This window comes from Stenotrophomonas sp. 86428_Sma, assembly GCF_056481585.1.
Genome location: NZ_CM151156.1, coordinates 2,755,717 through 2,868,955, shown reverse-complemented (window position 1 = coordinate 2,868,955; position 113,239 = coordinate 2,755,717). Strand labels below are relative to the sequence as shown.

Sequence of the window (113,239 nt, the reverse complement as noted above, 5' to 3'; positions counted from 1 at the left end):
ACCGTTACCGACGCGCGCGGCGTCACCGCCACCTATCACTACGATGCGCTGAACCGTTTGATCGGAGTCGCCTATCCGGACCCCAATCTGGACGTAGGCTACAGCTATGACGTGGCGCCGGCTGCCTGCGCCGCCGACGAGCGCTTCGCCAAGGGGCGGCTGGGGCAGGTGCTGCATGCCAACGGCAGCACCCAGTACTGCCATGACCGCTTCGGTCAGGTCACCCGCAAGGTGCAGACCGTCAATGGTGTGGCCAGCACGCTGCGCTACGCCTACAGCAAGTCGGGCCGTCTGACTGCGTTGACCTACCCCGACGGCAGCGTGGCCGACTACGTGCGTGATATCCAGGGCCGCATCAGCCAGATCGGCCTGACCCGGCCCGGCCAGGCGCGCCAGATCGTGGTGAACAACGTGAGCTATGCAGCCTTCGGTCCGGCGACCGGCTGGACCTACGGCAATGGCCGCCAGCTGCAGCGTCCGCTGGATCTGGACTACCGCCCGCAGGCGGTACATGACCCGGCTGCAGGTGGCCTGTCGCTGGGCTACGGCTATGATCCGGTCGGTTCGATCACCGAGCTGAAGAACGGCACTGGCTCGACGGTACTGGCCAAGTACGCCTACGACGCGCTGGGTCGCCTGACCCAGACCCAGGACGGTGCGACCGGCACGCCGATTGAAACCTATGCCTACGACGCCACCGGCAATCGCACCGCGCTGACCACTTCGGCGGGCACTGCCAGCTACACCTATCCCGCAACCAGTCATCGCCTGACTGCGGTGGATGGTGAAGCGCGCAACCATGACGCGGTGGGCAACACCACCAGCATCGGCGGCAAGACGTTCATCTACAACGATGCCAACCGCATGAACGCGGTGAAGCAAGGCAACGCCGTACTGGAAAGCTACGCCTACAACCATCGCGGCGAGCGCGTGCTGCGCACCCCGGCTGGTGGCGCTGCACAGATCACTCTGTATAACGAAGCAGGGCAGTGGCTGGGCAACTACTCGGCCACGGGCCAGGCGCAGCAGCAGGCCATCTGGCTGGACAACTACCCGGTGGCGCTGATCAGCGTGCCAAGCGCAGGTGTGCCGGAGTTGGCCTACATCCAGCCGGACCATCTGGGTACGCCGCGCGTGGTGATCGACCCGGCGCGCGATGTGGCGATCTGGGAGTGGAGCAACAAGAGCGAGGTGTTCGGCAACCAGATTCCGAGTACCGACCCGGACGGCGATGGCGTGGCATTCGAGTTGGCGCTGCGATTCCCGGGCCAACAGGCGACGGATGCGAGTGGGCTGTTCTACAACAATCAGCGGGAGTATGACCCGGTAGTTGGGCGGTACTCGCAGAGTGATCCGCTGGGGTTGGACGCCGGTATTAGCACCTACGGCTACGCTGAAGCGAATTCCCTTTCACTGTCCGATCCCTACGGACTTCAGGTGATGGGAAGTCCGCGGGAGATGATGAATCCCACTACCGAGCAGCAGGCAAGGGACGTGCTCCCGCTTCTTGCAGACATCACGCCAATATTGGGTGACCTGCGCGCACTTGATGAATTCTGCGAGTCCCCCAGCATTGGAAACTTTGTATCATTGGCCAGCGGAGCACTCGGACCTCTTGGCAAGATCTCTTCGAAAGTTGGAAGGGTGGGGATAAGAGCCGCGTCTGCTGCACGGAAGTCCAGCGCGGTCATTCACGTTACAAAATCGGGGGTTGCTCTTCCTCCTGGTGGTAAGTACGCGATTCCAAGTCACTATGTTCAAAATCCGCATAGGCCTGGAAGCTTCGGTGAGATGGTGGGTGGCAAGTATCAAGAGCGACTGCGTATTGATCCGGCAACGCCGCCGGGTACCAAAGGGCCGAACTACTCCCACTACCACTTGGACCAGAAACGTGAACATTTCAGTCCTGCGCCTGGGGACCGTGATCCAGGATTCTAGCTTATGAATGAAGATTTCAACTCCCTTGAATGGTGTGATGCCACGTTGCTGGCTATCAACATTGACAGAAGCAATCCAGGCGTATGCGATGAGGTAAAGGTTCAGGTGCGCTGGCCGGACGGCCGGCAGGCAACCGTTTGCTTTTCGGAAGCCTACGGGTGCTCGGCGCTCATGAACTTCGGCGTACTGGGTGACGAGGGAATTGAGTTCGCCATGGTGGATGATGACGAGCCGGGACTCGCTGATCTTCTTGATCGTTGGAAGGCGGTCGGCTATCCGCTGTCCGGTCTGAAGTGTTTTCGTATCGAGACCAGCTCGACCGGAAGCGTCATTCTCATCTACGCTAAGACATGGCGGATCGAGAATCAGCCGATGGCGGACGCGGTGCCCTGAAGGACATCCCATGCCCAGGTTCCTCACCCCCGACGAGGTCTCCCTCATCCACAGGCTGCTGCCGGAGACGACCGAGCTGTCCGAACGGTTGTTGAAGGATCTGGCGCTCGCTCAGGTGGAGGATGTGGGTGTCGTCGGATTCGGGGGCGTGGTGTTCCTGTCCAGCACGACCCAGCTTTTCGGCAGTGACATTGCTACGGCCATGCTTGCCGATGCTGACGGCGTGCCGGTGAGAGTCACCCTGTGCCTGGATAATCACGATCAGCTCTTCGAGCTGGAGCTGTGGAAGGTGGACTTCTCTTCGATCATCGGCGTCGATCTGAGAAGCGCTTTCAGCGAGCACTGACGCCTGCTGAAAGCGGTCCTCGCTGAAGGCCGTGGCGCATGGCATTCACCCTTCAGGCTGCAACCGCCCCACCGCCTGCGCGCACAATGACTGGCTGGCCAGTACCAACCCCTCCATCACCCGGTCGCCCACGTACTCTTCCGGTTCGCCGTTCTGGCGGGTGCGCTCCGCCGCCAATAGCATTTCCAGCACCACCCGCAATCCGCTCAACGCGCAATCGGCATCGGCCAGGGCCAGGCAGCGGCCGGGGAGTTGATGCCGCTCCGGCCACCGCACCGGAGCCGATGCGGTTGAGATTGGCAATGAAGGTGTTCCTGTCCACTGCGGGCGCAGCCTGTGGCGAACCGTCGTCGTGGGCGGTACTGCGATAGGCGTGCAGATGGGGGAAGTCCGATTCGTTCATGGCAGAGCTCCGTGCAGGGCAATCGGTAGCCGCCACCCGAAAGGTGGCGGGCGGTACGTGGTTCGAATCCGGGTTGGCTTCAAGCCGGCGGGCGCGAACGCCCCCAACGCACCGCCCGCCATAGCCGGCAGACGGATTGCCAGCCGGCGCCACGCATGGTGACGCCGGCTGGCAAGCGCACTTACTCAAAGCCAACACGGGATTCGAAGCCCGGCCACCCTTTTCCGGTGGCACGCCATCTGAGCCCCTGGCGCTGTGCAATGCCAATCAGAAGAGTTGCAAACATCACTCGATTGGAGACGCTTTCGGCATTCTCCCACGCTGTTAAGCACTGCCAGCGCTGGCTGGCGTGGTGATCCGTCCACACCGTGCAATCTGCGACAGGTGTCGAGGCTGGGGGAGGGAAGGGCACGGGTGTGGCGGGGCGATGGCGACAGGCTCCGCAAGGGCCTGAGTCGAGCGTCGCTGGCTCCCCCCCCCCGGCGCCAAAGCGTGACGTGCGACTCGGGTTGACGTTCCCAGCCACCAAGCGCAGGCTGGTCCGGCACGTTTCCTAACCAGAAGGAGACTTATGACCGCGACCGCTTCGCTGCACCCAACCCCCGCCACCCAAGGCCGTTCGCGCCTCTGGAGTGTGTTCTGGCTGCAGGGCGTGATTCCCAGCAACATTCTGTGGGCGGTAGCCCTCTGGGCCCTGGCCAATCAGCGCACCACGCTGCTGCTGGGGGTATTTGCCGTGCTGCTGCTCTATACCGGCTGGATCATCCCGGCGGTGTGGCGGGCGGCGCCCACTGCGCACAACCCCAACCTGGGCGTGGCCGCGCGCGGGCTGACGGTGGCCTGGGGGCTGAACACCGTGCTGGTGATCTTCTTCCTGACCCTGCAGCTGGTGGCTCAATAGAACTGAACAGGCTCGCCGCCCCGGTCGAAGGCGGCGAAGCGGCCGATCTGACCGTCATGGATGGCGTTGACCATCAGCTGCAGCGGGCGCGCGGCTTCGTCGCTGTTGGGCGCGAAACCGCCACGGCCGTCCAGCGCCGCCACGAAGACCAGGTCCCAGTCGATGCCGGTGGTGGTCGATTCCGTAGCCAGCGCCTGGAAGCTGGGCACCTCGGCCGGCAGCTTGTCCACGCACAGCACCGGCGACAGGGTGCCGCCCTCGCGGCGGTCATGCCGGTCGCGCTGGTCGCTGGTGGGCGATTCGGGCAGCTCGGCGCGCACGAATACGAACAACAAGCGTTGCGGTTCAGCCTGCTGGCCTGCGGCGTGCAGCAGCTGCTGGAAATCGTTCATCATCATGAGGGTTGTCACACGCCCGCTGCACGGAAAGCCGCATGCTGCCACAACGCCTGCCGCGCGGGGCCGAAGGCGATTGATTTAAGTCATGCCCATGGAACTGACTGCCGCGTACTCTGGCAATCGTTCCAGCAGACGAGGGTTTCCGGGCCGTTCCGGGCACAGGCAAGACGGTGGAGCAACAAGGTGGACCAGCCATGAGCCAACTCACCGACGGTTTTGGACGCAGCTTTCCATACCTGCGCCTGTCGTTGACCGAAGCCTGCAACTTCCGTTGCAGCTACTGCCTGCCCGACGGTTACCAGGCCGATGGCCGCCCGCGCTTCCTGCAGGTGGATGAAATCGCGCGCCTGGTGCGTGCGTTTGCCGCGCTGGGCATGAGCAAGATCCGCCTGACCGGTGGGGAGCCCAGCCTGCGCAAGGATCTGGACGAGATCATCGCCACCGTGGCGGCGGCGCCGGGCATCCGCAAGGTGGCCATCACCACCAATGGCACGTTGCTGCCGCGTCGCCTGCCGGGCTGGCACCGCGCCGGCCTGACCGCGCTGAACGTGAGCATGGACAGCCTGCAGCGCGAACGCTTCAGGACCATCACCGGGCATGACCGCCTGCCGGAGATCGAACAGGGCCTGGCCCTGGCGCAGGCGTTGGGACTGCCGGCGATCAAGCTCAACGCGGTGCTGCTGCGCGGCTTGAATGACGACGAGCTGCCGCAGTGGATGGACTACCTGCGTGACCGTCCTTTCAGCGTGCGCTTCATCGAGCTGATGCGCACCGGCGACAACGAAGCCTATTTCCAGCGCCACCACCTGCGTGCCGACGTGGTGATCGAGCAGCTGCTTGCCGCAGGCTGGCACGAGCGTCCACGCGCGGCCGATGCCGGCCCGGCGCGTGAGTTCGGCCACCCCGACCATCGCGGCAGCATCGGCATCATCGCCCCGTATTCGCGTGACTTCTGCAAGGGCTGCAACCGCCTGCGGGTGACCGCCAAGGGCGACCTGCGGCTGTGCCTGTTCGGCGAGTTCGGCGTGCCGCTGCGCCCGCTGCTGCAGAGCGACGATGACCACGACGCGCTGCTGGCACGCATCACCACACAGCTTGGCCTGAAAGCGGCCGGGCATGGACTGCACCAGGGCCAGACCGGGCTGACCCCGAACCTGGCCTCCATCGGAGGATGAGCAACACGATGAGTGGGGAATTGAATGCGGCCTTCCATATGGCCGATGTCCGCGACAAGCGCATCACCCGCCGCCGTGCGGTGGCGGTGGGCGAGCTGCATGCCGGTCCGGTGGCCTATCCGCTGATCGTCGAGCGCCGCCTGCCCAAGGGCGATGCGCTGGTGATGGCCGAGATTGCCGGCCTGCAGGGTGCCAAGATGGCCTCGATGCTGATGCCGCTGTGCCATCCGCTGCCGCTGGAACTGGTGCAGGTGTTCTGCGCGCCGGTGCCGGAACGGGAGGCAATCCGCGTGTGGTGCGAGTGCGCCAGCGAGGCGCGCACCGGCGTGGAGATGGAGGCACTGGCTGGCGTCAACGCGGCACTGCTGACCCTGTACGACCTGAGCAAGCCGGTGGAACCGGCCCTGCGCATCGAAGGCATCCGCCTGCTGTTCAAGGAAGGCGGCAAGCGCGGCGTGTGGCTGCACCCGGATGGCATGGACGATGCCGAGCGCGCGCGCTTCAAGCCGCGTGCGCCGAAGGGCCTGGAGGGCGCGGCCTGCGCGGTGATCACGCTGAGTGATCGCGCCAGCGACGGCACCTATGAAGATGTGTCTGGCCCGACCCTGGTGAGCGACCTGAAAAAGCTGGGCGGTGAGGTCGTGGCCGCCGAGATCTTGCCCGATGGCATCGAGCCATTGGCGGGCCGCCTGCAGGCGTTGGCTGCCGATGGCGTGCGCCTGTGCCTGTGCACCGGCGGTACCGGGCTGGGCCCGCGTGACCTGACCCCCGAGGCGCTGCGTTCCTTGAACGCGCGGCCGGTGCATGGCCTGGCGCAGATGGTGCGGGCACTGAGTGCACAGCACACGCCGATGGCCTGGTTGAGCCGCGCCGAGGTGGTGCAGTTGGGCGGCATGCTGGTGTTTGCGTTGCCGGGCAGCCCGAAGGCAGCAGCGCAGTGCCTCGATATTCTGGCGCCGGTACTGGGCCACGCCCTGGCGATGGTCGAGGGTGGTGGCCACTGATGATTGCCTATAGCGAAGCCCTGCAGCGCCTGCTGGATGCGGCCACGCCGCTGCCGGCCGAGCGCCTGCCGCTGCATGAGGCCGGCGGCCGTACCCTGGCCAGTGACATCATCAGTGGGCAGTCGCTGCCGCCGTTCGACAATTCGGCGATGGACGGTTTCGCGCTGCGCGCCAACGGCGCGACGTTCGAAGCCGGTACCGAATTCGCGGTGCAGGGCTGGCAGGCGGCCGGCGATGCCGGTGCCGAGGGCGGCGAGGGTGCCTGGGAAATCATGACCGGAGCGCGCATGCCGGTTGGGCTGGATACGGTGGTGCCCGTCGAGAACGTGGAGATCCTTACCAGCGAGGACGGCCGCCCGACCCGCATTGCTCTGAAGAGCACGGTGAAGCCGGGCCAGAACGTGCGCCTGCGCGGCCAGGATGTGAGCGACGGCGAACGTGTGCTGCAGGCCGGGCAGGTGCTGGACATCAATGCGCGCACCCTGCTGCATGCCATCGGCGTGGGCCAGGTGGCGGTGGTGGCACGGCCGAAGGCGGCGGTGATCGCCACCGGCAAGGAGCTGGTGACCGAGGCGGCGCAGACGCTGGAATCCGGCCAGATCCGTGACAGCAACCGGCCGTATCTGGTGGGCCGCCTGCAGGCCGCCGGTGCCGAGGTGGTCTGGCAGGGCACGGTGGGTGATGACGTGGCCGCGTTCAATGCGGTGCTGGATGAAGCGCTGGCTGCCGGCGCGCAGCTGCTGATCAGCACGGGCGCGGTGTCGGCCGGCCGCTACGATTTCGTTCCCGATGCACTGCGTGGCCGTGGTGCGCGCATCGTGTTCCACAAGGTGGCGATCCGCCCGGGGAAGCCGCTGCTGTTCGCGGTGCTGCCCAATGGCGCGCTGTATTTCGGCCTGCCCGGCAACCCGGTCTCGGCCGCCGTGGGCCAGCGCTTCTTCGTGGAGCCGGTGCAGCGCCGCCTGTTGGGGCTGGCACCGGAAACCGTGTTGCAGCTGCCGCTGCAGGCCGACGTGCGCAAGCCGCCGGGCCTGCGCTTCCACGCGCGTGCGCGGGTGGAAGTGGACGGTCAGGGGCGTCTGAGTGCGCGCGTGCTGTCCGGGCAGGAGTCGTTCCGTTTGATGTCCATGCTGCAGGCCAACGCCTGGGTGGTGCTGGAGGCCGAGGGTGACCTGGCCAGCGCTGGTACCTACGTGCGCGTGCAGGGCTGGGGTCACCATGACCCGGTGCAGCTGGCGAGCCAGGAGTCATGATGAAACAGGTGAATCTGCAGTTGTTCGGTGCGTTTTCGGATCTGGATGCCAGCCGCGAGATCGCGGTGGAGGTGGCCGGTGGCACCGTGGCCGACCTGCGCCAGGCGCTGCGCGAGCTGCTGCCGGTGCGTTGGCCGGACTTCCGTGCCGGCCTGCTGGATTATTCGGCGTTCGCCGACCAGCAACGCGTGCTGCGTGACCACGAGGCGCTGCCCGACGATGGCCGGGTGGCGATCCTGCCGCCGGTAAGCGGGGGCTGAGCCATGAGCGAGAAGATCATCGCCAAAGTGGTGGATCGCGCGCAGGCGTCGATCGATCCGGCTGAGGGCATCGCTGCGGTGTCCGATCCGGGTTTCGGTGGCATCGATGTGTTCATCGGCAAGGTGCGCGACGTCAACATCGGCCGGCCGGTGACCGGGATCACCTACGACCTGTTCGAACCGTTGGTGTTGAACGAGTTCAAGCGGTTGGCCGCCGAGGTCGAGGCGACGTTCGGTCCGAAGCTGAAGCTGTATGTGGCCCATGCCAAGGGCCGGTTGGGCATTGGCGATGTGGCGGTGGTGGTGGCTGCGGGCAGCCACCACCGGGACGAGGCCTTCCGGGCCTGCCGGCAGTTGATCGAGATGGTGAAGCACCAGTGCCCGATCTGGAAGCAGGAGCATTACGAGGACGGCGACAGCGAGTGGAGCGAGGGTTGCAGCCTGTGCCATGCGGACAGCGAACCCGCACATGCCCATGACCATGCGCACGACCACCACCATTGAGTCCGCTGCAGCCACGCATGGTGTGGCTCTACCACCGAATGTCTGGATGGCCGTGGGGTTCAGTAGATCCACGCCATGCGTGGATGCGGCCTTCCCGATGAATCCGGCCGACGCAGCCACGCATGGCGTGGCACTACTGCGATGAGCATCAACGGCATCGTGCTGGCCGGCGGCCTGTCCAGCCGGATGGGGCGAGACAAGGCGCTGCTGCCGTGGCAGGGGCGCACCCTGCTGGAACACATGCGTGGCCTGCTGCTGCAGGCCGGCGCAGAACGGGTGTGGGTGAGCGGCGACTATCCGGCCTTCGGCGGCATCCCCGATCAGGTCGCGCGCTGCGGCCCACTGGGTGGATTGCACAGCGTGGTGCAGCAGATGCCCGATAGCCAGGCCTGGGTGGTAGCGGTGGACACGCCGTTGCTGGCACCGCGGCTGCTCCAACGGTTGGCCGCCGAGGGGCGGGGCGCATGTACGATCTTTGACGGGCATCCCTTTCCCATGCAGTTGAATGTGGACAATGCCACTCGTAGCGTGCTGGCCGCGATGCTGGATGATGCGCAGGGGCCGCGCTCGGTACAGGCCTTCCAGCGTCGCCTGCAGATGCACGTGCTGGCGCTGGAAAGCGTTGACGAAGCCTGCCTGGTCAACTGCAATACCCCCGAACAATGGGAGGATGTTGCGTCATGAAAGTGCAGTTGCAGGACCAATCGGTACGGCTTCGCCTGGACGAGGCCGAACTGGCGCGCCTGCTGGCCGGTGAGTCGGTCGAGAACATGACCCGCTTCGGCGGTATTGAAGGTTGGGGCATGGCGGTGTCGCTGCATGGCGGCGATCAACCGGTGCTGCTCGATGGCGGCACCTTCTGCCGCCTGGTACTGCCGCGCCCGGCCGTCGAGGCCTTGGCGGCGCGGTTGCCGTGCCGGGAGGGCCTGCCCTTCGACATTGCCCTGGAAGATGGCAGCCAGCTTCAGCTGCAGTTCGATGTGGACGTGCGCGACAGCGTGCGCCAGCGCGGGGTGACCCACCGCACCACCGCGCCCTCGGTTTGACATTTGTCAGGGGCACGGCGGAAACCGGCCCCTGATTGATCCAGATCAACCCCGTCGTTGTTGCTGCGCGGCCTAATGGCTGCATGACGACGGGTCACAACTTGAAACGCAGTACCCACGTCATTCCACAGCCTTGGAGCCATGTATGACCGTCGGTAGCGATCCTGTTGTCCGCAGCACTGCCCGTCCGGGTCGCGTCATCAGCGACTGGACGCCGGAAGATCCCGGCTACTGGGAGCGCACCGGCAAGCGGGTCGCTACCCGCAACCTGGTCATCTCGATCCCCTCGCTGCTGCTGGCCTTCTCGGTATGGGTGCTGTTCTCGGCGGTGTCGATCAGCCTGCCGAAAATCGGCTTCAACTTCAGCACCGACCAGCTGTTCTGGCTGGTGGCGCTGCCCAGCCTGTCCGGCGCCACGCTGCGCATCTTCTATTCGTTCGTGATCCCGATCTTCGGCGGCCGCCGCTGGACCGCGCTGTCCACGGCCTCGCTGCTGGCGCCGACGCTCTGGCTCGGCTTTGCGGTACAGAACCCGGCCACGCCGTACTGGGTGTTCGTGGCCATTGCGATCCTGTGTGGGTTCGGTGGCGCGAACTTCTCGTCGTCGATGTCCAACATCTCCTTCTTCTACCCCAAGCAGAAGCAGGGCCTTGCGCTGGGCCTGAACGCCGGCCTGGGCAATGTGGGCGTGTCGGTGGCGCAGGCGGTGATCCCGCTGGTCATCACCGTGGGCGTGTTCGGTGCGCTGGGTGGTGCACCGCAGCCCACGATGGAGGGTGGGGCGCCGTTGTTCCTGCAGAACGCCGGCTTCATCTGGGTGCCGGCGATTGCGCTGTGCGCCATCGCGGCCTGGTTCGGCATGAACGACCTGACCAGCGCCCGCTCGTCGTTCTCCGAGCAGGCGGTGATCTTCCGCCGCAAGCACAACTGGCTGATGTGCTGGTTGTACATCGGCACCTTCGGTTCCTACATCGGTTTCTCGGCCGGCTTCCCGATGCTGGTGAAGAGCCAGTTCCCGGACGTGAACCCGCTGGCCTACGCCTTCATCGGCCCGCTGCTGGGCGCATTGATGCGCTCGGTGGGTGGCAGCATGGCCGACCGCTGGGGCGGCGCACGCCTGACTTTCTGGGTGTTCGCGCTGATGATCGCCGCCGTGTTCGGCGTACTGCACTTCCTGCCCAGTCACGGCCAGGGCGGCAACTTCCATGGCTTCCTGCTCAGCTTCATGGCGCTGTTCGTGCTCAGTGGCATCGGCAACGGCACCACCTTCCGCATGATTCCGGTGATCTTCCGCACCCTGCATGAGCGCTGGTCGGCCAACGACAACGCCGAAGGCAAGGCCACGGCCGCGCACCAGGCCAGCATCGAGTCGGCCGCGGTGGTCGGTTTCTCCGGTGCGATCGGTGCCTATGGCGGTTTCTTCATTCCCAAGAGCTACGGCTCGTCCATCACCTTGACCGGCAGCCCCGACATGGCGCTGTACGGATTCGTTGTTTTCTATGTCACCTGCCTGGCCGTGACCTGGTGGTGGTACTACCGGCGCGGTGCCGAGACACCCTGCTGACGACATGAAAACGCACCGCAGCCAGATGACACACACAGCCACGATGCCGATGTCCGCAAAGGGAGACCCCCGATGAGTTATTTCCTCGATCGCTTGCAGTTCTTCAAGCGTGACCCCCAGACCTTTGCCGATGGCCACGGATTCGCCAAGAGCGAGGGCCGTGACTGGGAAAACAGCTACCGCGCCCGCTGGCAGTACGACAAGATCGTGCGCTCCACCCACGGCGTGAACTGCACGGGTTCATGCAGCTGGAAGATCTACGTCAAGAACGGCCTGGTCACCTGGGAAACCCAGCAGACCGATTACCCGCGTACGCGCCCGGACCTGCCCAACCATGAACCGCGTGGCTGCCCGCGTGGCGCCAGCTATTCCTGGTACCTGTACAGCGCCAACCGGCTGAAGTACCCGCTGATCCGCGGCACGCTGCTGCGCCTGTGGCGCGAAGCGCGCAAGAGCAAGGCTCCGGTCGATGCCTGGGCCAGCATCGTGGAGGACAAGGAGAAGGCGCGTTCGTACAAGACCCGCCGCGGCATGGGCGGCTTCGTGCGCCTGCAGTGGGAAGAGGCCAACGAGATCATCGCCGCCTCCAACCTGTACACGGTGAAGCAGTACGGCCCGGACCGCGTGGTCGGGTTCTCGCCGATTCCGGCGATGTCGATGGTGTCCTATGCCGCCGGCGCGCGTTACCTGTCCCTGCTGGGTGGCGCCTGCCTGTCCTTCTATGACTGGTACTGCGATCTGCCGCCGGCCTCGCCGCAGATCTGGGGCGAGCAGACCGACGTGCCCGAATCGGCCGACTGGTACAACAGCCGCTACATCATCGCCTGGGGCTCGAACGTGCCGCAGACGCGCACGCCCGATGCACACTTCTTCACCGAGGCGCGCTACAACGGCACCAAGACGGTGGCGATCTGCCCGGACTATTCCGAGCTGGCCAAGCTGACCGACCATTGGCTGCACCCCAAGCAGGGCACCGATGCGGCGCTGGCCTTCGCCTTCGGCCATGTGATCCTGCGCGAGTTCCACGTCGATTCGCCCTCGCAGTATTTCCAGGACTACTGCCGCCAGTACTCGGACATGCCGATGCTGGTGCGCCTGGAGCGCCGCGATGACGGCCGCCTGGTGCCGGGCCGTTTCCTGCGTGCCAGTGAACTGGGCGGGCTGGGTGAAGCCAACAACCCGGATTGGAAAACCCTGGCCTACGACGAGAACAGCGGCCAGATCGTGGTGCCCAACGGCTCGATCGGCTTCCGCTGGGGCGAGAAGGGCAAGTGGAACATCGAGGAGAAGGAAAGCAAGGGCGCCGATACGCGCCTGCGGCTGAGCCTGGCCGACGCCCATGAGGGCATCGAGGCGGTCAGCTTCCCGTACTTCGGTGGCATCGAGTCGGAAGGTTGGACCGCCGCGCCGGCCGACGAGGTACTGGAACGCAACATCCCGGTGCGTCGCCTGGCGCTGGCAGACGGTGGCGAGACCCTGGTGGCCACGGTCTACGACCTGCTGCTGGCCCAGTACGGCGTGGACCGTGGCTTTGGCGGCGGCAACGTGGCATCGAGCTTCGATGACATGGTGCCGGGCACACCGGCGTGGCAGGAGCGCATCACCGGCGTGTCGCGCGCCGAGGTGATCGAGATCGCCCGCGAGTTCGCACGTACCGCCGACAAGACCCATGGCCGTTCGATGATCATCGTCGGCGCCGGGATGAACCATTGGTTCCACAACGATATGAACTACCGCGGCCTGATCAACATGCTGATCATGTGCGGTTGCGTGGGCCAGACCGGTGGCGGCTGGGCGCATTACGTGGGCCAGGAAAAGCTGCGCCCGCAGACCGGCTGGCAGCCGCTGGCCTTCGGCCTGGACTGGAGCCGCCCGCCGCGCCACATGAACGGCACCTCGTTCTTCTACTTCAACACCGGGCAATGGCGCTACGAGAAGCTGCAGGTGGACGAGCTGCTGTCGCCGCTGGCGGATGCGAGCAAGTACAGCGGCAGCCTGGCCGACCTCAACCTGCGCGCGGTGCGCATGGGCTGGCTGCCGTGTGCGCCGCAGCTGGACCGCAACCCGCTGCAGCTGGTACGCGAGGCCGAAGCGGCGGGTGTTGCCCCGGCCGACTACGCGCTGGGCAAGTTCAAGGACGGCTCGCTGGACTTCGCCTTCGCCGATCCGGATGCACAGCAGAACCATCCGCGGATGATGTTCATCTGGCGCTCGAACCTGTTGGGTTCGTCGGGCAAGGGCCACGAGTACATGCTGCGGCACCTGCTCGGCACGCGTCATGGCCTGCAGGGCAAGGACCTTGGCGAGATGGGCGCGGTCAAGCCGGAGGAGGTGAAGTGGCGTGACGAAGCGCCGGAAGGAAAGCTCGACCTGCTGGTGACGCTGGACTTCCGCATGTGCACCACCGCACTGTACTCGGACATCGTGCTGCCCACGGCCACCTGGTACGAGAAGGACGATCTCAACACGTCGGACATGCACCCGTTCATCCACCCGCTGTCGAAGGCGGTGGACCCGGCCTGGGAATCGCGCAGCGACTGGGAGATCTTCAAGGAGGTCGCCCGCACCGTAAGCGAAATGGCGCCGGGTGTGCTGGGCGTGGAGAAGGATCTGGTGCTGGTACCGACCCTGCATGACACCCCGAACGAGCTGGGCATGCCGTTCGGCGTGGCTGATTGGAAGAAGGGCGAGTGCGAGGCCATCCCGGGCCAGACCATGCCGTCGATGACGATGGTGGAGCGCGACTACCCGAACCTGTACCGCAAGTTCACCTCGCTGGGCCCGCTGCTGGACAAGCTGGGCAACGGCGGCAAGGGCATGAGCTGGGACACGAAGCACGAAGTCGAATTCCTCGGCAAACTCAACCACACCGTGCACGACGCGGGCGTGAGCCAGGGCCGTCCGGCCATTTCGACCGCGATCGACGCGGCCGAGGTGATCCTGCACCTGGCACCGGAAACCAACGGCCACGTGGCAGTGAAGGCGTGGGAATCGCTGGGCACGTTCATCGGCCGCGAGCACACCCACCTGGCGGTGGGCAAGGAGCACGAGGCGATCCGCTTCCGTGACATCCAGGCGCAGCCGCGCAAGATCATCTCCTCGCCGATCTGGTCGGGCCTGGAAGACGACAACGTCAGCTACAACGCCGGCTATACCAACGTGCACGAGCTGATTCCGTGGCGCACGGTGACCGGTCGCCAGCAGTTCTACCAGGACCACGAGTGGATGATCGACTTCGGCGAGGCCTTCATGGGCTACCGGCCGCCGGTCAACACGCGCACGGTGGAGCCGCTGCTGAACCAGCGCCCGAACGGCAACAAGGAGATCGTGCTGAACTGGATCACGCCACATCAGAAGTGGGGCATCCACAGCACCTACAGCGACAACCTGATCATGCAGACGCTGTCGCGCGGTGGCCCGATCGTGTGGCTGAGCGAGGACGACGCGCGCAGTGCCGGCATCGTCGACAACGACTGGATCGAGTTGTTCAACGTCAACGGTGCGATTGCCGCGCGTGCGGTGGTCAGCCAGCGCGTGATGCCGGGCATGGCGATGATGTACCACGCCCAGGAACGCATCATCAACGTGCCGGGCTCGGAGATTTCCGGGACCCGCGGCGGCATCCACAACTCGGTGACCCGCATTGTGCTCAAGCCCACCCACATGATCGGCGGCTACGCGCAGCTGGCCTACGGTTTCAACTACTACGGCACCTGCGGCACCAACCGCGACGAGTTCGTGATCGTGCGCAAGATGGACAAGATCGATTGGTTGGACGATGAACAAGGAAGTTCGAGTGTCGCGGGCGCAGGACGCGCAGGAGCGACCGATGAGCAGCCTGCTGGTGCTTCGGCATCGGCCAGCAAGGAGGTGGTGTGATGAAGGTCCGTGCACAGATCGCGATGGTGCTGAACCTGGACAAGTGCATCGGCTGCCATACCTGCTCGATCACCTGCAAGAACGTCTGGACCTCGCGCGAGGGCGTCGAATACGCCTGGTTCAATAACGTGGAAACCAAGCCGGGCATCGGCTACCCGAAGGAATGGGAAAACCAGGACAAGTGGAACGGCGGCTGGGTGCGCACCCGCGCCGGCAAGCTGGTGCCGCGTGCTGGCGGCCGCTGGCGCATGCTGGCGAAGATCTTCGCCAATCCGGATCTGCCGCAGATCGACGACTACTACGAGCCGTTCGATTTCGACTACCAGAACCTGCACACCGCCAAGGACAGCCAGCACCAGCCCACCGCGCGGCCGCGTTCGCTGATCAGCGGCGAACGCATGCAGAAGATCGAGTGGGGCCCCAACTGGGAGGAGATCCTGGGTTCGGAGTTCAGCAAGCGCTCGCGCGACTACAACTTCGACCAGGTGCAGAAGGAGATCTACGGCGCCTTCGAGAAGACCTTCATGATGTACCTGCCGCGCCTGTGCGAGCACTGCCTGAACCCGGCGTGCGTATCGGCGTGCCCGTCGGGCGCGATCTACAAGCGCGAGGAAGATGGCATCGTGCTGATCGACCAGGACAAGTGCCGCGGCTGGCGCATGTGCGTGTCGGCGTGCCCGTACAAGAAGATCTACTACAACTGGAAGAGCGGCAAGTCCGAGAAGTGCATCTTCTGCTACCCGCGCATCGAGATGGGTGAGCCGACGGTGTGTTCGGAGACCTGCGTGGGGCGCATCCGCTATCTGGGCGTGATGCTGTACGACGCCGACCGCATTGCCGAGGCCGCCTCGGTGGCCGCCGAGAAGGACCTCTACCAGGCCCACCTGGACATCTTCCTGGACCCGAACGACCCGGCGGTGATCGCTGCGGCGCGCAAGGAAGGCATCCCGGACAGCTGGCTGGATGCGGCCAAGCAGTCGCCGGTGTACAAGCTGGCGATCGACTGGAAGCTGGCGCTGCCGCTGCACCCGGAATACCGCACGTTGCCGATGGTCTGGTACGTACCGCCGCTGTCGCCGATCCAGTCCGCCGCCGAGCGTGGCCGCGTGGGCATGAGCGGCGAGCTGCCGGACGTGGCCTCGCTGCGCATCCCGATGCGCTACCTGGCCAACCTGCTGACGGCGGGTGACGAAGCGCCGGTGGTACGCGCACTGGAGCGTCTGATGGCGATGCGTGCCTGGCGCCGGGCCAAGAACGTGGACGGCGTGGAAGACACCGCCGTGCTGGAGCAGACTGGGCTGAGCATCGCCCAGGTGGAAGAGATGTACCGCTACCTGGCCATCGCCAACTACGAGGACCGTTTCGTGATTCCGACCGGGCACCGCGAGTATGCCAACGATGCCTTCGGCGAGCGCGGCGGCTGCGGCTTCACCTTCGGCAACGGTTGCAATGGTGACAGCCCGGCCGATCTGTTCGGCCAGCGCAAGAGCACCACCTTCGTGGTGGACAAGGGCCCGAACCACCGCCGCAAGGAGGTGGTGTGATGAGCGTGCTCAAGCTGGTCGGGGTGTTGCTGGATTACCCCCGTGAAGAACTGTGGCAGCACGGCGAGGAACTGCTCGCCGCCTGCGACGACCCGGCGCTGAACGCCGCCCGCCGCCAGCAGCTGCGCAGCTTCGTGCAGCAGCTGCTGGACACCGATGCACTGGACGCACAGGCCGCATGGCTGGCCAGTTTCGACCGCGGCCGCTCGATGAGCCTGCTGCTGTTCGAACACATCCATGGCGAGTCGCGAGATCGTGGCCAGGCCATGGTCGATCTGGTCGAGACCTACCGCCGCAACGGCTTCGAACTGGATGCGCGCGAGCTGCCGGACTACCTGCCGCTGCTGCTGGAGTTCCTGGCCCATCGCCCCGGCAGTGAGGCCCGCGAGTGGCTGCACCACATCGGCCATATCGCCGGGATGCTGGCGGCGCGTGCCGCCGAGCGTGAGCTGCCGCACCGGGTGCTGTTCGAGATCCTGGTCGAAGCCGGTGACGGCAAGGCCGATCTGCAGGCGCTGCGCCAGCGTGCCAGCGAAGAAGTCCGCGACGATACCGCCGAGGCCATGGACCGCTTGTGGGAGGAGGAGGCGGTGCGCTTCGGCGCCGAAGCCCCCGCCGAAGACTGCAAGCCGCCCGTGCGTTCGCCGGCCCGTCCTTCGCATCGAGAGGTCCAGCCATGAGTTACTCCCTGCATCAATTCGCCTTCCAGTACTACCCGTACATCGCCGTGGCGGTGCTGCTGTTCGGCAGCTGGGCCCGCTACGACAAGGCCATGTATACCTGGCGCACCGGCTCCAGCCAGATGCTGTCGGACAAGGGCATGCGGATCGGCAGCAACTGCTTCCACATCGGCATCCTGGCCATCCTCGGTGGCCATCTGGTCGGCCTGCTGACCCCGCATGCGGTGTACGAGCACTTCATCACCTCGTCGCAGAAGCAGATGCTGGCGATGGTGGTGGGCGGCGTGTTCGGCGCGCTGTGCTTCATCGGCATCAGCATCCTGTTGGTACGCCGCCTGTTCAATGCGCGGGTACGGGCCACCGGCAGTTTCGGTGACACCCTGGTGCTGGTGCTGCTGTTCGCCCAGCTATGCCTGGGCCTCTACAGCATCCGCATCTCGTCCGGCCACCTGGACGGTGGGGTGATGGTGCAGCTGGCCGAATGGGCGCAGCACATCGTGACCTTCCGCGCCGGTGCCGCCGACTACATCGAGGGCGTCAGCTGGGTCTACAAGATGCATATCTTCCTGGGCCTGACCCTGTTCCTGATCGCGCCGTTCACCCGCCTGGTGCACGTGTGGAGCATTCCGATCAGCTACCTGTGGCGGCCGTACCAGGTGGTGCGCCGCCGCCAGGCCACGCTGCGCTACGGTCCGCGGGAGTAAACCATGGGCAGCCTGCCGAAATTCCTGCCGGTCACCGTGATCGACTCCGCCGCACCGGTGCCTGCCGAGGCGCATTCGCATCACCACGACGCGGCGGAGCAGGGGTCGCGCTCGCTTGGGCAGCCGGCACCCTGCCGGCTGTTCGTGGACGAGACCGCGATCAGCGAGGCCGACATCGCCCGCGAGATGCAGCACCACCGGGCGATGCGCCCGGAACAGTCGCGCGCCGAAGCAGCGCGTGCCCTGGTGGTGCGCGAGCTGCTGCGCCTGGAAGCGCAGCGGCTGGGCCTGCAGGCACCGGAGGGCAACCGGGTAAGCGACGAGGAAGTGCTGATCCAGCAGCTGCTGGAGGACGCGATCGAAGACCGCGTGCCGACCGACGAGGACTGCCGCCGCTACTTCGAGCAGAACCCGGAGCGCTTCCGCTCGCCCGATCGCGTGCGCCTGCGCCATATACTGCTGGCGGCGCCGGCCGACGACGTGGCCGGGCGGTTTGCCGCACGCACCGAAGGCGAGCGGCTGGTCGGACTGCTGAAGGAGTCGCCGCACCTGTTCGCCGATTTCGCCCTGCGCCATTCGCGCTGCCCGTCCAGCAGCGAAGGCGGCGACCTGGGCTGGTTGCAGCGTGGGCAGACCACGCCGGAGTTCGACCGCCAGGTGTTCCGCCTGCGCGAGGGCCTGGCGGGATTCCCGGTGGAATCGCGCTGGGGCTACCACGTGGTCTGCGTCGATGCCCGCGAGGAAGGCCAGCCACAGTCGTTCGAGGCGGTGCTGCCACAGCTGCGTGATTACCTGGAACTGCAGGTACGCCAGCGCGAGGTGCAGGCCTACCTGCTGCAGCTGCAGGAACGCTACCCGGTGCGCGGGCTGGACGAGATCGAAGCCGACGCGGATATCGGCTGACCCCCATTGAACGAGGAGACCCCATGAACCAGGCCCTTGCCCCCGCCAGTGCCGGGCAGCAGCAGCGTGCGCTGTGGCTGAGCACGTTCGCCTTCACCGTGTGCTTCGCGGTGTGGATGATCTTTTCAATCATCGGCATCCAGATCAGCCAACAGCTTGGTTTGAATGACACCCAGTTCGGCCTGTTGATCGCCACGCCGGTACTGACCGGTTCGGTCAGCCGCGTCTTCCTCGGCATCTGGTCCGACCAGTTCGGTGGCCGCAAGGTGATGGTGCTGGTGATGCTGTGTGGCGCAGTGGCCACCTGGATGCTGACCTATGCGCAGACCTACACCCAGTTCCTGATCGCCGCGCTGTGCGTGGGCATCGCCGGCGGCAACTTCTCGGTGGGCGTGGCCTACGTCTCCAAGTGGTTCCCGGCCAGCAAGCAGGGCACCGCGCTGGGCATCTTCGGTGCCGGCAACATCGGTTCGGCGGTGACCAAGCTGCTGGCGCCGCTGGTGATGGTGGCGGCCGGCTGGACCATGGTTGCCAAGGTATGGGCGGTCGCGCTGGCCGTCACCGCGGTCTTGTTTTTCCTCTTCAGCAAGGAAGATCCGTCGCTGGAGCAGCGCCGCCGCGAGGGCGTGAAGCCGGTGCCGTTCGCCGAGCAGATGGCACCGCTGAAGAACCTGCAGGTCTGGCGGTTCTCGCTGTACTACTTCTTCGTGTTCGGTGGCTTCGTGGCGCTCGCGCTGTGGCTGCCGCACTACCTGGTGGGCGCCTACGGCATGGACGTGGGTCATGCCGGCATGCTGGCGGCGTGCTATTCGATCCCGGCCAGCCTGTTCCGCGTGGTCGGTGGCTGGATGTCGGACCGGATGGGCGCGCGCCGGGTGATGTACTGGACCTTCGGCGTGTCGGCCATCTGCACCTTCCTGCTGGCCTACCCGGATACCGAGTACGTGGTGAAGGGTATCCATGGCCCGATCCACTTCCATCTGGCCATCGGCGTGGTGATGTTCACCGTGCTGGTATTCGTGCTGGGCTTCTTCATGTCGCTGGGCAAGGCGGCGGTCTACAAGCACATTCCGGTGTACTACCCGCAGCACGTGGGTGCGGTGGGCGGTGTGGTCGGCATGATCGGCGGCCTGGGTGGCTTCATCCTGCCGATCGTGTTCGGCGCATTGAACGATGCCGTGGGCATCTGGAGCAGCTGTTTCATGCTGCTGTTCGTGCTGGTGGCGGCTGCACTGGCATGGATGCACTTTGCGATACGCCGCATGGAACGCCGTCACTTCCCGCAGATCGACCGCGAGACCGACCTGCCCGAAGCCATCGATGCGGCCGCCGCCGAGCGGGTGCGCGGCAGGTGAAGGGGGGGCCGGCCAGCGGCCGGCACTACCGGAACGGTGCGCGGTGGGTGGAGGGGGTTGCCGGCCAGCGGCCGGCACTACCGGGTAGCGGGCGAAAGGGTAGTGCCGGCCGCTGGCCGGCATGAACCCACCGATGCGCCACGCTTGATTTCAATCAGGGCCACGCGAAGAGGAACGCCCGAAGATGGCTGCCATGAGCTTCCACGTCGATGAGAGTGAGGACACTGCGCTGCAGGCAGCATTGCTGCGGCAGCCCCGGCATGTGCTGTTCCCGGCGGCTGACCAGTTCAGCACCGGCTTTGGCGAAAGCGGCTGGCGCGCCGCCGTGCGCGCCAGCAATGAGCACCTGATCCCGCGTGGCTTGACGCTCGGCTTCCAGGCCGGTCGTGGTGGTCGCGATGTGCCGCCACAGGCGTATCTGGACACCTTGCTGCTGGCCCTGCAGCTGCAGGCCGATGCCCTGGCCGAGGACCGCGAAGTGGTGGCGATGGTGTTGCAGCTGGGATTGGCGGAGACATTGCCGCCGCCGCAGCTGGGCCAGCTGCTGGACGCCGTGCCGCAGCACCTGCGCACGGTGGCGCGGCCGCAGGTGGAAGTGCGGCTGGACGCCGGCAGCGCGCTGTCACCGGCGCAGCTGCGCGCGGTGGGGTGCACCCGCCTGAACGTGATCGACCGTGCCGATGCGCCGGGGCCGACCCTGCTGGCACAGGCGCGGCAGGTCGGCTTCACTGCGCGCTACTACCAGCTGCGCATTCCCGCCAGTGAGGACACCGGTTTCATCGAGCGTCTGCATGAGGTGCTGGCCGAGGCACCCGAGCGCATCCTGCTGCCGGCACCGTGCGCGCTGCCGCAGCGTCCGTCGGCAGCGCATTGGCTGCAGGCCTGGCGCCTGCTGCGCGATGCCGGTTATGAACCCATCGGCGGTGACCACTACCAGCGTGGTGACCTGCCCAATCCGCATGGGCCCGGCGATGGCCAGCGCCACTGCGACCTGGCCGGCGTGCCGCGCCGTGACCGCAGTGATTTCATCGGGCTTGGCCTGTCCGCCTGCAGCCAGATCGGCGAAGTGTTCTATCGGCTGGAGGACGAGCTGGGCGAATGGCGGGCGCGATTGCAGTCCGGTCACATGGGCGTGGCCGCGGGCCTGATCCTGTCCGAGGACGAGCGGATGGCGGCCGAGGTGGCACAGAGCATCGCCTGCGACCATGCCCTCGATGCGGCCGCCTTCGAGTGGCGTAATGATGAACCCTTCGAGGAATGCTTCGCCGAACAGCTGCCGGCGCTGTCGCCGCTGCTGGCGCGCGGCTGGGCGCAGTGGGATGCACGTGTGCTGCGGCTGGCCGAAGAAGGGCGGTTGCTGTGGCGTATGATGGCCGCATGCTTCCGGCCGGCGGCCGCCATCGCTTGAGTCCTGCCCCGATGTCTTCAACTCCGCCTTCCCAGGGTCGCCTCGGCCGGGCCACGCCGAACCCCGCCGCCGCCGATGATGGCGACGCGCTGCACTTCTGCAGTACCTGTGCATTTTCCGATGCCTGCATGTCGCAGGGTTACGACAAGATCGCGCTGGGTGACCTGCATGTGCTGGTCGACCACGTCGGTCCGTTCCATGCCGGCGACTACATCTTCCGCGCCGGTGAGTCGTTCGATTCGATTGCTGCGGTGCGCGCCGGTATGGTCAAGACCTTCGTCGATGACAGCCAGGGCAACGAGCAGGTGCTGGGCTTCAGCCTGCCGGGCGAAGTGATCGGCCTGAATGCGATTCACGGCTCGCGCTTCCCCTGCAATGCGGTGGCGCTGGACACCGTGCACCTGTGCCGCATCTCGTTCCCCAAGCTGAGCCTGCTGGCCACACGCATGCCGGGGCTGCAGGCCAAGCTGTTCAGCCTGCTCAGCGCGGAGATCGGCAAGGTCGCCACGCTAGCCGCGAATCACCGTACCGAAGAGCGCATGGCGGCGTTCCTGCTCGACATGTCCGAGCGTTACGCGCGGCGCGGTTTTTCCGCCACGCGCTTCAACCTGACCATGGCGCGTACCGAGATCGCCAACTACCTGCGGATGGCGCCGGAAACCGCCAGCCGCGTGCTGCGCCGCCTGAGCGATGATGGGATCATCGCGGTGAAGCAGCGCGAGATTCTGCTGCTGCAGCCCGAGCGCCTGGCGGCGCTGGCGGTGGCCGACGAATCCGATTCGAACTGAACCTGGCCGGGAGCCGACGATGAAACGCGCTGGACTGTTGTTGCTGGGACTGCTGGCCACGCTGCCAGCCTGGGCGGCCGACCTGACGGTGTCGGCGGCATCGAGCCTGACCGAGAGCTTCCGCGAACTCGGCGCCGCCTATGAGAAGGCGCACCCGGGAACCAAGGTCGATTTCAACTTCGCCGCCTCAGGCGTGCTGCTGCAGCAGATCAGTCGTGGCGCGCCGGTGGACGTGTTCGCCTCGGCCGATGAAACCACGATGGACCAGGCCCAGCAGCAGGACCTGCTGGCGGCCGGTACCCGCGAGGTGTTCGCGGTGAACGCGCTGTGGGTGGTGGTGCCGCCGCAGGCCAAGGCCGCGCCGCGTACCCTGAAGGACCTGGCCGGTGGCAGCGTGCAGCGCATCGCACTGGGCAACCCGGACAGCGTGCCGGTCGGCCGCTACGCCAAGGGCGCGCTGGAAGCGGCGGGCCTGTGGCCGTCGGTGCAGGGAAAGACCATCACCACGCAGAACGTGCGCCAGTCGCTGGATTACGTCGCGCGCGGTGAAGTGGACGCCGGCTTCGTCTATGCCACCGATGCGCAGGCAATGCCCGACCGCGTGCGCCGCGCTTTCGCGGTGCCTGTGGCGGGGCGCATTGCCTATCCGCTGGCGGTGACCAAGGCCAGTACGCAACCGGCTGAAGCCAAGCGCTTCACCGCCTTCGTGCGTTCGGCACAGGGCCAGGCGATCCTGGCCAGGCACGGGTTCGGCAAGCCCTGAGGCATGGATCTCGACTGGAGCGCACTGGGGTTGTCGCTGAAGGTGGCCGGCTGGGCCACCGCGATCAATCTTGTAGTGGGCGTGGCGCTGGGCGCACTACTGGCGCGGCGGCGATTTCCCGGCCGCGAGCTGCTGGATTCGCTGCTGACCCTGCCGATGGTGCTGCCACCGACGGTGCTGGGCTATTACCTGCTGGTGCTGATCGGCCGTAACGGACCGATCGGTGCGTGGTTGCAGTCGTGGTTCGGCATCAACCTGGTGTTTACCTGGCAGGCGGCAGTGATCGCTGCGGCGGTGGCCTCGCTGCCGCTGGTGTTCAAGCCGGCACGCGCGGCGTTCGAGGAAGTGGACGGACAGCTGGAGCAGGCCGCACGTACGCTTGGTGTGTCCGAAGCGGCGGTGTTCTTCCGCATCACGCTGCCGCTGGCCTGGCGCGGCATCCTCGCCGGCCTGCTGCTGGCGTTTGCACGTGCGATGGGCGAGTTCGGCGCGACACTGATGGTGGCAGGCAGTATTCCGGGCCGCACGCAGACGTTGTCGATCGCCATCTACGAGGCGGTGCAGGCCGGTCAGGACGGCAAGGCCAACGCGCTGGTGATCCTGACCTCGGTGGTGTGCATCGTGATCCTGCTGCTGGCCGCACGGTTGGTGGGCGGGCGTCGCCGGGAGCTGCGTGATGTGGCTTGATCTGCAGGTCCAGCGTCGGCTGCAGGCGGCCGGCCAGGATTTCGTGTTGGACGTATCGCTGCAGTGCACGCAGCGGCAGGTGGTGCTGTTCGGGCCCTCGGGCGCGGGCAAGAGCCTGACGCTGAAGGCGGTGGCCGGGCTGCTGCGGCCGGGCCAGGGCCACGTGCGCCTGCAGGGGCAGACCTTGTTTGACGCGGCGGCCGGCGTGGACCTGCCGCCGCAGCGCCGCCGGCTGGGCTACGTGTTCCAGGATTACGCACTGTTCCCGCACCTGAGCGTGCGCCAGAACGTGGCGTTCGGTCTGCAGAAGGGCTGGTTGAATCCGCGCGCCGGGCAGCGCTTCGAAGCGGTGGAGCAGTGGTTGCACGCATTCCGCATCGACACGGTCGGTGATCTTCTACCGTCACAGGTATCCGGGGGACAGCGCCAGCGCACTGCACTGGCACGGGCCCTGGTGACACAGCCGCAGGCGCTGCTGCTGGATGAGCCGTTCTCCGCGCTGGACCATGATCTGCGCCAGCACCTGCGCCAGGAGCTTGAGACCGTGCTGGACAAGACTGGTATTCCGTTGCTGTTGATCAGCCACGACCCGCAGGATGTGGCCATGTTCGGCCAGCAGGTAGCACGCGTGGTGGATGGTCGCATCGTCGGCGGTTGACCCGCGATGGACGCACTGGCGATGAATGGCTACATCTGATGGTAGTGCCGGCCGCTGGCCGGCAACCATGGAATCCGGAGCAGCCGGCCAGCGGCCGGCTCTACCAGTTCAGGGGTTCAGCGACGCACAGGCGATGGTTGACTACAGCTGATGGTAGTGCCGGCCGCTGGCCGGCAACCACGGAATCTGGGGCAGCCGGCCAGCGGCCGGCTCTACCGTTCCAGGGTTCGTGCGGTCCAGTGGTGATGGATCAATACAATTCGCAGTGCGTGCGGCCTTCGCTCCGCAGTGCGTTCCAGTGCCCTTCGCCACCGATGGCATCGATGGCCTCGCGCACCGCGCCTTCCAGGTGGCTCTTGTTGCCGCACAGGTAGAGATGCCCACCGCGGGCCAATACATCGCGCACTTCGGCGGCGCGCTGCTGCAGCACATGCTGCACATAGACCTTTTCGGCGCCATCGCGCGAGAACGCGGTATGCAGGCCGGCCAGCACACCGCGCGCGTGCCAGTCCTGCAGCTGTTCGCGGTACAGGTAATCGTGCTGGCTGTGCTTCTCGCCGAACACCAGGTGCACTTCGCGTTCGCAGACACCGGCCTGCAGCTCCTGCATCAGGCCCATCAACGGTGCGATGCCGGTGCCGGTGCCGACCAGCAGCAGCGGTGCCTCGCCGGTATCGGGCAGGTGGAAGCCGGGATTGGAGCGGCAGTACACCCGAGCGGTATCGCCGCCGTGCAGCAGACTGCCTGTGGCGGTGCCAAAGCGCTCGCGACCGCGCAGGGTGTAGCGCACTTCGCGCACGCACAGGCTCAGCTGGTCGTCGCAGGGGTGCGAGGCGATGGAATAGGCGCGCGGCAGGCGCGGTGACAGCAGTTCGCGAAGGCGGGCCAGCGGAATGCTGTCCGGGGTGGCGTGGTCCTGCAGTACGTCCAGCAGGTCCAGGCCGTGCAGGTAGGCTTCCAGCTCGCGCTTCTGGCTGACCTTCAACAGGCTCTTTAGAACGTCGCTGCCACCGAGCTTGGCCAGTTCGCGCAACACGCCCTTGCTCAGCAGGCGCAGCTCCCGATCATGCAGCGCAGCCACAGCGGCGGTGTCGCCGTACCAGGTGGCCAATGCCTGCAGCAGGGCAGGGTCGTTCTCGGGTACCACGTGCAGGGTGTCGCCGGCGCGGTAGGCCATTCCACTGCCGGCAATGTCCAGTTGCAGGTGCCAGGCAGCCGGGTCGCTGCTGTTCAAGCGGCGGCGTTCGAGAATGGGGGCGGCAAAGGCATTGTCTTCGCCATAGGCAGTGACCTGCAGGTGCAGGTCCTGGCCAGCGTTCGCGTCACCATCCAGCACCTGGCCCAGCACCGGCTGCCATTGCTGGAAGAACTGCTCGTAGGCCAGGTCGGCATCGACGCGATGCAGCAATGGCTGCGCCTGGCGCTCGCTCAGCGCCGCATCCAGTGCCTTGGTGAAGCCGCAGAAGCTGGGGTAGCCGGTGTCGCCGAGGCCGAACACTGCATAGCGCAGGCCGCTCAGTGTCGGAGTCTGGCGCAGGGTTTCAAAGAATTGTTCGCCGTTGGCCGGCGGTTCGCCATCGCCGAAGGAACTGGAGATCGCCAGCAGTACATCGCCGTGGCCGAGACTGGCCACGTCGATATCGTTGAACGGGAGCACCTGCGGCGCGTGCGGCTGCAGGTCCGCGCCCAGGCGCTGGGCCAGGGCGCGGGCATTGCCCGACTCGGACGCGAAACCCACCAGCAGGCGGCTGAAGGGCGTACTGGTCGGGAGGGCGTTCACGCGGCCTCGTAGAAGTCGTCGAACTTTTCCTTGCTGAACTCGACCAGGTCGTAGTTCTGCATCAGGTCGTTCACCACGCGGCGGATGCTGATGTACGAGGTGATGTTGCCGTCGGCGTCGAACAGCGGTTGCACGGTGGTGTCGACCACGTAGAGCACGCCACCCTTGCCGAGGTTGGGCACGATGCCGGTCCAGGTCTTGCCGGCCTTGATGGTGTCCCACATGTCCTTGTAGACCGCCTTGGGCACATCAGGATGGCGCACGATGCTGTGCGGCTGGCCGATCAGCTCCTCGCGCGCGAACCCGGTGAGCGTGCAGAACAGGTCGTTGGCGTAGGTGATGTTGCCCTGCAGGTCGGTGGCGGAGATCACCATGACGTTCTGCATGGCATTCAGCAGCTGGGCGTTGTCGGGGGTGTAGCTCATCGCAGGTCCTTTGGATGCCGGTGACGCCGGCGTATTGGGTTCCTGCATAGAGATACGCCCGCGCAGCGGCGGGCGGATTGACATTGATCAAGCGGGTGGCTGGATTGGCTGCGACCGGGTGTCGCAGGGTGCGTTCACTGCTGCAGGGGAAAGCCGATCGTCTCGTGGCAATGCCGCATCAGGTGGCGGCCTCCCTCATTGATGTGCAAGGTGTCCGCGTCACCGAAGAACCGCAGCAGCGCTCCCCCGGTCGTACTGCCTGCATGCGCGGAGCGCCTGGCTGCCGATGGCAGAAACGGATCAGCTCGCGGATCGTGTCCGCCAGGCAGATCCGCACGTGCAACGGCGCCTTCGATCATCAGCTGGGCACATGCGCCTGCCAGATAGGCGTCTGGTTCGCGCTGCCCGCCGCGCCGAGGGTGTCCTGCCAATGCGGTGGCGATATGCTGGAACTCATGGGCGGTGGTGGCGATCACGCGCCTGCGCAGCGAGTCGGTGTCGGGGCCGGAGGGAAACCAGAAGCTGACCATCTGACCCGGCGGCTCTGGTCCCGGCAGCTGTCGCCAGATGCCGCCTCCGTCACTTACGATCGTGAGCTGATAGCGCATTGGTGTCCGTTCCTGCCCATTGGCCTGGAGCGGCAATCCAGCGGATCGTGCGGCGGCCTCGCAGAGCCGCGACGCCTGCATGACTGAAAGCGCTCGATCTTGCCAGAGGACTCGAGTTGTGACGGATGACCACCCGCACTCGATGGATCGATTGGGATACTCCGAGCTTTCCGGGCCGGGTAGCACCGACACTGTGCTGATCTTCAGATGTGAGGAAGGGCCTCGCAGCAGGGTGGCATACCCTCCATCGGGACTGACCAGGTTCCGGGGAGGCAGCTGGATGGATTGGCACGCACTTGTGGCCAGAAGGATTGCCGCCAGCCCAGCATAGAGCCCGAGGGGGAGGCCCGGTTGGGCACGCCTGGACTGATGGCGCTGCATCAGGGGGTCAGCCCGCATTGATACGGCGATGGATACTTCGTACAGACTTGAAAGTCCGAGACTGAGGCCGCCTTGGTGGCTCCGCCGTATCGTGAGGCCGCCGCGATGGTGTTTGGTCCAGGGGCTGCACTTACATCGAATGTTGCGAGGTCGTACCTCAACTCGGTCGCTGGACCGGACGCGGATGCGGCCCACGCGTTCACTCCATCCGGATCGACAAGCCGGAGGATGGTTCCTGTTCGATGCCATTGGAACAGCTTGGCGGCGATGGTGGCTCCTTGCCGGCCATCAAACAGCAGCAGGGTTACAGACCCATTGGCCGGGAAGGCTATGGATGAACCCGAGACGTCGATTTCGAACTGCGCGGCGTCTGGTACTTCTGATGTCGACGCCAGCAGAATCCGCTCGAACCAAGGTAGGCCGTCGCGTTCGCCTCCGCCGATCTTGCCTCCAATCCTGCCTTCCATCCGGCACTTCTTGGTTTCTTCGCACGATGCGCTCAACTGCCACTCCATTGGCCCGCAGCCAGTAGAGGTGAGGGTGATACCGACAGCTGCCACGATAATTCGTAGATTGCTCATTGGTATTCTCCATGTTGGACTTCGATTGACCGATCAGCTCAACCTGCTGTTTCGGCAATCAATCCGTATCGGCTCAGGCTCGATCAGGCAATCGGAATTGTTTCAAATACCTCCAGTAGTTGGTTCGGAGCCACATTTGACGCGCCAGACAAATGCACAGTTCGTGCCAATGGCGACACTTGTGTCTCCAGTCGCACCACGTGGTGGAGGCGCTTCTGCGTCAGCCCATCAGGTAACGCAACACGCCGGCCGACACCACGCCGATCAGCACCGTGGGCAGCATTGAAAAGCGCGTGGCGACGAGTAGCGTGATGGCGAGCGCGGCCAGATCAGCCGGCTTGTCGGCAACGAAGTCCGGGGCGATCACCGAGATCAGCACGCAGCCCGGCGCGGCTTCCATCACCGTTACCGCGCGCTTGCTCAGCGTGCGGTTGCGCAGGGCGAGGAAGCCGACGATGCGGGTCAGGTAGGTGGCGGCGGCCATCAGCACGATGGTCAGCACCGAGGTCCAGTGGATCAGTCCGTTGAAGATCATGCCGGGTCCTCCGCCAGCAGCCAGGCCGCGGCCAGGCCGGCCAATGCGCCGCTGGCCACGTACCACGCGCCCGGGATCAGCAGATAGGTGGCCGCGGCCACCACCAGGCTGACCAGCCACGGGCGCGCGGCCTTCATGCCCTGCCACATGCCACGCAGCAGCACCAGGAACACGGCCGGGAAGGCCATGTCGAAGCCGTAGGCGTGGATGTCGCCCAGCATCGGCCCAACGATCGCGCCCAGCGCGGTGCAGGCCACCCAGACCGTGTACAGGCCTGCCGACACGCCCAGGTAGTAGGAAAGGCTGAAGCCGAGCGCACGGCGGCGCGCATCGGCCACGCCCATCGCCCAGCTCTCGTCGCACATGAAGAACAGTGCCGGCAGCACGCGGCGGCGCGGCAGGTGCTGCAACAGCGGGGCCAGGCTGGCGCCCATCAGCAGGTGGCGGCTGTTGACCAGCGCGGTGATCGCCACGATCAGCGCGATATGCGGTGGCGAGGTCCACAGTTCGACGGCGGCGAATTCCGAGCCGCCGGCGAAGTTGAGGCCGGTCATCAGCGGCACTTCCAGCGCGCTCAGGCCCTTCTGGGCGGCCTGGGCACCGAGCACCAGGGCGAAGGGAATGAAGCCGATCATCACCGGTACGGCGGCGCGCAGGCCGCGCAGGAATTCGGCGCGCGGGGCGGTATCGCAGGTATCGGGCAGGGGGAGGGTGGTACGGGCGTCCATCGAACGGCACAACGAGGTGGGGGTGGCCCATGCTAGCGGCCTGATCGCGAAATCGGGTTGCGTTGATGCCATTCGATTCGGGAATATTGAGATTCCATGCGGCCAATGTCGCCAACGGTGAAATTCCATGCAGTACCAGCTCGACAACCTTGATCGCCGCATTCTCGACGCCCTGCAGCGTGACGGACGCCTGCAGAACCTGGAGCTGGCCCGGCAGGTGGGCCTTTCGCCCTCGGCCTGCCTGCGGCGGGTGCGGCTGCTGGAGGAAGGCGGCTACATCGACCGCTACGTTGCCCTGCTGAATGAGGCCAAGGTGGGGCGTGGCTTCACGGTGTTCGTGCGGGTCTGGCTGCGCGGGCAGGACGAGGACACCACCAATCACTTCATCAACAGCATCAAGTCTTTCCCGGAAGTGCTTGAATGCCATCTGATGGCGGGCGACTGCGATTTCCTGCTGCGGGTGGCGGTGGCGGATCTTGATGCCTACCGGCAGTTCCAGATGCAGCACCTGAACCGGATTGCCGGGGTGCAGAACACGAAGACCGAGATTCCGATGCAGCGGATCAAGCAGACCACCCAGCTGCCGCTTTGAGGGATGGGGTTTGCGGCCGGGTTGCACCCGGCACCCGCGGTAGTGCCGGCCGCTGGCCGGCAACCTCAGGAGCAACGGCCGAAGCAACAGCGTGCATTCCGTGGGATGGCGGGGTGGGTCCGGTTGCAGGGGACGCTGCAAGTACGTCCATGTAAGCTCGGTCGCCGCATCCATGCGGCTCACGCCCCCCGCAACCGAACCCACCCCGCCTTCGACAGATTTCCGCGATCTGTCGGAACGGCATGAGCTGCTCTTGGTGGGTGTCGACCTTGGTCGACACGTTTTGGCCGGCACGGGGTTGGATCCCGTTGCTGCGCAACGGGCTCTGACCCCACGCCTGGAGGATATGGTCTGTTCGATTCTTTGATGCCTGATCCGTGACTGGCTCCAGGAAGGCTGGCCCGACGGTCGGCCGCGGGCAGCGGTCATCGCAATGACATGTGCCCCCGGTACGGTTTGAGCCCGCTTGCTGGTCGTGCGCGGGCCGGGGTTCCGGTCGTGGCGCGCGTCCACTGCAGCTGCTGTCGCTGCCGAGGGTCATGTGTTCTACGTCAGGGGGCTGAATGGACACCATGCGGTCAGAACTTGGAAAGTGGCCATCGCCGCATGGCTGCTGCTGTCCTTTGCCGCTGCCGCGCAGGACGGTGTTCATGCCTACGACATCCCTGCGCAGCCGCTGGAACAGGCGGTCGAGCGCTTCAGTGTCATCAGCGGGTGGTCGGTGATGTACCCGGGCGATCTTGCCGCCGGCCGTAGCAGCCATGCGCTGCGCGCCAGCCTTGCGCCGCTGCCTGCCTTGCAGATGCTGCTGCAGGATTCCGGTATCGAGGCCGAGGTGATCGGCGAGCAGCGCGTGGTGCTGCGCCGGGGCACGCCCGCGGCAGCCGAACCCGGTATTGGCGCCGAGCTCCCGGATGCCGAGCGTCGGCGACGCTATGGCGGCCTGCAGCAGCGGCTGCGTGCGGCGTTCTGTGACGACCCCGAGATCGCGCCCGGCCGCTATGCCGCAACGCTGCGCTTCCGCGTCGACGGCGAAGGCCGGGTGCAGCAGCCCGAGCTGCTGTCGGGTAGCGGAAGTGCCCGCCGCGATGCGCGCCTGCTTCACGCGCTGCACGGCCTGGTACTGGCGCCCGATGCCGCCGCGCTGCCGCAGCCGGTGACGCTGCAGATCCGACCTTCCGGCACCGACCACGACTGTGGCCGGCGCGCGCCCCTTCCATGACTTCAAGGATTCGAACATGAGCAACGGTACGGCTGGGGCAGTTGACCTGATGGACCACCTTCTGGGGGCCTACGACGAGCTGAAGCGCCGCCTGGTACGCAAGCTGGGCTCGGAAGAACTGGCCGGGGATGCACTGCAGGACACCTGGATGCGCCTGAGTGCGCGCCGTGACCGCCTGGATGCGGTGCAGAACCCCGCGGCCTACCTGCTGCGCATGGCGATGAACACGGTGATCGACCGCCAGCGTGCCGACCACCGCCTGCTGAGCCTGGAAGAGGTGGATACGCTGATGGAGATGGCCGACCCGGCACCGGGCCCGGCGCAGGCGGCCGAACTGGATTTCGCGCTGGAAGACATGGTCGGCCTGCTGCAGCGCATGCCCGAGCGCCGACGCCGCATCCTGCTGGCGATCCGCGTCGATGGCCTGCAGCAGCGCGACGTCGCCGACCAGCTGGGCGTGTCGCTGCGGCTTGTGCAGCGCGAGCTGAAAGCGGCCCAGGACTACCTGGCCGAGCGCAGTGGACAGGGGCGTCAGGTGCGGTTCTGAGCGACGGCATCCGTCTACACTTTGACGCCGAGCAGAACCCCGCAGCGTGCGGGTCCGGCATGAGCCCCCATGGATCCTGACGATCGCCCGCAACGCCCGCTGGATGCCGTCGAGCGTCAGGCCCACGCGTGGGTGGTGCGGCTGACCTCGGGCGAGGCCACCGCCGCCGATGGGCGCAGGTTCCGCGAGTGGTGCGAGGCTGATCCGCGTCATCGCGAAGCATTCGGCCGTGCGCGCCGGCAATGGGAGCAGGTACGCCTGGCAGGCGAACAGCTGCCCGCCGCTGCGCGCCAGCCGGTCGCGCCGACGCCGTCCCAGCGCTGGAGCCGGCGCGCCTTCCTGGGCGCCGCGATTGCCGCACCGGCCAGCCTGGTGGTGGTGGCGGCGATCCGCCCGCCGCTGGGGCTGTGGCCCTCGGTGACGGCGATGGCGGCCGATTTCCACACCGGCACCGGTGAGCGACTGCAGATCGCGCCCTTGCCGCTGCTGAAGATCGAACTGGATACGCAGAGCAGCCTGCGCCGTCGTTCGGACACGCAGGGCGAAGGCTTCGAGCTGGTGCAGGGCCAGGCCGCGATCGAAACCCAGGCAGGCCTGCGCCTCGCCCTGTTCGCGGGGCCGGGCTGCGTGATCGCCGATGAAGGTGCGGTGCGCCTGGACGTCCGCAACACCCACGGCCAGGTACGGGTGACCTGCCTGCAGGGCAGCGCCCGCATCGAGCACCCGCAGGGCCGCCTGCAGCTGCAGGCGGGCCAGCAGACCCAATACGACGAGCGCCTCAGTGGCGTGGTGGCCGAAGCCCTGGCCTCGGAAGTGAGCGCCTGGACCGAGGGCATGCTGGTGTTCCGTCGCGCTCCATTGCGCGAGGTGGTGGATGAAATCAACCGCTACCGCCGCGGCAAGGTGCTGCTGGGCGAATCGGCATTGGCGCGGGCCCCGGTCAGCGGTCGCTTCCGCATCGATGATCCGGACGCGGCGCTGGAGCAGCTGCGACTGACGATGTCGCTGGATCTGCGTCGCTTTCCGGGTGGCATTGCCGTCCTTGGTTAGATGAAGACGCTGGCCGTGCGCGCCGTGCAGGGCTGTTGCAAGCAAGGAGACGCCAAGGATGCGCAACGAGACCATCGGTGTGCTGGATCTGCGCCGCAACCTGTCGGCGCTGCTGGAAACCACGCAGCGACGGCCTTTGATGGTGCATCGCTATGGATCGCCGTGGGTGTGCGTGGTATCCGATGCGCAATGGCAGCAACAAGCAGTGCTGCTTGAGTTCGATCCGCAGTCACACCCGTTGGCGATGCTGCTGCGCCTGCAACAGCAGGCTGTGCCGTTGCCCGAAAGTGGCGTGTTGCCGCCGGCGGCGATCGCCCGTGCGCTGCTGCTGGCAGACATGCATGGCATCGATGATCTTCCGCAGCTGCACGAGCAGGTTCAGCAGCAGCGCCTGTGGCACTGGTTTGTGGCCGGCGGCCATGGCGTGATGGACGGCTGGCAGCTGCCAGCGCTGCGTGTCGCGATGGCGTCATGGCTGGATGACGCAGGCATGACCGATGTGCTGGCGGCGTTCGCGCAGCGCAGCGACGTGGCGGTGCTGGCGCGGCGATGCGGTGGCGACGCACCACGGCTGGATCGCGAAACCTGCAGGCGGATGACGTTGCTGTGACGCTGCGGATGAAGCGCCACCCAGTGCACAGAGTTGCATTCGCGTTGTCGCTTCACCTGCCTTGTCGACGTCTTCTGCAGAGTACGGCGCACCACGCGTCGCGGAGCACAGGCGGCGCTGATGGCAGACAGTCGCAGGATCAACATGCTGGAACTGGATCGCCACCTGAGCCAGTCGCTGGAACAGGCGCGGCATGCACCCTTGAACGTGCAGCGCTACGGGCATTCATGGGTCTGGGTTCTGTCCAGCGACGCCTGGGCCGACGCCGCGCGCTGGGCTGCACTGGACAGTTCGTCGCATCCGCTGCTGGCATTGCGCAGGGCGCTCGACCCGCAACTGCGGCCCTGGCCCGAATGTGCGGCGGCGCTGCTGCCGCTTGAGGCCGGTGATGTGCGCGTGCTGCAACGCGCGGCATTGCTGGTGGTGATGCGCGGCCTGAACAGCGCGCAGCGCGTGTACGACGACCTGCGCTACCACCAGGCCTACCGGCAGTTCATCGGCCTCGACCACGGCACGGCCTGGTCGCCGATGCAGTGCGTACGCCTGTTGCAGGCCTGCGCACATCCACTGCTGCGGGCCTGTATCGACGACACGCTGGGCAGCCTTCCATCTCCGTTGCTTGAAGCGGCGTGTGCGCCAGCGGTACGTGCTGCACCGCTGCAGGCACAGCCGCAGCGAATAGCAGGCGGATGTTTATCGTACTGACACATGCACCGCTGACCATGGCGCAGCGGTCTCTTCCAGGATGACGAGGGCGGAACAATGGCAAGGCAGGTGGGTGGTCGCAGGGCTCGGCAGCAGGGCTTCAGCCTGATCGAGATCATGGTGGTGGTGGTGATCATCGGCATTCTCGCGGCATTGATCGTGCCGCGGTTGATGGACCGTCCCGACCAGGCGCGCGTGGTGGCGGCGCGCCAGGACATCGCGGCGCTGATGCAGGCGTTGAAGCTGTTCAAGCTGGACAACGGGCGCTACCCCAGCGCCGAACAGGGCCTGCAGGCGCTGGTGAAGCCGCCGCAGGGCAGCGGTGCGATGCCGGTGACACCGTATCTGGATCGCCTGCCGAATGACCCATGGGGCCATCCGTACCAGTACCAGATTCCCGGAACCCATGGCGACATCGATGTGTTCTCGCTGGGTGCGGACAGCAAGCCCGGTGGCGACGCCGGGAACGCGGACATCGGCTCCTGGCAGCTGTGAGGCGTGCAGATGACAGCCCGGACGCGTTCGGTCCCGTGCACCCGCCAGCGCGGCATGGCGGTGATCGTCGCCATGCTGGTGGTGGCATTGGTGGCGGTGATTGCCACTGCACTGCTGACCCGGCAGTCGGCACAGCTGCGTGCGCTGCGTGGCGACCAGCTGCGTGCGCAGGTGCGCATGGCGGTCGATGCCACCCTGGAGCGCGCGGCGCAGCAGCTGCGTGACGATGTAAAGGAGCAGTTGACCACGGTGCGCAGCGGCCGTTGGGCGCGTCCACTGACGCTGCAGGCGCCGCTGCCGGTGCAGCTGCAGCTGGTCGATGCACAGTCCATGTTCAACCTGCGCAACCTGCTGGCCTATGGCAAGCCGGACCCGGAGGCACGGCGCGCGTTCATCGCGCTGTGTGCCGGGCAGGGCCTGGGGCAGGGTGCCTGTGCATCTGCTGCCGATCACATCCAGGCGAGGCTGCGTGATGGCGACCTGCAGGCGCAGGCGCCGTTGCCGCGTGAATCGCTGATCGAGCAGGCCCTGGCGGGCGCCGACCCAGTGGCGGTGCAGGCACTGGCACGGCGCACCGTGGTGCTGCCGGCCCAGACCCTGGTCAATGCCAACACCAGTGACATCAGCGTGTTACAGGCGGTCACTCCCGGCGTGGAGCCGAGGCGCCTGCAGGCGCTGCTCGGTGAGCGCGACGGTGGCCATTGGCTGCTCAACCGCGGCGATATCGCCAATCGACTGCAACTGAGCAACGCGCAGATGGCCGTGGTGCCGCTTGGCATTCATAGCGAGTGGTTCCTTGCCGTCGGCCAGGTACAGGCCGATGGCAATGCGGTCGACTTCCGGGCCCTGATCTGGCGCGAGTACCGCGATGACAGTGTGCGCGTGCAGCGTGTGTGGACGAGGATTGGAGCATGAGCGTGCAGCTGAGGGTGCGCCTGCCGGCGCTGGAACACCTGCGCGCCGACAGTACGGTCGAGTGGGCGCAGATGCACAAGGGTGGGGTGCTGGTCCATGGCCGCGAGGGCTTGGCCGTGCTCGGGCAACGTCATCCGCAGGCCGAGGTGCTGGCCTGTCTCGATCCGCAGGACCTGATCCTGCTGGAACTGCAGCTGCCGCCACTGTCCGGCCGCAGGCTGCAGGCCGCATTGCAGGGCGAAGTAGAGGCGATGCTGCTGGATGACCTGCAGGAGGTCGCGTTGGCACACGGTGCACAGGCGGCGGACGGCACGGTTCCGGTGGCGTGGCTTGGCCAGCAGGCCGTCCTGCAGGCGCAACAGCTGCTGGCTTCATGTGCACTGCAGCTGCAGGCACTGTACCCGACCCCGCTGCTGCTGCCGTGGCAGAACGGCCAGGCAACGCTGCAGGCTGCCGGCGAGCATTTACTGGTGCGCTGCGGGCGCGATCGGGGTTTTGTGCAGTGGTGCGGTGGGCGCGACACGGCGGCGGTGCTGCAGTCGCTCGCGACGCGTCTTCAGCAATCCGGGGTGCAGGCCGTGCAGTGGATCGACAGCGTGCCGTTGGCGTGGCCGGAGAACCTGCCGGCCACCGTGGTCGCGCATGAACGGCAGGCCAGCGGACCCGTGCCAGCGTGGTCGTTGCCACTGCCTGGTCGCAGCAGGCAGGCACCACGCGTGGCGATCGGCCTCGCATTGGCGGCGGTGTTGCTGGCTGCGCTTGGGCTGCAGCTGCAGGTCTCGCGCTGGCGCAGCGAGGGCGAGGCGTTGCAGCAGGACATGGCGCGGCAGTTCAGCTCGCACTTTCCGGAGATCACTGATGTGGTGGACCCGGTGCTGCAGGCGCGGCGCGCGCTGGCCGTGCCGTTGCCGGCGCCGCCGTTGCCACCGGTGCAGCGGCAGGTCGCAACGACGCTGCAGGCGATTCCGGAGTTGGGCGGCCAGGTGCGCGGCCTGCGCTATCAACCCGGCCAGCTGGAACTGGAGCTGGACGCCGATGCGCAGGCGGTAGCCGATGACGCGCAGCGGCTGGAGCAGTGGCAGCAGGCGGCGCAGGCGCAGGGCCTGCAGATGGCGCGCGAGGCCGGTGGACGCCTGCGCGTGAGCGGGGGCGGACAGTGACCGCCAGAGCCGTGCGCCTGGGCGAGGGTGTGGCCGGTCTGCAGCGACGCTGGCAGCACCTGCCGCCGCGCGACCGCTGGATGCTGTGGGTGATGGTGCTGGCGCTGCTGGCAGCGGGGCTGTGGTCATTCTGGCTGGAGCCGCTGCTGAAACAGCGTGCGCACTGGCAGGCTGAGCTGCCGCGGCTGCAGGCGCAGGCGCGCGCACTGGCGCCGCTGCTGCGTGCACGCGAACGCCAGCAGCAGGTGCAGGGGCAGCGCCCGACGCTGGCCGCGCTGCGTAATGGAATCAAGTCCGCCGGCCTCGCCGATGGACTGCATGTCGAAGCACGCGACGGGCGTTGGCACCTGCAGGTGCAGGCCGTACCTGCTGACGCACTGTGGAACTGGCTGCTGCCCGTGCTGGCCGATCCGGCCATCGAACTGCAGCAACTGCAACTGACACGCACAGGGGATGCGAACATGCCGGCGGCACGGATATCCGGAAACATCGTGATGGCACTCACTGCGGGTGGCCATTCATGAGGGCGATGCGCAGCCTTGCCTGCAGCACTGTACTGGCCCTGATCGTGGGTGGCGCTCACGTTGTTGCACCGGCACAGGCGCAGGACGCCCGCGATGAACCGGTGCAGTTGAACCTGGTGGATACCGATATCGGCGGCGTACTGCGCATGGCGGCGCGCTTCACCGGTCGCCAGTTCCTGGTCGACCCGCGGGTGACCGGCAAGATGACCGTGGTCTCTGATGGCCCGGTCAGCCGTACCCAGGCGTACCAGTTGCTGCTGGGCGCGCTGCGCATGCGTGGCTTTGCCGTGGTCGAGAACGGCGGTGTCAGCCGGGTGGTGCCGCAGGCCGAGGCCAAGCTGCTCGGTGGCCGTGTGGGCGCGGGCGGGGCCGGCGGCGAGGTGGCCACGCGCACCTTCGCGCTGCGCTACGAGAACGCAGCCGCGCTGGTGGCGGTGCTGCGGCCGATGATCAGCCCGGACAATCCGATCACCGCCAACCCGGGCAACAACACCCTGGTGATCACCGACTATGCCGACAACCTGGAGCGCATCGCGAGGGTGATCGCCAGCGTCGATACACCGGCCGGCATGGACACCGATGTGGTGAAGCTGCAGCAGGGCATTGCCGTTGACGTGGCAGCGATGGTCGCGCCGCTGCTGGATGCGCAGGGCGCAGAGCCCAGCCAGAAGGTGGTGGTGATGGCCGACCCCCGCAGCAACAGCGTGCTGCTGCGTTCCAGCAGCCCGGGCCGAACGCGCCTGGCGCGGCAGTTGGTGGAGAAGTTGGACCGCGCGCAGGACGAGTCCGGCAACCTGCATGTGGTCTACCTGCGCAATGCCCAGGCCAATCAGCTCGCCGGCGTGCTGCGCGGCGTGGTGGCCGGGCAGAGCGATGCACCGGCAATGGGCAGCAACGAAGGCATCACGCCACTGCCGGGTGACGCCAACCGCGCCACACCGTCGCAGCCGTCGCAGCCGCAGCAGGCCAAGACCGGTGGCAATGCGCTGGAATCGCAGCGGCTGGACCCGAACCGCCGCGACCCGATCGATGCCGGCAGCACCGGTTTCAGTCAGAACGGCATTTCGGTGCAGGCGGACGTGGCCACCAACACGCTGCTGATCTCGGCACCGGAACCGGTGTACCGCAACCTGCGGCGGGTGATCGACCAGCTCGACCAGCGTCGTGCACAGGTGCTGGTGGAAAGCCTGATCGTGGAGGTCAACCAGACCGACGCGGCCGAACTGGGCGTGCAGTGGATGCTGGGCAATGGCCGCACCTTCGGCGGCACCACCGGTGGCAGCGGGCTGAACACCACCGCACGCACCACTCTGGACGTGCTGCCCAAGGATGGCCTGAAGATCGGCGTGATCGACGGCACCATCAACCTGCCCGGCGTCGGCCAGATTCTCAACATGAAGGCGTTGGCCAACGCGCTGCAGAGCAAGGGCGGTGCCAACATCCTGTCCACGCCGAACCTGATGACGCTGGACAACGAAGCGGCCAGCATCATGGTCGGCCAGACCGTGCCGTTCGTCAGCGGCCGCTACGTGACCGACGGTGGTGGCGGCAGCAACAACCCGTTCCAGACCATCGTGCGCGAGGACGTGGGCCTGAAGCTGCGGGTGCGCCCGCAGATCTCCGAGGGCGGCACGGTGAAGCTGGACATCTACCAGGAAGTCAGCAGCATCGACGCGCAGAGCGCGAACAGCACGGCCGGCATCATCACCAACAAGCGCGCCCTGGATACCAGCGTGCTGCTGGACGATGGCCAGATCATGGTGCTGGGTGGCCTGCTGGAAGACAGCGTCAGCCATGGCCGTGATGCGGTGCCGGGGCTGGGAAAGATCCCGGTGCTGGGTGCCTTGTTCCGCAGCGACACGCGCAAGCGCGCCAAGACCAACCTGATGGTGTTCCTGCGCCCGCACGTGGTGCGTGATCCGGCCGCCGGCCAGCGCCTGACCCGCGACCGCTACGACTACATGCGCAACGCGCAGGCCGGTGCGCAGCCGGTGCAGAGCTGGGCGCTGCCGGCGCTGTCGGCACCGCAGCTGCCGCCGCAGGACCTGTCTGTACTCGGCCAGGGCAATGCGCGCGATGGCCAGGGCCAGCCGCTGCAGAACAGCAGCCTGGCGGCGCTGTACCCGTCTGGTGGCGGCGATGCGCAGCTGGTGCAGTTCGCGCAGGGGCTGGACCCGGCGCGTGCCAGCCAGGGCGTGGCGCAGGTGCGGGCACTGGGCCTGCAGGCCTATGCCGAAGCGACGCCCGGCGAGAGCGGGCAACGCCTGCGCGTGCGATTGCCGCGCGATCCGGCGACGCTGGACCCGGCGCTGCAGCAGCTGCGCGGGCTGGGCTACACGCCGGAACTGGTGATCGGGCCGTGAGCGCCGCCGCACCACTGCCGTACGCCTGGGTGCGCAGCCATGGCGTGATGCTGTCCGAAGTTGGCGGCGAGTCGGTGCTGCTGGGCACCGCCGACACCGCGGCGTGGGCTGTGGCCGAACTGCGCCGACGGCATGGCCCGCTGCCGTTCCAGGCGCTGGATGCAGCGACCTGGCAGCAGCGGCTGGGTGAGCAGTACCGTGACGGCGGCGATGCCGCTGCCCTGGTCGGGGCTGCTGAAAGTGAAGTGGATCTGGACCGGCTGATGCAGGACATGCCGGAAGTCACCGACCTGCTGGACGCGCAGGACGATGCGCCGGTGATCCGCATGATCAACGCGCTGCTGGCACAGGCCGCACGCGATGGCGCCAGCGACCTGCACATCGAGCCATTCGAGACCCACTCGGTGGTGCGTTACCGCGTGGACGGCACCCTGCGCGACATGGTGCAGCCGCGGCGCGCACTGCACGCGGCGCTGGTGTCGCGCATCAAGATCATGGCCCACCTCGATATTGCCGAGAAGCGCCTGCCGCAGGACGGGCGCATCGCGATCCGGGTGGGGGGGCGGCCGCTGGATATCCGCGTCTCCACGGTACCGACCGGGCATGGCGAGCGTGCTGTGCTGCGCCTGCTGGAGAAGGATGCCGGCCGTCTGCAGCTGCAGCGCCTGGGCATGGCCGATGACACCCTGGCTACGTTCACCGGATTGATCCGGCAGCCGCACGGCATCGTGCTGGTCACCGGCCCGACCGGCAGCGGCAAGACCACCTCGTTGTATGCGGCGCTGGGCCAGCTCGACAGCAGCACCAGCAACATCCTCACCGTGGAGGACCCGGTGGAGTATGACTTCGCCGGCATCGGCCAGATCCAGGTCAACGCGCGTATCGGCATGAGCTTCGGCACGGCGCTGCGCGCGATTCTGCGCCAGGACCCGGACACCATCATGATCGGTGAGATCCGCGACCTGGAAACCGCACAGATTGCGGTGCAGTCGTCGCTGACCGGCCATGGCGTGCTGGCGTCCCTGCACACCAACGACGCGATCTCGGCGGTGACCCGCCTGGCCGACATGGGCGTGGAACCGTTCCTGCTGGCCTCGTCGCTGCGCGGCGTGCTGGCGCAGCGGCTGGTGCGGCGGCTGTGCACGCAGTGCCGGCGCGCCGAGGTGGACGGCGAGGGCCGTACCGTGTGGCGCGCGGTGGGCTGCGCGGCCTGTGCCAACAGCGGCTACCGGGGGCGTACCGGCATCCACGAGCTGTTCGTGGTCGACGATCGCGTGCGTGCGCTGATCCATGAAGGGCAGGGTGAACCTGCGCTGCGCGAGGCTGCGCGGCGTGCCGGCATGCGGACCTTGCGCCAGGACGGCCAGCGTTGGGTCGACAGCGGGGTGACCACGCTGGAAGAGATCCTGCGCGTCACCGGCGACGACTGAGGCCTGCATGGCACTGTTCGACTACCAGGCTGCCAACGCGCAGGGCCGCATCGAGAAGGGTCAGCTGGACGCCGACAGCCCGCGCGGCGCACGCCAGCTGCTGCGCGGTCGCGGGCTGACACCCGTGCAGGTCAGCGCGGCGCGCGGTGCGGGCAGTGGCTGGGGCGCCCGCCGGCTGTCTGCCAGCGAGCTGGCCTGGGCCACGCGCCAGCTGGCCAGCCTGCTGGCCGCGAGCCTGCCGTTGGAAGCCGCATTGACTGCGGTGATCGAACAGGCCGAGCGCCCGCATGTGGCCCAGGCACTCACCGCCGTACGCGCCGACGTGCGTGCCGGCCAGCGCCTGACCGTTGCGCTGGCCGCGCGGCCGCGCGATTTCCCGCCGATCTATCGGGCGCTGGTGGGCGCAGGTGAAGACTCCGGTGACCTGGCGCGGGTGATGGAGCGACTTGCCGACTACATCGAAGAACGCAACGCGCTGCAGGCCAAAGTACTGACCGCCTTCATCTACCCAGCGGCAATCAGCCTGGTGTCGGTGGCGATCGTGATCTTCCTGCTCAGCTACGTAGTGCCGCAGGTGGTGACCGCGTTCGTGCAGGCACGGCAGACGCTGCCGATGCTGACCCAGGTGATGCTGGCGGCCAGTGCATTCGTTCGCATCTGGGGAGTGTGGGCGGGGCTCGGCATCGCTGCGTTGGTGGTGGCATGGCGGTTGGCTCTGCGCAGGCCCGAGCTGCGCCTGCGCTGGGACGCGATGTTGCTGCGGGTGCCGATGGTCGGTCGTTTCGTACTGGGTGTGAACAGTGCGCGCTTTGCCTCGACCCTAGCGATCCTGCTGGATGCCGGCGTGCCGCTGCTGCGTGCACTGGAAGCGGCGCGGCAGACGCTTGGCAATGCGCTGCTGGCGCGTTGCGCTGATGACGTGTCCGCGCGCGTACGCGAAGGTGCCGCGCTTGGCTCTGCGCTGAAGGTGCAGAAGGTGTATCCGCCGATTCTCGTGCATCTGGTAGCCAGTGGCGAGAAGACCGGCGCATTGGCGCCACTGCTGGATCGCGCGGCACAGACGATCTCGCGCGAGATCGAGCGCCGCGCGATGGCACTGACCGCGTTGCTGGAGCCGACCATGATCCTGGTGATGGGCGGCGTGGTGCTGACCATCGTGCTGGCCGTGCTGATGCCGATCATGGAAATGAATCAGCTGGTGCAGTAGATCCACGCCATGCGTGGATGGATCAACCGACGCGCGACATGGGCGGCACATCCACGCATGGCGTGGATCTACTGGTGCCTGGATTTCTCCACACAATCCTCCACACCTTTTTTCGATCTTCCACAGGTTTCTTAAGCGGCCTGTCATCGGCACGGACCAGCATAGTCACGTCGTCGCAGAGCGGGCTGGGAGGCCCCTGGCGACAGCAGGCGTGCAATGACCGTTCCTCCCTTGGCGTTTCCCTTCGCAGTAAACCCTTCAGGAGAAGATCATGACCAAGTACAAGACCCTGGCCGCGCTGGTTGCCACCGCGCTGCTCGCTACCGTGGGCGCCGCGTCGGCGCAGACCGTTACCGGCGGCGGTGCATCGCTGCCGGCCGACCTCTACAAGGGCCAGGCTGACAGCATCCTGCCGGCCAACTTCAGCTACGCCGTGACCGGTTCGGGCACCGGCAAGAAGGCGTTCCTGGAGAACAATTCGGCGCTGTTCTCGACCACCGGCACCGTCCATTTCGCTGGCAGCGACTCGGTGCTGAGCGCGACCGAACTGAGCACCTACACCACCAACTACAACCAGTCGACCAATGCCAACCGCTACGGCGCGCTGATCCAGGTGCCGTCGGTGGCCACCTCGGTGACCATCCCGTTCAACAAGCCGGGTTCGGCCGTCAACCTGAGCGTGGCGCAGATCTGCGGCGTGTTCTCGGGCGCGATCAGCGACTGGTCGACCATCGACGCCAACCGCAGCGGTCCGATCCGTGTGGTCTACCGCACCGAGAGCAGCGGAACCAGCGAAATGTTCACCCGCTTCCTGGCTGCCGCCTGCGCCGCCGAGCCGGCTGCGACCTCGAACCTGGTCGGCGGCACGTTCGCCGTGAAGTCGACCTTCGCCGACCTGTACAAGCGCGATGCCAACAACAATCTGCCGGCCTTCCTGGTTGCCGCGCCGGCCACGGGCGGCACCTCGCTGTACAACGCTGTCTATGCGGCGGATGGCCGCATCGGCTACGTCGGCCCGGACGTGATCCCGAGCCTGACCGATGCGACCAAGGTTGCCAAGGTCAAGGGCTTCTCGCCTGACCAGGTGAGCGTGCAGGCCACCCTGGATACTGTCGCTCCGCCGACCGGCACCGCTGCCGAGAACCCCGCCAACTGGGTGCCGGTGTTCGGCAACCCGTCGGCCGGCTATCCGATTGCCGGCTACACCAACCTGGTGATCGGCCAGTGCTACAAGGATTCGGCGGTTGCCACCAGCCTGCGCGGCTTCCTGGCCCGTCACTATCCGGCGACCTACCCGGCGGCCTACGAGGCGTCGATCACCGGCCATGGTTTCATCCCGCTGACCAAGGCCTGGCGCGATGCGATCCGCAACCGCTTCGTGCTGGCCAGCAGCGCGGCCGGCCTGAACAATCCGAGCACCTGCTCGGGCATCGGCCGTCCGCTGTAATCCGCAGCACCGCGTGAACCCAGCTTGACCCGGCGCCGGCCCCTATGGCCGGCGTCGCCATTTCCGCCGTGCGGCGTGCAACGTCATGGTCCGCTGCACGCTGTCGGCTTCATGTCACGCGAACCGTCTATCAGTGGCAGGGCATGCGTTGCGCGTGTCTCCGATCACCGCCGCCGGTGCGGTCCAGTGCGCGGTCACTCGCATCAGGCGAATGCACGGCGTCGGACGCCTCCAGCTGCGGTTGGTGGTCCGGCAACACGGGGCTGCGCTGCAGAGCTCGCGTAGGCACGAATGAGGATGGACGTGTCCTCATGCAGCGGGCTGGGAGATGACAGTAGGCGTGCAGTAACGGTACCTCCCTTGGCGTTTCCCTTCGCAGTAAACCCTTCAGGAGAAGATCATGTACAAGTACAAGACTCTCGCCGCGCTGGTTGCCACCATGCTGCTCGCTACCGTGGGCGCCGCCTCGGCGCAGACCGTTACCGGCGGCGGTGCCTCGCTGCCCGCCGACCTCTACAAGGGTTCGGCCGACAGCATCCTGCCGGCGAACTTCAGCTACGCCGTGACCGGATCGGGTACCGGCAAGAAGGCGTTTCTGGAAAACAATTCGGCGCTGTTCTCGACCACCGGCACCGTCCATTTCGCTGGCAGCGATTCGGTGCTGAGCAGCGCCGAGCTGAGTACCTACACCACCAACTTCAACCGGCCGACCAACGCCAACCGCTACGGCGCGCTGATCCAGGTGCCGTCGGTGGCCACCTCGGTCACCATCCCGTTCAACAAGGCCGGTTCGGCGGTGGACCTGAGCGTGGCGCAGATCTGCGGCGTGTTCTCGGGTGCGATCAGCGACTGGTCGACCATCGACACCGACCGCAGCGGCCCGATCCAGGTCGTGTACCGTCCGGAAAGCAGCGGAACCAGCGAGATTCTCACCCGATTCCTTGCCACTAACTGCGCCCGTGAGCGGGCTGAGACCTCGAACCTGGTGGGCGGCACGTTCGCCATCAAGTCGACCTTCGCCGACCTTTACAAGCGCGATGCCAACGGCAGCCTGCCGGGGTTCCTGGTGGCCGCCCCGGCCACCGGGGACACCTCGCTGTACAACGCTGTCTACGCGTTTGAAGGCCGTATCGGCTACGCCGGGCCGGACGTGATCCCGAGCCTGACCGATGCGACCAAGGTCGCAAAGGTCAGAGGCTTCTCGCCGGATCGGGCGCAATGGGAATTCATCCTGACTGTTTTCGATCCTCCGTCCGGCATCGCTGCTCAGGACCCTGCCAACTGGGCTCCCTACATGGGCAATCCTTCAGTCATCTACCCCATCATCGGCTACACGTACCTCTTGATTGGTCAGTGCTACAAGGATCAGACGGTTGCCAATAAGCTGAGGGGTTTCCTGGCTCGCCACTATTCGGCGGCCTACCCGGCAGCCTACGAGGCATCGATCACCGGCCATGGCTTCGCCCCGTTGCCCAAGATGTGGCGCGATGCGATCCGCAACCGTTTCGTGCTGGCCAGCAGCACAGCCGGCCTGAACAATCCGAGCACCTGCTCGGGCATCGGCCGTCCGCTGTAATCCGCAACACCGGTTGAACTCTGTTTGACCCGACGCCGGCCCCCTGGGCCGGCGTCGCCATTTCCGCGACGGTCCCGCCGCCGCAGCGCTTCGCTGTCGGCTTCGTGTCACGTGAACCGTCTATCAGTGGCAGGGCATGCGTTGCGCGTGCCTCCCCGATCGTCGCCGCAGCCGCGGCCCACCAGGTTGATGAGGTTCCGATGTCGCACCCGCTCCCGTCCGCTTTTCATCCGGCCGCGCCGATGCGCCGCAATCATCCGATGGCGTGGGCCATCGCGGTCGCACTGGGCAGCATGGTGGCCCCGGCCAGCCAAGCGCAGCAGGCGTTCAGCCCGGGCTGGTTCGCCGACCGCGGTGCGGCCCAGGGCAGCGCGGCACAGAGTGGCCGCATGCCCAACGGCGTGCCGATCCAGTTCCAGTTGCCGGCCCAGCAGCAGGATGCAGCACGGCAGAAGCTGCAGCAGTCGATCGACAATCTCGGCACCGCAGCGCAGGCGATTGCCCTGCAGCAGCGACTGCAGGAACAGGCGCGGCAGGCGCGCCGCGAGGCTGGCTTCATCGTTGCCGATGGCCTCGGCAAGGACGGCCTGAGCGTCGACCAGAACCCGCTGACCCGTGGCTGGCTCAACGCGCGCGAGGCGATCCAGTCGCAGGGCAGCGACGGACGGGTGCAGGTCACGGTCGAGCAGACCGCGGACAAGGCGATCCTGAACTGGGAGACCTTCAACATCGGCGGTAACACCACGCTGAACTTCCTGCAGAACCCTGACTGGGCCGTGCTGAACCGGGTCAACGACCCGGCTGCGCGGCCCAGCCAGATCCTGGGGCAGCTCAACGCCAACGGCACGGTGTTCCTGGCCAACCGCAATGGCGTGGTGTTCGGCAACAACAGCCAGGTCAATGTACGCAACCTGCTGGCAGCCGCAGCGCGGATCAGCGATGCGCAGTTCCGCGACAACGGCCTGTACAGCCCCGACGCCAGCAGCAGCGCGCTCAGCGATGCATTCGGCAAGGTGATGGTGGAGCAGGGCGCCCGCATCGCGACCCATGAGCCGACCAGTGCGACGCGCGGCGGTGGCTACGTGCTGCTGGCGGGACACAGCGTGGAGAACGCCGGCCAGATCGAGGCGCGCAAAGGCCAGGTGCAGCTCGCTGCCGGTGACAGTTTCGTGATCCGGCGCGGCGTGGGTACGGCGACCAATACCAGCTCCACCACCCGCGGCAATGAAATCGCGCCGCGCTTCATCGCTGGCAGCACGGCTGGCAGCGTGCGCAACACCGGCCTGCTGCGCGCCCGCGAGGGTGACGTGACCCTGGCCGGGCGCAGCGTCGAGCAGGCCGGTGTGGCCGTGGCCAGCACCACGCTTGCGCAGCGCGGCACCGTGCATCTTCTGGCTTCGGCCAGTGATGCCGGCAGCAGCGTCACGCTTGCCGATGGAGCCACCACGGCGGTGCTGATCGAGGACGATGGCAAGGCCACGGTGCTGGATACCCAGCGCAACAGCCTCATCAAGGAGTCGGCAGAGCAGGACGCGATCCGCGCCGGCGCGCGCTCGGCAACCTTCGACAATCTGTCCCAGCACAATGATCGCCGGGACCAGTCGCGGGTGGAGATCGTTTCGGGTGGCAACATCCATTTCAGTGCGGATTCGCTGACGGTTGCCACGGGCGGCCAGATCATCGCCGATGCGGCGGCCCGCAGCTACGTAGGCGACGCCGCGCGCGTGGACGTGTCCGGCGCAGTGGGCGTACAGGTGTCGATGGAGAGCAACAATGTCCAGGTCAAGGTGCAGGGCAACGAACTGCGCGACGCCCTGGACAACCGCGACAGCGGCAAGCTGACCAGCAGCGAGATCTGGGTCGACCGCCGCAGGCTGGTCCACGTTCCGGCCGGTACCGGGGGCTACGAGGGTGAGCGCTGGTACGCGGCGGGTGGCCTGCTGGAAGTGGGCGGCTACCTCGACAACCAGGGGCACTCGATCGGCGAATGGGCCGCGCAGGGAGGCACCGTCCTGCTGGGCGGCAGGGAAGTGATCACGCATGGCGGCTCACGCATCAACCTTGCCGGCGGCAGCCTGGATGTGCAGAGCGGCGTGATCCGGCAGAGCTGGGTGCGCGGCGTCGATGGCCAGGTCTACCGCCTCGATGATGCGCCGGCGGAGATGCTGTTCGATGGGTTGTACAGGGGCCACGAAGTAAAGCAGGAGCGCTGGGGCATCACCGAGACCTTCCGTGATCCGATCGTATTCGCGGCGCAGCGTGTCGATAACGGGTACACGGTCGGCCGCGACGCAGGACGCCTGATCGTCTCCGCACCGACCGCGGTGCTGGATGGGCAGGTTGAGACTGCCACCTTCCAAGGCGCGCAGCAGAACCGCAGGCCGGATTCCGCGCTGGAGGGCTATGCGCAGGCGCAGACGGCGGCCGCACGCAACGCGCAGCTGTACTTGGGGCGCTACGACGGCCAGGGCCGCAGCGGTGTGTTCGGCTCGGAGGTGCGCCTGGATGACAAGGCTCCGACGAAGGCGGCGTGGTCGCTGCTGGCGCCGGTCAACGAGGAGCGGCGTGACACAGTGTGGCTGGATACCGCAGAGCTGAGTGCCCAGCAGTGGGGACGGATCGACCTGGCGACCGCCGATCGCATCCGCATCGATGGCAGCCTTCGCCTTCAGGCAGGCGGACAGCTCAATCTGACCGGCAGCGAGGTGGAACTGGCAGGCGACATCGGCATTGCCGGCGGCCAGCTGTCGGCGGGCAACCTGCTGGATGTCCAGGGCCGGCCGACGGCGCTGCTGCACGATGGCCGCGCCCGCACCGCCATTGCCGACGGCACGCGGATCGATCTCTCCGGTGAATGGAGCAATGCGTCACTGGCGATGCCGCTCGACGCCAGCGGTGCCTGGACGGATGGCGGTCGCCTGAGCCTGAGCAACAGTCATGACGTGGTCGTGGGCGCCGAGGCAACGGTTGACGTGGAGGCCGGCGCCGCGTTGGCCCTGCGCGGCAAGGGCCGCATCGGCAAAGGGGGCAGCGTCAGCCTGCAGGCGAACAGCAGCACAGTTGCGACCGACGGCAGTGGCCGGGTGCAGCTGGGCGAGGGGAGCCGGTTCAGTGGCCGTGGCCAGGGCAGCGGCACGTTCTCGCTGGGCACCGGTGGCCGGGTGCGGGTGGGCGATGCGGATCCGGCGGACCCAGCAGCGCTGCAGGTGGATGCCGGCCTGTTCGGCAGTGGCTTTGCCCAGTACGACATCAATGGCCATCAAGGGCTGGAGGTTGCCGATGGCACGCAGCTGGCAGCGCGCATGCCGGGCCTTCGGATGACCGCAGACGCGCGCGTCGCGACGGACCGGAAGGAGGCACTGGAGAGCTGGCTGGCACCGCTCTACAGTGCCGATCCGATGAGCGGGCTGGTCCGCCAGCGCAGCGGTGCCAGCGTGAGCCTGCGCTCGGATCGCAACAGCGTCGGCGGCGACCTGCGGGTGGGCAAGGCCGCACTGATCGAGGTCGACCCGGGGCAGGCGATCTCCCTGCTCGGCGCCGGCAACATCGATGTGGAAGGCACGCTGCGTGCGCAGGGAGGACGCATCAGCATCGACGATGTGCGCCTGCCGACCACGCTCTATGCCGGGCAGCGGAGCGAGCGGACCTGGCGGTTCGCCGACGGTGCGCTGCTGGATGCCAGTGCGGATGCGGTGTCACTGGCCGACGCCGGTGGCCGCCTGCAGGGACAGGTGCGGGCGGGGGGGCGCATCGAGATCGGCGGCGCGCTCGACTGGGAGAGCTCCGCGTCGGTGGACAACCGTCCGCCTGAAGCCTTCGTCGTGCTCGAGCGTGGCGCGCAGCTGCGGGCAGCGGGCGCCTCGGCGCCGTTGGATGTCGACGGGAAGGGGCGCACCCGGGTAGACAGCGACGGCGGGCAGATCGTGCTGCGTTCGGCCAACGCTCTGTACCTGGACGGCGCAATGGATGCCTCTGCCGGCGGCAGTGGCGCGCATGGCGGCACCTTGGGCGTGGCCTTTGGTGGCAGTGTTCATGCGCGCGGCGCGAGCAAGGAGGTGCTGCGCGCGCGCGGCATTACGCTCAGCCAGCGCAGCCCGGCCGACGCGGTGCTGCCGGACCGGCTGGAGTATGGGCACGCGGCGCTGTCGGTGGAGCAGATCCAGGCCGGTGGCTTCGACACCCTGTCCGTATTCGGTGACGTCCGCGCGGAGGGCGATGTCGACCTGCGCATGGGCCAGAGCCTGCGCATCTACGGACAGGGGCAGTCAAGCCTCGGCATGGCCGTGGCAGCACCGCAGTCCAGCGGCATTTCGCTGAGTGCTCCGCACCTGCTGCTGGCACAGTCGCACTGGCAGTCGCTGCCGGGTGAGAACCTGGTGGTCACCGATACCGTGGCGTCGGCTGCGGAAGGCGACCACGTGCTGTCGGCGAGGGCTGATCTGATCGACATCCGTGATGTCACCTGGCTGCCCGGCTTCAACCAGGTCGTGCTCGACAGCCGCAGCGACGTGCGGCTGCTCAACGCGGTGTCCAACGGCGGATCGATCAGTGCGTTGATGGCGAGCGGGTCGATGGACGTGAGTGCCGCCCGGCTGTACCCCACCTCCGGTGCGACGGGCTATCTGGTCGCGGGTGCGTCTGCGGCGACCGTGGCGACGCCCGGATACTGGTCAGATCCGGATGCGGTGCTGCGCATCCGGGGTACGGGTACGGCGGCGACCACTCCGCCCGAGTCAGCGCTGGGCGCGTTGCAGCTGGTGGCAGCCACCGTGCAGCAGGGCGGCAACGTGCAGGCGCCGATGGGGGCGCTGCAGCTGGGCGGCCTGGTCCTGGGCGGCACACGCGCCAGCCGGGTGGAGCTGCTGCCGGGCAGCATCACCTCCACCAGTGGCGCAGGTCTGGCGCTGCCCTACGGCGGTACCGTGGACGGTGTGTCGTGGAGAAGGGGCAGCAGCAGCCTGGAGTCACTGACGCCGGCCGGCATTGCGTCCAAGGGCGTGACCCTTACCGCCAACGACGTGGATGTGCATGCCGGTGCGCTGCTGGACGTGTCAGGTGGCGGCGAACTGACCGGCGCGGCATTCGTCTCAGGCCGCGGTGGCTCCGTCGACGTGCTGCGCACCGCGTTGGCCGATGCCAACCCGCGCTATGCGTTCAGTGCCTCCGGCAACCCGGTGTACGCGATCGTGCCGGGACGTGCCGGCAGCTTCGCACCCAGCAGTGATGATGGCTTCGCTGCTCCAGCGGTGGGCCAGCAGATCACCGTACCCGCCGGCGTTCCCGGCCTGCCTGCGGGCACCTACACATTGCTGCCGGCGAGCTTCGCGCTGCAGCCGGGTGCATTCCGCGTCGAGCTGGGCGCGACGGGGACCTCCGGCGTGCCACAGCCGATCCAGACCGGCACCGGTACCTGGCGCGTGTCCGGCCGGCAGGGATCGGCACTGGGCGGGGTGGCGTCGCCGCTGCTCACCGATATCCTGCTGACGCCGGCGGCGGTGGTACGCCGGCATTCCGGCTACAACGAAACCAGCTACAACAGCTTCGTGCAGGCCACCGCCGACCGTCGTGGCGAGGCGCGCGGCTGGCAGACCATCGATGCGCTGGGCCTGACCCTGGCACTGGGTGAAGGCGCTGGTCGCGAGGGAACCGCGGCCATCGACTTCGCCGGCACGGCGCGTTTCTCCGCGGCCAATGAAAAGGGACGCGGCGGTACCTTGGTCGCCACGCTCGCCAGCCCGGCCGTGGGTTCGCTGGAGGTCGCTGCTGCCGGCAGTCCGTCGCAGGCGCACGATCGCGGCGCAACCTTCACCGACGACGCACTCAATGCGCTGCGGCCGGAACGCATGGTGATCGGCGGACAGTTCAACGAGTCGGCTTCGCTGGTGGCGGTGTCCGGCTCGGTGCGCGATGTGGCGATCCGCTCCGGTGCGACCCTGCAGGCACCGGAGATACTGGTGGCTGCGGCGTCCGGTGGCAGCGGCATCCTGGTCGAAGCCGGGGCGACACTCGACACCTTGTCTTTCGCACGCGACAGCGCGTCCGCGCCGACCGTGCCCTATCAGGTCAATGGCGGCCTGCTGGCCGTCTCGAACCAGCGCCTGAACCTGATCACCGGTACGACCGGTGTGGCGGCCGGGCCGGTCGCGATCGACATCGGCGGCTGCCAGAACGACTGCGAAGGCGAGGCACGGCTGGTGTCCGATGGCAGCATCGGGGTGGCCACCGATGGTGTGCTGCAGATGCGCGATTCCGCCCGTTACGGCACGCGTCAGCTTGGCGTGAGCATGGCGGCGCTCAACCTCGGCACCGCCGAGGCGATCGCGCAGGCGGCGGCCGCAGGGGCGTTGCCAAATGGCATGACCATGAACCAGTCCGTGCTGCAGCAGCTGCTGCGCGGCAATGATGCCACCGGCGCACCGGCGCTGGATACGCTGAGCCTGGTCGCACGGGATTCGGTCAACGTCTTCGGCAGCGTCGACCTGGATGCGCGCGACAGTGCCACCGGCCGCGGTGGCCTGCAGACGCTGGTACTGGGCGCGCAGGCCATCCATGGCTATGGTGCGGCGAGCGACCGTGCGCGCATCCTGGTGGACACACTGGTCTGGGACGGTTCGCTGGCGGCGACGCAGGCGCCGGGCAGCGATGCGTCGGTGCCGCCGGCCGATCCGATGGTGGACCGGCTCGGCGCGGGGCAGCTGGACATCGTCACCCGCAACCTGCAGCTGGCGCGCGCCCCGTTCAGCCGTCCCAGCTCCGAGGTGCCTGCCAACCGTCAGGTACTCGGATTTAGTGCGCTGAACCTGAGTGCTTCGGAGCAGCTGTCGTTCTCCGCGCAGGGCACGCTGGACGTGTTCCAGCAGCGCGGCGACTATCTGGCCGACAAGGGCTGGCAGTACAGCGGAGGCAGCCTGGGTATCGATACACCGCTGTTGACCGCCGATCCCGCCGCGCAGCTGCGCGTGCGCACCGGCGGCGACTTCCGCCTGCAGGGGGGCACCGGTAAGGCGGGTGGCGATGCACTGGGCAGTGAGCTGAGCATCGACGCCAACCGGATCACGCTGGACAGCACGATCGCGCTGGCTTCAGGACGGCTGTCTGCGAACGCGCGCGAGGGCATCACGCTTGGCAGCCGGGCGGCGCTGGACCTTGCCGGGCGCAAGGTCTCGCTGTACGACGTGGACAAGTTCAGCTGGGGCGGTGATGTCCTGCTGTCCAGCGACACGGGGGACATCCGCACCGATGCGGCCTCCCGCATCGATGTTTCCGCCCGCAACAACCGCGGCGGGCGCATGACGGTCACCGCAATGGCCGGCCGAGCCGATCTGGCGGGTGATCTGCAGGGCACCGCCAGTGGCCGCTACGATGCCGGTGGCACGCTGGTGCCCTACGACGGTGGTGAACTTGTGGTGCGGGCACGCCAGTTGCAAGACTTCACCGGCCTCAACCAGCGATTGACCGCCGGCGGCGTCGTCGGTGGTCGCAGCTTCCAGATCGGTGAAGGCGATCTGCGGATCGGCGACGAAGTGAAGGCGCGCCGGGTCGACATCAGTGTCGACGCGGGCAGCATGACCGTGGCCGGCCGCATCGACGCCAGCGGCGAGCAGGTCGGCAGCATCCGCCTGTACGCCCGTGATCAGTTGCAGGTGGACGGCACGCTGGACGCGCACGGTACCGGCCTGCGCGTGGACAGCCATGGCAAGATCATCGACAGTCCGAACCGGGCCACCATCACGCTGGGCAGCGCCGAAGGCGCCGTTGGTCTGGGCAGCGCGGCGCACCTGGACATGCGTGCAGGCAGCGACGTTGCCCTCGGTGACGGCCCTGGACAGAACGACGGCATGGCGCGGGGCTCGCTGAAGATCGATGTGCCGCGGCTGGGCAGCAACGACGCGGCGATTGCTGCGGCCAGCGGCCTGCGCATCGATGGCGCGGCCGACATCCAGCTCAATGGTGTCCGTCGCTACGACGATGCGCCCCTGGCCAGCACCGCTGATGTGCGCGGCAACCGCGCGCAGCTGGTCACCCAGCAGTGGCTGGACCAGGTGGTCGATCCGCACAGCGTGGCCTGGATCGATGGCGCGCTGGGCAATCCGGATCTGCAGCAGCGCACCGCCGCGCTGGGCGACGTCCGCCTGCGTCCCGGCGTGCAGGTGGTGGCGCGGCGCAGCGAGGCCAATCCCGAGGGCGACCTGACCATTGCCGGCGACATCGATCTGTCCGGCTACCGCTACGGGCCCGAAGCCAACCGCGCCGATCCATCGCGGCGTGGCTTCGGTGAATCGGCTTCGCTGGTACTGCGCGCCGAAGGCAACATCAACGTCCATGGCAGCATCAACGATGGTTTCGCACCGCCGCCGTCCACGCCGGACGAGGGCGGTTGGCAGTTGTATGAGGCTCGCAATGGCAGCGCCGGGCACACCCCCTTCGGTGGCGACCTGGTGGTGCCGGTGGACGGAGTGAAGCTGCAGCCCGGCACCGAGTTCCAGGCCGGCACCCGCCTGAACTATGACGTGCCGGTCGAATCGGTAACGCTTCCGGTCGGTACCGTGCTGCCCGCGCCGATGGTGATCTCGCAGACCCTGCGCCTGCCTGCGGGCACGGTGCTGGGTGCGGCGGTGACCACCGACTCCGGGCAGACGCTGGCGGCGGGCACCGTGCTGCAGAAGCCGCTGGTGCTGGCGGCCGGTGCGCGCCTGGGGGCCGGCTTCCGCCTGCGCAGCGCCGTACAGATGGCGGCACAGGAGTGGCCCGCCGGCGCGGTGCTGCCGGTTGCGCTGCGCCTGGCACGCGAAGTCGAGCTCAAGGTGGGCGCCTACATCCCATCGTTGACCAAGGTGGAGCTGCCCGGCAACGGGCCGGTGAATCTGCGGCCGGCCGATGCCAACGGCAACCAGGGGCGCAACTGGGCGCTGGCGCCGATGCTGGCCGAGGGCACCACATCTTGGGACCTGACCGTGGTTGCCGGTGCCGATTCCGGGGCGGCCGATCCACGCAGCCGGCGCTGGGGCGCCGAAGGCAGCGTGGTGCTGGCCGACACCCACCAGGGCTCAATCGGTACGGTCAAGACCGAAATCATTTGGGTGGGTGATCGTGCGTTGACTGAGCGGGCATCGCTGGACTGGATCGGCGACACCTCCTATGCGGGCCGTCCGATCGCGGAGCTGGCCGACATGTACGGCTTCACCGAAGATGAGTTCTGTGCGATGTCGGCTGACTACTGCGGCCCGGCCCCCCGCCAGGTGGCCGCGCAGGGCTCGCTGGATTACTGGGGCGATGAGTCCTACGTGGGCACCCCTGCGAAGGACTTCGCGGCGATGTTCGGCATGACCGAAGACGAGTTCTGCAGCACCGCACCCAGCTACTGCGCCGGCGGTGGCACGCAGACCGAAGTGACCACCTACGGCAAGCGCGCGGGCACGCCGGCCTGGAGCGTGCTGCGCACCGGCAAGGGGGACCTGGAACTGCTCGCTGCCGGTGATGTCGTGATGAAGTCCGGCTTCGGTGTGTACACGGCGGGCACTCCCACCACGCTGGGCGAGGGCCGCGACGCTGCCTTCAATTCGCCCCGTGCAGCAGCCCCCAGGAACACCGCACTGCTGGGTCCGAACCTGGTGCCGGGCAGCTATGATGCCGCGTTGGCCGGCTATCAGGCCTGGTATCCCGATCATGGCGGCAACCTGCGCGTCGAAGCCGGGCGAGATATCGTCGGTGACGTCTGGACCGGGCGCGCAGAGTCGGGCACCAGCGAGCGTGACTGGGCGCTGTACTCCAGTGCCGCGGTCGGCAATTGGCTGTGGCGGCAGGGAACCGGCAGCACCACCGGCGTGGAGCCGGTGCCGACCAGCTGGTGGGTGAACTTTGGCGCCTACACCAACGTGTCCGCTGCTGCTGGCGCCTCTCCGCGGATGGTCGGCTTCACCGGCTTCGGTACATTGGGCGGCGGCAACTTGACGCTGGAGGCCGGGCGTGACGCCGGCGTGCGCGATGCGATAGGTGACGCGCTGGACTCGACGATCGCACCGCGCTCGGGTGCGATCATCGCGGCGGTGGGATCGACCGGCCGGGTCAGCGATGGCCAGCTGCACCTGACCGGCGGCGGCGACCTGCAACTGCGTATCGGTGGCGCACTGAATCCGAATCTGCGGGCGACGTTCTCCAGCCTCAATGCCTCCAGGGCGGGACAGAATCTCGACCTCAACGGTACCTTCAGCAATCTGCGTGGCAGCCTGCAGCTGGATGCGGGACGCATCGGTGCAATGGGCGTCACCCTGGAAAGCTACGCGACGCTGGGCCAGCTGCGTGCGGCCGATCTGTTCGCCGCCGACGCCGCTCGCCCGATGGGCGGGCCGGTGCTGGTGCTGGGCGATGCGGTCGCGCAGCTGCAGGCGCGGGGTGACGTCGTGCTCGGCGGCGTCGCCGATGCCGGTCGGGTTCCACTGGCCAACTACAGCGCGGTGGTGCACGACAACGGCAGCCGCGCTGCGGGCAGCACCTGGTTCTCCCTGTGGACCGACACGACCGCCGTGGACCTGTTCAGTGCCGGTGGCGACCTGGCGCCGGGCCTGGCCGGGCCGGATAACGTGACCGGCAGCAATCTGTGGCCCGAGCAGGTTGCGCTGGCACCGGGGAGCCGGGAGGAGCTGCTGAACTACTGGCTCTATCCTTCGCGCTTCAGCGCCATTGCTGCGCAGGGCGACGTCAAGCTGCACCGGATCAGCACCACGCCGGGGACGCAGGATGTGATCCTGCTGGCACCCTCGGCGACAGGACGGCTGGACGTCCTGGCCGGTGGCGGCATCTTCGCCCAGCGTGGCGCGACCCAGATCGCGCGCTCCGCCAGCGACGCGCGCCTGCCGGGACCCTTCGACCCTGCATTCATGGCCGAGCAGGGGGATTCCAGCGGCAATGTGACCCGCTCGCGTCACAACCTGTCGGTGGACGGCAACATTGCATCGCCGCAGGCATCGCTTCCGCTGTTCGCCTTCGGCCCCGGTACACCGCTGTCCACGGTCTCTGCGGCACTGGCACCGAGCCGCTTCTACGCGGTGCAGGGCGACATCATCGGTCTGGCCACCGGCGCCCAACGCGCGCTGGATGCCAACGGGGGGCGGCGCACGCAGCTGAACTGGTTCGAGGCCGCCGGCGCCGTGCAACTGCGGGCAGGCCGGGACATCCTCGGGGTGTCGATGACCGCTTTGAACACCGCGCCCACCGACATCACGGTGGTGGCGGCGGGCCGCGACATCGTGCATCTGAACGCGACCATCGCCGGCCCCGGCGACACCGAGGTCAGTGCCGGCCGCCAGCTGCGCCAGGAGGATGCGGGCAGCATCGTCAGCCTCGGTGGCATCGTGCAGGGCGATGCCCGTCCCGGCGCCAGCATCGCGTTGACGGCCGGCAACCAGCAGATCGATTTCGCGGCCCTGCGTGCCCGCTATCTGGACCCAGTCAACCTTGCCGATCCCGCGCAATCGCTCGCGTCGCAGCCGGGCAAGGCAGTCAAGGTCTACAACCAGGAGCTGAAGCAGTGGCTGCAGCAGCGCTTCGGCGTGGCTGCCGACGGCGACGGGGCGCTGGCTGCATTCGACGCACTGCCGCAGGAACAGCAGCGCATCTTCCTGCGTCAGGTGTACTACGCCGAACTGCGCGAAGGTGGGCGTGAGTACACCGATGCAGAAGGGCCCCGCTTCGGCTCCTACCTGCGCGGGCGCGAAGCCATCGCCACGCTGATGCCGGACAGGAATGCGGCCGGTGCGACGATCGACCGTACCGGCGATATCGTGATGTACGGCGGTTCCGGCGTGCGCACCGAGGCGGGCGGCAACGTCGAACTGATGGCACCGGGCGGACAGATCGTGGTCGGCGTACAGGGCGTGGTGCCGCCTGCCAGCGCCGGCCTCGTCACCCAGGGGCAGGGCGATATCCGCCTGTTCAGCCAGGACAGCGTCCTGCTGGGCCTGTCGCGGGTGATGACCACGTTCGGCGGCGACATCCTGGCCTGGTCGGAGCAGGGTGACATCAATGCCGGTCGCGGTTCGCAGACGACGCTGCTGTACACGCCACCGCGTCGCCTCTATGACGGCTGGGGCAATGTGATCCTGTCGCCGCAGGCTCCCGCCAGTGGCGCAGGCATTGCGACCTTGAACCCCATCGCCGAAGTGCCGCCGGGCGACGTCGACCTGATCGCGCCGCTGGGCACCATCGATGCGGGTGAGGCCGGTATCCGCGTCTCGGGCAACATCAATCTGGCGGCGCTGCAGGTGCTCAACGCCGCCAACATCCAGGTGCAGGGCGAGAGCAAGGGCCTGCCGGTGCTGGCCACGGTGAACGTCAATGCGCTGGCGTCGGCCAGTGCTGCAGCCAACAGCGCCAGCCAGGCTGCACAGGACGTGATGCGCAAGAGCCAGGACGACGCACGGCGCAACCAGCCGTCAGTGATCAGCGTGCAGATTCTCGGCTTCGGGAGCGGCACCAGCGGCATTGCGCCGCCGGCGCGCGGCACGACCGCCGGCAGCGGCTACGACGCCGACAGCGCGTTCCAGTTCCCGCAGGCCAGCCGCGACGAGGGCACACAGCGCCGCTAGGTATCGCACGATTCCGGTAGGTGCCGACCTTGGTCGGCACGCAATGTTGCCGAACGTGGCCGGTAGTAGATCCACGCCATGCGTGGATGCAGTTCGCCCGCAGGAACCGACAGCATCGGGCCAGCCGCCAGGGAGCGGTGGCGGCCCCAGCCAGGACGGCACGGAGGGCAGGGAGAGGCCATCAGCGGTGAGGACCACCGACACAGCGCCGCCGGGTGCAGGAGAGCACCCGGCGGCAGGCTCGGCAGTGGACCCACGCCATGCGTGGATGGCTGGGCCAGCTTCAGTGCCGACCAACGGTCGGCACCCACCGGAGCGGGCTTGGTAGTAGATCCACGCCATGCGCGGACGGCTGGGCCAGCTTCAGTGCCGACCAAGGTCGGCACCCACCGGGTGGGCTCGGTAGTAGATCCACGCCATGCGTGGATGGCTTGGCCAGCTCCAGTGCCGACCAACGGTCGGCACCCACCAGAGCAGGCCTGGCAGTAGAAGCCGCTCGGCAGTAGATCCACGCCATGCGTGGATGCGTTGCAGGAAAGCGCCCTAAAGCTCCAGCACCCGCCGGTAACTCAACGGCCCACGCCCATCGCGCAGGCCCAACCGCAGTTCAAGTCCGGTGGCCGGCAATACCTCGCCCTCGCTCGGCAACACGGCCCATCCCGTTCCAGGCTGCCACGCCCGCACCTCGAACCGCTGCACATCGCGCGCCACCGCAATGCCCTTCGACGGATCCGGTGCGGGCAGGGGATACCGGTCCGTAGCCGCACCACTGGCCCGCCACAGCGTGCTGCCCTGCCGCCACCAGCGCACCCGCTGCCAGTGCAGCCCATCGCTGCCCACGCTGCGGGTGATCTCCAGCGCGAAGCTGCCATCCGGGTGCCGCTCGCTCACCAGCGACGGGGGCAGCAATCGCTGCGGACGATCTGCCGGGCGCACCGCGCCATTCATCAGCGCATCGTCGGCACGCATTTCAATATCGCGCTGGAACTGCTGCAGCACGCGCAGCGCCGTCGTGGTCCCGGCATCGGCCTGGCGCAGGCGCTGGTCGCTGTTGGCCACGCTGTCCAGCGCACGCCAGCAGATCAGCGCCAGCACGCCCATGATGGTGATCGCGATCATCACCTCGATCAGGGTGAAGCCGCGTGCGGCGCGCCTCATTGCGCCGCCGTCCAAGGCAGCTGCATCCGCGCCAGCGACTGTCGCGGTGCATCTTCGGCCACCACGGTCAATTCCAGTTGCGGCTGCCCGTCACTGCCAGTGCCCAGATGCTGCAGGACCAGAAAGCTGCCGCGTCCCTGCACACAGCGCTGCCGCGCATCCTGCGGCGGCTGCCCGGCGAGGCGCAGCTCCTGCCAGCGGTCCTGTGCACACAACAGCGCCAGGCGACGGTCGCGCAGCCGTGACTGATCGTCGGTCGCCACTGCCACCGAGCGCATCACCGCAGCCAGTGCAATCGATACGATCGCCAGCGCGATCAACACCTCGATCAGGGTGAATCCGCGCGCCGTCTGCTTCACTGCACGACCTGCAATTGTCCGCTGCCATCATCACGAAGACGCAGTGCGCGGCCGTCCAGCGACAGTCCAAGCTCCCAGGCGGTACCGATCCACTCCGGGCTCAGCTCGATGGCGTTGGTGGGCTGCACCGCGATGCCTGCAGCCTGCCACTTCTGTGGACGCAGCAGATCATCGCGTTCAACGGTGACCCAGCGGCTGCCTTCGAGGCGGCTGAAACGATAGCCGGCTGCGTCGGCCTGCCAACGCAGGGGGCGGCCATCGATGCGGGCCTCGTCGCGCGCCACCTGCAGGCGCTGCGCCAAGCGTTCGCCTTCCTGCCGCAGCTGGCGCGCGGGGTCGAGCAGACTGCCCAGGCCCAGGCCGATGCCTGCCGTGCAGATGCCGATGATCACCAGCACCACCATCAGTTCCAGCAGGGTGAAACCACGCGGGATGCGTCGCATCGACATTGCCTCCTGTCCCTTGCCGATGCGTGCCAGCGTAGGCCCGCATGATGAAACAAAAGCGTCAGCCGCACCTGCTAGCGTAGGCGGACACGAACGTGGCGATGATGTGGAACATGGACGGCAGGCGCTGGGATCGGAATCGGATGTTGACCCTGCTGGCGGCGACGCTGCTGCTGGCCGTGGTGGCCTACTGGAGCGTCACCCTGTCTGCGGTGGCGCCAGCGGCGGCCGCGAGCGAAGCGCATGCCGAGGCGCCGGTACGGCCGATGTTCGATGCAGTGGCCAGCCTGCCGTTGGTGCGGCTGCTGTCGCCCGGCGCGGTGCAGACCGAGGTGGTGGTGCTGGGCGTGATGGCGGGTGACCATGCGCCATTGGCCCTGCTCTCGGTAGATGGACGCCCAGCGGAAGCGTATGCGCCCGGCCAACGACTCGGACCCTGCACGGTACTGGCCAGCATCAGTGCCAGCGCAGTGGAACTGAACCAGGCCGGGCAATCGCGCAGCCTGCCGGTGCCCGCGCTGCCACCGGTGCCAAGCGATGGCATCGTGCCCGCCGGCTCCCTGTAGAGCCGAGCCCACGCTCGGCTGCGTCTGGAAGAACAGTCGAGCAAGGCTCGACTCTACAAAATCCAGTGGAGCATGGCTCGACTCTACAGAATCCTGCCGAGCGCGGGCCCGGCTCTACAGCTGCGCAGGCTCAACGCGCCGGACGCTGCGGTTCCACCGAACGACCAAAGGCATCGCCCATGCGCTGTCGTGTGCCTTCCAGGTTGTACTGCATCAGCTGGTTGCCCGGCTGCCGCATCAGGCGTTCGGCTTCAGGCAGCGCCGGTGACTTCGCCGATTTCGGTGCCGGGGCCAGTTTGCGTTGCAGGCACTCCCAGGCGGGGATGCGCTCGCCGTTGACCTGTACTTCGATGCAGGGTGCGGCATCGTCCTGCTTCTTCGTCTCTCCGGCCCAGGCCGATGGCAACGCCAGCAACAAGGCAAGGGCGAGGGCAGGGCGAAGGCCCGCCTTCAACGACTCACTCATCTTGAATCTCCTGCGAAAACCGACGCTCAGCAATGAAGACGTATGGCGAAGACAGTGTCCGCCTGCAACTGTTCCGGCGCTGTCAAAAGATGACAGCACTGTCACAAAACTATTGGCGGTTTTGACGCGACGTACACGTCCTGTTGATAGACCCACGCGCCGCTCCCTGGCCACTCCCTTCGATACGACGCGATGCCTTCGATGACTCCTGTTCCGTGCCGAGCCGTCCGCCTTCCGCTGCGCCTGCATCCGCTGGTGCTGGCTCTGGCCGCGATGCCGCTGCCATTGTTCGCGCAGGACGCGGCGCCTGCGCCCAGCGTGAACATCAATGAATACATCGTGCGCGGCAACACCGTGCTCGATCCGCGCCAGATCGAACGTGCGGTGGAGCCGTTCCTCGGCCCGGGCAAGACCCTGGCCGATGTCGAGAAGGCGCGCGATGCCGTCAATGCGCTGTACCAGCAGGCAGGCTACCAGTCGGTCTACGTCGAGCTGCCCGAGCAGCAGGTCAGTGGTGGCGTGGTGCTGCTGAAGGTGCAGCAGACGCCGATCGGGCAGCTGCGGGTCGTAGGCACGAAGCACGAATCGTCCGAACGCATCCGCGAACGCGTGCCGGCACTTGCCGAGGGCAAGGTGCCGGACTTCGACCAGGCGCAGAAGGAACTGACCGCGCTGAATGAAGGTGGACGTCGGCAGGTGATGCCGCTGGTGCGCGAGGGTCAGGTGCCGGGCACGATGGATGTGGACCTGCAGGTCGAGGAGAAGTCGCCGTGGCGTGCCAGCGCGGCGCTCAACAACGACCACAGCGCCGACACCGAGAAGCTGCGCCTGAGTGCATCGCTGGCCTACGACAACCTGTGGAAGCGCGGGCACAGCGCCAACATCGGCGTGTACCTGGCGCCGGAAGATACCAAGCAGGCCAAGGTGTTCTCGGCCTCGTACATGATGCCGTTCGAGGGCACGCCGTGGAGCCTGGAAGCGTCCGGCTACAAGTCCGACAGCCGCGTGCTGAACGCGGGCGGACAGGTCGGTACCGGCACCGGAACCAATGTGATCGGCAACGGCCATTCGATCGGTCTCAAGCTCAACTATCGACTGGCCGGCAGCAGCCAGTGGTGGCGCCAGCTCAGCCTCGGCGTGGACTTCAAGGACACCGAGGAAGACACGCAGATGGGCAAGGAAAGCCTGAAGACGCCGCTGAAGTACGCGCCGATCACCCTGGCGTTTGTCGGTGTGCGCCAGGGCGAGCAGGATCAGTTGAGCATCAACACCCAGCTGGTGGCCGGCACCCGCCGCCTGTTCGGCTATGGCAGCGATGCCATCGGATTCGGGCAGAAGCGCTACTGGGCGGACCCCAGTTTCATCGCGTTCAAGGCCGATGTGGCCAACACCCACACCTTCGGCAGCGATTGGCAGTGGTACGCGCGCGGCTCGCTGCAGGTGACCGACGCACCGCTGGTGTCGGCCGAGCAGTTCGCCGCCGGTGGCATGTACACCGTGCGCGGCTATCTGTCGGCCGAGGCGATCGGCGACTACGGCGGCCTGGCCAGCCTGGAATGGCGTACCCCGGCGTGGTCGCTGTGGAGCGGCACGGATCTGCGCGTCTACAGCTTTGCCGACGCCGCCTACCTGCGCCTGCGCCAGCCGCTGCCCGAACAGCGTGACAAGTACAACCTGGCCTCGGTCGGCCTGGGCGCGCAGCTGCGCCTGGGTGAGCACCTGCAGCTGCGCCTGGACTACGCCTGGCCCTATGCCGATGGCCCGGTCACGCGCAAGGACGACCCGCGCCTGCATTTCAACATCAGCACCAGTTACTGACCCATCCCTTGAACATGCGTTCTCCGGAGACCCTTCGCATGGACCGTTTGCTTTCCCGAGTGTTGCTGCTGCTGGCCGCGCTGGTTGCGTTGCCTGCTGCTGCGGCCGATGCCAATTGGTGGCAGGCCGAATGGAAGTACCGCAAGCCGATCACCGTCGACGCCGGCCCGCAGGGCGCGGGCCTGGCCGGTGACCCGGGCCGCACGCCGCTGCTGCTGCGCCTGCATACCGGCAACTTCGGTTTCGACGGTACCCAGGACGCGGGCAACGACCTGCGCTTCGTGTCGGGCGATGGCCGCACCGTGCTGGCCCATCAGATCGAACAGTTCGATCCCAAGCTGGGCCTGGCCCTGGTCTGGGTGGACGTGCCGGCAGTCAGCGCCGCCGCGCCGCAGACGATCTGGATGTACTACGGCAATGAGAAGGCACCGGCCAGCGGCAACGGCCAGCAGGTGTTCGACCCGGACTACACGCTGGTCTACCACTTTGCCGAGGCCAATGCGCCGGCGCGCGACACCACCGCTTACGGCAACAACGCCGGCGCCGTCGTGCCGCCGTCCGAGGGCGCGGTGATCGGTCGTGGCGTGCAGCTGGGCGCAGGCCCGCTGCCGTTGCCGGCCAGCGCCTCGCTGGCACAGGAAGCTGGCGCGCCGTTGACCCTCTCGGCCTGGATCAAGCCGGGCAGCAACAATGCGGCGCAGGCAATCTATGCCCGTCGCGATGGCGCGTCCGAGCTGGTGGTCGGTATCGAGAACCGGGTGCCATTCGTGCAACTCAATGGCCAGCGCAGCACGCCGGCACAGCCGATTCCGGAAGGGCAGTGGGCGCACGTGGCACTGACCGCGGAGAAGGGCGCGCTGCAGCTGTACCTCAACGGCCGTGTAGTGGCCCAGCTGAGCGGCGAGCTGCCGGCGCTGGGTACCGCGCCGGTGGTGGGCGCCGATGCCCCGGGTGCTGCACAGCCTTTGGCCAACTTCGAAGGCGCTCTGGATGAGCTGCGCATCTCGCGGGTTGCACGTCCGGCGGCGCTGCTGCTGGCCGATGCCACTGCGCAGGGTGCCGACTCGCGCCTGATCAGCTACGGCGCCGATGAGCAGTCGGCCGGCCAGAGCCACTTCGGCTTCATTCTCAAGGCGATGCCGTTCGATGCCTGGGTGGTGGTCGCCATCCTCGGCCTGATGATGCTGATGTCATGGGCGATCATGATTGCCAAGAGCCGCCACTTCGGCCGCACCAGCAAGGCCAACGCGGTATTCACCGAAAGCTTCGGCAAGTTGTCCGGTGTGCCGCTGCGCACTCTGTCCGAGATGGACCGCCAGGGCAAGGCGCCGACCGCGATGCACGACGGCTCGCTGTGGCGCATCTACCAGGTGGCCATCGATGAAATGCAGCAGCGCCACCAGCGCGACGGCAACAGTGGCTACCTGAGTGGCGCCACCATCGCCGCGATCCGTGCCTCGATGGATGCGGTGATGGTGCGCGAGCAGGAAGCGATGGCGCGGCGCATGAACTGGCTGTCGACCACCATCGAAGGTGCGCCGTACGTGGGCCTGTTCGGCACCGTGATCGGCATCATGCTGGTGTTCGTGGTGGCGGCGATGGCCGGCGCGGTGGACATCAACTCGGTGGCGCCCGGCATGGCCGCGGCGCTGCTGTGTACCGCGGCCGGCCTCGGCGTCGCGATCCCGGCACTGTTCGGCTACAACTACCTGGGTGCGCGTGCCGAAGCGATCGGCGCGGACATGGCGGTGTTCATCGACGAGTTCGCCGCGCGCCTGGCCGAAGAGCAGGACGGGCGCGGCCCGGCCGCGGTCCAGGGCTGAGGGGCGCGCCATGGGCCAGAAGGCGAAGTTCGGCATCAAGAAGCGCGAGAAGGGCATCAACGTGACGCCCTTCGTCGACGTGCTGCTGGTGGTGCTGGTGATCTTCATCCTGACCAGCAACGCCTCCATCCCCGGCATCGAGGTCAATCTGCCGAAGGCCAGCAACAGCGTGGCCCTGGAAAAGCCGAAGACCAAGGCGATCACCATCGACCCCAGTGGCCAGGTGTTCCTGGATGCCTACCCGGTGACGATGGCCGAGCTGGAAGACCGGCTGCGCACCGAGCGCGCGACCACGCCGGATTTCCCGGTGATCGTGCGCGGTGATGCGCAGGTGCAGTACGCCCGCGTGGTCGAGGTACTGGACCTGCTGCGGCGGCTGGAGCTGGCCCAGGTCGGCCTGGTCACCGGCAAGGCGCAGGGCTGAGGCATGACGGCCCATCAACCCCCTCGGCCGGAGCCCGGCATGCGCGGTCGCCAGTTGCTGGTGACCGTCGCGCTGGTGCTGGCCGCGTTGCTGGTGCTTGGCATCGCGGCGTGGTGGCTGCTGTTCAAGGACACCGCCAGCACCCGTCGGCCGGTGGTGCAGCCGCCGATGCTGGCGCTGCCACCCCCTCCGCCGCCGCCCCCGCCGCCCCCGGAAAAACCACCGGAGCCGGAGACACCGCCGGAAGAGACGATGCCCGAACCAGAGCCGCTGGATCAGCCGACGCCGGCCGAAGAGCCGACGCCGACGCCGGATAACAGCGATCCGGTGACGATGAATGCCGACGCGCAGGCCGGTGGTGACAACTTCGGTATCCAGTCCGGCAGTGGTGGCGGTTCGTCCGGCGTTGGCCGTGGTGGCGCCGGCAACGCTACCTACGGCCGCTACCTGGGCTACCTGATGCAGCAGGCGATCTCGCGCGACGACAAGGTCAAGCGCCTGGCGTTCCAGCTGCAGGTGAATGTGTGGCTGGCCAACGACGGCCGCCTGGAAAAGGTCGAACTGGTACGCGGCAGTGGCAACGAGGAGGCCGACGCGGCCGTGCTCGATGCCCTGCGTCGCATCGGCAAGGTTGACCAGGCACCGCCGCCGTCACTCGATTTCCCCGCCCGCGTCCTGATCCAGGGCCGCCGGCCCGGGGCCTGACTCCGACTTCCGTGATTTCCCTTCTTTCGATGAGAACCGTGATGAACGACCACGTCCGCGCACGAACCGACTCCCGCCGCCCGCGGCCGGCCCGACGGGCGCTGCTGTGCTGCGCCGTGCTGCTCAGCCTGGCCGCCCCGGCCGGTGCGATGGCGGCCGAAACCACCATGGTCAAGCTGATCAAGGGCCTGATCGCCAGCGGTGCATTGAAACCCGAAGACGGCCAGGCACTGCTGGTACAGGCCGAGGCCGAAGCGGCGGCCGCACAGCGCACTGCAGCCACGGGCAGCACCGCGGCGAGCGGTGGCGTGGCACTGGAGGCCGGTGACGTGCGCGTGCCGTACGTACCGCAGAGCGTGCGCGACGGTATCCGTGACGAAGTGCGCCAGGACGTGATGGCGCAGGCGAAATCGGAAGGCTGGGCGGCACCCAACGAAGTGGCCGAGTGGACCAAGCGCATCAAGGTCACCGGTGACATGCGTGTGCGCAGCGAGTCGCGCTTCTACTCCGAGCGCAACAGCGACATCGTGAGCAACTGGTCGTCGATCAACGCCGGCAACGGCTTCGACACCAACACCAATACCAACCTGCAGCTGCCGCCGCTGCTCAACACCCGCCAGGACCGCCGCAACCTGTGGCGCATCCGTGCCCGCCTGGGCATCGAGGCAACCATTGGCCAGCACACCACGGCCGGCGTGCGCCTGGCCAGCGGCAGCGGCAACGGCCCGGTGTCGACCACCGAGCAGCTGGGTGGCGGCCTGAGCAAGAAGGACGTGTGGCTGGACCAGGCCTGGCTGGCCTACAGCCCGGCGGACTGGGTGACGGTGCGTGGCGGCCGCTTCGGCAATCCGTTCTGGACCAGCGACACGCTGTTCTCCAGCGATCTCAACTTCGATGGCCTGGCCGCGAACCTGAAGTATGACTTCGATGGTGGCGACCTCGACCTGTTCGGCAACCTCGCGGTGGTGCCGCTGGAGTACACCTCCGACAGCTCGCCGAGCCAGAGCAAGGTCAAGACTCCGAACGAGAACAAGTGGCTGTCCGGTGCCCAGGTAGGCGTGAACTGGCGCTTCAACGATGACAACGCGCTGCGTGCCGCGCTGGGCTACTACGACTTCAAGAACATCAGCGGCCGCCTGTCCTCAACGTGCTCGCTGTATTCGGGCGCGGTAGGCTGCGACACCGACTGGTCGCGCCCGGCGTTCATGCAGAAGGGCAACACCCTGATGCTGATCCGCAACATCGCGCGCAATCCGGTGGATCCGGCCGGTACGCCGACCCCGCAGTATGTCGGCCTGGCCTCGGCCTTCCGCCTGGCCACGCTGAACCTGCGCTGGGACACGCAGCTGGCGCAGGGCATCGGTCTGCGCCTGGATGGCGACTACATCCGCAACCTGGCCTACGACAAGCAGGCCATGTTCAGTCGTGCCCAGAACGGCATCGTCAACAACTACGGCGCCGGCGATACTGTCGGCATCGATACCTTCCGCAGCGGCGACACCGCCTGGATGCTGCAGGCCACCTTCGGTGCCACCGAGCTGAAGGAGAAGGGCCAGTGGCAGGCACTGATGGGCTACAAGCACATTGAGGCCGACGCGCTGCCCGACGCCTACAACGATCCGAACTTCCACCTGGGCGGCACCAACGCCCGCGGTTATTACGTGGGCGGTGCCTACGCGCTGGACGCGCGCAGCTGGATCAGCGGCAAGTGGATGGCGGCCAAGGAAGTGTCCGGTGCGCCGCTGTCGATCGACGTGTTCCAGCTGGAGTTCAACACCGGCTTCTGAGTGGCGGGCGTGATGCGGATCACGTAGTGCGTGGCGGGGGCGCAGCGATGCGCCCGTCTAAGGAAAGGAGACCACGCGTTGTTCAAAAGGAGGAGTGGATGAGCCGTCGCAAGCTGTTCGAGAGTCCCGAACCGTCCAGCCAGATGCTGGGTGTTGGACCGGCCTATGTTTCAGTGGAGGGCCTGCGCCAGCACCTGGCCGAGTTCCTGCTGTATGCGGGCCGGCCGGTGGTGATCATGCGCGGGCGCAGCGAAGTGGGCTATTTCCTGCCGGCGCGCTGCTGGCGCCAGCGTGACGATGATCCGCTGGCGGCGGCTGCCGCCGACCAGCTGCTGGATGCGGCCGGTTTCCAGGCCGAGGACATCCAGCAGGTGGAGCAGGAATTCAACGCGATGCGCCAGCGCACCGTGCTGCATTCGCGGCGCTGAGCCTTCCGTAGAGCCGGGCTCATGCTCGGCTTTTCGGGCGGGTGCACGCGACGTTGGCAACAGCCCCTGCCGTTGCCTTCGGCTCTACAGTAGATCCACGCCGTATGTGGATAGGCCACACTCGGCCGCAGCTACAACGCCAGCACCTGTCCCGGTTCCAGCGCCTGCAGAAACGCGTCGTCATGCGACACCACCACCAAAGTGCCCGGGAACATCCGCAGCACCTGCAGCAGGTGCATCCGCAGCGTCATGTCCAGGTTGTTGGTTGGTTCGTCCAGAACCAGCAGCGCTGGGGGCTTGGCCGCCATCAATGCCAATGAAAGCCGCGCCCGTTCGCCACCGGACAATGCGGACACGGGCGTCTGCGCCGTGGCATCGCCGCGGAACAGGAAGTCGGCCAGGTGCAGCCGGCACTGGGTCTGGCTCCAGTCCGGCATCTGGGCAGACAGCGCCTGGAGAGGCGTGGCCTGCATCGGCAGGTCCCGGTAGTGCTGGTCGAGCAGGGCGATCTGATCAGCTGGCGGCAGCAACCAGTCACCATCACGGCGGATGCTTGGGTCGCCGCACAGCGCGCGTGCCAGCGTGGACTTGCCGCTGCCGTTGTCACCGGTGATCGCCAGGCGATCGCCGACATCCAGGCGCAGATGCAGTCCACCCAGCACCGTTTCCGTGGCATGCGCCACGCTGGCGTCGGTCAGCTGCACCACCACTCCCTCACGTCGCCAGCCGGCCGGCAACGCGAAGGTAGGCTCGATGATGGTCTCCCGCTGCAGGTCATTGCGACGAGCCACGATGTCTTCCTGCTGCTCACGGATCAGCAGTTGCTTGCTGCCGGCGGTGGTATTGCCACGGCCGAGCTTGGTGGCTGAACGCACGCCGCCCCACTTGCGCTGTTCCACCTTGCGCACACCGCGTTCCCGCGAGCTGGCAGCGCGCTGCTGTTCGCGCATCAACGCCTCATGGGCCTGGCCGCGCTCCTGATCCAGCTGGCGCAGCTGCCGGTCGCTGGCCTCGCGTCGCTGCTGCAGGTCCGCCTGATAGTCGCGGTAGCGGCCGCCGAAGTGGCTCACGCGCCCGCCACGTATGTGCCAGAGCTCATTACAGAGCGCATCGATCAGGGCTTCATCGTGGGTGGCCACCAACAGTGCGCCGTGGAACTGGCGCAGGCGCGCGATCAGCGAGCGGCGTGCACTGCGGTCCAGGTGATTGCTGGGTTCATCGAGCAGCAGTACATCGGGGGCGGCATCGAGCGCGCGGGCGAGCGCATGGCGCATCTGCTCGCCGCCGCTGCGAGAGGAGTCATCCAGTACGTGCTGCGGCACGTAGGCGATGCGTGCGCCATCGCGGCGGATGATGGTCCCGCCACTGGGCACCAGAGTACCGGCCAACATCTGCAGCAGGCAGCTCTTGCCGCTGCCGTTGTCGCCGATCAGGGCGATGCGGGCACCTGAGGGCAGGTGCAGGTTGACGTCGGCCAGCAAGGCGCGGCCGTTGAAATCCAGATCCAAAGCATGGGCACGTAACATCGCGTGCGGTCCTCCTGTTGCTGCGCGCTCACTGCATCCGAACGCGGACGCGCAGCTTGGAACAGGGGCGAGGCCGGAACAAGCGAGGAACCGGCCAAGATCCGCCGCAGGTGGGCCAGACCTCCTTCAGCCGCGCTCGCTGGTGATCCGTGCACCTTCACGCATCACCAGCGTCACCGGGGTCTTTTCCACCACCTCCAGCAACCGCTGCCACTGCGCATCGCTCAGCTCGGCGCTGGCATGCAGCACGCGGTGCACGTGGAAGCGTCCATCTTCGTCGCGTTCCGAGCGCAGCTCGGCATGGAACTCGCCCAGCTCCCAGCCCTTGCGTTGCGCATACATGCGCAGGGTGATGGCGGTGCAGGCGGCCAGCGAGGCCAGGTACAGATCGAAGGGGGCGAAGCCCTTGCCCTGGCCGCCCAGCGAGGCGGGCTCGTCCGCGTCCACATCAAAGCTGCCATTGCTGATGTGGTGCAGGTAGTTGTCGCCGGTCGAAACAATGCGCGCGTAGGCCATCGGAGTCTCCATCTGTCTATAGCGTCGAGCCATGCTCGACCAACCCACTGTAAAGTCGAGCCGTGCTCGACTGCTCCAAAAGGCGGCGCCAGCCAAGGCCAGCGCCGCCACGAAATCACTCGGTACGATCGTACGAGAACTGGATGCCTGCCGTACCACCGGTTTCAATGAAGAGATTCATGAAAGCCGGCACCGTTTCCGAGCGGGCCCAGTCGCGCTGCAGCTCGCAGAACAGCTGCGGCACGCTGATCAACTGGCCCCCGGCCTGTTCGATGCGGCGTAGTGCTGCGTCATGCGCCGCCAGCGAGGTACCGCCAACGGCATCGACCACCACGTACACCTCATAGCCTTCCTTCAACGCATCCAGGGCCGGGAAAGTCAGGCAGGCTTCGGTCCACAGTGCGGTCATGATCAGCTTGCGGCGGCCGGTGGCCTCCACCGCCTTGCGGAACTCGACGTCTTCCCAGGAATTGATGGTGGTGCGGTCGTAGGTGGGGTAGTCGCCCAGCACCTTGCGCAGCTGCGGAATCGGCGGCTTGTTCAGGCCGGTCTTGACGTTGACCGTCGAATGCACGATCGGCAGGCCGTAAGCCACAGCGGCCTTGGCGGTGCCGACGATGTTGTTGACCAGCAGCTGGCGGTCCATCGAGGCGATGGAGTTCACCTGCACCGGCTGGTAGTCGATGATGATGAAGGCGGAATTCTGCGGGGTCAGCAGGTGGTCGCTGGCCGGGTCGCGGATCGGTTCACTGGACATGGTGGGTCTCCGGTTGGGAGGGGGCCGGCGGCTGGCCGGCACCCCGGGGGCAGCTCAGCTGCGCTGCGAATCCAGCTGCTCCTGGTTCTTCTGCACGTCCTGCGCCTTCAGGTAGCTTTCGATCAGCAGCTGGTAGTTCGGGAAGATCTTCGTGTAGACCTCGGCCCACTGCTGGGCATCGTCGCGGTTCCAGCTGCGCTGGATTTCCGAGGCCACCGCGGCGGTGTCCATCGGCACCACGCCGGCCTGCACCACGCGGGCCAGGGTGATCTCTTCGGCCATCTTCGAATAGGTGCCCGAGGCATCGATCACCGCGAACACCTGGTAGCCATCGGCCACGGCGGCGATCGACGGGAAGGCCATGCACACGCTGGTGATGGTGCCGGCGATGATCAGCTGCTTGCGGCCGGTGGCCTTCACTGCAGCAACGAATTCCGGATTGTCCCAAGCGTTGATCTCACCCTTGCGCGCCACGTACTGGGCATGCGGGGCCGCGTCGTGAATCTCCGGGATCAGCGGGCCGTTCGGGCCCTGCGGGACCGAGGCGGTGGTGATCACCGGCATCTTTGCCAGCGTGGCCATCTTCGCCAGCGCAGTGGCGTGGGCGCGCACGCTGGTGAATGGCATGTCACCGATGGTCTGGAACAGGCCGCTCTGGTGGTCGATCAGCAGCATCGCGGCGTTGTCCGGATCGATCACCGGGCGGGCACCATTGAAGTTGGCGGGGGTACTCATGGTCAGTCTCCTGGGGAAGGTGGGCGATGGCCCATTGGCGCGGCGGGTCATCACCCGCCGCGCGGAAGCGCTCAGTGCGCGATCCGGCCGAAGCGGCCGCTGTTGAAATCGTTGACCGCCTGGCTGATCTTGGCCTGGCTGTTCATCACGAACGGGCCATAGCCCACCACCGGCTCGTCGATCGGCTCGCCGCTGAGCAGCAGCACAGTGGCGTCGCTGTCGGCGTCGACGAACACGTCCTCGCCGCTGCGGTCGAAGGTGACCAGCTGCGCCTCGCCGACCGGCTGGCCGCCGTTGATCCGGACCTGGCCCTTCAACACCACCAGCGCCAGCGTGCGGCCATCGGCCACCGGCAGTTCGGCGTGGTGGCCCTGCTGCAGGCGGATGTCCCAGACATCCATCGGCGTGTGGGTACGCGCCGGGCCGGCGTGGCCGTCGAAGCGGCCGGCGATGACCCGCACGCGTCCGGCGCCGTCGGGCAGATCCACCGAGGGAATGTCTGCATCGAGCAGGGTCTGGTAGCCCGGCGCACCCATCTTGTCCCGGGCCGGCAGATTGACCCACAGCTGCACCATGTCCAGCGTGCCACCGCGCCTGCTGAATTCCGGCGTATGGAACTCCTCGTGGAGGATGCCGGAGGCGGCGGTCATCCACTGCACGTCACCCGGGCCGATGGTGCCCCCGGCCCCGGTCGAATCGCGGTGCGCGACCTCGCCCTCATAGACGATGGTGACCGTCTCGAAACCGCGGTGCGGATGCTGGCCGACCCCACGCGGGGTATCGCTGGGGGCGAAGCTGTACGGGCCGGCATAGTCCAGCAGCAGGAACGGGCTCAGGTGCTGGCCGTGGGTGTTGTAGGAAAACATCGAGCGGGCGGGGAATCCATCGCCCACCCAGTGCGGGCGGGGGGCGCTGTAGGTACCGGTGACACGCTTCATGGCGATCTCCTGGCCGGGGCTGCCGGCCGCTGTTCTTCGTTGCAGGAGACGATATCGCCGCGACAATTGGGCCGGTAGACGCCAACATTTGCCGTCATAGTCCTATCTGGTGAACAATGGCGGCAGGCCGTGGGCCGCAGGAGATCGCCCCGTGTTCATCGCAGATATCCGCCGTTGTGACCTCAACGACCTGTTCTATTTCGCCATGGTGGTCGAGCACGGCGGCTTCTCGCAGGCCGGGCGGGCGCTGGCCATGCCGAAGTCGAAACTGAGCCGGCGCATCGCGCTGCTGGAAGAACGGTTGGGCGTGCGCCTGATCCAGCGCTCGACCCGGCGTTTCTCGGTCACCGAGGTCGGCCAGGACTACTACCGCCATTGCAAGGCAATGCTGGTCGAGGCCGAGGCGGCCGAAGAAGCCATAGCGATGTCACGCGCCGAGCCGCGCGGCACCATCCGCCTGGCGTGCCCGATCGCGATCCTGCACGCGCGCATCGGCCCGATGCTGGCCGACTTCCTGGCCCTGCACCCCCAGGTGACGGTGCAGCTGGACGCCACCAACCGCCGCGTGGACGTGGTGGGCGAGGGCGTGGATGTGGCGATCCGGGTACGGCCGCCGCCATTGGAAGACAGCGACCTGGTGGTGCGCGTGCTGGCACGCCGGGTCTGGTGCACCAGTGCCAGCCCGGCGCTGCTGCAACGGTTGGGCACGCCGCAGGTGCCGGCCGACCTGGCGATGATGCCGACCGTCGATCTGGCCTCGCCCAGTCAGCAGCATGTGTGGGAATACAGTGGGCCCGGCGAGATCCAGGCCAGCGTGCATCACCGCCCGCGCCTGGTCAGCGATGACATGATCGCGTTGCGCGCAGCCGCGGTGGCCGGGGTCGGGCTGTTGATGCTGCCGCGGATGATGATCACCGATGAGCTGGAGAGCGGGGCGCTGCTGCCGGTGCTCCCCGAGTGGGTGCCGAAACACGGCATCGTGCATGCGGTGTTCCCTTCGCGGCGTGGGCTGCTGCCGGCGGTACGCGCGTTGATCGATTACCTCGCCGAGCGTTTCGAGGCGTTGGACGAACCGTAGGCTCCGCATCCACATCCACGCATGGCGTGGATCTACTGGATCCGGCGCCGCCTGGGAGATCCACGCCATGCGTGGATGATCCTGGTGCCGCGCGACGGGCCTTCGCTTGCCGCCTGCGGCCGCGCAGCCCACAATCCATGTCCGGACCGTCGCCATCACGCCCATCATTCCCCGGTCCGGCCTTGGCACCTATGTCTCCCAATGCCCTGGCGCTGGTCGAGCTGCTGATCCGCGAGCGCCGTGCGTTGTCTCGCTTCATCGCGCGCTATCTCGACCCGGCCAGTACCGAGGACACCCTGCAGAACCTGTACCTGAAGGCCAGCAGCGTGCCCGGTGATCCACCGATCCTGGAGCCGCGCGGCTATCTGTACCGGATGGCCTATCACCATGCGCTCAACCGCAGCCAGGCCGACGCCCGCGAGCGGCGCGCGATGGCCGAGTACGCCGCCGACATGGCCGAGGCGGGCCACGACGGCGAGGCGCAGGCACTGGACCAGGCACAGCTGCGCGAGATCACCCAGACCATCCTCGCGCTGCCAGCGCAGGTGCGCGAGTGTTTCGTGCTCAACCGCTACCTGGGCCTGAGCGAGCGCGAGATCGCCACACGGCTGGGTATTTCCAAGAGCCTGGTCGGCAAGCATGTGCTGCGCGCGGCACTGTTGATCCAGCAGCACCAGCAGGGAATGCATCGATGAGCGGCGATTGCCGTGGGCAGATCGCGCCCGCCGTTGTCACAACAGGAAAGCGCACCCGTTCGTGGTGCGGCAGGCCACAACCATGACCACGTCCGAACCCTCGCCGCGTCAGGCCAGGCAGGCGTTGCGCTGGGTGATCCGGTGCAGTGCAGGCCCGCTGCCGGAACGCCAGCAACGAACCCTGCAGCGCTGGCTGCAGGCCGATCCACGCCATGCGCTGGCCTGGCGCCAGCAGACGGCGTTCTGGCGGGGGCTGGATGCCGCCGGGCCCGAGGTGCTGGCGGCGCTGCCCGAGCTCACCACCGATCGCGAGGGCCTGCGCCCGATCGCGCCGCGCCGTCGCCTGCCATGGCTGCTGGCCAGTGCCGCCGCCGTCGCACTGATGGTGACGGCGGCACCGCACGCGCTGCTGCTGGCACGCAGTGACCTGCGCAGCAGCGATGCGCCACGCGTGGTGCAACTGGAAGACGGCAGCACCGCCGTGCTCGATGCGGGCACCGCATTGGCGGTCGAGTTCGACGGCCAGCAGCGTCGCCTGCGCCTTCTGCGCGGGCAGGCCTGGTTCCAGGTGGCGCACGAAGCTCGCCCGTTCCATGTCGAGGCCGCGGGCGGCCGGGTCCGTGATATCGGCACCGCCTTCAGTGTGTCGATGCAGGACGCCACGGTCACCACCCAGGTCAGTGAGGGTGTGGTCGAAGTGCGGCCGGGCGATGGCAGTGTGCAGCGCCTGCATGCCGGGCAGTCACGGGCGTTCCGTGACGGCCGCTGGCTGCAGCCGGTGCAGCTGGAAGACCCCGAGACCATGGCGCCGTGGCGGCGTGGCGAGGTAGTGATCGATGATCGGCCGGCCGCGCAGGCCATCGCCGATCTGGCCCGCTATCGGCGTGCACCGGTCTTGGTACTGGGCGGGCAGGGCGCGAACGTGCGGGTCAGTGGCCTGTTCCACCTGCAGCAGCCGGAGACGGCCATCGATGCGGTGGCCGCGCAGGCAGGACTGCGCGTGCAGCGCTTGCCCGGTGGCGCGTTGGTGCTGTGGTGAGGTGCCGCCGGTTCATGGCGGAATACGCCGCATGAAAAAAACATGAAAAAACCGTGGGCACCTGCAGTGTCCCGCTGTCTATAGAGGTATAGCCAGAGCGAAACACCGTTTTTCCTCAAGCCAGACACACCACCGGCACCGGATGTGCCCGTGGTCCAGCCACGCTTGAGGAGTTCCTGTCCATGTCGTCCACGGCATCCGCCTGTCATCGTCGCGCCACCGTTCTGGCCCTGGCCGTTTCCACCGCATTGCTGCCGCTGGCCTGGGTGCCGGCCGTGCAGGCACAACCGGCGATCGTCGCGCCGGTGCGCCAGTACGCCATCCCGGAGCAGCCACTGGCTGATGCCGTACGTGCCTTTGGCCGCCAGGCCGATGTGCAGGTGGTGTTCCGCAGTGACCTGGTGGAGGGCCGCCGCTCCAGTGCGGTGAGTGGCGAGTACAGCCAGATGCAGGCCCTGCAGCAGCTGCTGCGCGGCAGCGGCGTGCGCGCACAGCGTGGTATGGACGGTACCTGGAGCCTGCGGGCCGCAGCGGAGGCGGGTGAAGGGGAAGGGGTGCGGGTGACCGAAACACTGGACGTGGCCGGTCGCCTTCAGTCGGAAGGGGGTGAGGCACGCGATCGGCGCGGCTACGATGATGTGTTCGCGCTGGACCTGACCACGGCGTATTCGGGGCGCGACCGGGTGGAGCGCTATCGTGGTTCCAATCCGGCCGACGTGGTCAAGGATCTGGTCGGCGTGTTCAGCGGCGATGCGCGCAACAGCGGCGCGCTGGACGTCAACATCCGTGGCATCCAGGGGCCCGGGCGGGTGCCGGTCAGCATCGACGGTGGCGAACAGGCGCTCACGGTCTGGCGCGGCTACAACGGCGTCAGCAACCGCAACTACATCGATCCCAACCTGATTGGTGGCATCCAGGTCATCAAGGGGCCAGGGCTGGTGCGCGATGTGCACAGCGGGATCGGCGGTGCGCTGGTGATCAAGACCATCGACGTTGACGACATTGTTGCTGCCGGCGAGCGCTTCGGCGGGGAGCTGAAGATCGAAGGCAGCAGCAATGCGGTGGCACCGCGCCTGCCGCGCCTGCACACCGGCGAGGATTACCGCACCGTGCCGGGGTTCCCGCAGGGCTCGCCGAATTCACCCTATGACGACCGCACCCTGGTGGTGCCGGTGAAGTCGCGCAGCGGCAACAACCCCTTCGATGGCGAGGACCAGGCCTGGCGGTTGGCACTGGGCGTACGCGGCGACAACGTCGACCTGATGGCTGCCTACGCCTGGCGCAAGCGCGGCAACTACTTCTCCGGCAGCAAGGGAAGCGCGTACTACGACCAGGACCGGCGCGAGCAGTACGAGTACCAGGGCATCGACTACATCACCACGCTGGCGCGTTACTTCAAACCGGGCGATGAAGTGCCCAATACCTCCAGCGAACAGGAGTCCTGGCTGGTCAAGGGCAGCTGGCAGATCAACGACGACCAGCAGCTGAAGGCCACCTGGCGGCGCACCTTGTCCCACTATGGCGAGATCATGCCGTCGCGCATCCTGTCCGCGCCCGACTACGGACGCATCCAGTGGCCGCTCAGCCGGGTTGCGTCCGATGCCTGGAACCTGGAATACCGCTTCCAGCCGGCCGGCAGCCGCTGGCTGGACCTCTACGCCAACCTGTGGCGCACGGAGACGGACAGCGATACCTACAGTGCTGGCGGCTTCCCGAACTTCGCAGTGGGTAATCCGGCATGGAACCCGGACGCCAGCCCGATCCTGCGCAACACCGCGCTGGCCAACGCGCGCAACGACCGCACCGGCCTGATCCTGAGCAACCGCTTCGCCCTGCATTCGACCCTGGACCTGACCGTGGGCGGCAACTGGCAGTACGAGAAGCTCGGCTCGAGCGATCCGTACTTCGGTACCACCGATGGCTGGCGTATGTTCCCGCGTGCCGGGCGCCGGCAGGAGGGCGAGGGCTACCTCACCCTGGAGTGGCGGCCGGTCGACTTCCTTACCCTCAATGCAGGCGTGCGCTACAGCCGCTACTGGGCCTTCGACGATTTCCTCGAGGCGCACCCCGAGCTGCTGACCAAGGGCGTAGGTGGCAAGGAAGCGCAGTACACCGTGAACGAGTTGCCGCCCCGTCCCGCCAATCTGCAGGCCCGCATCGACGCGTTGGAAGCACGCCGCGCCGTATGGGAAAAGCGCGGCATGGGCTGGTTCATCGATGACAGCATCCGTGCGTTGCTGGCGCCGTACGAGACGCCGCGTCCGGTCAGGTACACGCGGCCCTGGCTGCCCGATGCCGATGGCAACTACACCCGCGCCGGCAATCCCTGCCTCAATGGCGAAGTGGCGGCCATTCCCGGCGTGCAGCCGGTGTTTGCCGGCAGCGACCAGGTCTGCAACATCGGCAACAGCGTACAGTCGCAGCCGGTCGATGCACGCAACAGCCGCCGCCGCGACCATGCCTGGCTGCCGACCTTCTCGGCCACTGCACACCTGTCCCCGGCCGCCCGTGCCTACGTGCGTTACAGCGAAGCGGTGCGCTTCCCGAGCATGTTCGAAAGCACCATCGCCTTCTCCGGCAGCCTCAATCCGCTGCATGCGCTCAAGCCCGAGCACGCCTACAACTACGAAGTGGGCTACGTGCACAACCTGTCGGCCCTGTTCGGCAACACCGCCGATGCCGACGTCAAGCTGGCGTACTACGTGCACAAGACCCGTGACGTGATCGAGCGCGATGGCAACTTCCTGTTCGACAACATCGACAAGCAGACCATCCGTGGCATCGAACTGCAGGCCCGCTTCGACAACCGGCGCTTCTTCACCGATCTGGGCATCACCCGCACGCTGGAAAACGAGGTGTGTGACGAGAGCACGGCGGTGCTCCTGGATGCGAACCGCGGCCTGGTCCCGAACTGCGTGCAGGATGGTTTCGTCGGTGGCTACCTGCTGACCCAGGCCATTCCCAAGCTGTCGATCAACTGGTCGCTGGGCACGCGCCTGTTCGATGAGCGCCTGGAGCTTGGCAGCCGCATCGTGCACTACCAGCGCCACGAGAACCCTGATCTGCAGGCCTACCGTGACCGCCTGCTGAGCGGTGGCAGCGGCCTGCTCTGGCAGAACGTGCCGTTCACCTGGGGAAACATCACCACTGTCGATGCCTATGCGCGCTGGCGCTTCAACGAGCATGCCAGCGTCGAACTGGTCGGCAGCAACCTCGGCAACCGCTACTACGTCGATCCAGCCACGCGGTCCACGCTGCCGGCCCCGGGTCGCACCCTGAAGCTCGGCGTCACCGCACGCTTCTGATCTCCCACCTTCAAGCGTTGTACCCGTAGTTCCCTCAACCAAGGAGCAATACCATGAAAATGATCTCCCGCCACGAATTAGCGACCAACGCGCTGAGGCATGGCGCGCTCACCCATGAGGATGGCCGGATCGAGGTCACCTGGGATCTGCAGGTTCAGGCCGGCCAGCCATGGCTGGGCCTGCACTGGTGCGAGCGTCATGCCGAGGTGGAGGACTGGGAGCTGCCACGCCAGCGCGGCCTGGGCCGGGCGCTGATCGAGCAGCGCGTGCCGTACGAGCTGGCTGGCAGCGGGGAGCTGCGCTTTGGCCCACAAGGCCTGGATGCCTGGATCCGCTTCCCGTTGCGGGAGCGCGACAGCCTGCTGCAGACCGATGCTCCGGGCGCGGCGGCGGAGGGTTCCGTCAGGTAAAGGTCCATTTATCCCCAATTGGGCCAAATTGGGCATAATGGCCTCAACTATCCCCGTCTGGAGCCGTGCCATGACCCTGCCGCTGGATCTGCCTGGCCTCGAAAAGGCCCCGGCCTCGTCGGTGAAGACCCGTGGCTGGCCGAGCCTGATGCGCACCGTGCGCGAGAAGCAGGCACTGGTCATCACCAACCACAATCATCCGGAAGCGGTGATCGTGGATATCCGCACGTACCAGGAGCTGCTGGCCAGGGCCGCCGGCGGTGACGCCGATGAGCGCAGTGAAGAACTGCTGCGCCTGCGCGGTGAGTTCGACCAGACCCTGGCCAGCCTGCAGCGCGGTGAGGGGCTGGGCAAGGTGCTGGGCCAGCCGATCCGCCGTGGCCGCAAGGTCACCCTCGGCCGTCCGCTCTGAACGATGGGGCGGATCCTGGTGCTGGCCGGCGTCAATGGCGCCGGCAAAAGCTCGCTGCTGGGTACCTGGCTGGAAGCCGAAGGACTGAGCTGGTTCAACCCCGATTCGTTCACCCGCCGCCTGGTCGAGGCTGGCTGGCCGCTGCCCGAAGCCAATGCCGAGGCCTGGCAGGAAGGCACCCGCCGCCTGCGCCAGGCCATGGCCGATGGCACGGACTTCGCCTTCGAGACCACGTTGGGTGGCAACACCATTCCACGCCTGCTGCGCGAGGCCTGCGAGCACCATCACGTCGCGATCTGGTTCTGTGGCCTGGCCACGGTCGAGCTGCACATCGCCCGCGTGGCGGCGCGAGTAGAGGCCGGTGGCCACGATATTCCGGTGGAAAAGATCCACGCCCGCTTCGATTCGGCGCGCGAGAACCTGTTGGACCTGCTGCCGCACCTGGCTGAGCTGCATGTCTACGACAACAGCGCGCCGGCCGACGCAGAAGGCTGCGTCGCGCCCCTCCCGGTGCTGGCGATGGAGCGCGGCCAGCTGCAGTATCCGGTCTCGGTGGCCGAACTGCTGCACACGCCGGACTGGGCCAAACCCATCGTGATGCGTGCGATGGAGTTGGACACCCCGCAGTAGATCCACGCCATGTGTGGATGTCTTTCACGCATCGCGCGAAACCGCGCCGTGCACGACTGGGCGCCACCGGAGCTGCCGTTAGACTGACCGCACACTCATGGAGGACGACATGCACGGACCTGCGACGTTCCGCTCCACTTCGATCTGCCTGGTGCTTGCTGCGCTGGCGCTGTCCAGCCTGACGGCGACGGCCGCGCCTGCCGCGTCCAAGCGGGTGGCGCCGCCGCCCAGCCTGGTACAGGCCTACCTCGCCGCCGAAGCCAACCTGCGGCTGATTCCCGGCGACGACATTGAATCCGATTTCCGTCCGGTGTGGACCGCTGTTACCGACCTCGATGGCGATGGCCGTGCCGAGGTCGTGTACTTCTATACGTCCACCTACACCGGCGGCAGCTTCGCGCAACGCAATGTGGTGGCGGTGATGACGGCGCTGACGGCAAACGATCCGCGCGGCCAGGAGAACCCGAACAGCCTGTCGCCGGTGGAAGCAGAGGACTATGCCGCCATCCGCAGGTATGGCTATGCTGACGATGCGGCTGAACAGATTCCAGGCGCCATCCGCGCGATCCGCATCCAGGGTGATCGCATCATTGTCGATTTCACCGTCAGTGCCGGGGCGACGGTCTGCGAATGGAAGAGCCCGAACCGCCACGTCTGTCCGCCGGACGGAAACTACACATGGACGCTGCGTTGGACGCCGGGGAAGCTGACCCGCATCAAGAAATAGCGCCAGGTAGCGCCGGGCGTATCCGCCCGGCGCCACAGGCCCCATGTAGATCCAGGCCATGCGTGTGGCATTTCGCGGCGAGCCTCAGGCCGGCTTCACCTGCTCGGGCTCAGCAACGTCCGGCAGCGGCGGCAGGCTCGGGTCCACCGTGACCGGCACATCGCTCTTCAACAGCGCCGCAGCTTCCCTGTCGCTGCCGACGGCCGGCGGTGAACCACGCAATGGCAGGCCGGCGGTTTCCTTCACGAACAGCATCGTGATCAGGCCGACCACCGCCGCGCCCATCAGGTAGTAGGCCGGCACCAGCGGGTCGCCGGTACGTTCCACCAGCCATGCGGTGACCAGCGGCGTGGTGCCACCGAACAGCGACACCGAGACGTTGAAGGCGATCGACAGCGCGCTGTAGCGCACCGGGGTATAGAACAGCGCCGGCAGCGTGGATGACATCGAGCTGGTGAAGCACACCAGCGCCAGGCCCAGCAGCATCAGGCCGAGGAAGATCATCCAGTCGTTGCCGCTGCCGACCAGCAGCAGGCACGGAATGGCCAGCACCAGCAGCGCAATGCAGGCGCCGATGATCATCGGCCGGCGGCCCAGCTTGTCACTGAACAATCCGCCGACGATGTTCAGCGGCATCATCACCAGCATCACGATGATGATCAGCAGCAGGCCCTTGCTCTCGGCGTAGCCCATGGTGACGCTGAGGTAGCTGGGCATGTAGGTCAACAGCATGTAGTCGGTCACGTTGAACACCAGCACCAGGCCCATGCACACCAGCAGCTGGCGGCCGTGCACCTGGAACAGCGCGCCAAGCCCGGGCCGATCATGTTCGCGCTTCTCGGCTTCCTCGGCGAAGGCGCGGAATGCCGGGGTCTCTTCCAGCTTCATGCGCATGTACAGGCCGAGAAGGCCCAGCGGGCCGGCCACCAGGAATGGAATGCGCCAGCCCCAGTCCAGCATCTGTTCGCTGCTCAACAGCATGTGCAGCGCGGTCACGGTACCGGCGCCGGCGATGTATCCGCCCAGCGTACCGAACTCCAGCCAGCTGCCCATCAGGCCGCGGTTGCGGTCGGTGGAATACTCGGCGATGAAGGTGGCCGCACCGCCGTACTCGCCGCCGGTGGAAAAGCCCTGCACCACACGCGCCAGCAGCAACAGCACCGGTGCCCAGATGCCGATCCGCTCGTAGGAAGGAATCAGGCCGATCGCAAAGGTACCCAGCGCCATCAGGATCATGGTGAACGCCAGCACCTTCTGGCGCCCATAGCGGTCGCCGAGCGGGCCGAACACCAGGCCGCCGAGTGGACGCACCAGGAATGCCACGGTGAAGGTGGCGAAGGCCGCGATCACCTGTGCGGTGGGATGGCTCGACGGGAAGAACACCTGGCCGATGGTGACGGCCAGATAGCCGTAGACACCGAAGTCGAACCACTCCATGGCATTGCCGAGTGCAGCGGCACCGACGGCGCGCTTGAGCATGGGCTTGTCGACGACGGTGATCTCATCGACCTTCAGGTGGCGGCGGCGTTTGAACCAGCCGAAGTGGGCATGGGAATCGGGCGTGTCCTGCATAGGGGCTCCCTTGTAGGTATGAAATAGGGGAATGGGTGCTGTGGTGTGTCCCGGAAATCGGAAACGGCGATGCAGGCGCAAGTGGCGCAGGGGCATCGGAAGGCGGCGTGGGGGCCGGGGAATGTGTGCAGGCGCAACGCCACGCGCACGGCAAAGCACCGCCGCAAGGGCGGAAACGCGGCAACGGGATCACAACGGCCGCGCAGTTGGCAGCCGCGTGTCACATCAGCGTGTGGGGATGGCAGGCCGTGGGCCTGCGGGCGTCATCCGCCGGGATCCAGCGCGAGGCGATGGAAATGCAGGGCGGGAGCAATCGTGGCAAGCGAAGCGCCGGTCGGCAGTGCTTCCCACGTAACAGGTGCGCCCGTCACGTAGTGGGTCGTGTCGATCATCCGTTCATCATAACGGCACCGGCGTGAGCGTGCAGCGAAGCGGGCTGATCTGCACGCTGTGTTCCACGTCGCCTGTTCAGAAGGCTCAGGCTGACTTCGCCAGCAAACCGAACACCGTGCAGGCCATCGCCAAGGCGCCCGGCAGTGCCAGTTTCCGCGTGACCAGTGCGGCGCCGATCATCGTGAGCACCGAGAGCATGATGGCCAGGGCGAAGAACGGTTGGCCCTGCAGGAACTGGTGGATGCAGCCGGCACAGCCGGCAATGGCCAGGCTGGTGGCGAAGCAGACGTGGAACAGTGAGCCAGCGTGCACAGCGGTTCCTCGCGATGATGGAGGCCATAGCGGCAGGCCTCCCGGTAAATTTAGGGCGGATTTCAGATTGCGATGACGGAATCACATCCTGTACGCGCTCTGGTGACATCGGCGTGCATAAGGTGGAGCACACACCCACTTTTCAAATTGATGGAGGATGCAATGGCGCGGACGATTCCCGAAGGAACGCTGATCGTGGTAGCCGACGGTGGTTCGGCACGGGTGTTTACCAACGTGGGCAGCAACCATCAGTTGACCCTGAAACAGGAGGGCGAGCTGCGCCTGCAGGACATCAGTGAGCAGGGCGTGTCCGGGCAGGGGCCTGCGGGTGCCGTGCCGAAGGACATGTCGGTCTCGCAGCTCAACGAGGCGACGTTCGCCAAGCAGGTGGCCGAACAGCTCAATGAGGATGCCTTGAAGAACCGCTATGCGCACCTGGTGTTGATCGCCGACCCGACCACGCTGGGTCGCATCCGTCCGCTGCTGCATAAAGAGGTCCAGGCGCGATTGCTCGGGGATATTGCCAAGGACCTGACCAACGCGCCGCTGGAAGACATCCAGAAGGCACTGGCGGCGTAGCGCTCATGCCGTTCATGCGTGATCACCTTCCGAACGAGCCCACCTTTGCGGGGGTGGCGGCGCAGGCTGGGTGGCAGGTGCTGGAGTTCGGTGCGCCCTGGTGCGGTCATTGCCAGGCCGCGCAGCCCGCGTTGCAGGCCTTCGTCGAAGCGAACGATCTGCCGCATTGGAAGATCGAGGATGGCAAGGGAAGGCCATTGGGGCGAGCGTTCAAGGTGAAGCTGTGGCCGACAGTGGTGCTGCTGCGCGATGGAGAAGAGGTCGCGCGGGTGGTGAGGCCGCTGGACAGTGCGGACCTCATGTCGTTGCAGAGCGCGCTTCCCGGTTGATGATTGAACCCGGCGCGGGACACCGGGCAGTCGCACTGCAGCATGCGGCGTGACAGGCCCGGTGCTAGCATCCGGCTACCACCTGAATCGATCCAAACGCCGATGCCCACGCTGGACCGTCGTCTCCTGATTGCTGTCGCCGCCACGGCAATGCTCGCTTCCGGCCTGGCGTCGGCCGCTCCCGCCAAAACCGCCGCCGACAAGGCCTACGCCTCGGTCGACCCGTTCATTGGTACTGGAGGTGAAGGCCACACCTACCCGGGTGCCACAGTGCCGTTCGGCATGGTCCAGCTCAGCCCGGACACACGCATCCAACCACGCGAAAAGGCCTATGGCTGGGCAGCCGGCTATCGCTACGACGACAGCAGCATCGTCGGCTTCTCGCACACGCATTTTTCCGGCACCGGTCATTCGGACCTCGGCGACATCCTGCTGATGCCGTTCACCGGCAATCCCGGCCTGGAGCGCGGTGATCCGGAAAAGCCACGCAGCGGCTACGCCTCGCGTTTCCGCCACGACGACGAGAAGGCCGAGCCGGGCTACTACGCAGTCACCCTGGATGACTACAAGGTGCGCGCGGAGCTGACCACCAGTGCGCGCGTGGGCGTGCACCGCTATGCCTTCCCCAAGGGCACCGATGCCAAGGTGCTGCTGGACATGCGCACCAGCATGTACGACTACCCGGGCAAGGTGCTGTGGTCGCGGGTGCGGGTGCGCGCCGATGGCACGGTGACCGGATTCCGCGAAACCCGTGGCTGGGCGCCAGGCCGCCAGCTGTATTTCGCGATGCGCTTCTCGCGGCCGCTTTCCGGGCATGAGCTGCACAACACCGAGCAGGACATTGTCTACAAGGGCTTCCCGCCGCCGGGCGAGAAGGATCCGGCGCAGCGCGCACAGATCGAGGGGCGCCAGCTGGTCGGCACCTTCGCCTTCGGCAAACTGGATGCACCGCTGGTGGTCAAGGTGGCGATCTCGCCGGTCAGTGAAGCCGGTGCCATCGCAAACCTCGACGCGGAAGTGGCCGGCTTCGATTTCGACCGCGTTCGCGCGCAGGCAAAGCAGGAATGGACGCAGGCGCTGTCGGTGCTCGATATCGACGCCCCCGAACATGCCCGGCGCAGCGCCTACACCGCGCTGTACCATACGATGCTGGGGCCAACGCTGTTCATGGATGCCGATGGCCAGTACCGCGGCTCGGACAATGCCGTGCACCAGGCCAAGGGCTACACCAACTACTCCACGTTCTCGCTGTGGGATACCTACCGCGCGCTGCATCCGTTGCTGACGCTGGTGCAGCCGGAGAAGCGCAACAGCGATTTCGTCAATTCGATGCTGGCCCACCATGAGCACAGCCCGTACGGCATGCTGCCGGTGTGGTCGTTCCACGGCCTGGAAGACTGGTGCATGATCGGCTATCACGCGGTGCCGGTGATCGCCGACGCCTACGTGAAGGGCATCCGCGGCTTCGACGCCGACAAGGCGCTGAAGGCGATGGTCGAGACCGCCAACTACGGCCCGTACGATGGCATCTCGCAGTATCGCGAGCTGGGCTATGTGCCGATCGACGAGGAAGGCGAAGCGGCCAGCAAGACACTGGAGTACGCCTTCGACGACTGGACCATCGCGCGCATGGCACAGGCGATGGGCAAGACCGATGTTGCGGCCACCTTCGACAAGCGCGCCGGCAACTGGCGCAACGCCTTCGACAAAGACACTGGCTTCATGCGCGCACGCAAGCGCGATGGCAGCTTCCGCACGCCATTCGACCCCAGCGCCAGTGGATACGGCACCGACTACACCGAGGGCAATGCCTGGCAGTACTCCTGGTACGTGCCGCAGGATGTGGCCGGTCTGGCGGCAGCGCACGGTGGCAGTGACAAACTGCTCGCGCGCCTGGACGAGGTGTTCAACGCCAAGGTCGACCCGTCCATCTTCGAGCACATGGAAGACATCACCGGGCTGATCGGCTGGTATGCGCACGGCAACGAGCCCAGCCAACACGTCGCCTATCTGTATGCGTATGCCGGTCAGCCGTGGCGCACGCAGGCGCGCCTGAAGCAGATCATGGATACCCAGTACGCCGACCGCCCCGATGGCCTGGCCGGCAATGATGACGTCGGCCAGATGTCGGCGTGGTACGTGTTCACCGCCTTGGGCTTCTACCCGGTGGCGCCGGGCTCGGGGGAGTACATCCTCGGCCGTCCGTTCCTGTCGAAGACCGCGATGCGCCTGCCGAACGGCAAGACGTTCACCATCGTGGCCGATGGGCTGGATGACAGGCACACCTATGTGGGCAATGTGAGCCTCAACGGCAAGCCATTGCAGCGCACCTTCCTGCGCCACGACGAGATCCTGGCAGGTGGCGAACTACGCTTCAGCATGCAGGCCGAGCCGAACAGGGACTGGCCGGGGCAGGGCGCGCAGGCGCCGTATTCGATGAGCCGATGATGATGGGTAGGCGCCAACCAAGGTTGGCATCTACCGGAATCCGCCGGCTGGGGTGCTTTTGGTAGGTGCCAACCTTGGTTGGCATGCAGAACATCAACGGCGCCAACCAAGGTTGGCGTCTACCGGAATCCGCCGGCTGGGTGCTTTTGGTAGGTGCCAACCTTGGTTGGCACGCGGGAGGACAACGGCGCCCACCAAGGTGGGCGTCTACCGGAATCCACCGGCTGGGGTGCTTTTGGCAGGTGCCAACCTTGGTTGGCATGCGGGAGGTCAACAGCGCCCACCAAGGTGGGCATCTACCGGGATCCGCCGGCTGGGGTGCTTTGGGTAGGTGCCAACCTTGGTTGGCATGCGGGACGTCAACAGCGCCCACCAAGGCGGGCGACTACCGGATGGCGTGACCGGGTAGGCGCCAACCTTGGTTGGCACGCAGGACGTCAGCGGGATCGAAACCGCATCCCCACCCGCGCGCCACCGATCGGGGCAGTATCGATCACCAGCGCCGCATCATGCCGCTGCGCGATCTCGGCCACGATCGCCAATCCCAGTCCGCAGCCGTCGCCTTCTGTGCTGGCCCGGTAGAAGCGTTCCGTGACGCGCGTGCGCTCGGCTTCGGCAATGCCGGAGCCGTCATCGTCCACCCACACCTGCACGCCCTCGGCATCCTGCTGTAGTCCCAGGGTGATCACGCCTGGCACGGCACCGTAGCGCAGCGCGTTGTCCAGTAGGTTGCCCAACGCCTCGCGCAGCAGCTGCGGATCGCCCTGTACCTGCACGCCGTCGTCGGGCCCGTCATAACCCAGGTCCACGCCTGCAGCCAATGCGCGGTCCGCATAGCGCTCCACCACGCTACGCGCCAACGCGGCCAGGTCCACTGGCTGCAGCGGCAGTGCGCTGCCATGTGGATCTTCGGAGCGGCTCAACATCAGCAGTTGGTTGACCAGATGCTGCAAGCGGGCCAACCCGGCCAGCGTGCCGGACAGCGCCAGCTGCTGGGCCTGCGGATCATGCTGGCGCAATGAGCTCTCCAGCTCCACCTGCATGGCCGCCAACGGTGTGCGCAGTTGATGTGCGGCGTTGCTGACGAAGCGCCGCTGCGCATCCTGCATCGCGTCCAGGCGCTGCAGCAGGGCGTTGTACGCCTCAACCGCCGGCCACAGTTCGCGCGGTGCCTCCTGCGCCGGATCCAGCGGTGCCAATGGATCCGGCCGCGGGCTGGCCAGCTTCCGCGCGACCAGGTTGGCGTGGCCTGCAGCGGCGCCGGTACCGGACCATGCCAGCCACGCCGCCAGTGCCAGGATCGCGGCCTGGAACGGAACGCTGGTCAGCAGCAGCTTGCGTTCCAGCCGGTGGCGCTTGCGCAGTGTCTCGGCCACGCGCAGCCGGATGTCATGGCCCGGGCCGGCGCTGACCACCACTTCGACCATGCGCACCGGTTGACCACGCAGGCGCGCATCGTAGTAGACCGCATCGTCATTCGCGGCGGCGCTCGCCGGACGCGGCAATGCCTCGGGCAGGTCGCCATACAGGCGCCCGCCATCCGCATCGACCACCTCGCCATGCACTTCGTCGGCGGTGTCCCAGGTGAACATGCGTGATACCGCCGGGGTGATCTCGATGGATGCGCGGCCGTCCTGCACCGTCACCAGCTCGGACAACGACATCGCCGAATCCAGCAGCCAGCGGTCGTAGACCTGGCCGGCATAGAAGCGCGCCAACGCGAATGAACCCACCGCACTGCACAGCAGCAGCACCAGCAGCGGCAGCCACAGGCGCCGCAGCAGCAGGCCACGCAGGCTGTGCACGCGCTCAGTCACCCACCGCCTCCAACCGGTAGCCAAGGCCACGCAGCATGCGGATGCCGACGCCGGCACGCGCCTGTTCCAGCTTGCGGCGCAGGCGGCTGACATGCACCTCGATCACCGACAGGTTGGCCTCGTGGTCCCAGCTGTACAACGCATCGAACAACCGCTGCTTGGTGACGGTGCGGCCCGGATGCTGCATCAACGCTTCGACCAGAGACAGCTCGCGTGCGGTCAGCTCGATGCGCTGGCCTTCCACCTGCACTTCATTGCGGATGCTGTCGAAGCACAGCCGGCCGAGTCGCTTCTGTGCCGGCGCATCGCTGCGGCGGCGTGACAGCGCACGCAGGCGGGCTTCCAGCTCACCCAGTGCGAATGGCTTGGCCAGGTAATCATCGCCACCGCGGTCGAGACCGAGGATGCGGTCCTCCACGCCATCGCGCGCAGTGAGGATCAGCACCGGCAGGGTAGCGCCGTCGTTGCGCAGTCGCGAGAGCAGGTCGAGGCCATCCACGTCCGGCAACGAAAGGTCGAGCACCATGACGTCATATGGGGTACTGGCCAGCGCGGCCGGCGCGTGCAGCCCGCGCGAGAGGTGGTCGCACAGATGACCGGCGCCCTGCAGGGCACGGATCAGTCCATCGGCCAGTGCGGCGTCGTCTTCGATCAGCAGGATTCGCATTGCAAGCTTCGTGCAAGGTTGGGGCAAGTTTGGCGCAAGTCCGTCACCTTACCGTGACGTGCATGAATTTCTCCCCTCGTCTTGCGGCCTTGCTTGCCGCCCTATTGTGCGCGCCTGCGGCTTCGGCGCTGTCCCTTGCAGAGGCGCAGCGTGCAATGGAAGCGCACAACCCGGACCTGCGCGCCGCGGCACTGGAGCTGCGCGGGGTGCAGGGTGACGCGCAGACGGCGGCGCTGCGCCCGGCCACCGAGCTGTCGATCGGCACCAGCAAGATCAGCCCCAAGCACGGCATCGGTCCTGGACGTTGGCAGGACAAGCGGGTGGACAGCACCGTGGGCCTGGGCTGGACCTGGGAACGCGGTGGCAAGCGTGCATTGCGCGTTCGCCAGGCGGAAGCGCTGCTGGCGGTGGCCGGACTGGAGATGCTCGATACCCGGCGCCGCCAGCAGGTGGCGCTGCATGAAGCCTATTTCGGCCTGAAGGGCGCGCAGGAGCGGGCGCAGATTGCCGACGCCAACCGGCAGAGTTCGGCCGAGCAGATGGCGGCGGCCGACAAGCAGGTCGCGACAGGGGCGATGGCACCGGTGGATCGCGCGCGGCTGGCGGTGGACGACCTGGCTGTGGCGGACGCGGCGCGCGAGGCAGCACTGGATCTGCGTGACGCGCGGAATGTGCTGGGGATGCTGCTCGGACGTGACGACAGCCATGACCTCAGCGCCGATGATCCGTGGCCAGACCCCGCAGCCAGGGCCGATGAGCGCGCGTTCGATCCGCAGCAGCGCGCGGATCTGCGCGCTGCACGCTCGCGCCTGGCAGCCTCCGATGCCGGCGTGGCACTGGCGCGCAGCGAGCGCCACCGAGACATCCAGCTGGGCGTAGAGGCCGAGCGTGAGCCGACCGACATCAGCGGCGTCACCTGGGGTGTGTCGTTGACCATCCCGCTGGGTGGGCCGTCGCGGGCGCGCGGCGCGATCCAGCGTGCCGAGGCCGACCGTGACAGCGCCGCGCTGGAGCTGCAGGTGCTGCAGCGCGAAGCACGCGCCGAGCTGGACCAGCTGCAGGCCAGCGCGCAGTCCGCCGCACAGCGCCGCAGCGACTATGAGGGACTGCAGTCCGACGCCGCACGCAAGGCGGTGCAGGGCATCGAACTGGCGTACCGGCGCGGTGCCGCCAATCTGACCGATCTGCTGGATGCGCGCCGCAGCTGGCGCGACTTCGAGGCCGCACTGATCGAGGCGCGCACCGACCATGCCATTGCACTGGCGCGCTGGGAAGCCGCCACATCCGTTGCCGAAGGAGAATCCCGATGAAGTCCACCGTCGCCTATCGCCCGCAGGCGCGATACGCCGTGCTGCCCGTCTTGCTGGCGCTGATCCTGCTGGGCGGCTGTGGTCGAGAGCCAGCTTCCTATCTTGAGGACGCACCTCGGGTCAGCGCCGGCCAGATTCAGTTTCCTTCCGACAGCCGCCAGCTGGACGTGCTGCGCAGCGAGACAGTGAGTGCCGGCGCCAGCGCCAGCCTACAGCTGCCGGGCCGGGTGGTCTGGGATGAGACGCGCTCCAGCGCACTTCACACGCCGCTGTCGGGGCAGGTAGCGCGCATCGAGGCACAGCCGGGGCAGAAGGTGAAAGCCGGCCAGGTCATCGCCTGGATCACCTCGCCCGAGTTCGGCCAGGCTCAGGCTGAAGGTGCCCGTGGTCGCGCCGAGCTGCAGCAGGCACGCAAGGAACTGGACCGTACCCGCGAACTGCATGCGGCGGGAGTGGCGTCGGGTCGTGAACTGGACGAGGCCGAGGCAAACTTCGCTGGCAGTCAGGCTGATCATGCACGCGCGGCCGCCTTCGCCAAGGCCTATGGCAACGGCCAGCGCGTCGACCAGCGCCTGCCGCTGCGCGCTCCCATCGATGGCGTGCTGGTGGAGCGGCGAATGAGCCCGGGCATGTCGGTCAGCCCGGACAGTGAACAGCCGTTGGCAGTGATCGGCGATCCGGACCGCCTGTGGCTGTTGCTGGACATCCCCGAAAGCCTCGCCGGACGCTTGAAGGCGGGCATGCAGGTGAGCGTGCCCGGCGCCGATGGGCAACCACTGCAGGCGACCCTCCAGCACGTGGATGACTTCGTCGATAGCGAACGCCGCGTGGTGCAGGCGCGTGCCGAGCTGGACAATCGCGCACGCGGCTTCAAGGCCGGGCAGTACGTGCGTGCCCAGGTGGCGTTGCCGGCCGAGGGCGGTGTCTCGTTGCCCGATGCGGCGGTGCTGCTGATCGACGGCAAGCAGGTGGTGTTCGTGGAAGAGGGCAAGGGCCGCTACTTGCGCCACGCCGTGCACGCCGAGGAGCTGGGTGACGGCCGACTGTGGGTGCGTGACGGTCTGGCGGCTGGCAGCAGGGTGGTGGTCGAAGGCGGCCTGCTGCTGCAGCAGCTGGTCGACAGCGCGCCAGCGGCCGCCAGCACCGGCGCGGGGCATGCCGCCCCATGATCGATCGCCTGATTGCCTATTGCCTGCGCCAGCCGCTGATGGTGATGCTGGCACTGCTGTTGTTCATCGGCGCCGGCATTGCCGCGTTCCGCGTGCTGCCGGTGGAGGCGTTCCCGGACGTCTCCGACACCCAGGTAACGGTGGTGTCGCTGCACCCGGGCCGCGCCGCCGAAGAGGTGGAGCGCGAAGTGACGATGCCACTGGAAGTGGCGCTGTCCGGCATCCCGCATTCGGTGCGGGTGTTCTCGCATACCCAGTTCGGCCTGTCGATGATCATCCTGACCTTCGACGACAAGGCCGACGACTATTTCGCGCGCCAGCAGGTGCTGGAGCGCTTGCAGGGTGTGGAGCTGCCAGAAGGGGTGACCCCGGAGCTGGAGGCGATGAGCTCTGCGGTGGGCGAGATCTACCGCTACGTGCTCAAGGGCCCGCACATGACACCGACCCAGCTGCGCACCGTGCAGGAGTGGACGATGGAGCGCAGCCTGCGCACCGTGCCGGGCGTGGCCGATGTGATCAGCTTCGGCGGGTTCGCGCGCACCTTCCAGGTCAAACCGGACCTGGACAAGCTGCGTGATCGCGGCATCAGCCTCGGTGAATTCGCCGAGGCGCTGGAGAAGGGCAGCTCCAATGCCGGCGGCGGCTACGTGGAGCGTGGCCAGCAGCAGTTCCTGATCCGCGGCGTGGGCCTGATGCGTTCGCCGGGTGACATCGGCAACGCGGTGGTGGCGCAGCGCGGTGGCACGCCGATCCTGGTGCGCGACCTGGCCGGCATCGCCGATACCGGCCTGCCACGGCAGGGCCTGGTCGGCCAGGACGACAATGACGATGCGGTGTTCGGCATGGTGCTCATGCGCAAGGGCGAGAATCCGTCCGACGTGCTCGACGCCCTGCATGCGCGCATCGCCGAGATCGAAGCGAACCAGCTGCCGGCCGGGGTCAGCATCGAGCCGTTCTACGACCGTTCGTGGCTGGTCACGACCACGCTGAAGACGGTCTTCCGCAACCTGCTGGAAGGTGCGGTGCTGGTGTTCCTGGTGCTGTGGCTGTTCCTGTACAACGCCCGCGCCGCGCTGATCGTGGCGGCGATGATGCCGCTGGCGCTGCTGTCGACCTTCCTTGGCCTGCACCTGTGGGGCGTGCCGGCCAACCTGCTGTCCTTGGGTGCGATGGACTTCGGCATCATCATCGATGGCGCGGTGATCGTCACCGAGCACATCGTCTCGCGATTGTCGAAGCTGCCACCTACGGCCGACCGGAAGACGCGGTTCTCGACCATTCTTTCAGCCGCATCGGAAGTGGGCCGGCCGACATTCTTCTCGATGCTGATCATCATCGCCGCGCACATTCCGATCTTCACCCTGCAGCGGCAGGAAGGCCGCATGTTCGCACCGATGGCGTACTCGGTGACCTCGGCCCTGATCGGTGCGTTGATCCTGGCGCTGACCGTGGTGCCGCTGTTCTGCTACTGGTGGCTGCGACGGGACCGCATGCGAGATGGCAATCCGCTGATGGACCGCCTGACCGGCTGGTACCGGCCGATCCTGGAGCGTGCCTTGGCCAGACCGCGTGCGGTGGTGCTGACCGCGGTCGCATTGCTGGTGGGTACGTTGGCACTGGGTACCCGCCTGGGCTCGGAGTTCCTGCCCGAGCTGGACGAGGGCTCGATCTGGCTGACCGCCACGCTTGACCCCAGCACCAGCCTGGCCGAAGCACAGCAGCAGTCGCGGCGCATCCGCGAGCTGGTTGGAACCTTCCCGCAGGTATCGACGGTGGTGGCCAAGCTGGGGCGGCCGGAAGACGGCTCCGATGCCAAGGGCGCCAACCAGATCGAGGCGCTGGTGGCGTTGAAGCCGGAGAAGGAATGGCCGAAGGGGGTGGACAAGCGGCAGCTGGTCAGTGACCTGCAGCGCACGCTGGAGCAGCGCATTCCGGGGCCGGAGTTCTCGATCTCGCAGCCGGTGCGCGACAACATCCTGGAAAGCATCTCGCAGATCAAGGGCCAGGTGGTGATCAAGGTCAGCGGTTCGGATCTGGACGTGCTCAACCAGCACGCCCAGGCCATCCTGGGCCAGGTGCGCGGGGTGGAGGGCGTGGAGAGCGCCTTCATCGACCGCGATGGCTCGTTGCCGCAGCTGCAGATCGAGATCGACCGCGACCGTGCAGCACGCTATGGCCTGAACGTGCGCGACATCGACGAAGTGATCGAGACCGCGCTGGGCGGGCGCCAGGTAGGCGAGCTATGGGAGGGCGATCGCAAGTTCCCGATCTCGCTGCGCCTGGACGATGCCGACCGCGACCTGCAACGGCTGCGCACGGTGCCAGTGGGTATCGGCGATGGCCACACGGTGACATTGTCCGACGTGGCCGACTTCCGCATGGCCAGCGGCGCGATCAACATCTCGCGCGAGAACGCACAGCGGGTAAAGGCAGTGAGCATCTTCATCGCCGGGCGTGACATGGGCAGCGTGGTGGCCGACATGCGCAAGCGCGTGGATGCCAGTGTGCAGCTGCCGGAAGGCTACCGGTTGGAATGGTCCGGCGAGTTCGAGAACCAGCAGCGTGCGATGAAGCGGCTGGGCTGGGTGATTCCGCTGTCGGTGCTGCTCATCTTCGTGCTGCTGTTCGACGCCTTCAAGGACATCAGCAGCGCAGCACTGATCCTGGCCAACGTGCCACTGGCGATGATCGGCGGCATCCTGGCTCTGTGGCTGACCGGCATTCCACTGTCGGTGTCGGCGGCGATCGGCTTCATTGCATTGTTCGGGCAGGCAGTGCTGAACGGGGTGGTGATGCTCAGTCGCTTCGCCCAGCTGCGCGAGCAGGGCATGGACCTGCTGCAGTCGGTGGTGCAGGGCTCGCTGCAGCGCCTGCGCACGGTGCTGATGACCGCATTGCTGGCGATGTTCGGCCTGCTGCCGATGGCGACCTCGCATGCGATCGGTGCAGAGACCCAGAAGCCGCTGGCAGTGGTGGTGATCGGTGGCCTGCTGTCGGCGATGCTGCTGACCCTGCTGGTGCTGCCGACGCTGTACTACTGGGTGCACCGGCGCCGCGAGGCCCGCGCCGGATGACGACGTGTAGAGCCGAGCCATGCTCGGCTGCGACCCGGCCGCCAGGCATGGCCCGGTAGGTGCCCACCTTGGTGGGCACGCGGCGACGCGCCCACCAAGGTGGGCGACTACCTACACCATCCCGCCATTGGCGCGCAGCACCTGGCCGTTGATCCACCCGCCATCGGCACCGGCCAGGAAGGCCACCGCACCGGCGATGTCCTCCGGCGTACCCAACCGTTCCAGGGGATTCATCTTCGCCAACCGCTCGATCAGTTCCGGTGACTTGCCCTCCAGGAACAGGTCGGTGGCGGTCGGGCCGGGGGCCACCGTGTTCACCGTGATGCTGCGCCCACGCAGCTCCTTGCTGAGGATCGCTGCCATCGTTTCCACCGCCGCCTTGCTGGCCGCGTACACGCTGTAGTTCTCCAGCCTGATGCCGACCACGCTGGTGGACAGGCTGATCAGGCGGCCGCCGTCGCGCACCCGTCGTGCACTTTCGCGCAGCACGTTGAACGCGCCCTTGAGGTTGATGCCGATCACCCGCTCGAACAACGCGTCATCGCTGTCGGCCAGCGGCGCCAGCTGCAGCACGCCGGCGCTGTTCACCACCACGTCGATACCGCCGAAGCGGGCCTCGATGGCGTCGAACAGCTGGCGCACCGCCTGCGGGTCCGCCACATCGGCCTGCAGCGCGATGGCCTGCGCGCCAGTGGCCGTGAGTTCGGCGGCCAGTGCCTCGGCATCGTCGCGGCGGCCGGCGTAGTTGATCGCCACGGCATGGCCGTCGGCGGCCAGGCGGCGCGAAATGGCCGCGCCGATGCCACGGGAACCGCCGGTGACCAGGGCGACGCGGCGGGCGGAGGAGGTGGGCATGGTTGGTTCCAGCAGGGCGCGCCGGACTGGCGCAGTGCCATCTTCGCCATCTCATCAGTTCGGATAATCATGCATAATCCGCCAACATAATCCGGATTGCCGAACAATGGACCGATTCACGGCCATGCGTGCCTTCGTCCGTATCGTCGAGCGCCGCAGCTTCACCCGGGCCTCCGAGGACCTGGGCCTGCCGCGGGCCACGGTGACCGATGCGATCAAGGCACTGGAGAATCGGCTGGGCGTGCGCCTGCTGCACCGGACCACCCGGCTGGTGGTGCCCACCCTGGAGGGCGAGGCCTTCTATGGCCGTTGCCTGCGCCTGATCGCCGACATGGACGACGCCGAAGCCGCGTTCCGTGACGTGCCGCCGCGCGGCCCGCTGCGGATTGAAGTGCATGGCACGCTGGGCCGGCACCTGCTGTTTCCGCATCTGCCGGACTTCCTGCAGCATTACCCCGAGATCGAACTGGAGGTCAGCGAAGGCGACCGCTATGTCGACCTGCTGCGCGAAGGCGTGGATGCGGCGTTGCGGGTGGGGACCCTGGCCGACAGCGATCTGGCGGCGCGCTGGTTGACGATGTTGCGGGAAGTTACGGTGGCCGCACCGGGCTATGTGCAGGCGCACGGTGTGCCCGAGACCATCGAATCACTGGAGCAAGGCCACCAGATGGTCGGCTATCGCTCCAGCGCCACCGGCCAGCTGATTCCGCTTGAGTTCCAGCAGGGTGGGCAGGTGCGCTATGTGCCGCTGCCCGCGCGGATGAGGGTTTCCGGCGCGGACGCATTCCTTGGTGCCGCCTTGGCGGGTCTCGGCATCATCCAGGCACCGCGCTACCGGATGGCCCCCTACATCGCGAGCGGGCAGCTGGTCGAGCTGTTGCCGGACGCGCCGCCGACACCGAGTCCACTGAGCCTGGTCTACCCCCGCAACCGCACACCGTCGCCGCGGCTGCGGGTGTTCATCGACTGGGTGGCCGGGGTGTTCGACCAGATGAGGTAGTGCCGGCCGCTGGCCGGCAACTGCAACACGCGTGATGTGCCAAGGTTGCCGGCCAGCGGCCGGCACTACCGGGCTGATGCGCTTGGCAGCACCAGCTCGAACACGGTGCCGGTTTCATCGGAGGTCACGCTTACCGTTCCGCCATGCGCCTGTGCAATCGCACGGGTGATCGCCAGACCCAGTCCGGCACCTTCGTGGCGGCCACGCTCGCCGCGATAGAAGCGATCGAACAGGCGCGGCAGTGCTGCTTCGGCAATCGGCGGGCCGAGATTGTGCACGCTGACCCTGCACACGCCATCGCCCTCGACCAGCTGCACCCGCACCTCGCTGCCCACGGCTGCGTGCTTCAACGCATTCGACAGCAGATTGGCGATCGCCCGGTGCAGCATCAGACGGTTGCCTTCCACGCTCGCCACGCCGTCGCGGCGCAGGGTCAATTGCCGGTCCTCGGCCAGCAGGTCATAGAACTCCAGCAGCGAATCCACCACCGCATCCAGCGCCACCGGCTCACGCGAAGGCAGTGCGCCCGGCGCTTCGGCCTGCGCCAGGTACAGCAGGTCGCCTACGGTCTGCGCCAGCTGCTGCAGCTCCTCGGCACACGAGGCCAGCGTCTCGCGGTAGGCCTCGTTGCTGCGCGGGTGGGCCAGCACCACCTGTACCTGGGTCAGCATGTTGGTGATCGGCGTGCGCAGCTCATGGGCCAGATCACCAGAGAACTCGGTCAGACGCGCGAAGTCCTGCTGCAGGCGCGCCAGCATGCCGTTGAGCGTCTGTGCCAGCTGTTCCAGTTCGGCCGGCGCCGTGCGTGCGCTCAGACGCCGCTGCAATCGACCGGCGGTGATCTGCCGGGCTTCATCGGCCAACGTGCGCAGCGGTCGCAGCGTGCGTCGCACTACGTAGCCGCCGAGCAGGCTGCTGGCAACGGCGGCGCCGATGATGGCGATCGCCAGAAGATGGCGGAAGCGCTGCAGGAAATCGGCATGGCGGTCGTCATCGATGGCCAGCAGGGTGACCAGCTGGCTGCCGTCGGCCAGGGTCTGCCGCAGGTGCAGGGCATGCATGCAGCGACCATCGTCGAGAATCCAGTCGTGCCGCCGTGGCGTGGCGTCGATGGGCTGGCTGCGTGCGTGCTCGCGCAGCAGTGCAGGTGCGGTCGAGAACAGCACGGCTCCGTGGCCATCGACAATGTGGAAGGCGATATCGGGATGATGGCTGAGCGCCTCTGCCAAGCGCGGGCCGCGTGCGGCGGCGGGCCCATTGCCAGCAAGATCGCGGATCAACGCAACCTTGTTCTCCAACTCGGTGAAATCCTGTGCGACCAGATCGTGACGGGCACTGACGTAGATCGCCACGCCCAGTGCCGCCAGCACCAGCGTGGCCACGGTGGCGAACAGCAGGGTCAGCCGCACCGCGATGGAACGGCGCAGGCTCATCCGTTGCTCACAGCGCCGTCGTCTGGTGCTTCGAGCACGTAGCCCATGCCGCGCACGGTAATGATCAGCTTGGCGTCGAAATCATCGTCGATCTTCGCGCGCAGGCGGCGGATCGCCACATCAATGACATTGGTGTCGCTGTCGAAGTTCATGTCCCACACCTGCGAGGCGATCAGCGAGCGCGGCAGCACTTCGCCACGGCGGCGTGCCAGCAGCTCCAGCAGGGTGTACTCCTTCTGGCTGAGCGCGATGCGCTGGCCGCCACGCTCCACCCGGCGGCGCTGGGTATCCACCACCAGGTCGGCGATGACGATGCGTTCGGCCTGCGGCAGCGCCTGGCCACGGCGCAGCAGCGTGCGCACGCGTGCCAGCAGCTCGGCGAAGGCGAACGGCTTGCCCAGGTAATCATCGGCCCCAAGCTCCAGGCCCTGCACGCGGTCGGCGATGCTGCTGCGCGCGGTCAGGAACAGTACCGGCACCTGCCAGCCGGCCTCGCGCAGCCGCGACAGCACACTCCAGCCATCCAGACCGGGCAGCATCACATCGAGAATGACCAGCTGGTACTCGCCGCTACCGGCCAGGTGCAGCCCGTCGACGCCGTTGCAGGCGAGATCGACCACGTAGCCGGCCTCGATCAGGCCCTGGCGCAGGTAGTTGCCGGTCTTGGGTTCGTCTTCGACGATCAGCAGTTTCATGGTGCGCCCATCATCGCAGCTTGGGCGTGGGCTGGCTGCGCAGTCTCATGCCAGCGGATCCAGCGTGCCGAGAATCGCGACACAGGCCAGCACCAGCAGCGCCAGTACCGATTCGCAGGCCAGGCTGTGGCGCAGTGAACGCAGCGGCCTGGGCTGCCAGCCACCCCGGATGGAGACCGCCAGCGCCGGCACCAGCCGCCAGCGATGCAGCGCGGCCAGGCCCAGCATGCCACCCACCAGTGCCAGCTTGAGCAGCAGCCAGCGTCCATGCGCGGCGCCGGTCAGGGTCTGTATGGAACCGCCGAGATCGACATAGGTATAGGTGCCGGTCATCGCCAGCAGGGCGACGATGATCGTGCCGGGCAGGGCGAAGCCGTGCGCGGCCTGCCATAGTTCGTGGGTGCGCTCGCGCAGGCTCGGCCCTTGCCGCCGCAGTGCCAACTGCACGATGGCGGCGATCGCACCGATCCAGGCACCGGCCGCCAGCAGGTGCACGATGCCGGCAGCAAGACGCAGCCGGCCAGTGACCCCATCGCCAGCAGCGGCGTGGCCGTTCCAGGCGAGGCTGGCCAGGGTCACCGCCGAGAGTGCCAGCAGTGCGGGGCGGCGCAGGCCCTGTGCCGGGCGATTGACTGCCAGCAGCGGCAGCATTGCCAGCAGGGCCAGGATGCGCAGCAGTCCCGCCTCGCCCACCGGCGTACCGGTAAGAAACCAGCGCGCTGTCTCGCCATCGATGTCGACCGGTGATATGCCAAGCACGCCGGACAAACGGGTGACCGCATCGATGCCGACCAGCACCAGTGCCACCAGAACGAGGGCCAGCGAGACGCTGCGCGGCAGTCCGGGGCGGACGAACAGCATCCGCCCGAACAGCAGCATCAGGGCCAGATACAGCGCCAGCCGCAGCGCATACGGCGAAAGCTCGGCCACAGCAGCGGCCTTACTTCACGGTGAAGCGGTAGGTGCCGGTGATCGGATGGCTGTCCTGGCCGACCGCGCGCCACTGCAGCGCGTAACTGCCGGCGGGCAGCGGCTTGGCAAAGCGCGCGCGCAGGATGTGGCCGTCCTCGGAGATCTCCTGCGCCGTGGTTGGCATCGCCATCTTCATGCGGCCGTGGTCCATGCTCAGTTCGATGCGGGTGGCACGCGGCATCACCTTCTCACTGAACTGCAGCTCGATCTGGCTGGCCGGGGCCACGGTGGCATCGGCCGCTGGCGTCGAACCCACCAGGCTGGGATGGGCCAGCGCCAGCGGCGCGGCCGAAAGGCCGGACAGCAGCAGGGCGAGCGGGGCGACGCGGAACAGGGAGCGGGTCATATGCGGATCACCGATGAGGAAGTGGCCTGCAGGGTGACGTCCACCGCCTTTCGAGGCCCTGACCTGGACATTACCAGTTTGTAATGTTGGCGGCCGGCCAGCGGAGGGCACTACCGGGCCCTTGACTGCGCGATCCATGCTGACGGCGAACAACCGACCACACGCCGGAACGCCGCGCTGAACTTGCTGGGATTGGCATATCCGCTGGCCAGGGCAACGTCGGTGACACGCCGGCCCTGCGCGAGTTCGGCGCGCGCCCGCTGCATGCGGTGCTGGGTCAGGAAGGCAAAGGGCGGCAGGCCAGTGGCCGCACGCAGCGCGCGGCCGAACGTCGCGGCCTCCATCTGCACTGCAGCGGCCAGCTGTGGAACGGTCAGCGCCTGGCCGTGTTGCGCATCGATGTAGGCCTCCAGTTGCCGCAACCGTCGTGCCGACAGTGGGGACACCGTGCCACGCGCCTGGCGCGGCTGACCGGCAAGCTGACCCAGGCGGTGCAGCAGCACCTGCGCGCCATGCTCGAGGAAGCCGGGCAGGCAAACATCAGCCTGCGCGCTGCACCACAGCGCCTGCAGCACCGAAGTAATCACCGGGTCGTGGTGCAGCCGCGCCGCCAGCGGCTGCAGCTGTTGCAACTGCTGCGGATCCTGCGGATGCAGGTGGGTATCGATGGCGATGCCGAGCAGATCGACCGCGGGGCTGGCATAGGTGCCGGTGTCTTCCGGCAGCACCAGATTGAACTGGCCGGGCCGCCACGGAGCCTGCAGAAGACCGCTGAGGGTGTGCTGCTGCAGCCGACCGCCGCCGCCCACGGCCAGGCCCAGGCGCAGTTGCTGCGGATGTCCCATCTCACCTTCGCTGGCATCGAAGCGATGGCGCAGCAGCACCACCGCACCATCGTGGCTGGCGTAGGCCGCAGGGGCCTGCGACCGGGTTTCCTGCAGCAGCTGGTCGGCGAGGGCGGGCATCACGGATCCGGGAATGGAGCGGCGCTGCCGGAAATGGAGTGGCGGCAGGACGCGAATGTTACAGGATAACACTCTTGTCCCGCGCTGCCGCCGCCCGCGCGTCCGCCACTCCATCCGTCGAGGTTCCCGCTTTGAAGTCGTCCACGCCTGCTGCCGCGCTCATCGCAGCATCCCTGCTCGTTCCTGCCTTGCCCGCCCTTGCCCAGCAGGCCGACCCGGCCACGCTCGACGGTGTCCGCGTCACCGGTTCCAAGCGCGATACCCCTTACCTGAAGAGCGATCTGTCGGTGACGGTGCTCGACAGGCAGGCGCTGAAAGAAGCGGGCGTCACCGAGTTCCGTGACCTCGACAAGCTCGCGCCGAACGTCAAGTTCAATGCGATGGGCCAGCTCAGCAACATGTTCATCTCGATCCGCGGCATCGAGTCCAATCCATTCCTGGTCAATCGTGCCTCGGTCTACATCGATGGCATTCCGTTCCGCGAGCTGAGCAATGCCGTGCTCAACCAGGTCGAGTCGGTGGAGGTGCTGCGCGGCCCGCAGGGCACGCTGTACGGCGCCAACAGCGAATCCGGCCTGGTACTGGTGCGCACACGCGGCCCGGCTGATGCACGCGAGGGCGAGATCAATGTGCGCAGCACCTGGTTCGGCAACGGCAATGGCACCTCTCTCGACGGCTTCCTGGCAGGGCCGCTGAACAAGCCGGACAGCCTGTCCGGCTCGGTGGCGTTCACGGGCTCCGACGAGGATGCATACCTGAAGAACCTCACGCCTTCCGGTGCACGCGGCAAGGTCGGCGAAGGCTACCTGCAGGGCAAGCTGCGCTGGCGGCCGAGCGACTACGTTTCGGTGAACGCGCTGGCCTACCACCTGCGCACCCGCGCGCCGGGCATGTTCGAGTATGAATACCTGCCGCTGGATACCGGCCTCTACAACCGCACCTACGGCACCTCGCTCAATGGCGGGCGCCGTGCCGGTGACTTCACCTACATCAACGATGCGCCCAAGCGCACCGAAAAGGACGAAACGGTGGGCGGCCTCAGTGCGCAATGGCAGCTGCAGGCCGGCACGCTGGACGTGGCCGCTTCCTGGCGGGACGAGGAGGTGACCTCGGCCGGCTACGACTTCGACATGACCAACAGCCCGGCATTGGCCGGTCGCATCTACGACAGGAAGAAGGAATGGACGGCCGAGGCGCGCTTCAGCTCGCCCAGCGACCAGGCGCTGACCTGGATGGCCGGTGTGTCGACCTACCGCAACAGCAAGGATTCGATCCTGGGCACTTTTGTCGGACCGGCGCTGCATGGGCTGGACAGCTACAACCTGGCGCCGCGGCAGACCTCCAAGGGCGAGGACTACAGCGTCTTCGCCACCGCCAGCTACACCTTCCCGGCGGTGCCGAAGCTGACCGCCAGCGCCGGCCTGCGCCATGAGCAGGCACGGCGCTCCACCGAACAGCGTGCCGGTGCGCTGGACCTGGGCGCCGGTGGCCGCGTGCTGTACCGCGATGCAGCGCTGGCGCATACCTTCTCGGCCACGCTGCCGCGGCTGTCACTGCGCTACGACGCCACTGACGACCTGTCCTTCTACGCGGCCTCGGCCAAGGGCTACATTCCGGGTGGCTTCAATCTGGCTGCGGCGCAAAGCGATGTGGTCAACGACAAGGTGCTGCGCTACGAGTCCGAACGCATGTGGAGCCATGAGCTGGGCTTCAAAATGAACCTGGCCGGCGGTCGTGGCCACATCGGCGGCGCGCTGTTCCACATCACCTCGGACAACTGGCAGGAGATCCAGGTGGCCACCGATGCCAACGGCCGCCCGATCTCGTCGGACTACGTAGGTTCGGATGCCTCGATCCGTTCGCGTGGTGCCGAGCTGGAGGGCGTGTTCGAAGTGCTGCCGGGCTTCACCCTGATGGCGAATGTGGGCTACGTCGATGCGAAGTACACCAAGCTGTGGGTCAGCGTGGACCAGAACCTGGATGGCAAGCGGGTCAAGCTGACCCCTCACTACACTGGCTATCTGGCGGCGCGCTATCAGTTCGACTCCGGCATCCATGCACGGCTGGAATCGCAGTTCACCGGCTCCAGTGCACTGGATGAACGCAACCGCGCGTTCCAGCCCGCAGTGGCCGTGCTCGGTGCGCAGCTGGGCTACGAGACCGGGCCGTGGAGCGCGCGGGTGTTCGTGCAGAACCTGACCAACAAGCGCCGCATCAATGGCCTGATCTTCGACAACCTGGCCTTCGGCCGCGACGGCAACTACTACGGCCCGGTCGACAGCCCGCGGATCTTCGGCGCGGAAGTGGGGTACCGCTTCTGAGGAATCCACGGTAGATCCACGCCAAGCGTGGGTGGCGGCACCCCGCCGGGCATGGCCCGGCGCTACCGGTGCTGGTGCAATGCCCGCCGGTTGCCGATGTGCGCGCATGCCAGCAACACGCCGCCGCAGGCGGTGGCCACGCCATGCCACAGCAGCGATTCCTTCAGCGGCAGGTACAGCGACGCCGACACCAGCAGGATCGCGCCAACCACGGCCAGCCGCATCGGCAGCCAGCGCCCATGCCGGTACAGCCCGGCCGTGGTACTGGCCAGCGCCAGAGTCGAGGCCATCAATGCAAACAACCATTCCCAGCGCGACATCATCAACAGCAGCGTCATCACACCGTGGCCGGGGTGCTGGAACGAGCGCAGCGCCATCATTGCCGCCGGCACGAAGGCCAGCAGCAGGGGCAGGGCGATGCAATGGGCGGCGCAGGCCAGCGACAGCCAGGCGCCGGCCAGATCGAAACGGGGATGCCAGCGTGCCGAAGTTGGCGGCTGGGCCAGAGCCCTTGCGGGGGTCGGGGGGATGTGGTCCATTATGTTACATAGTAACAATTGGAGTCTCCCCCATGAAGCTTCCTGCTGCTCTTTTCCTGCTGCTGGCTGCCAACGCGGCTCAGGCACACGATGTCCGCCAGCACGCGCCACACGTGCACGGCCAGGCCACTGTTGATCTCGCTCTCGACCAGGGAACGCTGGAGTTCGCCCTGCAGGCGCCGGGCATCGGCATTCTTGATTTCGAGCGACCGCCCGCCAACGCGACCGAGCAGGCGGCACTGTCGCGCGCCACGGCATTGCTGAAGGGCGGCAGCTGGGTCACCCTGCCCACCGCCGCCAACTGCCGCCTGGCCAGCAGTGACGCCAGTGCCGAAGGCTTCGCTGCGACCGCCGCTGTGCCAGCGGCCGGGCAGCATCGCCACGCCGGTTTCAGTGCCAACCTGCAGTATCGCTGCACGAATCCGAGTGCATTGCGCGCCCTGGTCGTGCGCCTGCCGGTGCTGTTCCCCGGGTTGCACGAAGTCATCGTCAACAGTGCGACGGCCAACGGCCAGGACCGCAGCGTGCTGAGTGCCGACAACCTGCGCGTGGTGCTGGCGCCGTGAGCACGCCAGCGGTGATCGCCCTGGAGGATGTGCAGTTCGGCTACGCAACACGCCTGGTGCTGGATATCCCGCAGCTGCTGATAGAGCAGGGCAGCAGCGTGCTGTTGCGTGGAGTGAGCGGTGGCGGCAAGAGCACCTTGCTCGGCCTGCTGGCCGGCGTCCTGCTGCCCGGCAGGGGGCGCGTCGAAGTGGCGGGTCACGCGCTGCAGATGATGCGGGGTGCCGCGCGTGATCGCTTTCGTGCCGATCACCTGGGCGTGATTTTCCAGCAGTTCAACCTGCTGCCGTTCCTCAGCGTGCGCGACAACATCGCGCTGGGCCTGCGCTTTTCTCCGGTGCGCAGCGAGCGCATCAGCGGGCCGCTGGACGATGAGATCCTGCGCCTGCTGGAAGCGCTGCAGCTGGATCCGGCGCTGTCCAAGCGTGCGGCCGGCACCCTGAGTGTCGGCCAGCAGCAACGCGTGGCCGCTGCACGTGCGCTGATCGGCCGGCCGGCGGTGCTGCTGGCCGACGAGCCGACCTCGGCGCTGGATCGCCAAGCCGCGACCGCCTTCCTGCAGCTGATGTCCGCACAGTGCCGGGCCGCCGGTACCACGGTTCTGGTGGTCAGCCACGATGAAAGCCTGCAGCCCTTGTTCGACCGCACCATCGCGTTGTCGCAGATCAATCACGCAGGTGGCACCCATGCTTGAACTTGCCTGGGCCAGCCTGCGCAGCCGCGCATTGAGCGTCAGTCTCACCGTGCTGGTGATCACCCTCAGCGTGGTGCTGCTGCTCGGTGTTGAGCGCGTGCGCACGCAGGCGCATGAAGGTTTCGCCAGCACCGTTTCAGGCACGGACCTGATCGTCGGTGCCCGCTCCGGCCCGGTGAACCTGCTGCTGTATTCGGTGTTCCATATCGGCGACCCGACCAACAACGTGTCCTGGCAGTCCTACCAGGAGCTGTCCTCGCTGCCGCAGGTGAAGTGGGCGGTGCCACTGTCGCTGGGCGATTCGTGGCGCGGCTACCGGGTGGTCGGCACCAGTGGTGGCTATTTCGAGCACTACCGCTACGGCGCGGGCCATGCGCTTGCGTTCGCGCAGGGGCGGCCATTCGATGATCTGTACGATGCAGTGATCGGTGCCGAGGTGGCGCGCGCGCAGAAGGTCGGTGTTGGCGACGAGATCGTGCTGGCGCACGGCACCGGCGCAGTCACCCTGGCCACGCACGCCGACAAACCGTTCCGCGTGGCCGGCATCCTGCAGCGCACCGGCACACCGGTGGATTCGTCGCTGCTGGTCTCGCTGCCGGCCATCGAGGCGATCCATGTCGACTGGCGTTCTGGTGTGCAGCTGCGCAGCCAGAGTGTCAGCGCCGAGCAGGCGCGCCATCTGGACCTGACCCCGACCAGCATCACCGCCTTCATGCTCGGCCTGAATTCGCGCATCGCCACGTTCTCGGTACAGCGCAGGATCAACGAGTATCCGGATGAGGCGATGCTGGCGATCCTGCCCGGCGTGACCCTGCAGCAGCTGTGGCAGTCACTGGGCACGGCCGAGCGGGCTCTGCAGCTGATCAGCGCGATGGTGGTGCTGCTGGGCATGTTCTCGCTGGTGGCGCTGCTGGTCTCGACCCTGCAGGAGCGCCGGCGCGAGATGGCGGTGCTGCGTGCCATCGGTGCACGCCCTGGCTATATCGCCAGCCTGCTGGTGGTGGAAGCGGTGGCGACCAGCGCGCTTGCCTGCGTGCTCGCACTGGCCGCACTGGTGGTGGCCAGCCTGGCCGGGCGCGGCTGGGCGCTGGCCAACTTCGGCCTGTCGATCACCCACATCTGGCCGGATGGCCGCGAACTGGCGTGGGTCGCGGGTGTGCTGGCGATCAGCGCGGTGGCCGGCCTGGTACCGGCGCTGCTGGCCTATCGGCGCACGCTGGCCGATGGCCTGTCACCCGGGGGCTGAGCATGCGCTGGTTGCCGCTGTTGCCAATCTTGCTGGTGCTGACCGCCTGCGAACGCCCGGTCGATACCGGCGTGCAGGCGCTGACACCGTCGCCGGTGATCGATCGCGATGCCCCGGCAGCTGCGGAGGAACAGGAACTGGACTGGTTGCAGATGATGCCGAAGGAAGAACTGGCGGCGCTGGAGCGCGGCGAGGGCCCGGAGGTGGAGCACAACGGCAACCGGCGCATGCCGCAGTTCGGTACGTTCCGCACCGTGGACACCGTATTGCAGCGGCCGGTGCGCTTGCCGGGTTATGTAGTGCCGCTGGCCAACGCGGAGGACGGGCGGCTGACCGAATTCCTGTTCGTGCCGTACTACGGCGCCTGTATCCATGTGCCGCCGCCACCGCCGAACCAGATCGTGCACGTGGTGCTGCCGCGCCCGATCGAGATGCCGGACATGTATTCGCCGTTCTTCCTGGCCGGTACCCTGCGCGCCGAACGGCTGGACGATGATCTGGCCGGCTCCGCCTACACCATGCGTGACGCACAGCTGAGGCCGTATGAACCGTAGCGTCCTGATCGGACTGACCTGCTGCCTGGGCCTGTTGGGGTGTACGCAGGCGGGTGGGGGAGCCACCACCGGCGCCGCAGCACCGGCACAGCCGGCCACGACCGAGGCGCCCATCGACCGTTGGGATGCACTGCGGCCCGACGAAGTGACCTACCAGCGCCCGCCGCCGCAGATCGGCCTGTCACGCAATGGCATGGACGGGGTGGGCGGGCTGATCGATGACACCGGCTCGGGCACGCCACCGGGACAGGAGATCGACCATTCCAGCCCGGATCGCGCCAAGCAGTTCGGCTCTTCGCGCGTGGTCGACGCTGTCGACGGTCGCGCGGTGGATCTGGATGGCTACGTGGTGCCGCTGGGCACCAACGATGCCGGCCTGGTCGATGAACTGCTGTTCGTGCCGTTCTACGGGGCCTGCATCCATGTGCCGCCACCGCCACCGAACCAGATAATCCATGTGACCCTGGCCACGCCGATCGCACTGGGAGACCTGTGGGACCCGTACCGGCTTGCCGGCCGCCTGCAGGTGAAGCGCTTCGATGCGGATATCGCCAGCGCCTCCTACGACGCCGCAGCGGCGACGCTGACGGCGATCCACAATTGATGCGCACGCGTTGGATCATCGTTGCGGGCGTGTTGGTCACCAGCGTGGTGTTGCTGGTGTGGTGGCACCTGCGCGTCGACGTGACCGAGCCACCGGCGATCGCCTTCCCGGCACCCGCGACCGATGCCAGCCAGCGCATCGAACAACGCCTCGGCGAAGACCACGCTTTTCGCAACGACGTGCTGTTCCTGCTTGCGGCAACGTTGCGCGACCGCTGCCAGCCGGCACAGACGGGGCTGCTGGCGCGCATGGCCAATCGTGCATCGTTGCCGGTGTTGGCGGCGGTCAGTGCGGTGACCCAGCAGGATCCAACGCTGGACCGGCCGATCTACCAGTACATCCAGCATCGGGCCGACGCCACGCGCTGTGGCCAGCCGCTGCAGATCCCGTTGGCCGGCGGGCGCAGCATGCAGGTGGACATCGAACAGTACGCGCGCACCTTCCCGGACAGCTATTTCGATCCGCAGCGCAGCAGCGAACCGCGTGATTTCGGCGGCCTGTCGCTGCAGCAGCGGGCCGGTAACGCCTGCAACAGCGTGGTGTATTCGGTGTTGCCGCTGGGTGGCACCGATTGGCGATGCAGCAGCCTGCGCGCCAATGCCCGTGCGCGGGTGCGCGGGCTGTGCGAGGACGAACTGCGGCGCCAGCATGGGGGAACGGGCGGGGAACTGGACATGGCCGTGGGGCAGGGCATGCAGGGTGCGGTGGTGTCGGCGATTGCCGCGCTGCCGGAAGACTGCCGATAAGCGTTTACCAGTAGAGCCCGGCCATGCCTGGCTGGCGGTTCAGCCAAGCTGACTTGCCCCTACAGACCCTGAACTGGTGGATTCCGAAGGTCATAACTATACAGGACATCCGGTATAGTTATGGCCGTACTCCATCCCACCAAGTTCTCCCATGGCTTTGTCCCAGACAACTCCGTGCTCTACACCGCACTGCCCACACTGACCGAGGAACTCTCGGCCAGTGCCGGCCAGGCGCTGTGGATCATCAACGCTTATCCGCTGGTGATGGCCGGCCTGCTGCTGGGCGCGGGTACGCTGGGCGACCGCATCGGCCACCGCCGCATGTTCCTGATCGGCCTGGTGGTGTTCGGCATCGCCTCGCTGGCAGCGGCGTTCGCTGGTACAGCGGCGCAGCTGATTGCCGCGCGCGCGTTCCTGGCGATCGGCGCGGCCGCGATGATGCCGGCCACGCTGGCGCTGATCGGCCTGAGCTTCCACGAAGAGCGCGAGCGCAACATTGCCATCGCGATCTGGGGCTCGGTGGCCATCGTCGGTGCAGCGCTGGGTCCGATCATCGGCGGCTGGCTGCTGCAGCACTTCTGGTGGGGCTCGGTGTTCCTGATCAACGTGCCGGTGGTGGTGGTAGCCTTCGTCGCTACCCTGCTGCTGGCACCGGAAGGCCAGCGAGATACCTCGCGGCCATGGGACCTGGTGTCTTCGTTGCTGGCATTGGCGGCGCTGTCCGGCCTGGTGCTGGCGATCAAGTCGCTGATCGCTACACCGCTGTCGTATGCGCTGGGTGCCGGTGCGCTGCTGCTGGCCGTCATCAGCGGCGCGGCGTTCGCACGTCGCCAGCAGCAGTTGCCGTACCCGTTGCTGGACTTCGCGATCTTCCGCAATCCGGCGTTCCTGGCCGGCACGCTGTCGGCGGTGTTCACCCTGTTCGCGATGGCTGGCCTGCAGCTGGTTACCACCCAGCGTTTCCAGCTGGTGGCGGGCTTCACGCCGCTGCAGGCAGGCCTGCTGGTATCGGTGGCGGCGCTGGGCAGCCTGCCCAGTGCACTGCTGGGCGGCAGCATCCTGCACCGCGTGGGCCTGCGTCCGCTGATCTGTGGTGGCCTGGCGGCTGGCGCCGTGGGTGTCGGTGTTGTGGCGTTCGGCTTCCCGCACGGCCTCGGTTGGGTGGTGGCCGGCATGGCGATCACCGGTTTCGGCATGGGCTCGGCCATCTCGGTGGCGTCCACTGCCATCCTCAACAACGTACCAGCGCACCGCGCGGGCATGGCCTCGTCGGTGGAAGAGGTGTCCTACGAGTTTGGTGGCCTGCTCGCTGTGGCGATGCTGGGCAGCCTGAGTGCGGCAATGTACGGTGCCTTCCTGCCGGTCTCGGCGGACATGCCCGAGTTTGCCCGAGAGGGCTTCACCCAGGCGCTGCATGCCGCACGCGAAAGCGGGCAGGGCGAGTGGTTCGCGCTGGCCACGGCTGCCTATGACCGTGGCTACCAGATCGTGCTGCTGGTGATCACGGTGGTGCTGGCAGTGGGCGCGGCGATCATCGCGCGCCTGTTGCGGGGGCGCGTCGGTGGCCGCGAGGGTGCGGCCGATCGCGTAAAATGACGCGATGAGAACCAGCAAGCGCGACCGCATCCTCGACGCCGCCGTCAACGTGATCAATCGTGACGGCGTGCGCGCGGTGACTTTCGAGTCGGTGGCCGCCGAGGCCAAGCTGACCCGCGGCGGCCTGCTGTACCACTTCCCGTCGCGCGAAGCGTTGCTGCGCGGCATCGACGAGCATCTGGTGCAGGCCTGGGAAGCGTCGATGGAGTCGCTGCTGGGCAAGCGTGCGGAGGAAGCATCTGCGCTGGAGCGCTACCAGACCTTCGTGCGCGTCTCGGCGCAGAGCGCCACCCGTGCCGAACTGATGTTCATGCTCGAATCGGCTGACCCGGACGCCGACGAGCGCCCGTGGGGCCCGGCGGTACGGCGCTGGGCGCCGTTGCCGCCGTCGGCCGGGCAGAATGACCCGGCCGCGCTCGACAATTTCGTAGCGCGGCTGGCGGCCGATGGCCTGTGGATCTACGAAGCGATGTACGAAGGGCAGCTGGATGAAAGCGTGCGCGCCCAGGTGGCCGAACGCATCGCCGGGCTGCTGGCGAAGAACGATGGAACGTCCAGCTGAGCCGTCGACCGACGCGGGGACGTTGCTCTTGGTAGAGCCGACCGCTGGTCGGCTGCTCACGAAAATCCCGCGCTGCGCGCGATAGTCGACCAGCGGTGGACTCTACCCCTCTCCATTTACCCAGCCTGTGCTGCGGTCGCCGCCAACCACGCCCTGGGCGAAGCCCCCAACCGCTTGCGGAACGCCTTCGACAACGACGCGGTATCGGCAAACCCCACCTCGATCGCCACCTGCTTGACCGCCACACCTGCCCGCAGCTGCGCGCAGGCCAGGCTCAGCCGCCAGTCGAGCAGATAGCTTGCCGGCGTCGCCTGCATCACCTCCTTGAACACGGCTGCGAACGCGCTACGCGACATGCCGGCGGTCGACGCCATGCGCGGCAGCGTCCATTCGTCCTGCGGCGCCTGGTGCATCGCCACCAGCGTGCGTGCCAGCCGCGCGTCGGACAGTCCGCGCATCAACCCATGGCTGACCCCGGCCGCATCGGGATGATCGACCACCCAGCGCAGGATCTGGATCAAGGCCACCTCGAACAGCCGGTTGGTCAGCAGCCGCGAACCGCAGCGTTGGCGGTCGGCCTCGGTGAACAGCAGATGCAGGGTGTCGTCCAGTTCGCTGATCGCGGCCAGCGGCACCACCATCACCGGCGGTAGCGACTGCACGATAGGGTTGCGCGCGCCACCATCGAAGTCGAGCGTGGCGCAGGTGAAGTCCGGCCCATCCAGCGGCGCATTGAAGAACACGTGGTGCAGTGGCTGCGGGTACAGCAGCAGGCTCGGGGTGTCGATCTTCAACCGTGGCAGCGCGGTATCGCCATCGGGATGGCGGACCTCCATCTCACCCTGGCGCAGGATGTGCAGGAACGCACGACCGGGCTGCGGCTCGAAGACATGGCGCCCGCACAGCGGACCGCTGTGGAACAGCGCGGCCTGCACCCGGAAGCGTTCCAGCAGAGAGGAGAGGCGGTCGGGCGCGGTGGTGTCGAGGGAAATGCTCATGGACGTATGGACAAAAGATGTGGCTGATACGACCTGATTCGTCCAATAAGTCTACCTAGGATGAGCGGGTCGTCCAATCCCGGGCGCTTTCCCAAGGAGATCCACCATGTCCCGTGTCCCCCTGATCGATGCCGCCAACACCACCGCCGACCGCCAGGCCCTGCTGGGCCAGGTCCACGCCGCGTTCGGCGCCACCCCGGCCATGTTCCGCGCCGTGGCCAATTCGCCGGCCGCCCTGCAGAGCATGTGGGGTTCGTTCGGCGCACTGGGCGGCGGTCGCCTGTCGCCGCTGCTGGGCGAGCAGATCGCCGTCGCCATCGCCAACCGCAATGCCTGCGAGTATTGCCTGGCCGCGCACACGGCGCTGGGTCGCAAGGCCGGCGCCAGCAGCGAGCAGATGGCTGCCGCGCAGATCGGCCAGTCCAGCGATCCGGCCACCTCGGCGGCGCTCGACTTCGCGCTGAAGGTGGTCGAGCAACGTGCGCAGATCGCCGACAGTGATGTGCAGGCGTTGCGCGCAGCCGGCTTCGATGACGAGCAGATCGTCGAGATCCTCGCCCATGTGGCGCTCAACCTGTTCACCAACTACGTCAACGTGGCGTTCGACGTGCCGGTGGACTTCACCAAGGTGGCGCTGCGCTGAGGTCCATCAGGCCGGGGGCGTCTTGCTCCCGGCCGTTCTCAGTTATCGTGGCTGTCGTCCGCCTGCAGCCGTTCGGGATGGGAATACACATTGAACCCGCTCTCCCGCGCGAATCCGACCAGGCACAGTCCGGCACTGCGGGCCAGGTCGATCGCCAGCGCGGTCGGCGCCGACACCGCTGCCAGCACGCTGGCACCCGCACGTATCGCCTTGCTGACCATCTCATAGCTGGCGCGGCTGGAAATCACCAGCAACCCACCGTCGATGGCGTGCTCGTTGTGATGCAGGGCGCCGATCAGTTTGTCCAACGCATTGTGACGGCCCACATCCTCGCGCACCCAGCCAATCCGCCCGCTGGCATCGGCCCAGGCCGCGGCGTGCGTCGATCCACTCACCGCATTCATCGGCTGATGCTGCGCCAGCGTGGCCAGTGCCCGCTGCAACGCGGCATGCGGATAGGTGCGACGCTCGCGGATCTGCGGCAGCGGGCGCAGCACATCCTCCAGCTGGCGCGTGCCGCACAGGCCACAGCCTCCGCGACCGGGCAGCAGGCGGCCATTGGCCGGATCCAGATCGGCACCGGGTGCGTCTTCGGAAACGGTCATCTGCAGTTCGATGCCCTCCAGCTGCGGGCGCACCTCGATCAACAGCAGTTGCGAGGGCGCAGTGATCAGTCCCTCGCTGAGCGAAAAACCCAGCGCGAAGTCTTCCAGGTCGCAGGGCGTGGCCATCATCACCGCGAAGGCGGCGCCGTTGTAGCGCAGTGCAACCGGCACTTCCTCGGCCACCACGTCGACCTGCTGCTGGTGCCCCTCGCTGCGCCAGCGCTGCAACGGGCGCTGGGCCGTGCCGGCAGGCGGGATGTGCGGCGGGGTCGAGTCAGGCATGCAGCGCGTCCGGGCAAGGGAAATACGCAGGTGGTGGACCACCCACGGCTTCGAGAATAGCGCAGTGGCCGGGCGCTGACGCGGGTGTAACCGTTGTCATGGCAGGCTGCGCTGAAAACAGCTTTTGCCTCTGGCGAAGCGGCCTTGTCCGTGCTTGACTGCGGGGCTGGCCGCGCTGCAGAAGCCGCATCCGGCCCATCCCGCGCCGTTGATTGTTGTGTTCCTCCCGCCAGGTTCCCGAACATGTCCGAGCAGAAGCCGCCGCGTTACAAGCCCTACAACCAGCCGGCCGGTGGCTGGGGTGCCGCCGGTGCCACGGCCAAGGTGCTGTTGCAGCAGAGTGTGATCGGCAAGGGCTCGAAGGCGCTGCTGGCAATGAACCAGCCCGGTGGCTTCAAGTGCCCCAGCTGTGCGTTCCCTGATGCCGACGAACGCAAGAAGCTGGAATTCTGCGAGAACGGTGCCAAGGCGTTGGCCTGGGAAGCCACCCAGTTCCGTGCTGGCCGCGAGCTGTTCGCCCAGCACACGGTCACCGAGCTGATGGCGCAGACCGACTACTGGCTTGAGATGCAGGGCCGGCTG

100 protein-coding genes and 3 pseudogenes (2 of these 103 running past the window's edge) are annotated in these 113,239 nt (G+C 67.1%); 72 read left to right on the top strand and 31 right to left on the bottom strand.

The window, feature by feature from the left end:
* The 3 genes in view from ACZK3J_RS13165 to ACZK3J_RS13155 are tightly spaced (at most 10 nt apart) and all read left to right on the top strand, a layout consistent with a single transcriptional unit that may run on beyond the window.
* Window positions 1–1,938, top strand: partial view of an RHS repeat-associated core domain-containing protein gene (locus ACZK3J_RS13165; protein ID WP_478475920.1) — the 3' portion only. Its footprint begins 2,850 nt before the window's first position; only the last 1,938 of its 4,788 coding nucleotides appear in the window; its start codon lies off the left edge, out of view; the stop codon is at window positions 1,936–1,938.
* Window positions 1,939–1,941: 3 nt separating this feature from the next.
* Window positions 1,942–2,331: a hypothetical protein gene (locus tag ACZK3J_RS13160; protein WP_049462759.1), complete on the top strand. Its 390-nt coding sequence runs from the start codon at window positions 1,942–1,944 to the stop codon at window positions 2,329–2,331.
* Window positions 2,332–2,341: 10 nt separating this feature from the next.
* A complete protein-coding gene (locus tag ACZK3J_RS13155) occupies window positions 2,342–2,677 on the top strand; it encodes a DUF6984 family protein (protein ID WP_049462758.1) in 336 nt (111 codons plus the stop codon).
* A gap of 45 nt (window positions 2,678–2,722) precedes the next feature.
* On the opposite strand, the pseudogene ACZK3J_RS13150 reads toward ACZK3J_RS13155, so the two are convergent.
* Window positions 2,723–3,080 (bottom strand): annotated as a pseudogene (locus ACZK3J_RS13150) (hypothetical protein).
* Between the two features lie 571 nt (window positions 3,081–3,651).
* Between ACZK3J_RS13150 and ACZK3J_RS13145 the strand changes: the two are divergent.
* On the top strand, window positions 3,652–3,981 hold the full coding sequence (locus tag ACZK3J_RS13145; RefSeq protein ID WP_049462757.1) for a hypothetical protein: 330 nt from the start codon (window positions 3,652–3,654) through the stop codon (window positions 3,979–3,981).
* Here the strand turns inward: ACZK3J_RS13145 and ACZK3J_RS13140 are convergent.
* Window positions 3,975–4,379: a hypothetical protein gene (locus tag ACZK3J_RS13140; RefSeq protein ID WP_049462756.1), complete on the bottom strand. Its 405-nt coding sequence runs from the start codon at window positions 4,377–4,379 to the stop codon at window positions 3,975–3,977. The two genes, ACZK3J_RS13145 and ACZK3J_RS13140, sit on opposite strands and share 7 nt — an antisense overlap.
* Window positions 4,380–4,573: 194 nt before the next feature.
* Here ACZK3J_RS13140 and moaA point away from each other — a divergent pair, with 194 nt between their 5' ends.
* The 19 genes from moaA (at window position 4,574) to ACZK3J_RS13045 (ending at window position 24,554) form a co-directional block, all read left to right on the top strand.
* Window positions 4,574–5,554 carry a GTP 3',8-cyclase MoaA gene (gene moaA, locus ACZK3J_RS13135; RefSeq protein ID WP_478475919.1) on the top strand — a complete coding sequence of 327 codons (981 nt, stop codon included), beginning with the start codon at window positions 4,574–4,576 and terminating at the stop codon, window positions 5,552–5,554.
* Between the two features lie 8 nt (window positions 5,555–5,562).
* The gene (gene moaCB / locus ACZK3J_RS13130; protein WP_478475918.1) at window positions 5,563–6,558 is read left to right on the top strand and encodes a bifunctional molybdenum cofactor biosynthesis protein MoaC/MoaB; all 996 of its coding nucleotides are present in this window, start codon (window positions 5,563–5,565) and stop codon (window positions 6,556–6,558) included.
* A complete protein-coding gene (locus tag ACZK3J_RS13125; protein WP_478475917.1) occupies window positions 6,558–7,811 on the top strand; it encodes a molybdopterin molybdotransferase MoeA in 1,254 nt (417 codons plus the stop codon). The genes moaCB and ACZK3J_RS13125 overlap by 1 nt, the downstream gene beginning before the upstream one ends.
* Window positions 7,811–8,071, top strand: a complete 261-nt coding sequence (locus tag ACZK3J_RS13120; protein WP_049423015.1) for a MoaD/ThiS family protein — start codon at window positions 7,811–7,813, stop codon at window positions 8,069–8,071. The genes ACZK3J_RS13125 and ACZK3J_RS13120 overlap by 1 nt, the downstream gene beginning before the upstream one ends.
* Before the next feature lie 3 nt (window positions 8,072–8,074).
* The gene (locus ACZK3J_RS13115) at window positions 8,075–8,575 is read left to right on the top strand and encodes a molybdenum cofactor biosynthesis protein MoaE (RefSeq protein ID WP_478475916.1); all 501 of its coding nucleotides are present in this window, start codon (window positions 8,075–8,077) and stop codon (window positions 8,573–8,575) included.
* Window positions 8,576–8,716: 141 nt separating this feature from the next.
* Window positions 8,717–9,259 carry a molybdenum cofactor guanylyltransferase gene (mobA, locus tag ACZK3J_RS13110; protein ID WP_277778467.1) on the top strand — a complete coding sequence of 181 codons (543 nt, stop codon included), beginning with the start codon at window positions 8,717–8,719 and terminating at the stop codon, window positions 9,257–9,259.
* Window positions 9,256–9,621, top strand: coding sequence for a DUF7009 family protein (locus tag ACZK3J_RS13105; RefSeq protein ID WP_478475915.1), 366 nt, complete (start codon window positions 9,256–9,258; stop codon window positions 9,619–9,621). Before mobA ends, ACZK3J_RS13105 begins: the two co-directional genes overlap by 4 nt.
* A 145-nt stretch (window positions 9,622–9,766) precedes the next feature.
* On the top strand, window positions 9,767–11,185 hold the full coding sequence (locus ACZK3J_RS13100; RefSeq protein ID WP_277778466.1) for a NarK family nitrate/nitrite MFS transporter: 1,419 nt from the start codon (window positions 9,767–9,769) through the stop codon (window positions 11,183–11,185).
* A gap of 72 nt (window positions 11,186–11,257) precedes the next feature.
* Window positions 11,258–15,064, top strand: a complete 3,807-nt coding sequence (locus tag ACZK3J_RS13095) for a nitrate reductase subunit alpha (RefSeq protein WP_478475914.1) — start codon at window positions 11,258–11,260, stop codon at window positions 15,062–15,064.
* The gene (gene narH, locus ACZK3J_RS13090; RefSeq protein ID WP_012511273.1) at window positions 15,064–16,608 is read left to right on the top strand and encodes a nitrate reductase subunit beta; all 1,545 of its coding nucleotides are present in this window, start codon (window positions 15,064–15,066) and stop codon (window positions 16,606–16,608) included. The genes ACZK3J_RS13095 and narH overlap by 1 nt, the downstream gene beginning before the upstream one ends.
* Window positions 16,608–17,288, top strand: a complete 681-nt coding sequence (gene narJ / locus ACZK3J_RS13085) for a nitrate reductase molybdenum cofactor assembly chaperone (RefSeq protein ID WP_049462748.1) — start codon at window positions 16,608–16,610, stop codon at window positions 17,286–17,288. Before narH ends, narJ begins: the two co-directional genes overlap by 1 nt.
* Window positions 17,285–17,992 (top strand): respiratory nitrate reductase subunit gamma, encoded by a 708-nt coding sequence (narI, locus tag ACZK3J_RS13080; protein WP_049462747.1) that lies wholly within the window; start codon window positions 17,285–17,287, stop codon window positions 17,990–17,992. Before narJ ends, narI begins: the two co-directional genes overlap by 4 nt.
* Before the next feature lie 3 nt (window positions 17,993–17,995).
* On the top strand, window positions 17,996–18,895 hold the full coding sequence (locus ACZK3J_RS13075) for a peptidylprolyl isomerase (RefSeq protein WP_049462746.1): 900 nt from the start codon (window positions 17,996–17,998) through the stop codon (window positions 18,893–18,895).
* 23 nt (window positions 18,896–18,918) lie between these two features.
* Complete coding sequence (locus ACZK3J_RS13070; protein WP_014037437.1) at window positions 18,919–20,250, top strand: MFS transporter; 1,332 nt, start codon at window positions 18,919–18,921, stop codon at window positions 20,248–20,250.
* Window positions 20,251–20,443: 193 nt separating this feature from the next.
* On the top strand, window positions 20,444–21,658 hold the full coding sequence (locus tag ACZK3J_RS13065; RefSeq protein ID WP_049462795.1) for an oxygen-independent coproporphyrinogen III oxidase: 1,215 nt from the start codon (window positions 20,444–20,446) through the stop codon (window positions 21,656–21,658).
* A gap of 11 nt (window positions 21,659–21,669) precedes the next feature.
* Window positions 21,670–22,446, top strand: a complete 777-nt coding sequence (locus ACZK3J_RS13060; protein ID WP_478475913.1) for a helix-turn-helix domain-containing protein — start codon at window positions 21,670–21,672, stop codon at window positions 22,444–22,446.
* Window positions 22,447–22,465: 19 nt separating this feature from the next.
* Window positions 22,466–23,209 carry a molybdate ABC transporter substrate-binding protein gene (gene modA / locus ACZK3J_RS13055; protein ID WP_049459012.1) on the top strand — a complete coding sequence of 248 codons (744 nt, stop codon included), beginning with the start codon at window positions 22,466–22,468 and terminating at the stop codon, window positions 23,207–23,209.
* Between the two features lie 3 nt (window positions 23,210–23,212).
* Entirely contained in the window at window positions 23,213–23,896 is a 684-nt protein-coding gene (modB, locus tag ACZK3J_RS13050; RefSeq protein ID WP_049459011.1) for a molybdate ABC transporter permease subunit, read from the top strand.
* Window positions 23,886–24,554, top strand: a complete 669-nt coding sequence (locus ACZK3J_RS13045) for a sulfate/molybdate ABC transporter ATP-binding protein (protein WP_049422059.1) — start codon at window positions 23,886–23,888, stop codon at window positions 24,552–24,554. The genes modB and ACZK3J_RS13045 overlap by 11 nt, the downstream gene beginning before the upstream one ends.
* 250 nt (window positions 24,555–24,804) lie before the next feature.
* Here ACZK3J_RS13045 and ACZK3J_RS13040 read toward each other — a convergent pair whose 3' ends face one another.
* The 6 genes from ACZK3J_RS13040 to ACZK3J_RS13015 all read right to left on the bottom strand — a co-directional run bounded on the left by ACZK3J_RS13040 (window position 24,805) and on the right by ACZK3J_RS13015 (window position 29,592).
* Window positions 24,805–26,334, bottom strand: coding sequence for a diflavin oxidoreductase (locus tag ACZK3J_RS13040; RefSeq protein ID WP_478475912.1), 1,530 nt, complete (start codon window positions 26,332–26,334; stop codon window positions 24,805–24,807).
* Window positions 26,331–26,759 carry a PAS domain-containing protein gene (locus ACZK3J_RS13035; RefSeq protein WP_478475911.1) on the bottom strand — a complete coding sequence of 143 codons (429 nt, stop codon included), beginning with the start codon at window positions 26,757–26,759 and terminating at the stop codon, window positions 26,331–26,333. Before ACZK3J_RS13035 ends, ACZK3J_RS13040 begins: the two co-directional genes overlap by 4 nt.
* Before the next feature lie 134 nt (window positions 26,760–26,893).
* A complete protein-coding gene (locus ACZK3J_RS13030) occupies window positions 26,894–27,367 on the bottom strand; it encodes a hypothetical protein (protein ID WP_049462744.1) in 474 nt (157 codons plus the stop codon).
* 380 nt (window positions 27,368–27,747) lie between these two features.
* On the bottom strand, window positions 27,748–28,329 hold the full coding sequence (locus ACZK3J_RS13025; RefSeq protein WP_149908543.1) for a hypothetical protein: 582 nt from the start codon (window positions 28,327–28,329) through the stop codon (window positions 27,748–27,750).
* Window positions 28,330–28,549: 220 nt separating this feature from the next.
* Window positions 28,550–28,864 (bottom strand): AzlD family protein, encoded by a 315-nt coding sequence (locus ACZK3J_RS13020; RefSeq protein ID WP_049462743.1) that lies wholly within the window; start codon window positions 28,862–28,864, stop codon window positions 28,550–28,552.
* Entirely contained in the window at window positions 28,861–29,592 is a 732-nt protein-coding gene (locus ACZK3J_RS13015) for an AzlC family ABC transporter permease (RefSeq protein ID WP_478475910.1), read from the bottom strand. Before ACZK3J_RS13015 ends, ACZK3J_RS13020 begins: the two co-directional genes overlap by 4 nt.
* 127 nt (window positions 29,593–29,719) lie before the next feature.
* Here ACZK3J_RS13015 and ACZK3J_RS13010 point away from each other — a divergent pair, with 127 nt between their 5' ends.
* The 16 genes from ACZK3J_RS13010 (at window position 29,720) to ACZK3J_RS12935 (ending at window position 58,019) form a co-directional block, all read left to right on the top strand.
* Complete coding sequence (locus tag ACZK3J_RS13010; RefSeq protein WP_005409896.1) at window positions 29,720–30,184, top strand: Lrp/AsnC family transcriptional regulator; 465 nt, start codon at window positions 29,720–29,722, stop codon at window positions 30,182–30,184.
* A 541-nt stretch (window positions 30,185–30,725) separates the two neighbouring features.
* The gene (locus tag ACZK3J_RS13005) at window positions 30,726–31,406 is read left to right on the top strand and encodes an STN domain-containing protein (protein ID WP_478058312.1); all 681 of its coding nucleotides are present in this window, start codon (window positions 30,726–30,728) and stop codon (window positions 31,404–31,406) included.
* 16 nt (window positions 31,407–31,422) lie between these two features.
* Window positions 31,423–31,953 carry an RNA polymerase sigma factor gene (locus tag ACZK3J_RS13000; RefSeq protein ID WP_032128154.1) on the top strand — a complete coding sequence of 177 codons (531 nt, stop codon included), beginning with the start codon at window positions 31,423–31,425 and terminating at the stop codon, window positions 31,951–31,953.
* 69 nt (window positions 31,954–32,022) lie between these two features.
* A complete protein-coding gene (locus ACZK3J_RS12995; RefSeq protein WP_279913378.1) occupies window positions 32,023–33,003 on the top strand; it encodes a FecR family protein in 981 nt (326 codons plus the stop codon).
* 58 nt (window positions 33,004–33,061) lie between these two features.
* Window positions 33,062–33,613, top strand: a complete 552-nt coding sequence (locus ACZK3J_RS12990) for a hypothetical protein (protein WP_134952120.1) — start codon at window positions 33,062–33,064, stop codon at window positions 33,611–33,613.
* A gap of 120 nt (window positions 33,614–33,733) precedes the next feature.
* The gene (locus ACZK3J_RS12985; protein WP_012511258.1) at window positions 33,734–34,318 is read left to right on the top strand and encodes a hypothetical protein; all 585 of its coding nucleotides are present in this window, start codon (window positions 33,734–33,736) and stop codon (window positions 34,316–34,318) included.
* 57 nt (window positions 34,319–34,375) lie between these two features.
* Window positions 34,376–34,813, top strand: a complete 438-nt coding sequence (gene gspG, locus ACZK3J_RS12980; protein ID WP_014037416.1) for a type II secretion system major pseudopilin GspG — start codon at window positions 34,376–34,378, stop codon at window positions 34,811–34,813.
* A gap of 9 nt (window positions 34,814–34,822) precedes the next feature.
* Complete coding sequence (gene gspK / locus ACZK3J_RS12975) at window positions 34,823–35,728, top strand: type II secretion system minor pseudopilin GspK (protein WP_478475909.1); 906 nt, start codon at window positions 34,823–34,825, stop codon at window positions 35,726–35,728.
* Window positions 35,725–36,888, top strand: a complete 1,164-nt coding sequence (gene gspL / locus ACZK3J_RS12970) for a type II secretion system protein GspL (RefSeq protein ID WP_478475908.1) — start codon at window positions 35,725–35,727, stop codon at window positions 36,886–36,888. The genes gspK and gspL overlap by 4 nt, the downstream gene beginning before the upstream one ends.
* Entirely contained in the window at window positions 36,885–37,412 is a 528-nt protein-coding gene (gene gspM, locus ACZK3J_RS12965) for a type II secretion system protein GspM (RefSeq protein ID WP_032128120.1), read from the top strand. Before gspL ends, gspM begins: the two co-directional genes overlap by 4 nt.
* Window positions 37,409–39,775 (top strand): type II secretion system secretin GspD, encoded by a 2,367-nt coding sequence (gspD, locus tag ACZK3J_RS12960; protein ID WP_478475907.1) that lies wholly within the window; start codon window positions 37,409–37,411, stop codon window positions 39,773–39,775. Before gspM ends, gspD begins: the two co-directional genes overlap by 4 nt.
* Window positions 39,772–41,205, top strand: coding sequence for a type II secretion system ATPase GspE (gspE, locus tag ACZK3J_RS12955; RefSeq protein WP_049463072.1), 1,434 nt, complete (start codon window positions 39,772–39,774; stop codon window positions 41,203–41,205). The genes gspD and gspE overlap by 4 nt, the downstream gene beginning before the upstream one ends.
* A 7-nt stretch (window positions 41,206–41,212) precedes the next feature.
* Entirely contained in the window at window positions 41,213–42,412 is a 1,200-nt protein-coding gene (gene gspF / locus ACZK3J_RS12950; RefSeq protein WP_049463073.1) for a type II secretion system inner membrane protein GspF, read from the top strand.
* A gap of 271 nt (window positions 42,413–42,683) precedes the next feature.
* The gene (locus ACZK3J_RS12945) at window positions 42,684–43,859 is read left to right on the top strand and encodes a substrate-binding domain-containing protein (protein ID WP_049463074.1); all 1,176 of its coding nucleotides are present in this window, start codon (window positions 42,684–42,686) and stop codon (window positions 43,857–43,859) included.
* Window positions 43,860–44,259: 400 nt separating this feature from the next.
* Window positions 44,260–45,435: a substrate-binding domain-containing protein gene (locus tag ACZK3J_RS12940; RefSeq protein WP_049463623.1), complete on the top strand. Its 1,176-nt coding sequence runs from the start codon at window positions 44,260–44,262 to the stop codon at window positions 45,433–45,435.
* 200 nt (window positions 45,436–45,635) lie between these two features.
* Entirely contained in the window at window positions 45,636–58,019 is a 12,384-nt protein-coding gene (locus ACZK3J_RS12935) for a filamentous haemagglutinin family protein (RefSeq protein WP_478475906.1), read from the top strand.
* Window positions 58,020–58,562: 543 nt separating this feature from the next.
* On the opposite strand, the gene ACZK3J_RS12930 is transcribed toward ACZK3J_RS12935, so the two are convergent.
* Genes ACZK3J_RS12930 through gspH form a run of 3 tightly spaced genes read right to left on the bottom strand, consistent with a single transcriptional unit; the run spans window position 58,563 to window position 59,979 of the window.
* Window positions 58,563–59,177, bottom strand: a complete 615-nt coding sequence (locus tag ACZK3J_RS12930; RefSeq protein ID WP_121503441.1) for a prepilin-type N-terminal cleavage/methylation domain-containing protein — start codon at window positions 59,175–59,177, stop codon at window positions 58,563–58,565.
* Window positions 59,174–59,536 (bottom strand): type II secretion system minor pseudopilin GspI, encoded by a 363-nt coding sequence (gene gspI / locus ACZK3J_RS12925; RefSeq protein ID WP_032128115.1) that lies wholly within the window; start codon window positions 59,534–59,536, stop codon window positions 59,174–59,176. The genes ACZK3J_RS12930 and gspI overlap by 4 nt, the downstream gene beginning before the upstream one ends.
* A complete protein-coding gene (gspH, locus tag ACZK3J_RS12920; protein ID WP_049462512.1) occupies window positions 59,533–59,979 on the bottom strand; it encodes a type II secretion system minor pseudopilin GspH in 447 nt (148 codons plus the stop codon). Before gspH ends, gspI begins: the two co-directional genes overlap by 4 nt.
* A gap of 104 nt (window positions 59,980–60,083) precedes the next feature.
* Between gspH and ACZK3J_RS12915 the strand changes: the two genes are divergently transcribed.
* A complete protein-coding gene (locus ACZK3J_RS12915; RefSeq protein ID WP_180862749.1) occupies window positions 60,084–60,548 on the top strand; it encodes a general secretion pathway protein in 465 nt (154 codons plus the stop codon).
* Between the two features lie 130 nt (window positions 60,549–60,678).
* On the opposite strand, the gene ACZK3J_RS12910 is transcribed toward ACZK3J_RS12915, so the two are convergent.
* Window positions 60,679–61,014, bottom strand: coding sequence for a hypothetical protein (locus ACZK3J_RS12910; protein ID WP_107433699.1), 336 nt, complete (start codon window positions 61,012–61,014; stop codon window positions 60,679–60,681).
* A gap of 201 nt (window positions 61,015–61,215) precedes the next feature.
* Between ACZK3J_RS12910 and ACZK3J_RS12905 the strand changes: the two genes are divergently transcribed.
* The 6 genes from ACZK3J_RS12905 (at window position 61,216) to ACZK3J_RS12880 (ending at window position 67,999) form a co-directional block, all read left to right on the top strand.
* Window positions 61,216–62,832, top strand: coding sequence for a ShlB/FhaC/HecB family hemolysin secretion/activation protein (locus tag ACZK3J_RS12905; RefSeq protein ID WP_478475905.1), 1,617 nt, complete (start codon window positions 61,216–61,218; stop codon window positions 62,830–62,832).
* A 38-nt stretch (window positions 62,833–62,870) separates the two neighbouring features.
* Window positions 62,871–64,655, top strand: a complete 1,785-nt coding sequence (locus tag ACZK3J_RS12900) for a DUF2341 domain-containing protein (RefSeq protein ID WP_478475904.1) — start codon at window positions 62,871–62,873, stop codon at window positions 64,653–64,655.
* Between the two features lie 10 nt (window positions 64,656–64,665).
* Window positions 64,666–65,079, top strand: a complete 414-nt coding sequence (locus tag ACZK3J_RS12895; protein WP_005409874.1) for an ExbD/TolR family protein — start codon at window positions 64,666–64,668, stop codon at window positions 65,077–65,079.
* A gap of 39 nt (window positions 65,080–65,118) precedes the next feature.
* Entirely contained in the window at window positions 65,119–65,784 is a 666-nt protein-coding gene (tolA, locus tag ACZK3J_RS12890) for a cell envelope integrity protein TolA (RefSeq protein WP_478475903.1), read from the top strand.
* A 41-nt stretch (window positions 65,785–65,825) separates the two neighbouring features.
* Window positions 65,826–67,571, top strand: coding sequence for a putative porin (locus ACZK3J_RS12885; RefSeq protein ID WP_478475902.1), 1,746 nt, complete (start codon window positions 65,826–65,828; stop codon window positions 67,569–67,571).
* A gap of 98 nt (window positions 67,572–67,669) precedes the next feature.
* Window positions 67,670–67,999, top strand: coding sequence for a hypothetical protein (locus ACZK3J_RS12880; protein WP_005409871.1), 330 nt, complete (start codon window positions 67,670–67,672; stop codon window positions 67,997–67,999).
* Between the two features lie 131 nt (window positions 68,000–68,130).
* Here ACZK3J_RS12880 and ACZK3J_RS12875 read toward each other — a convergent pair whose 3' ends face one another.
* From ACZK3J_RS12875 to ACZK3J_RS12855, 5 genes are all read right to left on the bottom strand, one after another.
* The gene (locus ACZK3J_RS12875) at window positions 68,131–69,525 is read right to left on the bottom strand and encodes an ABC-F family ATP-binding cassette domain-containing protein (protein ID WP_134951888.1); all 1,395 of its coding nucleotides are present in this window, start codon (window positions 69,523–69,525) and stop codon (window positions 68,131–68,133) included.
* A gap of 126 nt (window positions 69,526–69,651) precedes the next feature.
* Window positions 69,652–70,041 carry an OsmC family protein gene (locus ACZK3J_RS12870; protein ID WP_032129425.1) on the bottom strand — a complete coding sequence of 130 codons (390 nt, stop codon included), beginning with the start codon at window positions 70,039–70,041 and terminating at the stop codon, window positions 69,652–69,654.
* Between the two features lie 115 nt (window positions 70,042–70,156).
* The gene (locus ACZK3J_RS12865; protein WP_005409869.1) at window positions 70,157–70,798 is read right to left on the bottom strand and encodes a hydrolase; all 642 of its coding nucleotides are present in this window, start codon (window positions 70,796–70,798) and stop codon (window positions 70,157–70,159) included.
* Window positions 70,799–70,852: 54 nt separating this feature from the next.
* Window positions 70,853–71,533 (bottom strand): hydrolase, encoded by a 681-nt coding sequence (locus ACZK3J_RS12860; protein WP_071227966.1) that lies wholly within the window; start codon window positions 71,531–71,533, stop codon window positions 70,853–70,855.
* 71 nt (window positions 71,534–71,604) lie between these two features.
* Window positions 71,605–72,471: a pirin family protein gene (locus ACZK3J_RS12855; RefSeq protein WP_478475901.1), complete on the bottom strand. Its 867-nt coding sequence runs from the start codon at window positions 72,469–72,471 to the stop codon at window positions 71,605–71,607.
* A gap of 151 nt (window positions 72,472–72,622) precedes the next feature.
* On the opposite strand from ACZK3J_RS12855, the gene ACZK3J_RS12850 reads away from it, so the two are divergent.
* From ACZK3J_RS12850 to ACZK3J_RS12815, 8 genes and pseudogenes are all read left to right on the top strand, one after another.
* Window positions 72,623–73,549, top strand: coding sequence for a LysR family transcriptional regulator (locus ACZK3J_RS12850; RefSeq protein ID WP_071227968.1), 927 nt, complete (start codon window positions 72,623–72,625; stop codon window positions 73,547–73,549).
* Window positions 73,550–73,740: 191 nt separating this feature from the next.
* Window positions 73,741–74,244 carry an RNA polymerase sigma factor gene (locus ACZK3J_RS12845; protein ID WP_049462496.1) on the top strand — a complete coding sequence of 168 codons (504 nt, stop codon included), beginning with the start codon at window positions 73,741–73,743 and terminating at the stop codon, window positions 74,242–74,244.
* A gap of 82 nt (window positions 74,245–74,326) precedes the next feature.
* A complete protein-coding gene (locus ACZK3J_RS12840; RefSeq protein ID WP_257470886.1) occupies window positions 74,327–75,283 on the top strand; it encodes a FecR domain-containing protein in 957 nt (318 codons plus the stop codon).
* Between the two features lie 182 nt (window positions 75,284–75,465).
* Window positions 75,466–78,588 carry a TonB-dependent receptor gene (locus tag ACZK3J_RS12835; protein WP_478475900.1) on the top strand — a complete coding sequence of 1,041 codons (3,123 nt, stop codon included), beginning with the start codon at window positions 75,466–75,468 and terminating at the stop codon, window positions 78,586–78,588.
* A 68-nt stretch (window positions 78,589–78,656) separates the two neighbouring features.
* Window positions 78,657–78,998 (top strand): annotated as a pseudogene (locus ACZK3J_RS12830) (histidine kinase); the annotation flags it as partial.
* 70 nt (window positions 78,999–79,068) lie between these two features.
* A complete protein-coding gene (locus ACZK3J_RS12825; protein ID WP_049462502.1) occupies window positions 79,069–79,410 on the top strand; it encodes a type II toxin-antitoxin system prevent-host-death family antitoxin in 342 nt (113 codons plus the stop codon).
* 3 nt (window positions 79,411–79,413) lie between these two features.
* Complete coding sequence (locus ACZK3J_RS12820) at window positions 79,414–80,040, top strand: ATPase (protein WP_049462504.1); 627 nt, start codon at window positions 79,414–79,416, stop codon at window positions 80,038–80,040.
* A 109-nt stretch (window positions 80,041–80,149) separates the two neighbouring features.
* On the top strand, window positions 80,150–80,767 hold the full coding sequence (locus tag ACZK3J_RS12815; RefSeq protein ID WP_134951452.1) for a hypothetical protein: 618 nt from the start codon (window positions 80,150–80,152) through the stop codon (window positions 80,765–80,767).
* 84 nt (window positions 80,768–80,851) lie between these two features.
* Here the strand turns inward: ACZK3J_RS12815 and proP are convergent, their stop codons facing one another.
* The 3 genes from proP to ACZK3J_RS12800 form a co-directional block, all read right to left on the bottom strand.
* On the bottom strand, window positions 80,852–82,339 hold the full coding sequence (gene proP, locus ACZK3J_RS12810) for a glycine betaine/L-proline transporter ProP (RefSeq protein WP_478475899.1): 1,488 nt from the start codon (window positions 82,337–82,339) through the stop codon (window positions 80,852–80,854).
* Between the two features lie 263 nt (window positions 82,340–82,602).
* Window positions 82,603–82,731 carry a hypothetical protein gene (locus tag ACZK3J_RS12805; RefSeq protein ID WP_256200907.1) on the bottom strand — a complete coding sequence of 43 codons (129 nt, stop codon included), beginning with the start codon at window positions 82,729–82,731 and terminating at the stop codon, window positions 82,603–82,605.
* Between the two features lie 85 nt (window positions 82,732–82,816).
* Window positions 82,817–83,044, bottom strand: a complete 228-nt coding sequence (locus tag ACZK3J_RS12800; RefSeq protein WP_049462507.1) for a hypothetical protein — start codon at window positions 83,042–83,044, stop codon at window positions 82,817–82,819.
* A gap of 162 nt (window positions 83,045–83,206) precedes the next feature.
* On the opposite strand from ACZK3J_RS12800, the gene ACZK3J_RS12795 reads away from it, so the two are divergent.
* The 3 genes from ACZK3J_RS12795 (at window position 83,207) to ACZK3J_RS12785 (ending at window position 86,400) form a co-directional block, all read left to right on the top strand.
* Entirely contained in the window at window positions 83,207–83,623 is a 417-nt protein-coding gene (locus ACZK3J_RS12795) for a baeRF12 domain-containing protein (RefSeq protein ID WP_019337746.1), read from the top strand.
* A gap of 5 nt (window positions 83,624–83,628) precedes the next feature.
* On the top strand, window positions 83,629–83,952 hold the full coding sequence (locus ACZK3J_RS12790) for a thioredoxin family protein (protein ID WP_049462508.1): 324 nt from the start codon (window positions 83,629–83,631) through the stop codon (window positions 83,950–83,952).
* A 102-nt stretch (window positions 83,953–84,054) separates the two neighbouring features.
* Window positions 84,055–86,400, top strand: coding sequence for a GH92 family glycosyl hydrolase (locus ACZK3J_RS12785; RefSeq protein ID WP_478475898.1), 2,346 nt, complete (start codon window positions 84,055–84,057; stop codon window positions 86,398–86,400).
* 437 nt (window positions 86,401–86,837) lie between these two features.
* On the opposite strand, the gene ACZK3J_RS12780 is transcribed toward ACZK3J_RS12785, so the two are convergent.
* Window positions 86,838–88,217, bottom strand: coding sequence for a sensor histidine kinase (locus ACZK3J_RS12780; RefSeq protein ID WP_134951793.1), 1,380 nt, complete (start codon window positions 88,215–88,217; stop codon window positions 86,838–86,840).
* Window positions 88,210–88,884 (bottom strand): response regulator, encoded by a 675-nt coding sequence (locus ACZK3J_RS12775; RefSeq protein WP_110712493.1) that lies wholly within the window; start codon window positions 88,882–88,884, stop codon window positions 88,210–88,212. Before ACZK3J_RS12775 ends, ACZK3J_RS12780 begins: the two co-directional genes overlap by 8 nt.
* Before the next feature lie 62 nt (window positions 88,885–88,946).
* Between ACZK3J_RS12775 and ACZK3J_RS12770 the strand changes: the two genes are divergently transcribed.
* Genes ACZK3J_RS12770 through ACZK3J_RS12760 form a run of 3 tightly spaced genes read left to right on the top strand, consistent with a single transcriptional unit; the run spans window position 88,947 to window position 94,437 of the window.
* On the top strand, window positions 88,947–90,194 hold the full coding sequence (locus ACZK3J_RS12770; RefSeq protein WP_277778321.1) for a TolC family protein: 1,248 nt from the start codon (window positions 88,947–88,949) through the stop codon (window positions 90,192–90,194).
* Entirely contained in the window at window positions 90,191–91,363 is a 1,173-nt protein-coding gene (locus ACZK3J_RS12765) for an efflux RND transporter periplasmic adaptor subunit (RefSeq protein WP_049462663.1), read from the top strand. Before ACZK3J_RS12770 ends, ACZK3J_RS12765 begins: the two co-directional genes overlap by 4 nt.
* The gene (locus ACZK3J_RS12760; RefSeq protein ID WP_134951795.1) at window positions 91,360–94,437 is read left to right on the top strand and encodes an efflux RND transporter permease subunit; all 3,078 of its coding nucleotides are present in this window, start codon (window positions 91,360–91,362) and stop codon (window positions 94,435–94,437) included. The genes ACZK3J_RS12765 and ACZK3J_RS12760 overlap by 4 nt, the downstream gene beginning before the upstream one ends.
* 111 nt (window positions 94,438–94,548) lie before the next feature.
* Here ACZK3J_RS12760 and ACZK3J_RS12755 read toward each other — a convergent pair whose 3' ends face one another.
* Window positions 94,549–95,292 carry an SDR family oxidoreductase gene (locus ACZK3J_RS12755; protein ID WP_478475897.1) on the bottom strand — a complete coding sequence of 248 codons (744 nt, stop codon included), beginning with the start codon at window positions 95,290–95,292 and terminating at the stop codon, window positions 94,549–94,551.
* Between the two features lie 106 nt (window positions 95,293–95,398).
* On the opposite strand from ACZK3J_RS12755, the gene ACZK3J_RS12750 reads away from it, so the two are divergent.
* Window positions 95,399–96,292 carry a LysR family transcriptional regulator gene (locus ACZK3J_RS12750; RefSeq protein WP_478475896.1) on the top strand — a complete coding sequence of 298 codons (894 nt, stop codon included), beginning with the start codon at window positions 95,399–95,401 and terminating at the stop codon, window positions 96,290–96,292.
* 65 nt (window positions 96,293–96,357) lie between these two features.
* Here ACZK3J_RS12750 and ACZK3J_RS12745 read toward each other — a convergent pair whose 3' ends face one another.
* From ACZK3J_RS12745 to ACZK3J_RS12725, 5 genes are all read right to left on the bottom strand, one after another.
* Window positions 96,358–97,725 carry a heavy metal sensor histidine kinase gene (locus ACZK3J_RS12745; protein WP_478475895.1) on the bottom strand — a complete coding sequence of 456 codons (1,368 nt, stop codon included), beginning with the start codon at window positions 97,723–97,725 and terminating at the stop codon, window positions 96,358–96,360.
* Window positions 97,722–98,420: a heavy metal response regulator transcription factor gene (locus ACZK3J_RS12740; RefSeq protein ID WP_049462658.1), complete on the bottom strand. Its 699-nt coding sequence runs from the start codon at window positions 98,418–98,420 to the stop codon at window positions 97,722–97,724. The genes ACZK3J_RS12745 and ACZK3J_RS12740 overlap by 4 nt, the downstream gene beginning before the upstream one ends.
* 45 nt (window positions 98,421–98,465) lie before the next feature.
* The gene (gene copD, locus ACZK3J_RS12735; RefSeq protein WP_478475894.1) at window positions 98,466–99,350 is read right to left on the bottom strand and encodes a copper homeostasis membrane protein CopD; all 885 of its coding nucleotides are present in this window, start codon (window positions 99,348–99,350) and stop codon (window positions 98,466–98,468) included.
* 10 nt (window positions 99,351–99,360) lie between these two features.
* Window positions 99,361–99,738 carry a copper homeostasis periplasmic binding protein CopC gene (gene copC / locus ACZK3J_RS12730; RefSeq protein WP_478475893.1) on the bottom strand — a complete coding sequence of 126 codons (378 nt, stop codon included), beginning with the start codon at window positions 99,736–99,738 and terminating at the stop codon, window positions 99,361–99,363.
* A 110-nt stretch (window positions 99,739–99,848) separates the two neighbouring features.
* On the bottom strand, window positions 99,849–100,703 hold the full coding sequence (locus ACZK3J_RS12725; protein WP_478475892.1) for a helix-turn-helix transcriptional regulator: 855 nt from the start codon (window positions 100,701–100,703) through the stop codon (window positions 99,849–99,851).
* Window positions 100,704–100,891: 188 nt separating this feature from the next.
* Between ACZK3J_RS12725 and ACZK3J_RS12720 the strand changes: the two genes are divergently transcribed.
* Window positions 100,892–103,024, top strand: coding sequence for a TonB-dependent receptor (locus tag ACZK3J_RS12720; RefSeq protein WP_478475891.1), 2,133 nt, complete (start codon window positions 100,892–100,894; stop codon window positions 103,022–103,024).
* A 62-nt stretch (window positions 103,025–103,086) separates the two neighbouring features.
* On the opposite strand, the gene ACZK3J_RS12715 is transcribed toward ACZK3J_RS12720, so the two are convergent.
* Window positions 103,087–103,563: a MerC domain-containing protein gene (locus tag ACZK3J_RS12715; protein ID WP_182266165.1), complete on the bottom strand. Its 477-nt coding sequence runs from the start codon at window positions 103,561–103,563 to the stop codon at window positions 103,087–103,089.
* A gap of 32 nt (window positions 103,564–103,595) precedes the next feature.
* Here ACZK3J_RS12715 and ACZK3J_RS12710 point away from each other — a divergent pair, with 32 nt between their 5' ends.
* From ACZK3J_RS12710 to ACZK3J_RS12675, 8 genes and pseudogenes are all read left to right on the top strand, one after another.
* The gene (locus tag ACZK3J_RS12710; protein ID WP_049462652.1) at window positions 103,596–104,129 is read left to right on the top strand and encodes a ZrgA family zinc uptake protein; all 534 of its coding nucleotides are present in this window, start codon (window positions 103,596–103,598) and stop codon (window positions 104,127–104,129) included.
* Window positions 104,126–104,821: an ATP-binding cassette domain-containing protein gene (locus tag ACZK3J_RS12705; protein ID WP_032129457.1), complete on the top strand. Its 696-nt coding sequence runs from the start codon at window positions 104,126–104,128 to the stop codon at window positions 104,819–104,821. Before ACZK3J_RS12710 ends, ACZK3J_RS12705 begins: the two co-directional genes overlap by 4 nt.
* Entirely contained in the window at window positions 104,814–106,067 is a 1,254-nt protein-coding gene (locus tag ACZK3J_RS12700) for an ABC transporter permease (protein WP_149908531.1), read from the top strand. The genes ACZK3J_RS12705 and ACZK3J_RS12700 overlap by 8 nt, the downstream gene beginning before the upstream one ends.
* Window positions 106,068–106,069: 2 nt before the next feature.
* Complete coding sequence (locus ACZK3J_RS12695) at window positions 106,070–106,621, top strand: DUF3299 domain-containing protein (RefSeq protein WP_149908530.1); 552 nt, start codon at window positions 106,070–106,072, stop codon at window positions 106,619–106,621.
* Complete coding sequence (locus tag ACZK3J_RS12690; RefSeq protein WP_277778336.1) at window positions 106,611–107,225, top strand: DUF3299 domain-containing protein; 615 nt, start codon at window positions 106,611–106,613, stop codon at window positions 107,223–107,225. Before ACZK3J_RS12695 ends, ACZK3J_RS12690 begins: the two co-directional genes overlap by 11 nt.
* On the top strand, window positions 107,225–107,971 hold the full coding sequence (locus tag ACZK3J_RS12685) for a hypothetical protein (RefSeq protein ID WP_478475890.1): 747 nt from the start codon (window positions 107,225–107,227) through the stop codon (window positions 107,969–107,971). Before ACZK3J_RS12690 ends, ACZK3J_RS12685 begins: the two co-directional genes overlap by 1 nt.
* A 165-nt stretch (window positions 107,972–108,136) precedes the next feature.
* Window positions 108,137–109,567 (top strand): annotated as a pseudogene (locus tag ACZK3J_RS12680) (MFS transporter); the annotation flags it as partial.
* Between the two features lie 4 nt (window positions 109,568–109,571).
* Window positions 109,572–110,129 carry a TetR/AcrR family transcriptional regulator gene (locus ACZK3J_RS12675; protein ID WP_277778339.1) on the top strand — a complete coding sequence of 186 codons (558 nt, stop codon included), beginning with the start codon at window positions 109,572–109,574 and terminating at the stop codon, window positions 110,127–110,129.
* Window positions 110,130–110,245: 116 nt separating this feature from the next.
* On the opposite strand, the gene ACZK3J_RS12670 is transcribed toward ACZK3J_RS12675, so the two are convergent.
* Window positions 110,246–111,127, bottom strand: a complete 882-nt coding sequence (locus tag ACZK3J_RS12670) for an AraC family transcriptional regulator (protein ID WP_478475889.1) — start codon at window positions 111,125–111,127, stop codon at window positions 110,246–110,248.
* 106 nt (window positions 111,128–111,233) lie between these two features.
* Between ACZK3J_RS12670 and ACZK3J_RS12665 the strand changes: the two genes are divergently transcribed.
* On the top strand, window positions 111,234–111,770 hold the full coding sequence (locus ACZK3J_RS12665; protein ID WP_478475888.1) for a carboxymuconolactone decarboxylase family protein: 537 nt from the start codon (window positions 111,234–111,236) through the stop codon (window positions 111,768–111,770).
* 38 nt (window positions 111,771–111,808) lie between these two features.
* On the opposite strand, the gene fdhD is transcribed toward ACZK3J_RS12665, so the two are convergent.
* The gene (fdhD, locus tag ACZK3J_RS12660) at window positions 111,809–112,657 is read right to left on the bottom strand and encodes a formate dehydrogenase accessory sulfurtransferase FdhD (RefSeq protein WP_478475887.1); all 849 of its coding nucleotides are present in this window, start codon (window positions 112,655–112,657) and stop codon (window positions 111,809–111,811) included.
* A gap of 243 nt (window positions 112,658–112,900) precedes the next feature.
* Between fdhD and ACZK3J_RS12655 the strand changes: the two genes are divergently transcribed.
* A protein-coding gene (locus tag ACZK3J_RS12655) for an FdhF/YdeP family oxidoreductase (protein WP_478475886.1) crosses the window boundary here: on the top strand, window positions 112,901–113,239 show its start. 1,947 nt of this gene lie beyond the right edge of the window; the window shows 339 of its 2,286 coding nt (coding positions 1–339); the start codon lies at window positions 112,901–112,903; the stop codon falls past the right edge of the window.

Excerpts from the sequence above, each read along its gene's own strand:
- ACZK3J_RS13160 (WP_049462759.1), top strand. The coding sequence starts at position 1,942 with ATGAATGAAGATTTCAACTCCCTTGAATGGTGTGATGCCACGTTGCTG.
- ACZK3J_RS13155 (WP_049462758.1), top strand. The coding sequence starts at position 2,342 with ATGCCCAGGTTCCTCACCCCCGACGAGGTCTCCCTCATCCACAGGCTG.
- ACZK3J_RS13145 (WP_049462757.1), top strand. The coding sequence starts at position 3,652 with ATGACCGCGACCGCTTCGCTGCACCCAACCCCCGCCACCCAAGGCCGT.
- ACZK3J_RS13140 (WP_049462756.1), bottom strand. The coding sequence starts at position 4,379 with ATGATGATGAACGATTTCCAGCAGCTGCTGCACGCCGCAGGCCAGCAG.
- moaA (WP_478475919.1), top strand. The coding sequence starts at position 4,574 with ATGAGCCAACTCACCGACGGTTTTGGACGCAGCTTTCCATACCTGCGC.
- moaCB (WP_478475918.1), top strand. The coding sequence starts at position 5,563 with ATGAGTGGGGAATTGAATGCGGCCTTCCATATGGCCGATGTCCGCGAC.
- ACZK3J_RS13125 (WP_478475917.1), top strand. The coding sequence starts at position 6,558 with ATGATTGCCTATAGCGAAGCCCTGCAGCGCCTGCTGGATGCGGCCACG.
- ACZK3J_RS13120 (WP_049423015.1), top strand. The coding sequence starts at position 7,811 with ATGAAACAGGTGAATCTGCAGTTGTTCGGTGCGTTTTCGGATCTGGAT.
- ACZK3J_RS13115 (WP_478475916.1), top strand. The coding sequence starts at position 8,075 with ATGAGCGAGAAGATCATCGCCAAAGTGGTGGATCGCGCGCAGGCGTCG.
- mobA (WP_277778467.1), top strand. The coding sequence starts at position 8,717 with ATGAGCATCAACGGCATCGTGCTGGCCGGCGGCCTGTCCAGCCGGATG.
- ACZK3J_RS13105 (WP_478475915.1), top strand. The coding sequence starts at position 9,256 with ATGAAAGTGCAGTTGCAGGACCAATCGGTACGGCTTCGCCTGGACGAG.
- ACZK3J_RS13100 (WP_277778466.1), top strand. The coding sequence starts at position 9,767 with ATGACCGTCGGTAGCGATCCTGTTGTCCGCAGCACTGCCCGTCCGGGT.
- ACZK3J_RS13095 (WP_478475914.1), top strand. The coding sequence starts at position 11,258 with ATGAGTTATTTCCTCGATCGCTTGCAGTTCTTCAAGCGTGACCCCCAG.
- narH (WP_012511273.1), top strand. The coding sequence starts at position 15,064 with ATGAAGGTCCGTGCACAGATCGCGATGGTGCTGAACCTGGACAAGTGC.
- narJ (WP_049462748.1), top strand. The coding sequence starts at position 16,608 with ATGAGCGTGCTCAAGCTGGTCGGGGTGTTGCTGGATTACCCCCGTGAA.
- narI (WP_049462747.1), top strand. The coding sequence starts at position 17,285 with ATGAGTTACTCCCTGCATCAATTCGCCTTCCAGTACTACCCGTACATC.
- ACZK3J_RS13075 (WP_049462746.1), top strand. The coding sequence starts at position 17,996 with ATGGGCAGCCTGCCGAAATTCCTGCCGGTCACCGTGATCGACTCCGCC.
- ACZK3J_RS13070 (WP_014037437.1), top strand. The coding sequence starts at position 18,919 with ATGAACCAGGCCCTTGCCCCCGCCAGTGCCGGGCAGCAGCAGCGTGCG.
- ACZK3J_RS13065 (WP_049462795.1), top strand. The coding sequence starts at position 20,444 with ATGAGCTTCCACGTCGATGAGAGTGAGGACACTGCGCTGCAGGCAGCA.
- ACZK3J_RS13060 (WP_478475913.1), top strand. The coding sequence starts at position 21,670 with ATGTCTTCAACTCCGCCTTCCCAGGGTCGCCTCGGCCGGGCCACGCCG.
- modA (WP_049459012.1), top strand. The coding sequence starts at position 22,466 with ATGAAACGCGCTGGACTGTTGTTGCTGGGACTGCTGGCCACGCTGCCA.
- modB (WP_049459011.1), top strand. The coding sequence starts at position 23,213 with ATGGATCTCGACTGGAGCGCACTGGGGTTGTCGCTGAAGGTGGCCGGC.
- ACZK3J_RS13045 (WP_049422059.1), top strand. The coding sequence starts at position 23,886 with ATGTGGCTTGATCTGCAGGTCCAGCGTCGGCTGCAGGCGGCCGGCCAG.
- ACZK3J_RS13035 (WP_478475911.1), bottom strand. The coding sequence starts at position 26,759 with ATGAGCTACACCCCCGACAACGCCCAGCTGCTGAATGCCATGCAGAAC.
- ACZK3J_RS13030 (WP_049462744.1), bottom strand. The coding sequence starts at position 27,367 with ATGCGCTATCAGCTCACGATCGTAAGTGACGGAGGCGGCATCTGGCGA.
- ACZK3J_RS13025 (WP_149908543.1), bottom strand. The coding sequence starts at position 28,329 with ATGAGCAATCTACGAATTATCGTGGCAGCTGTCGGTATCACCCTCACC.
- ACZK3J_RS13020 (WP_049462743.1), bottom strand. The coding sequence starts at position 28,864 with ATGATCTTCAACGGACTGATCCACTGGACCTCGGTGCTGACCATCGTG.
- ACZK3J_RS13015 (WP_478475910.1), bottom strand. The coding sequence starts at position 29,592 with ATGGACGCCCGTACCACCCTCCCCCTGCCCGATACCTGCGATACCGCC.
- ACZK3J_RS13010 (WP_005409896.1), top strand. The coding sequence starts at position 29,720 with ATGCAGTACCAGCTCGACAACCTTGATCGCCGCATTCTCGACGCCCTG.
- ACZK3J_RS13000 (WP_032128154.1), top strand. The coding sequence starts at position 31,423 with ATGAGCAACGGTACGGCTGGGGCAGTTGACCTGATGGACCACCTTCTG.
- ACZK3J_RS12995 (WP_279913378.1), top strand. The coding sequence starts at position 32,023 with ATGGATCCTGACGATCGCCCGCAACGCCCGCTGGATGCCGTCGAGCGT.
- ACZK3J_RS12990 (WP_134952120.1), top strand. The coding sequence starts at position 33,062 with ATGCGCAACGAGACCATCGGTGTGCTGGATCTGCGCCGCAACCTGTCG.
- ACZK3J_RS12985 (WP_012511258.1), top strand. The coding sequence starts at position 33,734 with ATGGCAGACAGTCGCAGGATCAACATGCTGGAACTGGATCGCCACCTG.
- gspG (WP_014037416.1), top strand. The coding sequence starts at position 34,376 with ATGGCAAGGCAGGTGGGTGGTCGCAGGGCTCGGCAGCAGGGCTTCAGC.
- gspK (WP_478475909.1), top strand. The coding sequence starts at position 34,823 with ATGACAGCCCGGACGCGTTCGGTCCCGTGCACCCGCCAGCGCGGCATG.
- gspL (WP_478475908.1), top strand. The coding sequence starts at position 35,725 with ATGAGCGTGCAGCTGAGGGTGCGCCTGCCGGCGCTGGAACACCTGCGC.
- gspD (WP_478475907.1), top strand. The coding sequence starts at position 37,409 with ATGAGGGCGATGCGCAGCCTTGCCTGCAGCACTGTACTGGCCCTGATC.
- gspF (WP_049463073.1), top strand. The coding sequence starts at position 41,213 with ATGGCACTGTTCGACTACCAGGCTGCCAACGCGCAGGGCCGCATCGAG.
- ACZK3J_RS12945 (WP_049463074.1), top strand. The coding sequence starts at position 42,684 with ATGACCAAGTACAAGACCCTGGCCGCGCTGGTTGCCACCGCGCTGCTC.
- ACZK3J_RS12940 (WP_049463623.1), top strand. The coding sequence starts at position 44,260 with ATGTACAAGTACAAGACTCTCGCCGCGCTGGTTGCCACCATGCTGCTC.
- ACZK3J_RS12935 (WP_478475906.1), top strand. The coding sequence starts at position 45,636 with ATGTCGCACCCGCTCCCGTCCGCTTTTCATCCGGCCGCGCCGATGCGC.
- ACZK3J_RS12930 (WP_121503441.1), bottom strand. The coding sequence starts at position 59,177 with ATGAGGCGCGCCGCACGCGGCTTCACCCTGATCGAGGTGATGATCGCG.
- gspH (WP_049462512.1), bottom strand. The coding sequence starts at position 59,979 with ATGCGACGCATCCCGCGTGGTTTCACCCTGCTGGAACTGATGGTGGTG.
- ACZK3J_RS12915 (WP_180862749.1), top strand. The coding sequence starts at position 60,084 with ATGATGTGGAACATGGACGGCAGGCGCTGGGATCGGAATCGGATGTTG.
- ACZK3J_RS12910 (WP_107433699.1), bottom strand. The coding sequence starts at position 61,014 with ATGAGTGAGTCGTTGAAGGCGGGCCTTCGCCCTGCCCTCGCCCTTGCC.
- ACZK3J_RS12905 (WP_478475905.1), top strand. The coding sequence starts at position 61,216 with ATGACTCCTGTTCCGTGCCGAGCCGTCCGCCTTCCGCTGCGCCTGCAT.
- ACZK3J_RS12900 (WP_478475904.1), top strand. The coding sequence starts at position 62,871 with ATGGACCGTTTGCTTTCCCGAGTGTTGCTGCTGCTGGCCGCGCTGGTT.
- ACZK3J_RS12895 (WP_005409874.1), top strand. The coding sequence starts at position 64,666 with ATGGGCCAGAAGGCGAAGTTCGGCATCAAGAAGCGCGAGAAGGGCATC.
- tolA (WP_478475903.1), top strand. The coding sequence starts at position 65,119 with ATGCGCGGTCGCCAGTTGCTGGTGACCGTCGCGCTGGTGCTGGCCGCG.
- ACZK3J_RS12885 (WP_478475902.1), top strand. The coding sequence starts at position 65,826 with ATGAACGACCACGTCCGCGCACGAACCGACTCCCGCCGCCCGCGGCCG.
- ACZK3J_RS12880 (WP_005409871.1), top strand. The coding sequence starts at position 67,670 with ATGAGCCGTCGCAAGCTGTTCGAGAGTCCCGAACCGTCCAGCCAGATG.
- ACZK3J_RS12875 (WP_134951888.1), bottom strand. The coding sequence starts at position 69,525 with ATGTTACGTGCCCATGCTTTGGATCTGGATTTCAACGGCCGCGCCTTG.
- ACZK3J_RS12870 (WP_032129425.1), bottom strand. The coding sequence starts at position 70,041 with ATGGCCTACGCGCGCATTGTTTCGACCGGCGACAACTACCTGCACCAC.
- ACZK3J_RS12865 (WP_005409869.1), bottom strand. The coding sequence starts at position 70,798 with ATGTCCAGTGAACCGATCCGCGACCCGGCCAGCGACCACCTGCTGACC.
- ACZK3J_RS12860 (WP_071227966.1), bottom strand. The coding sequence starts at position 71,533 with ATGAGTACCCCCGCCAACTTCAATGGTGCCCGCCCGGTGATCGATCCG.
- ACZK3J_RS12855 (WP_478475901.1), bottom strand. The coding sequence starts at position 72,471 with ATGAAGCGTGTCACCGGTACCTACAGCGCCCCCCGCCCGCACTGGGTG.
- ACZK3J_RS12845 (WP_049462496.1), top strand. The coding sequence starts at position 73,741 with ATGTCTCCCAATGCCCTGGCGCTGGTCGAGCTGCTGATCCGCGAGCGC.
- ACZK3J_RS12840 (WP_257470886.1), top strand. The coding sequence starts at position 74,327 with ATGACCACGTCCGAACCCTCGCCGCGTCAGGCCAGGCAGGCGTTGCGC.
- ACZK3J_RS12835 (WP_478475900.1), top strand. The coding sequence starts at position 75,466 with ATGTCGTCCACGGCATCCGCCTGTCATCGTCGCGCCACCGTTCTGGCC.
- ACZK3J_RS12825 (WP_049462502.1), top strand. The coding sequence starts at position 79,069 with ATGACCCTGCCGCTGGATCTGCCTGGCCTCGAAAAGGCCCCGGCCTCG.
- ACZK3J_RS12820 (WP_049462504.1), top strand. The coding sequence starts at position 79,414 with ATGGGGCGGATCCTGGTGCTGGCCGGCGTCAATGGCGCCGGCAAAAGC.
- ACZK3J_RS12815 (WP_134951452.1), top strand. The coding sequence starts at position 80,150 with ATGCACGGACCTGCGACGTTCCGCTCCACTTCGATCTGCCTGGTGCTT.
- proP (WP_478475899.1), bottom strand. The coding sequence starts at position 82,339 with ATGCAGGACACGCCCGATTCCCATGCCCACTTCGGCTGGTTCAAACGC.
- ACZK3J_RS12805 (WP_256200907.1), bottom strand. The coding sequence starts at position 82,731 with ATGATCGACACGACCCACTACGTGACGGGCGCACCTGTTACGTGGGAA.
- ACZK3J_RS12795 (WP_019337746.1), top strand. The coding sequence starts at position 83,207 with ATGGCGCGGACGATTCCCGAAGGAACGCTGATCGTGGTAGCCGACGGT.
- ACZK3J_RS12790 (WP_049462508.1), top strand. The coding sequence starts at position 83,629 with ATGCCGTTCATGCGTGATCACCTTCCGAACGAGCCCACCTTTGCGGGG.
- ACZK3J_RS12785 (WP_478475898.1), top strand. The coding sequence starts at position 84,055 with ATGCCCACGCTGGACCGTCGTCTCCTGATTGCTGTCGCCGCCACGGCA.
- ACZK3J_RS12775 (WP_110712493.1), bottom strand. The coding sequence starts at position 88,884 with ATGCGAATCCTGCTGATCGAAGACGACGCCGCACTGGCCGATGGACTG.
- ACZK3J_RS12770 (WP_277778321.1), top strand. The coding sequence starts at position 88,947 with ATGAATTTCTCCCCTCGTCTTGCGGCCTTGCTTGCCGCCCTATTGTGC.
- ACZK3J_RS12765 (WP_049462663.1), top strand. The coding sequence starts at position 90,191 with ATGAAGTCCACCGTCGCCTATCGCCCGCAGGCGCGATACGCCGTGCTG.
- ACZK3J_RS12760 (WP_134951795.1), top strand. The coding sequence starts at position 91,360 with ATGATCGATCGCCTGATTGCCTATTGCCTGCGCCAGCCGCTGATGGTG.
- ACZK3J_RS12755 (WP_478475897.1), bottom strand. The coding sequence starts at position 95,292 with ATGCCCACCTCCTCCGCCCGCCGCGTCGCCCTGGTCACCGGCGGTTCC.
- ACZK3J_RS12750 (WP_478475896.1), top strand. The coding sequence starts at position 95,399 with ATGGACCGATTCACGGCCATGCGTGCCTTCGTCCGTATCGTCGAGCGC.
- ACZK3J_RS12745 (WP_478475895.1), bottom strand. The coding sequence starts at position 97,725 with ATGAGCCTGCGCCGTTCCATCGCGGTGCGGCTGACCCTGCTGTTCGCC.
- ACZK3J_RS12740 (WP_049462658.1), bottom strand. The coding sequence starts at position 98,420 with ATGAAACTGCTGATCGTCGAAGACGAACCCAAGACCGGCAACTACCTG.
- copC (WP_478475893.1), bottom strand. The coding sequence starts at position 99,738 with ATGACCCGCTCCCTGTTCCGCGTCGCCCCGCTCGCCCTGCTGCTGTCC.
- ACZK3J_RS12725 (WP_478475892.1), bottom strand. The coding sequence starts at position 100,703 with ATGCCCGCCCTCGCCGACCAGCTGCTGCAGGAAACCCGGTCGCAGGCC.
- ACZK3J_RS12715 (WP_182266165.1), bottom strand. The coding sequence starts at position 103,563 with ATGGACCACATCCCCCCGACCCCCGCAAGGGCTCTGGCCCAGCCGCCA.
- ACZK3J_RS12710 (WP_049462652.1), top strand. The coding sequence starts at position 103,596 with ATGAAGCTTCCTGCTGCTCTTTTCCTGCTGCTGGCTGCCAACGCGGCT.
- ACZK3J_RS12700 (WP_149908531.1), top strand. The coding sequence starts at position 104,814 with ATGCTTGAACTTGCCTGGGCCAGCCTGCGCAGCCGCGCATTGAGCGTC.
- ACZK3J_RS12695 (WP_149908530.1), top strand. The coding sequence starts at position 106,070 with ATGCGCTGGTTGCCGCTGTTGCCAATCTTGCTGGTGCTGACCGCCTGC.
- ACZK3J_RS12690 (WP_277778336.1), top strand. The coding sequence starts at position 106,611 with ATGAACCGTAGCGTCCTGATCGGACTGACCTGCTGCCTGGGCCTGTTG.
- ACZK3J_RS12685 (WP_478475890.1), top strand. The coding sequence starts at position 107,225 with ATGCGCACGCGTTGGATCATCGTTGCGGGCGTGTTGGTCACCAGCGTG.
- ACZK3J_RS12675 (WP_277778339.1), top strand. The coding sequence starts at position 109,572 with ATGAGAACCAGCAAGCGCGACCGCATCCTCGACGCCGCCGTCAACGTG.
- ACZK3J_RS12670 (WP_478475889.1), bottom strand. The coding sequence starts at position 111,127 with ATGAGCATTTCCCTCGACACCACCGCGCCCGACCGCCTCTCCTCTCTG.
- ACZK3J_RS12665 (WP_478475888.1), top strand. The coding sequence starts at position 111,234 with ATGTCCCGTGTCCCCCTGATCGATGCCGCCAACACCACCGCCGACCGC.
- fdhD (WP_478475887.1), bottom strand. The coding sequence starts at position 112,657 with ATGCCTGACTCGACCCCGCCGCACATCCCGCCTGCCGGCACGGCCCAG.